95 protein-coding genes and 5 pseudogenes (2 of these 100 cut by a window edge) are annotated in these 115,343 nt (G+C 75.0%); 26 read left to right on the top strand and 74 right to left on the bottom strand.

Annotated features, from left to right (window positions below):
• On the top strand, positions 1–625 hold the final stretch of the coding sequence (locus tag H1D33_RS03285) for a GMC family oxidoreductase (protein ID WP_307755341.1). It extends 965 nt beyond the left edge of the window; only the last 625 of its 1,590 coding nucleotides appear in the window; the start codon falls outside the window, past its left edge; it ends in the stop codon at positions 623–625.
• A gap of 44 nt (positions 626–669) precedes the next feature.
• Here the strand turns inward: H1D33_RS03285 and H1D33_RS03280 are convergent.
• Positions 670–1,499, bottom strand: a pseudogene (locus H1D33_RS03280) (lipase family alpha/beta hydrolase).
• A gap of 184 nt (positions 1,500–1,683) precedes the next feature.
• Here H1D33_RS03280 and H1D33_RS03275 point away from each other — a divergent pair.
• Positions 1,684–3,045: a pentapeptide repeat-containing protein gene (locus tag H1D33_RS03275; protein ID WP_181569465.1), complete on the top strand. Its 1,362-nt coding sequence runs from the start codon at positions 1,684–1,686 to the stop codon at positions 3,043–3,045.
• Between the two features lie 7 nt (positions 3,046–3,052).
• Here H1D33_RS03275 and H1D33_RS03270 read toward each other — a convergent pair whose 3' ends face one another.
• The 3 genes and pseudogenes from H1D33_RS03270 to H1D33_RS03260 form a co-directional block, all read right to left on the bottom strand.
• Positions 3,053–3,316 carry a DUF6244 family protein gene (locus H1D33_RS03270; protein WP_089157165.1) on the bottom strand — a complete coding sequence of 88 codons (264 nt, stop codon included), beginning with the start codon at positions 3,314–3,316 and terminating at the stop codon, positions 3,053–3,055.
• Positions 3,317–4,074: 758 nt separating this feature from the next.
• Complete coding sequence (locus tag H1D33_RS03265) at positions 4,075–4,977, bottom strand: hypothetical protein (protein ID WP_181569466.1); 903 nt, start codon at positions 4,975–4,977, stop codon at positions 4,075–4,077.
• Positions 4,954–7,493 (bottom strand): annotated as a pseudogene (locus H1D33_RS03260) (FtsK/SpoIIIE domain-containing protein); the annotation flags it as partial. The pseudogene H1D33_RS03260 and the gene H1D33_RS03265, both read right to left, overlap by 24 nt.
• A 188-nt stretch (positions 7,494–7,681) precedes the next feature.
• Between H1D33_RS03260 and H1D33_RS03255 the strand changes: the two are divergent.
• Complete coding sequence (locus H1D33_RS03255; RefSeq protein ID WP_181569468.1) at positions 7,682–9,091, top strand: alkaline phosphatase PhoX; 1,410 nt, start codon at positions 7,682–7,684, stop codon at positions 9,089–9,091.
• A 55-nt stretch (positions 9,092–9,146) separates the two neighbouring features.
• On the opposite strand, the gene H1D33_RS03250 is transcribed toward H1D33_RS03255, so the two are convergent.
• From H1D33_RS03250 to H1D33_RS03240, 3 genes are all read right to left on the bottom strand, one after another.
• Entirely contained in the window at positions 9,147–9,863 is a 717-nt protein-coding gene (locus H1D33_RS03250) for an SDR family oxidoreductase (protein WP_220138720.1), read from the bottom strand.
• A 237-nt stretch (positions 9,864–10,100) separates the two neighbouring features.
• Entirely contained in the window at positions 10,101–12,767 is a 2,667-nt protein-coding gene (locus tag H1D33_RS03245) for a type 1 periplasmic-binding domain-containing protein (protein WP_181569469.1), read from the bottom strand.
• A 120-nt stretch (positions 12,768–12,887) separates the two neighbouring features.
• Entirely contained in the window at positions 12,888–13,460 is a 573-nt protein-coding gene (locus tag H1D33_RS03240) for a TetR/AcrR family transcriptional regulator (RefSeq protein WP_181569470.1), read from the bottom strand.
• A 165-nt stretch (positions 13,461–13,625) separates the two neighbouring features.
• Between H1D33_RS03240 and H1D33_RS03235 the strand changes: the two genes are divergently transcribed.
• Positions 13,626–15,140, top strand: a complete 1,515-nt coding sequence (locus H1D33_RS03235; RefSeq protein WP_181569471.1) for an MFS transporter — start codon at positions 13,626–13,628, stop codon at positions 15,138–15,140.
• A gap of 84 nt (positions 15,141–15,224) precedes the next feature.
• Here the strand turns inward: H1D33_RS03235 and H1D33_RS03230 are convergent, their stop codons facing one another.
• Entirely contained in the window at positions 15,225–16,010 is a 786-nt protein-coding gene (locus tag H1D33_RS03230; RefSeq protein ID WP_181569472.1) for an SGNH/GDSL hydrolase family protein, read from the bottom strand.
• Positions 16,011–16,209: 199 nt separating this feature from the next.
• Here H1D33_RS03230 and H1D33_RS03225 point away from each other — a divergent pair, with 199 nt between their 5' ends.
• Positions 16,210–17,745, top strand: a complete 1,536-nt coding sequence (locus H1D33_RS03225) for a M1 family metallopeptidase (protein ID WP_181569473.1) — start codon at positions 16,210–16,212, stop codon at positions 17,743–17,745.
• 43 nt (positions 17,746–17,788) lie between these two features.
• On the opposite strand, the gene H1D33_RS03220 is transcribed toward H1D33_RS03225, so the two are convergent.
• The 3 genes from H1D33_RS03220 to gltB all read right to left on the bottom strand — a co-directional run bounded on the left by H1D33_RS03220 (position 17,789) and on the right by gltB (position 25,686).
• The gene (locus H1D33_RS03220) at positions 17,789–19,288 is read right to left on the bottom strand and encodes an MFS transporter (protein ID WP_181569474.1); all 1,500 of its coding nucleotides are present in this window, start codon (positions 19,286–19,288) and stop codon (positions 17,789–17,791) included.
• A 244-nt stretch (positions 19,289–19,532) separates the two neighbouring features.
• Complete coding sequence (locus tag H1D33_RS03215) at positions 19,533–21,035, bottom strand: glutamate synthase subunit beta (RefSeq protein ID WP_181569475.1); 1,503 nt, start codon at positions 21,033–21,035, stop codon at positions 19,533–19,535.
• Positions 21,028–25,686 carry a glutamate synthase large subunit gene (gene gltB / locus H1D33_RS03210; RefSeq protein WP_181569476.1) on the bottom strand — a complete coding sequence of 1,553 codons (4,659 nt, stop codon included), beginning with the start codon at positions 25,684–25,686 and terminating at the stop codon, positions 21,028–21,030. The genes H1D33_RS03215 and gltB overlap by 8 nt, the downstream gene beginning before the upstream one ends.
• Positions 25,687–25,831: 145 nt before the next feature.
• Between gltB and H1D33_RS03205 the strand changes: the two genes are divergently transcribed.
• Positions 25,832–26,674, top strand: a complete 843-nt coding sequence (locus H1D33_RS03205) for a GNAT family N-acetyltransferase (RefSeq protein WP_181569477.1) — start codon at positions 25,832–25,834, stop codon at positions 26,672–26,674.
• Between the two features lie 19 nt (positions 26,675–26,693).
• On the opposite strand, the gene H1D33_RS03200 is transcribed toward H1D33_RS03205, so the two are convergent.
• The 5 genes from H1D33_RS03200 to trpC form a co-directional block, all read right to left on the bottom strand.
• On the bottom strand, positions 26,694–27,881 hold the full coding sequence (locus H1D33_RS03200) for an FAD-dependent oxidoreductase (RefSeq protein WP_181569478.1): 1,188 nt from the start codon (positions 27,879–27,881) through the stop codon (positions 26,694–26,696).
• Between the two features lie 11 nt (positions 27,882–27,892).
• A complete protein-coding gene (gene lgt, locus H1D33_RS03195) occupies positions 27,893–29,185 on the bottom strand; it encodes a prolipoprotein diacylglyceryl transferase (protein ID WP_181569479.1) in 1,293 nt (430 codons plus the stop codon).
• 560 nt (positions 29,186–29,745) lie between these two features.
• Positions 29,746–30,549, bottom strand: coding sequence for a tryptophan synthase subunit alpha (gene trpA / locus H1D33_RS03190; protein WP_181569480.1), 804 nt, complete (start codon positions 30,547–30,549; stop codon positions 29,746–29,748).
• Positions 30,550–30,553: 4 nt separating this feature from the next.
• The gene (trpB, locus tag H1D33_RS03185) at positions 30,554–31,780 is read right to left on the bottom strand and encodes a tryptophan synthase subunit beta (protein ID WP_181569481.1); all 1,227 of its coding nucleotides are present in this window, start codon (positions 31,778–31,780) and stop codon (positions 30,554–30,556) included.
• 37 nt (positions 31,781–31,817) lie between these two features.
• Complete coding sequence (gene trpC, locus H1D33_RS03180) at positions 31,818–32,621, bottom strand: indole-3-glycerol phosphate synthase TrpC (protein WP_181572930.1); 804 nt, start codon at positions 32,619–32,621, stop codon at positions 31,818–31,820.
• Between the two features lie 433 nt (positions 32,622–33,054).
• Between trpC and H1D33_RS03175 the strand changes: the two genes are divergently transcribed.
• Positions 33,055–33,330, top strand: a complete 276-nt coding sequence (locus H1D33_RS03175; RefSeq protein ID WP_181569482.1) for a hypothetical protein — start codon at positions 33,055–33,057, stop codon at positions 33,328–33,330.
• Here the strand turns inward: H1D33_RS03175 and H1D33_RS03170 are convergent.
• The 5 genes and pseudogenes from H1D33_RS03170 to H1D33_RS03150 form a co-directional block, all read right to left on the bottom strand.
• On the bottom strand, positions 33,323–33,898 hold the full coding sequence (locus tag H1D33_RS03170; protein WP_181569483.1) for a Trp biosynthesis-associated membrane protein: 576 nt from the start codon (positions 33,896–33,898) through the stop codon (positions 33,323–33,325). The two genes, H1D33_RS03175 and H1D33_RS03170, sit on opposite strands and share 8 nt — an antisense overlap.
• Positions 33,895–35,448, bottom strand: coding sequence for an anthranilate synthase component I (locus tag H1D33_RS03165; RefSeq protein ID WP_181569484.1), 1,554 nt, complete (start codon positions 35,446–35,448; stop codon positions 33,895–33,897). Before H1D33_RS03165 ends, H1D33_RS03170 begins: the two co-directional genes overlap by 4 nt.
• Positions 35,445–35,878 (bottom strand): annotated as a pseudogene (hisI, locus tag H1D33_RS03160) (phosphoribosyl-AMP cyclohydrolase). Before hisI ends, H1D33_RS03165 begins: the two are co-directional and overlap by 4 nt.
• Before the next feature lie 243 nt (positions 35,879–36,121).
• Positions 36,122–36,697 (bottom strand): annotated as a pseudogene (locus tag H1D33_RS30245) (phosphoribosyl-AMP cyclohydrolase); the annotation flags it as partial.
• 163 nt (positions 36,698–36,860) lie between these two features.
• Positions 36,861–37,250 carry a MerR family transcriptional regulator gene (locus H1D33_RS03150; protein ID WP_181569486.1) on the bottom strand — a complete coding sequence of 130 codons (390 nt, stop codon included), beginning with the start codon at positions 37,248–37,250 and terminating at the stop codon, positions 36,861–36,863.
• Between the two features lie 107 nt (positions 37,251–37,357).
• On the opposite strand from H1D33_RS03150, the gene H1D33_RS03145 reads away from it, so the two are divergent.
• Genes H1D33_RS03145 through H1D33_RS03135 form a run of 3 tightly spaced genes read left to right on the top strand, consistent with a single transcriptional unit; the run spans position 37,358 to position 39,467 of the window.
• Positions 37,358–38,083: an ABC transporter ATP-binding protein gene (locus tag H1D33_RS03145; protein WP_181569487.1), complete on the top strand. Its 726-nt coding sequence runs from the start codon at positions 37,358–37,360 to the stop codon at positions 38,081–38,083.
• Positions 38,080–38,835, top strand: a complete 756-nt coding sequence (locus H1D33_RS03140) for an ABC transporter permease (protein WP_181569488.1) — start codon at positions 38,080–38,082, stop codon at positions 38,833–38,835. Before H1D33_RS03145 ends, H1D33_RS03140 begins: the two co-directional genes overlap by 4 nt.
• Positions 38,832–39,467, top strand: coding sequence for a TetR/AcrR family transcriptional regulator (locus tag H1D33_RS03135; protein ID WP_181569489.1), 636 nt, complete (start codon positions 38,832–38,834; stop codon positions 39,465–39,467). The genes H1D33_RS03140 and H1D33_RS03135 overlap by 4 nt, the downstream gene beginning before the upstream one ends.
• Positions 39,468–39,539: 72 nt before the next feature.
• Here H1D33_RS03135 and H1D33_RS03130 read toward each other — a convergent pair whose 3' ends face one another.
• The gene (locus H1D33_RS03130; protein WP_181569490.1) at positions 39,540–41,315 is read right to left on the bottom strand and encodes an ABC transporter ATP-binding protein; all 1,776 of its coding nucleotides are present in this window, start codon (positions 41,313–41,315) and stop codon (positions 39,540–39,542) included.
• Positions 41,316–41,370: 55 nt separating this feature from the next.
• Positions 41,371–43,245, bottom strand: a complete 1,875-nt coding sequence (locus H1D33_RS03125) for an ABC transporter ATP-binding protein (protein ID WP_181569491.1) — start codon at positions 43,243–43,245, stop codon at positions 41,371–41,373.
• Between the two features lie 180 nt (positions 43,246–43,425).
• On the opposite strand from H1D33_RS03125, the gene H1D33_RS03120 reads away from it, so the two are divergent.
• The 3 genes from H1D33_RS03120 (at position 43,426) to H1D33_RS03110 (ending at position 47,076) form a co-directional block, all read left to right on the top strand.
• Positions 43,426–44,055, top strand: a complete 630-nt coding sequence (locus H1D33_RS03120; RefSeq protein ID WP_181569492.1) for a TIGR03085 family metal-binding protein — start codon at positions 43,426–43,428, stop codon at positions 44,053–44,055.
• 126 nt (positions 44,056–44,181) lie between these two features.
• The gene (locus tag H1D33_RS03115; protein ID WP_181569493.1) at positions 44,182–45,132 is read left to right on the top strand and encodes a terpene synthase family protein; all 951 of its coding nucleotides are present in this window, start codon (positions 44,182–44,184) and stop codon (positions 45,130–45,132) included.
• 117 nt (positions 45,133–45,249) lie between these two features.
• Positions 45,250–47,076: an AMP-dependent synthetase/ligase gene (locus H1D33_RS03110; protein WP_181569494.1), complete on the top strand. Its 1,827-nt coding sequence runs from the start codon at positions 45,250–45,252 to the stop codon at positions 47,074–47,076.
• An 82-nt stretch (positions 47,077–47,158) separates the two neighbouring features.
• On the opposite strand, the gene H1D33_RS03105 is transcribed toward H1D33_RS03110, so the two are convergent.
• Positions 47,159–48,466, bottom strand: coding sequence for a low temperature requirement protein A (locus tag H1D33_RS03105; protein ID WP_181569495.1), 1,308 nt, complete (start codon positions 48,464–48,466; stop codon positions 47,159–47,161).
• 72 nt (positions 48,467–48,538) lie between these two features.
• Complete coding sequence (gene yczR / locus H1D33_RS03100; protein ID WP_181569496.1) at positions 48,539–49,990, bottom strand: MocR-like transcription factor YczR; 1,452 nt, start codon at positions 49,988–49,990, stop codon at positions 48,539–48,541.
• Between the two features lie 59 nt (positions 49,991–50,049).
• Between yczR and yczE the strand changes: the two genes are divergently transcribed.
• Together yczE and H1D33_RS03090 are read left to right on the top strand one after the other, a co-directional pair.
• Positions 50,050–50,682, top strand: coding sequence for a membrane protein YczE (gene yczE, locus H1D33_RS03095; RefSeq protein ID WP_181569497.1), 633 nt, complete (start codon positions 50,050–50,052; stop codon positions 50,680–50,682).
• 116 nt (positions 50,683–50,798) lie between these two features.
• Positions 50,799–51,260, top strand: a complete 462-nt coding sequence (locus tag H1D33_RS03090; RefSeq protein ID WP_091059702.1) for a hypothetical protein — start codon at positions 50,799–50,801, stop codon at positions 51,258–51,260.
• A gap of 18 nt (positions 51,261–51,278) precedes the next feature.
• Here H1D33_RS03090 and hisF read toward each other — a convergent pair whose 3' ends face one another.
• From hisF to hisD, 12 genes are all read right to left on the bottom strand, one after another.
• Positions 51,279–52,046 carry an imidazole glycerol phosphate synthase subunit HisF gene (hisF, locus tag H1D33_RS03085; RefSeq protein WP_181569498.1) on the bottom strand — a complete coding sequence of 256 codons (768 nt, stop codon included), beginning with the start codon at positions 52,044–52,046 and terminating at the stop codon, positions 51,279–51,281.
• A gap of 77 nt (positions 52,047–52,123) precedes the next feature.
• On the bottom strand, positions 52,124–53,134 hold the full coding sequence (locus tag H1D33_RS03080; RefSeq protein WP_246411721.1) for an NADP-dependent oxidoreductase: 1,011 nt from the start codon (positions 53,132–53,134) through the stop codon (positions 52,124–52,126).
• Positions 53,131–53,556, bottom strand: a complete 426-nt coding sequence (locus H1D33_RS03075; protein ID WP_181572933.1) for an organic hydroperoxide resistance protein — start codon at positions 53,554–53,556, stop codon at positions 53,131–53,133. The genes H1D33_RS03080 and H1D33_RS03075 overlap by 4 nt, the downstream gene beginning before the upstream one ends.
• A gap of 2 nt (positions 53,557–53,558) precedes the next feature.
• Positions 53,559–54,005 (bottom strand): MarR family winged helix-turn-helix transcriptional regulator, encoded by a 447-nt coding sequence (locus H1D33_RS03070; protein ID WP_181569499.1) that lies wholly within the window; start codon positions 54,003–54,005, stop codon positions 53,559–53,561.
• A gap of 225 nt (positions 54,006–54,230) precedes the next feature.
• On the bottom strand, positions 54,231–54,656 hold the full coding sequence (locus H1D33_RS03065; RefSeq protein ID WP_246411723.1) for a RidA family protein: 426 nt from the start codon (positions 54,654–54,656) through the stop codon (positions 54,231–54,233).
• Positions 54,653–55,381, bottom strand: a complete 729-nt coding sequence (gene priA, locus H1D33_RS03060; RefSeq protein WP_181569500.1) for a bifunctional 1-(5-phosphoribosyl)-5-((5-phosphoribosylamino)methylideneamino)imidazole-4-carboxamide isomerase/phosphoribosylanthranilate isomerase PriA — start codon at positions 55,379–55,381, stop codon at positions 54,653–54,655. The genes H1D33_RS03065 and priA overlap by 4 nt, the downstream gene beginning before the upstream one ends.
• A 19-nt stretch (positions 55,382–55,400) precedes the next feature.
• On the bottom strand, positions 55,401–55,721 hold the full coding sequence (locus H1D33_RS03055; protein ID WP_181569501.1) for a hypothetical protein: 321 nt from the start codon (positions 55,719–55,721) through the stop codon (positions 55,401–55,403).
• Positions 55,718–56,344, bottom strand: a complete 627-nt coding sequence (gene hisH, locus H1D33_RS03050; protein WP_181569502.1) for an imidazole glycerol phosphate synthase subunit HisH — start codon at positions 56,342–56,344, stop codon at positions 55,718–55,720. The genes H1D33_RS03055 and hisH overlap by 4 nt, the downstream gene beginning before the upstream one ends.
• On the bottom strand, positions 56,344–56,511 hold the full coding sequence (locus H1D33_RS03045) for a hypothetical protein (RefSeq protein ID WP_181569503.1): 168 nt from the start codon (positions 56,509–56,511) through the stop codon (positions 56,344–56,346). The genes hisH and H1D33_RS03045 overlap by 1 nt, the downstream gene beginning before the upstream one ends.
• Complete coding sequence (gene hisB, locus H1D33_RS03040) at positions 56,511–57,122, bottom strand: imidazoleglycerol-phosphate dehydratase HisB (RefSeq protein ID WP_181569504.1); 612 nt, start codon at positions 57,120–57,122, stop codon at positions 56,511–56,513. The genes H1D33_RS03045 and hisB overlap by 1 nt, the downstream gene beginning before the upstream one ends.
• Complete coding sequence (locus tag H1D33_RS03035; RefSeq protein ID WP_181569505.1) at positions 57,119–58,192, bottom strand: histidinol-phosphate transaminase; 1,074 nt, start codon at positions 58,190–58,192, stop codon at positions 57,119–57,121. The genes hisB and H1D33_RS03035 overlap by 4 nt, the downstream gene beginning before the upstream one ends.
• On the bottom strand, positions 58,189–59,511 hold the full coding sequence (hisD, locus tag H1D33_RS03030; RefSeq protein ID WP_181569506.1) for a histidinol dehydrogenase: 1,323 nt from the start codon (positions 59,509–59,511) through the stop codon (positions 58,189–58,191). Before hisD ends, H1D33_RS03035 begins: the two co-directional genes overlap by 4 nt.
• Before the next feature lie 107 nt (positions 59,512–59,618).
• Between hisD and H1D33_RS03025 the strand changes: the two genes are divergently transcribed.
• Entirely contained in the window at positions 59,619–60,329 is a 711-nt protein-coding gene (locus H1D33_RS03025; protein WP_181569507.1) for an LON peptidase substrate-binding domain-containing protein, read from the top strand.
• On the opposite strand, the gene H1D33_RS03020 is transcribed toward H1D33_RS03025, so the two are convergent.
• The 25 genes from H1D33_RS03020 to mraZ form a co-directional block, all read right to left on the bottom strand.
• The gene (locus H1D33_RS03020; protein ID WP_181569508.1) at positions 60,295–61,152 is read right to left on the bottom strand and encodes a DUF2567 domain-containing protein; all 858 of its coding nucleotides are present in this window, start codon (positions 61,150–61,152) and stop codon (positions 60,295–60,297) included. The genes H1D33_RS03025 and H1D33_RS03020 overlap by 35 nt on opposite strands.
• 48 nt (positions 61,153–61,200) lie before the next feature.
• A complete protein-coding gene (locus H1D33_RS03015) occupies positions 61,201–62,793 on the bottom strand; it encodes an ATPase (RefSeq protein WP_181569509.1) in 1,593 nt (530 codons plus the stop codon).
• A 140-nt stretch (positions 62,794–62,933) separates the two neighbouring features.
• Positions 62,934–63,773 (bottom strand): hypothetical protein, encoded by an 840-nt coding sequence (locus H1D33_RS03010; protein ID WP_181569510.1) that lies wholly within the window; start codon positions 63,771–63,773, stop codon positions 62,934–62,936.
• A gap of 2 nt (positions 63,774–63,775) precedes the next feature.
• Positions 63,776–64,720 (bottom strand): RluA family pseudouridine synthase, encoded by a 945-nt coding sequence (locus H1D33_RS03005; protein ID WP_181569511.1) that lies wholly within the window; start codon positions 64,718–64,720, stop codon positions 63,776–63,778.
• Positions 64,717–65,319, bottom strand: coding sequence for a signal peptidase II (lspA, locus tag H1D33_RS03000; RefSeq protein WP_181569512.1), 603 nt, complete (start codon positions 65,317–65,319; stop codon positions 64,717–64,719). Before lspA ends, H1D33_RS03005 begins: the two co-directional genes overlap by 4 nt.
• A gap of 67 nt (positions 65,320–65,386) precedes the next feature.
• Positions 65,387–65,806, bottom strand: coding sequence for a TraR/DksA family transcriptional regulator (locus H1D33_RS02995; RefSeq protein WP_091268039.1), 420 nt, complete (start codon positions 65,804–65,806; stop codon positions 65,387–65,389).
• 219 nt (positions 65,807–66,025) lie between these two features.
• Entirely contained in the window at positions 66,026–67,531 is a 1,506-nt protein-coding gene (locus tag H1D33_RS02990; RefSeq protein ID WP_181569513.1) for a potassium/proton antiporter, read from the bottom strand.
• Positions 67,532–67,553: 22 nt separating this feature from the next.
• The gene (locus H1D33_RS02985) at positions 67,554–67,862 is read right to left on the bottom strand and encodes a DUF167 domain-containing protein (RefSeq protein ID WP_181569514.1); all 309 of its coding nucleotides are present in this window, start codon (positions 67,860–67,862) and stop codon (positions 67,554–67,556) included.
• Positions 67,863–67,864: 2 nt separating this feature from the next.
• Positions 67,865–68,554: a hypothetical protein gene (locus H1D33_RS02980; RefSeq protein ID WP_181569515.1), complete on the bottom strand. Its 690-nt coding sequence runs from the start codon at positions 68,552–68,554 to the stop codon at positions 67,865–67,867.
• Positions 68,555–68,627: 73 nt separating this feature from the next.
• Entirely contained in the window at positions 68,628–69,431 is an 804-nt protein-coding gene (locus H1D33_RS02975) for a DivIVA domain-containing protein (RefSeq protein WP_181569516.1), read from the bottom strand.
• A 41-nt stretch (positions 69,432–69,472) separates the two neighbouring features.
• Positions 69,473–69,778, bottom strand: a complete 306-nt coding sequence (locus H1D33_RS02970) for a YggT family protein (RefSeq protein WP_091059628.1) — start codon at positions 69,776–69,778, stop codon at positions 69,473–69,475.
• 29 nt (positions 69,779–69,807) lie between these two features.
• Positions 69,808–70,512, bottom strand: coding sequence for a cell division protein SepF (locus tag H1D33_RS02965; protein ID WP_181569517.1), 705 nt, complete (start codon positions 70,510–70,512; stop codon positions 69,808–69,810).
• A 193-nt stretch (positions 70,513–70,705) separates the two neighbouring features.
• Positions 70,706–71,452: a YggS family pyridoxal phosphate-dependent enzyme gene (locus H1D33_RS02960; protein ID WP_181569518.1), complete on the bottom strand. Its 747-nt coding sequence runs from the start codon at positions 71,450–71,452 to the stop codon at positions 70,706–70,708.
• A gap of 9 nt (positions 71,453–71,461) precedes the next feature.
• Positions 71,462–72,577 carry a cell division protein FtsZ gene (gene ftsZ, locus H1D33_RS02955; RefSeq protein WP_091059616.1) on the bottom strand — a complete coding sequence of 372 codons (1,116 nt, stop codon included), beginning with the start codon at positions 72,575–72,577 and terminating at the stop codon, positions 71,462–71,464.
• 217 nt (positions 72,578–72,794) lie between these two features.
• Positions 72,795–73,613, bottom strand: a complete 819-nt coding sequence (locus tag H1D33_RS02950) for a cell division protein FtsQ/DivIB (protein ID WP_181569519.1) — start codon at positions 73,611–73,613, stop codon at positions 72,795–72,797.
• Positions 73,610–75,085: a UDP-N-acetylmuramate--L-alanine ligase gene (gene murC / locus H1D33_RS02945; protein WP_181569520.1), complete on the bottom strand. Its 1,476-nt coding sequence runs from the start codon at positions 75,083–75,085 to the stop codon at positions 73,610–73,612. The genes H1D33_RS02950 and murC overlap by 4 nt, the downstream gene beginning before the upstream one ends.
• Positions 75,086–75,116: 31 nt before the next feature.
• Complete coding sequence (gene murG / locus H1D33_RS02940; protein ID WP_181569521.1) at positions 75,117–76,223, bottom strand: undecaprenyldiphospho-muramoylpentapeptide beta-N-acetylglucosaminyltransferase; 1,107 nt, start codon at positions 76,221–76,223, stop codon at positions 75,117–75,119.
• Positions 76,223–77,755, bottom strand: coding sequence for an FtsW/RodA/SpoVE family cell cycle protein (locus H1D33_RS02935; protein ID WP_414685480.1), 1,533 nt, complete (start codon positions 77,753–77,755; stop codon positions 76,223–76,225). Before H1D33_RS02935 ends, murG begins: the two co-directional genes overlap by 1 nt.
• A gap of 118 nt (positions 77,756–77,873) precedes the next feature.
• A complete protein-coding gene (mraY, locus tag H1D33_RS02930; protein ID WP_181569522.1) occupies positions 77,874–79,001 on the bottom strand; it encodes a phospho-N-acetylmuramoyl-pentapeptide-transferase in 1,128 nt (375 codons plus the stop codon).
• Entirely contained in the window at positions 78,998–80,407 is a 1,410-nt protein-coding gene (locus H1D33_RS02925; RefSeq protein ID WP_181569523.1) for a UDP-N-acetylmuramoyl-tripeptide--D-alanyl-D-alanine ligase, read from the bottom strand. Before H1D33_RS02925 ends, mraY begins: the two co-directional genes overlap by 4 nt.
• On the bottom strand, positions 80,404–81,966 hold the full coding sequence (locus H1D33_RS02920) for a UDP-N-acetylmuramoyl-L-alanyl-D-glutamate--2,6-diaminopimelate ligase (RefSeq protein ID WP_181569524.1): 1,563 nt from the start codon (positions 81,964–81,966) through the stop codon (positions 80,404–80,406). Before H1D33_RS02920 ends, H1D33_RS02925 begins: the two co-directional genes overlap by 4 nt.
• Positions 81,967–82,018: 52 nt before the next feature.
• Complete coding sequence (locus H1D33_RS02915; protein WP_307755340.1) at positions 82,019–84,220, bottom strand: peptidoglycan D,D-transpeptidase FtsI family protein; 2,202 nt, start codon at positions 84,218–84,220, stop codon at positions 82,019–82,021.
• A 3-nt stretch (positions 84,221–84,223) separates the two neighbouring features.
• Entirely contained in the window at positions 84,224–84,808 is a 585-nt protein-coding gene (gene ftsL / locus H1D33_RS02910) for a cell division protein FtsL (RefSeq protein WP_181569526.1), read from the bottom strand.
• Positions 84,805–85,863, bottom strand: a complete 1,059-nt coding sequence (gene rsmH, locus H1D33_RS02905; RefSeq protein WP_181569527.1) for a 16S rRNA (cytosine(1402)-N(4))-methyltransferase RsmH — start codon at positions 85,861–85,863, stop codon at positions 84,805–84,807. Before rsmH ends, ftsL begins: the two co-directional genes overlap by 4 nt.
• Before the next feature lie 205 nt (positions 85,864–86,068).
• Positions 86,069–86,500, bottom strand: coding sequence for a division/cell wall cluster transcriptional repressor MraZ (gene mraZ / locus H1D33_RS02900; RefSeq protein ID WP_091060154.1), 432 nt, complete (start codon positions 86,498–86,500; stop codon positions 86,069–86,071).
• Positions 86,501–86,855: 355 nt separating this feature from the next.
• On the opposite strand from mraZ, the gene H1D33_RS02895 reads away from it, so the two are divergent.
• The 4 genes from H1D33_RS02895 to H1D33_RS02880 are packed head-to-tail and all read left to right on the top strand — an operon-like array spanning position 86,856 to position 90,291.
• The gene (locus tag H1D33_RS02895) at positions 86,856–88,103 is read left to right on the top strand and encodes a MurT ligase domain-containing protein (protein ID WP_181572936.1); all 1,248 of its coding nucleotides are present in this window, start codon (positions 86,856–86,858) and stop codon (positions 88,101–88,103) included.
• Positions 88,093–88,815, top strand: coding sequence for a type 1 glutamine amidotransferase (locus tag H1D33_RS02890; protein ID WP_181569528.1), 723 nt, complete (start codon positions 88,093–88,095; stop codon positions 88,813–88,815). Before H1D33_RS02895 ends, H1D33_RS02890 begins: the two co-directional genes overlap by 11 nt.
• Positions 88,812–89,528, top strand: coding sequence for a TVP38/TMEM64 family protein (locus H1D33_RS02885; RefSeq protein ID WP_181569529.1), 717 nt, complete (start codon positions 88,812–88,814; stop codon positions 89,526–89,528). Before H1D33_RS02890 ends, H1D33_RS02885 begins: the two co-directional genes overlap by 4 nt.
• Before the next feature lies 1 nt (position 89,529).
• A complete protein-coding gene (locus H1D33_RS02880; protein ID WP_181569530.1) occupies positions 89,530–90,291 on the top strand; it encodes a phosphotransferase in 762 nt (253 codons plus the stop codon).
• Between the two features lie 406 nt (positions 90,292–90,697).
• Here H1D33_RS02880 and H1D33_RS02875 read toward each other — a convergent pair whose 3' ends face one another.
• Entirely contained in the window at positions 90,698–91,354 is a 657-nt protein-coding gene (locus tag H1D33_RS02875) for a response regulator (protein WP_181569531.1), read from the bottom strand.
• Entirely contained in the window at positions 91,351–92,544 is a 1,194-nt protein-coding gene (locus H1D33_RS02870; protein ID WP_181569532.1) for a sensor histidine kinase, read from the bottom strand. Before H1D33_RS02870 ends, H1D33_RS02875 begins: the two co-directional genes overlap by 4 nt.
• Before the next feature lie 132 nt (positions 92,545–92,676).
• Here H1D33_RS02870 and H1D33_RS02865 point away from each other — a divergent pair, with 132 nt between their 5' ends.
• Both H1D33_RS02865 and H1D33_RS02860 read left to right on the top strand, forming a co-directional pair.
• Positions 92,677–93,582, top strand: a complete 906-nt coding sequence (locus H1D33_RS02865; RefSeq protein WP_181569533.1) for an ABC transporter ATP-binding protein — start codon at positions 92,677–92,679, stop codon at positions 93,580–93,582.
• The gene (locus tag H1D33_RS02860) at positions 93,582–94,373 is read left to right on the top strand and encodes an ABC transporter permease subunit (protein WP_220138721.1); all 792 of its coding nucleotides are present in this window, start codon (positions 93,582–93,584) and stop codon (positions 94,371–94,373) included. Before H1D33_RS02865 ends, H1D33_RS02860 begins: the two co-directional genes overlap by 1 nt.
• A 50-nt stretch (positions 94,374–94,423) precedes the next feature.
• Here the strand turns inward: H1D33_RS02860 and leuS are convergent, their stop codons facing one another.
• Positions 94,424–97,264, bottom strand: a complete 2,841-nt coding sequence (gene leuS, locus H1D33_RS02855; protein ID WP_181569535.1) for a leucine--tRNA ligase — start codon at positions 97,262–97,264, stop codon at positions 94,424–94,426.
• Positions 97,265–97,613: 349 nt separating this feature from the next.
• Here leuS and H1D33_RS02850 point away from each other — a divergent pair, with 349 nt between their 5' ends.
• The 3 genes from H1D33_RS02850 to H1D33_RS02840 are packed head-to-tail and all read left to right on the top strand — an operon-like array spanning position 97,614 to position 102,448.
• Positions 97,614–98,666 (top strand): AAA family ATPase, encoded by a 1,053-nt coding sequence (locus H1D33_RS02850; protein ID WP_181569536.1) that lies wholly within the window; start codon positions 97,614–97,616, stop codon positions 98,664–98,666.
• 1 nt (position 98,667) lies between these two features.
• The gene (locus H1D33_RS02845; RefSeq protein ID WP_181569537.1) at positions 98,668–99,966 is read left to right on the top strand and encodes a DUF58 domain-containing protein; all 1,299 of its coding nucleotides are present in this window, start codon (positions 98,668–98,670) and stop codon (positions 99,964–99,966) included.
• A 16-nt stretch (positions 99,967–99,982) separates the two neighbouring features.
• Positions 99,983–102,448, top strand: coding sequence for a transglutaminase TgpA family protein (locus H1D33_RS02840; protein ID WP_181569538.1), 2,466 nt, complete (start codon positions 99,983–99,985; stop codon positions 102,446–102,448).
• A 491-nt stretch (positions 102,449–102,939) separates the two neighbouring features.
• Here the strand turns inward: H1D33_RS02840 and H1D33_RS02835 are convergent, their stop codons facing one another.
• The 9 genes and pseudogenes from H1D33_RS02835 to H1D33_RS02795 form a co-directional block, all read right to left on the bottom strand.
• Positions 102,940–103,341 (bottom strand): DUF3040 domain-containing protein, encoded by a 402-nt coding sequence (locus H1D33_RS02835; RefSeq protein ID WP_181569539.1) that lies wholly within the window; start codon positions 103,339–103,341, stop codon positions 102,940–102,942.
• Positions 103,342–103,456: 115 nt separating this feature from the next.
• A complete protein-coding gene (locus tag H1D33_RS02830) occupies positions 103,457–104,716 on the bottom strand; it encodes a DNA polymerase IV (RefSeq protein ID WP_181569540.1) in 1,260 nt (419 codons plus the stop codon).
• A 39-nt stretch (positions 104,717–104,755) separates the two neighbouring features.
• Entirely contained in the window at positions 104,756–105,919 is a 1,164-nt protein-coding gene (locus H1D33_RS02825) for an alkaline phosphatase family protein (RefSeq protein WP_181569541.1), read from the bottom strand.
• A complete protein-coding gene (locus tag H1D33_RS02820; RefSeq protein ID WP_181569542.1) occupies positions 105,916–106,665 on the bottom strand; it encodes a methyltransferase domain-containing protein in 750 nt (249 codons plus the stop codon). The genes H1D33_RS02825 and H1D33_RS02820 overlap by 4 nt, the downstream gene beginning before the upstream one ends.
• Before the next feature lie 14 nt (positions 106,666–106,679).
• Complete coding sequence (locus H1D33_RS02815) at positions 106,680–106,859, bottom strand: hypothetical protein (protein ID WP_181569543.1); 180 nt, start codon at positions 106,857–106,859, stop codon at positions 106,680–106,682.
• A gap of 96 nt (positions 106,860–106,955) precedes the next feature.
• Positions 106,956–110,321: an error-prone DNA polymerase gene (locus H1D33_RS02810; protein WP_181569544.1), complete on the bottom strand. Its 3,366-nt coding sequence runs from the start codon at positions 110,319–110,321 to the stop codon at positions 106,956–106,958.
• A 144-nt stretch (positions 110,322–110,465) separates the two neighbouring features.
• Positions 110,466–112,405 (bottom strand): annotated as a pseudogene (locus tag H1D33_RS02805) (DNA polymerase Y family protein).
• The gene (locus H1D33_RS02800; protein WP_181569545.1) at positions 112,402–113,166 is read right to left on the bottom strand and encodes a hypothetical protein; all 765 of its coding nucleotides are present in this window, start codon (positions 113,164–113,166) and stop codon (positions 112,402–112,404) included. Before H1D33_RS02800 ends, H1D33_RS02805 begins: the two are co-directional and overlap by 4 nt.
• A gap of 123 nt (positions 113,167–113,289) precedes the next feature.
• Positions 113,290–113,841, bottom strand: a complete 552-nt coding sequence (locus tag H1D33_RS02795; protein ID WP_181569546.1) for an SAV_6107 family HEPN domain-containing protein — start codon at positions 113,839–113,841, stop codon at positions 113,290–113,292.
• 544 nt (positions 113,842–114,385) lie between these two features.
• Between H1D33_RS02795 and H1D33_RS02790 the strand changes: the two genes are divergently transcribed.
• Positions 114,386–115,343 carry the 5' portion of a ferredoxin reductase family protein gene (locus tag H1D33_RS02790; RefSeq protein WP_181569547.1) on the top strand. It continues 440 nt past the right edge of the window, so the window shows 958 of its 1,398 coding nt (coding positions 1–958); it begins with the start codon at positions 114,386–114,388; the stop codon falls past the right edge of the window.

Raw genomic sequence — 115,343 nt, 5'->3', positions numbered from 1 at the left:
CGGCGGCCCGCTGGCGCTGCCGGTGCTCGACGTGGCCGCGCACGTGAAGTCCCGGCCGGACCTGGACCGCCCGGACGGCCACCTGCTGATGGCGCCGTTCTCGGCCGCCCCGCCCCGCCCCGGGCGGGCGCTGGAGCTGGAACGGGAGCCGGGCGTGATGTGCCTCGGCACGGTGACCCGGCCGGACAGCGAGGGCAGCCTCGCCGTCACCGACGCCGACCCGCGCGTCCCGCCGGCGATCGTGGCGAACTATCTCGCCACCGGGCACGACCGGCGGGTGGCGGTGGACCTGTTCCGGCGGATGCGGGAGTTCTTCGCCACCGGCCCGATCGCGAAGCGGGTCCGGGCGGAGACGGTGCCCGGCGCGGCGACGCGGACCGACGAGGAGATCGTGGAGGCGGCGGTGGCGCGCGGTTACTGCGGCTACCACGCGGTCGGCACCTGCGCGATGGGCGCGGACGACGACCACGTGGTCGACCCCGAGCTGCGGGTCCGCGGCGTCGACGGGCTGCGGGTGGTGGACGCCTCGGTGCTGCCGGTGATGGTGGCCGGCTGGACCAGCGCCCCGGTGACGGCGCTGGCCTGGCGGGCCGCCGACCTGATCCGGGGTCGCGCCGACGGGTGAGCGCGGTCGCGCCGGGCCCGCCTCGACGGCGGGCCCGGGGCGGCTCAGACCGCGAAGCAGTTCGGCCGGACCGCGGCGCCGGCCAGCGTCTGCCGCACCGCCGTGTAGGTGGTGCCGTCGAGGACCAGGCCGAGGTGGCCGACGACCCGCAGCGGGCACCACGCCTGCACCAGCACGTTGGTCGCGCCGTCGGCGAGCACGGCGTTGTCGACCGGCCGGACCAGTTCGTCCTGCCAGGTGCGCACCGTGGTCCAGCGGACCGGGCCGGGAGTGTCGTCGCCGCCGTTCAGCTCGGCCAGGAAGCTCGACCCGATGGTCATCTGCTGGCAGGCGACGATGCCCGCACAACTGCCCAGGCCGACGACCTGGAGGATGTTGGCGACGTAGGTGCCGTACTGCGGGCTGCCGAGGCTGACGTACTGGTCGACCTTGTCGGCGCCGCCGAGGAACTTGACGTACCAGCGGCTGACCAGGCCACCCTCGGAGTGGGTGACCAGGTCCACCCGGCTCGCGCCGGTGGTGGCGCGGACCTGGTCCACGTAGGACGACAGCGCCCGGGCGGACTCGCGGATGTCACCGAAGCCGAGGTTCGGCAACTGGTAGATGGAGACCCGGTAACCGTCGGCGCGCAGCCGGGCGGCGATCGGCTCGTACGCGATGGAGATTCCGATCAGGCCGCCGACCACGACGACCGGGTCGGCGGCCGCGGCGGCGGCCCGTTCCGCGGCGGTGACGGTGCTGGCGGGGGCGGCGTCGGTGGTGGTGGTGACGGCGTCCGGCCGGGGGCGGGCGCGGCGGCGTGGGCGGCGGTGGCCGGGACGAGCAGGGCGGTGGCGGCGATGGTGGTGGCGGCCAGGATCGTTCGGAGCAGCATGGGCTGCACCTCCGATGGGAGGAGGCACCCGGGGTGACCGGGAGGGGACGGGTGGGAGCCGATCGATCGTGGGAACGATGATGCGTGTCCGATTTCACACACGTCAATGGAAAGTTACGCGCCGGTAACCAGTTGTTCCACCAGGCGCACGAACCGGCATTCAGGACGGTGGCCGGAGGGTGGCATGCTGGGCGCCGTGTCCGCCCCACCACCGCCGGAGAAACCGCTCCGGGTGATGCCCTGGTGGCTGGCGCTGCTCGGGCTGCTGCTCGCCGGCCTGCTCGGCTGGCTGGTGCTCGACTGGCTGCTCACCGAAGCCGACCGGGCCGTCCAGCCCGACACCCGCGCCACGCTGCGCGTCGACGCCATCCGCACCGGCCTCACCGTGGTCGCCGGCACCGGCGGCGGCCTGGCGCTGCTCCTCGCCGCCCGTCGACAGTGGATCAGCGAACGCGGCCAGCGGCACCAGGAGGCCGTCGCCGCCCGCGACCAGACGCACCGCGACCGGGTGCAGGCACACGCCGAGACGGTCGCCGAGACCGCCGCGCGGCACCAGGAACGCCAGGCCGCCGCCGCCGAGCACGACGCCGCCGAGCGCCGGCTCACCGAACTGTACGTCCGGGCCATCGAGCTGGTCGGCAGCGACAACCCGGGGGTACGCCTGGGCGGCCTGCACGCGCTGGAGCGGCTCGGTCAGGACAACCCGGGGCAGCGGCCGACCATCGTGGCGGTGCTCTGCGCGTACCTCCGGATGCCGGCGCCCGACGACCCGCGCGAGACCGAGGTGCGCCGCACCGCGCAGCGGACCCTCACCCGGCACCTGCGCGCGGACCGGGAGACCTGGTGGCCCGGCATCGCGCTGGACCTGACCGGCGCCCGGCTGCACGACTTCGACGCCGCCGGCGGCACCCTGGTCGACCTCGACCTCACCAGCGCGGTCTGCACCGGCACCACCAGCCTCGCCGGCGCGGTCGCGCACGGCCGGCTACGGCTGGCCGCCGAGTTCGCCGACCTGGTGTGCGACGACCTCACCGGCGACGCCGAGATCGTGCTCGACGACGCGCTGATCACCGGCCGGACCAGCTTCGACCGGGCCGACCTCGGCGGCGCGCTGTCCTGCCGGGGAACGCGCTTCGGGGAGTTCTCCTTCCGGGGGGCCACGCTGCGGCAGCCGAGCAGCTTCGACCGGGCCACGTTCGCCGGCAGCGCCACCTTCCGGGACGCGGAGTTCCTGAGCGGACTGTCCATGGAACACACCACGTTCGCCGCGTACGCCGGCTTCCACCGGGCCCGCTTCGCCGACATGGCACTGTTCCGCTGGACCGAGTTCGGCGAGGAGGCCTGGTTCGAGGGCGCGCGCTTCGAGGGCGGCACGAACTTCGGCCGGGCCGTGTTCCACGGCCGGGCCCGCTTCGAGGGCGCCGCCCTGGCCCGCCGGCCCCTCGTCGACCAGGCCCGCGCGTCCACGGCGGTCACCCACGTCTGGCCGCCCGACGTCACCGTCACCCGCCGCGACGGCGACTGGCTGGTCCTCACCGACCCGTGACGGCCGGTCAGTTGCCCAGCGCCTGAACCTTCGCGATGGTCTCCTGCACGTGCTGGCGGGCCGGCTCGCCACCCTGCGCGGCCTGGGCGAGCGCCTGCCGGTAGGCGTCGATCACCCCGATCAGCGGCCCCGCCGTCGCGCCTTCGAGCGCGCCCGCGACCAGCGCCCGCGCCTCGGCCGCGTCCTGCGCGGCGGCAGCCGTGCGGGCCTTCGCCTCGTCCAGCTTCTGTGCCGCCGCCGCCAGCCTGGCGATGACCTCCGCAGCGCTCACAAGCCCTCCCCGCGTCGCCTCCCGCCACCCTACCGCCCACCCCACCCCGTCCCACCCCACCGCCACCCCTCCCCAGCCCCGTCCCGCCGCCGCACCTCGCCCCACGTCACACCCTGTCCCGCCACCGCACCTCGCCCTACGTCACACCATCCCACCCCCGCCGCACAACACCCCGCGCTCCGCAGCCCACCTCGCTTCGCCTCACCTCGCCCCACGTCACACCATCCACCCCGCCGCACCTCGCCCCACGTCACACCCTGTCCCCGCCGCCACACCTCGCCCCACGTCGCACCATCCCGCCCCCGCCGCACAACACCCCGCGCTCCGCAGCCCACCTCGCTTCGCCTCACCTCGCCCCCGCCAACTCACGTCACCTCGCCTAGCACCGCCCTGCCCCGCCACACCTCGCCCCGCCCTGCCCCGCCGCACCTCGCGCCCCAACCGCCCTCGCCCCGTCCCCGCCACCTCGCACCGCTTCGCCGATCTTGGAGTTGTGGCGCCTCGCAAAAGGCTCATAGGTCGCATCCTGGGCGCCACAACTCCTTGATCGACGAGGTGCACGCCGCGAGCATCTCCGCCTCGCCGCCGCCACCCCGCCACGCCTGCCCGCCTCGCCCAACTCGCCGATCTTGGAGTTGTGGCACCTCGCAAAAGCCTCGCAAGCCGCATCATGGGCGCCACAACTCCAAGATCGGCGAGCACGGCGAGCACGGCGAGCACGGCGAGCACGGCGAGCACGGCGAGCACGCGGGTGGGGGTCAGCGGAGGAGGCGGAAGAGGACCAGGTAGAGGCAGAACAGGGACGGGGAGACCAGGGCGCAGATGACGAAGCCCAGCGGGACGTAGCGGCCGGGTGGGGTCTCGCCGTCGGCCAGCACGGGGCGACCCCAGCGCGCCAGCACGAGCTGGCCGGCCAGGAAGGACATCAGCGGTACGCCCGCACAGGACACCGCCGCCACCAGGTCCATCCCGGACACCGGCAGCGGCGAGCCGACCAGCGCGATCAGCATGAGCAGCGAGCCGACCAGCGCGCACCCCGCGTAGACCGCGACCGCCCGGGCCGGCGCCGACCAGGTCGGCAGCAGCACCGGCCGCCGGGCCAGCGCCTCGGTCTCCTGTCCGTGCCGGTCGGCCGCGTCGGCCAGCCGCCCGGCCGCCGCCAGATCCGCCGCCGGGTCGCCGGTGGGCATGCTCCCGTCGGGGTATGCCCCGACACCCGACCGCCCCGGCGCGGCGGCTCCGCCGCCGATCGTCCCGTCCCCTGTTCCGCGCCCGTGTCCGGCGCTCGCCGCGGATCCGGCTCCCGACCCGTGTCCCGTCCCCGCGCCGGATGCACCCACCGATCCGGGCGCACCGGTTCGGCCGGGTGCGTTCACCGGGCCGGGTGCACCCGCCGGGCCGGGACCGGCCGTGGTGCCCGGCGCGGCGGCCGGTGCGGGTCCGGCCGGTGGCGCGTCGGGGAGGGACGTCATCGGGGTGCCGATCGCCTCGCCGAGCCGGTCGAGGTGCGCGCCCTGGGCGGCCAGCCGGCGACCGAGCGTGTCCACCCCGGACTGCAGCTCACGCCGGCGCTGGGCCTCGGCGGCGATCGCGCGCTCACCGCCGCGCTGCCGGGTGGACAACTCCCGGATCAGCGCGGCGTACTCGTCGAACCCGCTCACGACTCACCGTCCTCGGTGAACGGCACGATCAGGGCGGTGCGGTGCTCGTGCCGGTCGACCAGCAGGGCCCGGCCCTCGCGCGGTGTATAGGCGAGGTCGTGCACGCCCAGGTGCAGGCCGAGGTCGGCGGCCGGCACGTTCAGCGCGACCAGGCCGGTCACGTCGTCGCGGTGGCCGCTGCCGCCGAGGTCGTCGGCGAGCCGGCGCAGCCCGCGCCACCAGCCGAGCACGTGCACGCCACGCGCCGGGCCGTGGCGCAGCACCGCGCGCAGGTCGTCGTGGCCGGAGCGGAAGGTGCCCGGGTCGGTGGCGGCCAGCGTGCCGGCGGCGGCGTCCATCCCGAACACCACCAGGCAGGTGCGGCCCGGGGCGCCGCCGTCCCCGGCCGCCTCGGCGAGGAAGGCGCGCAGCGCGGCGGCGTCGAGGCGGCGCACCGCGTGGCCGGCGGCGGCCAGCGTCATGGCCAGGTCGTCGGCGAGGTCGGTGGTGCCGGGGGCCAGCGGCGCGAACAGGAACCGGGCGGTCCCGGGGGCGTGCTGGCGGGCCAGGGACCGCGCGGCGCAGCGGAGCACCTCGGCGCCGGCGGCGGCGGTGCCGACGACGGCCAGGTGCCGGCCGGGGCTGGCGTCGAGCGCGAACCCGGCCGGGCTGCCGGCGACGTCCACGACGCGGCCGACGAGCGCGTACGGCGGGTCGGCGCCGGGCGCCAGCGCGGCCCAGGCGGGGTCGTCGGTGAGCCGGGGCGTGTCGTGGCCGCGGAAGACCGCCGGCGGCGCGGACCCTTCCGGCCGGGCGGCGTGCAGCTCGTGGCGCAGCGCCGCGAGGTCGGCCGCGGCGGCGTGCGCGTCCGGGAAGCGCACCTCGACGTCGGCGCCGGGCGCGCCGGCGGCGGTGTTCACCACCGCGGTGCCGACGGTGAGCCCGCGCGCGGCGTCGTTGCGCGGGTCGAGCACGGCGTCCCCGCCGGGCAGGGCGATGCGCAGCGGGAACTGGCCGAAGATGGCCTCGGCCCGGCCGTAGAGGGCCTCGATGCCGGTGGTGCTCTGGCTGGCCAGCACCAGGTGCAGGCCGTACGAGCGGCCCTTGCGGGCCAGTTCCTCGATCAGGTCGACGGCCTGCCGGGCCAGCGCGTCGTTGCCGGCGAACAGCACGTGGAACTCGTCGACGACGGTGACGATCCGGGGCGGCCGGGCGTTCGGCGGCACGTCGGCGAGCCGGCTGACGCCGTGGCGCTTGAGCAGGTCGGCCCGGCGGGCCAGTTCGGCGCGCAGTTCCCGGAGCACGGCCACGCCGTACTCCCGGTCGGACTCGATGCCGACGGCGCGGGCGTGCGGCAGCCAGGACGGGTCGCGTCCGGTGGGCACGAACTCGGTGAAGCTGACCCCCTCCTTGAAGTCGAGCAGCATCAGCCGCAGCTCGGCCGGGGAGTAGCGGGCGGCCAGCCCGTAGAGCACGTCGAGCAGCAGGACCGTCTTGCCGGCGCCGGTGCGCCCGCCGACCAGCCAGTGCGGCGTGGCGTCGTCGAACCCGACGGTCACCGGCTTGCGGCCGGCCCGGCCGAGCACGGTACGCAGGCCGGCGCCGGCCGACTCCGTCCAACGCCGCGCCGGCAGCAGGTCGGCGAACGTGACGCCGGAGCTGTCGTCGGCGGCCTCGGCGAGCCGGCGGGCCAGCGCGGTGACCGCGGCGTGCGACGGGTCGCCGTCGAGGACGACGGGCGCGGCCAGCCCGCTGCCGTCGGTGCTGAACGGCCGCCCCGGCGGGTCGCCGACCAGGGTGTAGCGCTCGGTGACCCGGAGCTGCGTGGTGGCCCCCAGCGGCGGCGCGCCGCCCGCCGCCGGACCGGCCGGTGCGTAGCCGGCCAGCAGCACGCAGACCGCCGCGGCCGGGCCGGCGTGGGTGAGCGCGGCCAACCGGGCCAGCTCCCGCGCCGGCGGCGCCGACGCGGCGACCACCACCAGCAGTTCGCGGTCCTCCGGGTCGGCCCGTTGGGCGGTACGCGCGTGCCGCTCCGCGGCGTCCAGCAGCGCGGTCGTCTCCGCCTCGGTGGTCGCCGCCGCGGCGAGCACCCCGGCGTCTTGCAGCGGGCGCAGCGGCAGGAACGCCGCGCCGAACGCGGCCTGGTCGACGCCGACCACCCGGACCGCGCCGGCCGGGGCAGCGGTGAGCAGCCGCACCACCACCGCGCGCAGCAGCTCACCGACGCGCGGGTCCCGGGCGTCGGCGTCGATCGCCAGGTGGGCGCCCGCCCCCACCGGCACGAGCACCGGGAACACGCCGTCGACGGTGGTCGCCTCGCCGAGGCGTACCGGAACGGGGTGGGTCGCGACGCGGGCGGTGCCGGGCACCGCGGCGGCCAGCTCACCGCCCAGCCGGGCCAGCCGGGCGACCAGCTCGGGGCTGCCGACGGGGGCCGGGCCGGCGGCGCCCAGCATCCGCCGGGCCGCCTCCCAGTGACGCAGCGCCTGCCGGTGCCGGTCGACCGCCTGCCGGTACGCCGCCGCGAGCCTGTTCACCGTCCGCCCTTCGACGCCGCCGGATGCGATCGAGGGAACCCTAACGGACGCGCGCGAGCGGGGCACGGCGCGCTCGGCACCCGAGGTTCGTCCACTGTTCACCCGGCGGCGGCCGATCCCGCCGCCCGCCGTTCCCGCGACCGGACTTGCCTGCCAGTGCAACCTCGTGTGCACAGGAAGGCGACGACGTGACCTCCTCTCCCCTCTCCCGGCGAGCCCTGCTCGGCGGCGCGGCCGGCGGCCTCGGCATCGTGGTGGCCGGCAACCTGGACGCCATCGCCGGCCCCGCCGCGGCCCGGGCCGCCTGCCGTCCCGCGGTCGGCTACGGCGACCTGGTGCCGGACCCCGCCGGCCTGTTGGCCCTCCCGCCCGGCTTCTCCTACACCGTCGTCGCGCAGGCGGGCGCGACGCTGCTGGAGTCGGGCCAGCCCACCCCCAGCGACGCCGACGGCACCGGCTGCTTCCGCGGCCCGCGCGGCTCGGTGCTGGTGAACAACCACGAGATCGGTGGCACCGAGCCCTACCCGGTGCCGGCGCTGCCCGGCCTCACCTACGACCCGGGCGCGCGCGGCGGCACCACCACCATCGAGGTGGACAAGCAGGGCCGGCGGCTGCGCGAGTACGTCAGCGTGGCCGGCACGCACAACAACTGCGCCGGCGGCATCACCCCGTGGGGCACCTGGCTGACCTGCGAGGAGACCGAACAGCGGGCCGGCGGTCAGTTCCTCAAGGACCACGGGTACGTCTTCGAGGTCGACCCGCACGACCGGGCCGCCAACGCCGACCCGGTGCCGCTGACGTTCCTCGGCCGCTACTCCCACGAGGCGGTGGCGGTCGACCCGTACACCCACTCGATCTATCTGACCGAGGACGCGAGCGGGCCGAACGGCCTGTACTTCCGGTGGACGCCGCCGGCCGGCTTCCGGGCCGGCAAGGGCGCGCTGCGCGCGCTCGCCCAGCGGCCGGACGGCGCCACCGCCGGCACCCTGGAGGCGATGCGCTGCCGGCGCGGCGACGGGCACGTGGCCGACCTGTCCGAGGCCACCACACCTGGTACCCGCTACCAGGTGGAGTGGGTGGAGGTGCCGGACCGGGACGCCCGGACCGTGTCGGTGCGCAAGCAGTTCGCCGACGGCGAGGTGACCCGCAGCCGCAAGCTGGAGGGCGCCTGGTGGGGCGACGGCGGCGCCTACTTCGTGGCCAGCTACGCCCGGCTCGACGACGGCAGCGTCCACGAGCACGACGGGCAGGTCTGGTTCTACGACCCGCGCCGGCAGACCGTCACGCTGAAGACCATCTTCGGGGTGAACACCGACCCGGAGGCCGACAACGGCAACTACGACGGGCCGGACAACATCACCGTCTCCCCGTACGGCGGGGTGATCCTGGCCGAGGACGGCGAGGGGGTGTCGCACCTGGTCGGCGTCACCGAGCAGGGCAAGGCGTACGCGCTGGCCCGCAACGAGCTGAACGACAGCGAATTCACCGGGCCGACGTTCAGCGCGGACGGGAAGATCCTGTTCGCCAACATCCAGACCCCGGGCTACGTGTTCGCGATCACCGGTCCGTGGGGGCGGCCGAGCAACGCCCACCGCTGACCGGTGGCGGGCGGCCGGCGGTGCCCGTCCCGGGAGCCGCCGGCCGGCCTCGCCCTCACCAGGGGATCGCGCCGGCGTCGTCGAAGAAGCCGCCGCGTGGTCCGTCGTCGGGCAGCGTGGCCAGCCGGACGACGATAGCGGCGCCCTGCTCCGGGGTACGCGGTGCGGCGAAGTTGGTGAAGTCGGTCGCCACCCAGCCGGGGCAGGCCGCGTTGACGATGACGTCCGTGTCGGCGAGGTGGCGCGCGTACTGGGTGGTGATGCTGTTGAGCAGCGTCTTCGACGGGGCGTAGGCGGCCAGCACCGGGCCGGTCCGCAACGTCAACGAGCCCATGTTGCTCGACACGTTGACGACGCGGGGCGACGGTGCGCGGCGCAGCAGCGGCAGCATCGCGTTGGTCACCCGGATCACCCCGAACACGTTCGTGTTCAGCACGGTGCGCAGGACGTCGAGGTCGAGCGTCGTCGGGTCCTGCACGCCGCCGTCGGCCGGCCCGGAGATGCCGGCGTTGTTGACCAGCACGTCGAGCCGCCCGGCGGTCCGTTCGACGGTCGTCGCCGCCGCGGCGACGCTGTCGTCGGAGGTGACGTCGAGCGCGACCCCGAACGCGTCGACACCCTCGGTACGCAGCCGCGCCACCGCCTCCGCCCGCCTGGCGTCGTCGCGGGCGCCGACCGCGACCGTGAAGCCGATCGCACCGAGGCCCCGTGCGACGGCGAAGCCGATGCCCTTGTTCGCGCCGGTGACCAGCGCGGTCCTGTTCTCGTTCACCCGACCCATGCTGCCCACGCGCTAACCCGGCGACCAGGACCGATCCGGTCCCCACTGATACCCGCCGGATATCAAGGTGCCACTCCCCCCTCCCCCGTGGACGATCTCGAAGAAGCGCAAGCCGCGCCCCAGCCCCGCCCCCACCTCGGCGATCTTGCACTAACTGCCCCGACAGAACGGCACACAAGCCGCTTTTCACGGGCCGAAAGTGCAAGATCGGCGCGTACCAAGATTGACCTAGCGGCAGCCGGGATCGGGGCCCGCGTCGGGGACGCCGCAATGGAAGACCTCGGTCGGGGGGGTCGCCACGTCGGGCACCTTCGCCACGGTGAGCAGGGCCAGCCGCTTGGCGACCGGCTCGCCGGAGTCCGGGGCGTACCGGATCAGGCCGCTCACCCCCGGGTAGCCGCCGGCGGCGTTCTGCCGCAGCACCTCGGCGTGCACGCCGACCGGGTTGACCGCGCGCGGCTCCCAGCGGCGACCGGTGTCCGCGTGCCGCAACCGGGCGGCCAGGCTCTCCAGCGCGCGCACCGTCATCATCGCGGCGTCGTAGGCGAGGCTGACCCGCTCGCCGACCGGCGGGCCGGTCCCCTCCCGGCAGCGCGGCGGGTCGAGCAGGTCGTCCGCGCCGATCCAGGTGAGGAAGCTGCCCCGGGCGTCGTCGCGGGCGGCCTGCGCGGCCCGCAGCGCGGCGCAGGTGGCCAGCGACGCCTTCGACACGTACGTGACCGGCAGGTTGCCCGGCGCGCTGGCCCGCAGCCCCGCATTGGCCATGTAGCGGTTCACCGAGTCGTCGGCGACCAGGTGCCGGGGCGGGTCCGCGCCGCACTCCTTCAACGCGCGCAGGAAGCCGTCGAACTCCGACCAGCGGCCGGCGAAGAAGAGCATCCCGGACCAGCCGCACTCCTGGGTGAGCCGGCGGCCGCTGCGCCACTCGTCCAGCCGGGTGAGGCGCGGGCCGAACCGCTCCCGCAGGCCGTCGACGAGCGTCGAGACGTAGAGGTCGTCGGTGAGCGAGCTGCCCTCGCCGGTGGTCCAGTAGACGTGCGCCTCGCCCACCCGCAGCACCTGCCGGGCGTACGCCTCGACCATCCGGGCCTGCTCCCGGTTGGGCGCGGACATCGCGAGGTAGAGGCTGGAGTTCTCGTCCATCCGGTCGGCGGACAGGGTGGGCGCGAGCACCGGCAGGCCGACCCGGTTGAGTTCGCGCAGCGCCGCCGCCGTGCTGGTGCGGCTGTCCACCAGTCCGACCACGCCGAGCACGGTCGGGTCGTCGCGGGCCAGCGCCTCCAGCATCCGTACCGCGTCGCCGGCGTGCCGCATCTGCCGGCCGGCGTTGGCCACCACGATGTGCAGCAGCGCCGCGTCGTCCGCCGCCGCCGACTCCTTGAGCAGCGCGTACTGGGCGGTGGCCATGCCCTCCAGCTCCTCACGCTCGGAGACGTAGGACTCCTCGTCCGCGCGGGTGCGGTTGCCGGTGAGGCTGCCCAGGTAGACGAGCGTCAGGTAGGGGCGGCGGTGGTCGCTGCGCCGCCACACCTCCTCGGCGGCCCGGTTCTGGGCGAAGATGCGCCGCTGCACGGCCCGCAGCCGGTCCTGCCCGGGCTCGCTGTTGAAGACCTGCCCGGCGGTGTCGCTGTAGCCGACGCACTCGCCGCCCACCAGGCGCACGCTCACCCGGTCGGTCGGCCAGGGGCGGCAGTCCGGCGCCCACCGCCCGTGCGCCCACACCCCCACCCCGGCGAGCAGCACCAGGGCCACCGCGGCGGGCAGGAAGCGCCGCGCCCACCAGGGCGGATCCGGCGCCACCAGCGCCGGCGGGGCAACCCCCGGGGGTACGACCGCAGCGTCCTCCTCCGCCGCCAGCACCACCAGCCACGTGCCCGGGCGGCGCAGCCGCCGGCGTTCCGGAAGCGCCTCGGCCCACTCCTCGTACGCCTCCTCGGCCTCGACCATCGGGCGCGGCGCGGCCGGTTCCGGCGGCGGGTCGGCGGCGACCGCCACCACCAGCAGCGGATCGTTGCGGCCGGTCTCGTTGCGGACCTCGTCGACGATCCGGACCAGGGTGTGCCCGACGTTGTCCGGGCGTACGCCGTCGAGCAACACCACCGGGTAGGCGGTGCGACGCCAGTCCCCCGGCCGCCAGAACCGCCGCCGGTAGGCCAGCCGCAGGTCCTCCAGGAACGCGTGCAGCAGCAGCTTCTCCACCTGCGCCGGGTGCTCGCCGTCGCGCCAGCCGGCGGTGAGCCGCTCGGCGAAGCCGAGGAACGTCACCGACTGCCGGGGCGCCAGATACTGCTGGCGCATGAACCAGCGGTACTGCCGGCCGACCACCGGCACCCGGCCGGAGACGGCGATCCGGAACACCACGCTCGGCACCGCCCGGCGCAGCAGCCAGAGCAGCAGTTGCAGCGCGGCGCCGAACCCGGAGTCGCCGCCCACCTGCGGGTCGTCGCCGGCCCGCCGGCCCCGCCAGTCCCGCAGCCGGCGCACCAGCGAGGCCCGGCCGCTGTCCGCGGCGTCCACGTCGACGGCGAGCGTCTGGTGCATCAGCCAGTCCGCGAGCGGATAGTGCCGGAACCGCAGCCGGGGCGCGCCGAACGCCTCCAGGGAGAGCTGCCGGTGCAGCTCGCGCAGCGCCGTCGCCACGTCGTCGGTGGGCGGCCGGTCGGCCAGGTCCAGCACGGCGTGCGGCACCCGGCGGCCGGTGCCCCGGGCGGTGAAGCGGCGCAGCAGGCCGGCCACCGCGCCGTCGCCGGCCGGCCGGAGCAGCCACAGCAGCGGGAGCCGGCGGTCACCGCGGCGGGGCCGCCGCAGCAGCCGGGCCAGCAGGGTGAGCAGTTCCAGGCCACCTGCCGGAAGCTGCTCCCGGGTGGGCCGTTGCCGGGTCGCCGGTTCGCGCATGGTCACCTCCGGGTGACTGCCGGTGTCCCCCCATTGTCGACGCCCCACGCAAGACCACGAAAGGAAGGGGCCCCGGTTAACGCTTCAGGTAGAGGAGGGGGCCCCGCTTAACACCTCTCGTCACCGAGGGGGGCGCAGGCCGTCCAGTGCGATGGTCAGCACGCGGTCACGCTGCGCCGGGTCCGGGAACTGGTAGGCGGCGAGGCCGCTGATGAGGCGTACCACGTCGTCGAAGTCGGCGTCCGGCCGGGCGGCCCCGGCGGCCTGGGCGCGGCGCAGCAGCGGCTCGCCGGCGGCGTAGATCTCGGTGCGGCAGCTCCGGAACACCTCGGAGTCGTGCACCAGCTCCTCGGCGAGCGCCCGCTTGGTGCCGACGTACGCGACGAAGCGGTGCAGCCAGCCGACCAGGGCGTCCCACGGGTCGAGGTCGGCCAGGTCGGCGGCGGAGGCGCTGAGCGCCCGCACCTCCTCGACGTAGACCGCCTCGAACAGGTCCCGCCGCTGCGGGAAGTTGCGGTAGAGCGTGCCGATGCCCACGCCGGCCCGGCGGGCGATCTGCTCCAGCGAGGCGCTCGCGCCGCACTCGCCGAACACCTCGCGGGCGGCGGCGACCAGCGCGTCGTAGTTGCGCCGGGCGTCGGCCCGCTTCGGGCGCCGCGCGAAGACCTCGGTCGGCTGGTCGGCACTGGGCATGACGCGCGTCACTCCTTCCCTCTTGCAACCGGAGGCACCCCTCCACTACGTTGGTGGAGGCACCCCTCCGGATAGCGTACTCCGAGGGCCCCGGCCCGATGCGCCGCCATCGCCGCCCCACGCGCGAGCGGCCGACCATCTCGTACCGAACGGGAGTTATCCCACATGATCGACACCTTCCGGCGCGGCTCGCGCCGGATGACGTTCCTCGTCCTCGCGGCCGGCACCGGCTTCTTCGCGATGCTCCAGTCGCTGATCACCCCGGTGCTGCCCACCATCCAGCACGACCTGCACACCTCGCCGAACACGGTGACCTGGGTGCTGACCGCCTACCTGCTCTCCGCGTCGATCTTCACGCCGATCCTCGGCCGGGTCGGCGACATGGTCGGCAAGGAGCGGACGCTCGTCGTCTCGCTCGGTGCGCTCGCGCTGGGCTGCCTGCTGGCGGCCGTCGCCCCGAACATCGGCGTGCTCATCGCCGCCCGGGTGGTCCAGGGCATCGGCGGCGCCGTCTTCCCGCTGTCGTTCGGCATCATCCGCGACGAGTTCCCGGCCGCCCGGGTCAGCTCCGCGGTGGCGTCGATCTCGGCCGTGGTGGCCGTGGGCGGCGGCCTGGGCGTCGTGCTCGCCGGCCCGATCGTGACCACCCTGGGCTACCGCTGGCTGTTCTGGATCCCGATGGTCGTGGTCGGCCTCACCGCGCTGGCCGCGCACCGGTTCGTGCCGCGCTCGCCGGTACGCACCCCCGGCCGGATCAACTGGGCCAGCGCCGTACTCCTCTCCGGTTGGCTGGTGGCGCTGTTGCTGCCGGTCAGCCAGGGCGCCGCCTGGGGTTGGGGTTCCGGCCGGGTGATCGGCCTGCTCGCGCTGGCCGCGGTGCTGGTGGCCGGCTGGCTGGCGGTCGAGGCCCGCACCGCGAACCCGCTGATCGACCTGCGGATGATGCGCCTGCCGGCGGTCTGGACCACCAACCTGGTCGCGCTGCTCTACGGCGCCTCGATGTTCGCCGTCTACGCCTTCCTGCCGCAGTTCGCGCAGATCCCGACCAGCGCCGGCTACGGCTTCGGCGCCAGCATCACCCAGGCCGGGCTGCTCATGCTGCCGATGCTCGTCGGGATGTTCGCCGCCGGCCTGCTGGCCGGGCGGCTGGAGTCCCGGTTCAGCCCGAAGGCGCAGCTCACCACCGGCGCGGTGTTCAACGTGACGGCCGCGGCGATGCTCACCGTCGCGCACGACACCCGGTGGGAGGTCGCCCTGGCCGGCGGCCTGGTCGGGCTCGGCATCGGCCTGGCGTTCGCCTCGATGGCCAACCTGATCGTGGGCAACGTGCCGGCCTCGCAGACCGGCGCGGCGACCGGGATGAACGCCAACATCCGCACCATCGGCGGGGCGATCGGCGCGGCGCTGGCCAGCACCGTGATCACCGCCCATCCGCAGCCGAGCGGGCTGCCCCGGGAGGCCGGTTTCACCGCCGGTTTCCTGCTGCTCACCGGCATCTCGCTGGCCGCGGCGCTGGCCGCGCTCGCCGTACCGTCCGGACGGCGCGCCCGGCCGGGGCGGCGCACCGGACCGACGCCGCACGTCGTGCCGACCGCGCTGTCCCAGGTGACGCCCGCCGCGCCGGCCGCCGCGGCCGTACCGCCGGAGCGGGTCGGCGGGCTGGCGCCGGCGGCCCGCTGAGCTGACGGCCGCGCCGTCGCGGCGGTTGTTAAGAGGGGCCCCCGGTTATGCAGAATGCGTTAACCGGGGGCCCCTCCTTACACCTCAGCCGATGGCGGCCGTGAGGGCGGCCAGGTAGCCGTAGCGGTAGCCGTTGGCGTTCGGGTGGTACGCCTCGATCACTCCGCTGACGTCGCGGATCCACGGGTCGGCGGCGCAGACCCCGTGCCCGGTGAACGCGGGCCGGGCGTCGACGAACGTGGCGCCCGCCGCGGAAGCCCGGCCGGCGGTGACCCCGTTCAGCACGTCGGCGGCCTGGTTGAGGATGGTGCGCTTGTAGCTGCTCATGGCGAGCAGCCCGCAGGAGCCGGTCTCGAACAGGCGCGGGTAGCCGAGCACCACGAGCCGGGCGTTGGGGGCCCGGTCGCGGATCGCGGCGTAGGTGGCGTCCAGCCGGCCGGGCAGCGTCGCGGTGGCGAACGTCTTCGCCCCGGCCACCGCGCTCTCGCAGCTCGACGTGCTGCCGAAGCGGCAACTGGTCATCACGTCGGCGAATCCGGCGTCGTTGCCGCCGATCGTGATGGTGACCAGCGTGGTGGTGGAGCTGAGCTGGCCCACCTGGCTGTCGCGGACGTCGGCGGTGACCGCGCCGCCGCAGGCCGGGAAGCGGAAGCTGGTGACCGCGTGCGCCGCGGCCCAGAGCGGGGCGTACGACTTCTGGCTGCGCAGGCAGGTGGAGAGGTCGTACGGCCCAGCGCCGACGCCGGAGGAGTAGGAGTCGCCGAGGGCGACGTAGTTGACGGTGGCCGCCCGGGCGGCGCCGGGCAGGAGCACGGCGCCGAGGACGGCCGCCAACACCGCGGCGAGCGCGGTACGGACGCGACGGGACATGACAGGACCTCCACGGGACAGGGGTGGTGGAGCCCGTTGACCGCGCGCGTGGCCGAGGGGTCGTGCTTGTTACTAGCGGGTAATGCTATCGAAACATTCGCAAGAATTGAATAGCTGTCGACTGCCTGGCGGGGCAGATCCGTTTACATGTGTCGATTAGGTTCAGGGTGCGTACACCCCGACGGAGGGAGTCCCACCCGTGCGACGCGCACTCCCGGCGGCGATCGCCGCCCTGACGCTCACCACCGCCGTCACCACCGTGACCGGCGCACCCGGCCAGGCCGCCCCGACCGGATGGGGCCGCCCGCACGTCTCGGCGGCCACCCCCACGCCGGGCAGCCCCGGGCTGGGCGACAGCTACTTCCCCGACTACGGCAACGGCGGCTACGACGTCGACCACTACGACATCCGGCTGCGCTACGAACCGGCCACCGACCGGCTCAGCGGCACCACCACCATCCTGGCCGCCGCCACCAAGGACCTGTCCCGGTTCAACCTCGACTTCGCGCTCGACGTCGAGTCGGTGCGGGTCAACGGCTGGGTGGCCGGCTTCGCCCGGGCCGGCGACCACGAGCTGGTCGTGACCCCGCCCCGGACGCTCCTCAAGGGCCAGCAGCTCACCGTCGTGGTGAAGTACGCCGGCATCCCCTCGCAGACCAAGGTCTACGGCTACACCGGCTGGACCCGCACCGCCGACGGCGCGCTCGCCGTCAACGAGCCCGAGTCCGCCTGGTGGTGGTACCCGAGCAACGACCACCCGAAGGACAAGGCCACCTGGGACATCTCCGTCTCGGTGCCGACCGGGCTGGAGGTGGTCAGCAACGGCGTGCAGCCGCGCGATCCGCTGCCCGAGGCGGGCAACCGCACCCGGTGGAGCTGGCGCAGCGTCAAGCCCGGCGCCACCTACCAGGCGTTCCTGGCCATCGGGCAGTACGACATCGTCACCGACACCGCGCCGAACGGGCAACCGGTGGTCAACGCGTACAGCACCACGCTGGGCGAGCGCGGGCCGGCCGCCCGGGCCAGCATCGAACGCACCGCAGAGATCGTCGACTGGGAGAGCGGGGTGTTCGGCCCGTACCCGTTCGAGGCGCAGGGCGGCGTGGCCGGCCCGATCGACGGCATCGGGTTCGCCCTGGAGACGCAGACCCGACCGGTCTACGGCCCCGGCTTCTGGCGGCGCGGCGCGAATCCCTACGTGGTGGTGCACGAGAACGCCCACCAGTGGTTCGGCGACTCCGTCTCGGTGGCGGCGTGGCGCAACATCTGGCTCAACGAGGGCTTCGCCTCGTACGCCGAGTGGCTCTGGTCGGAGGAGCAGGACGAGGGCACCGCGCAGGAGCTGTTCGACTTCACCTACGACAGCTACCCGGCCGACTCGGAGTTCTGGCAGGTGCTCCCCGGTGACCCGGGCGCCGACCGGATCTTCGACGACGCCGTCTACGACCGGGGCGCGATGGCGCTGCACCAGATCCGGCTGGCCGTCGGCGACCCGGCGTTCTTCCGGATCCTGCGCACCTGGACCGCCCGGCACCAGTACGGCAACGGCACCATCGAGCAGTTCCAGGCGCTCGCCGAGCGGATCTCCGGCCGGGACCTCGACGCGGTGTTCACCACCTGGCTGTTCACCGCCGGCCGGCCCGAGGTGGGCGCCGCCGCGCGTACCTCGGCGGCCCCGGCCCGGCCGGCCTCCTGGTCGAAGATCCGGACGGCGCACGACCTGCTGCACCGCTGATCGTCGCGCGGGAGCGGGGCCCCGCGTGCGCGCGGGGTCCCGCTCAGCGGCGGGCGGCGTCGGCGCGGGCCGCCGAGACCGGCCGCGCCGTGCCGGGCCGGGACGCCGGCGAGCCCGACGCCGGGCGACCGGCCAGCACCGTCGGCGCGACGCCTGCGGCGACCGTCGGCGTCGCCGCGGCCGGCGCCGGACCGCCCGGCCGGACCGGCCGCACCACCCGGACCGCCGTCGCGGCGACCCGCCGGACCGGACGGCGCACGGCCGGCAGCACGGTCACGACCCGGCGCACCGGGCGACGCACGGCGGGCAGCACCAGCCTGCGCAGGCGGCGCTCCCGCAGCCGGTCCAGCACCACCGCGGCGGCCACCGTCGCCACCGCGCTGACCGCGCCGGCCAGCACCAGCGTCTGCCGGGGGCCGGCGTGTTCGGCGAGCCAGCCCAGCAGCGGCGCGCCCACGGCGGCGGCGACCGAGCCGGTGACCGCCAGCGCGGCCAGCACCCGGCCGCGCATCGCGTAGTCGGTGTCCAACTGCGCCCGGGCGCCCACCGTGGTGTCGATGACCACGGCCGCGGCGGCCACCGGCAGGATCACCGCCGCGAAACTCGCCGTGCCCGGGGCCAGCCCGGCCAGCACCTGCAGCACGCTGGCGAGCAGGCCGGCGCCGACCAGCACGGCGTAACCCAGCTCCGCGCGGCGGGCGGCGACCAGCGCGCCGAGCACCGTGCCGACCGCGAAGACGGTGGACAGGATCCCGTAGCCGGACGCGCCGCCGCCCAGCGGCCCGTCGCTCATCGCCGCCATGGTCACCTGGTAGTTGCGGCCCAGGCTGCCCAGCACGAACGACAGCGCCAGCGCCACCAGCACCACCGGCTGCCGGAGCAGGTAGCGGAAGCCGGCCCGGATGCCGCCGTCGGCCGGCGCCGCGTCGGCCGCCGGCGCTCCGCCGGGGTGCCGCTCCCCCTCGCGTACGGCGCAGAGTGCCGCCACCACCGCGACGAAGCTCGCCGCGTTGACCGCGAAGAGCAGCGCCGGGCCGACGGCGGCGACCACGACGGCGCCCACGCTCATGCCGAGGATCCGCCCGGCGGAGTTGGTCAGCGAGCCCAGCGCGAGCGCGTTGCCGAGGCTGTCCCGGTCCACCAGGGTCGACGCCCAGCGGCCCATCACCGGCCCCTCGATCGCCGACACCGCGCCGGTGACCAGCGAGATCGCGTACACGGCCGGGAGGCCGCCCGCGCCGGTGAGCGCGACCACGGCCAGCCCGGCGGCCAGCAGCGCGTGCGCGGCCTGGGCGGTGACCAGCAGCGGTTTCGCCGGCAGGCGGTCGGCCAGCGCGCCGCCGGCGGCGCTCAGCAGCAGCGTGGGCAGTGCCTGGAGCAGGACGGTCAGTCCCATCGAGGTCGCCGAGCCGGTGCGCTCCAGCACGAACCAGTTGACCCCGAGCACCTGCATCCAGGTGCCGGTGACCGACACGAAGCCGGCGCCGGCCCAGATCCGGTAGTTCCGGTGGCGCAGCGCGGCGAACGTGGCGCCGAGTGCCACGATGTCCTCCCCCGTTTCCGACAGTCACATGACGAAGGCCGGACCCTCGTGGGGTCCGGCCGGTCGACAAGTCTGACGGCGGATGGTCCGTGGCGACGACAGTTGGTGGCAGGTGTCACCGGGCGATCCGGACACCCGACGCAGCCCGCGCGATCACGGGCCGCGCCACCGGCCGCCCGCCGCCTGCTGCGGGTGTTAAGAAGGGGCCCCTCCTCTACCGCAGGCGTTAGGAAGGGGCCCCGCCTTACACCGCGAGCGGGTGCCGCGCCGGGTCGACGGGGGCGGGTAGGTGGCCCGCGCCGCCCAGGTAGGTGTGGACGGCCGCGGCGGCGGCCCGCCCCTCGGCGATCGCCCAGACGATCAGCGAGGCGCCCCGGTGCATGTCCCCGGCGACGAAGACGCCGTCGGCCGCCTGCCAGTCCGGCCGGGCGTCGATCGCGCCGCGCCCGTTGCGAGCCACCCCGAGCTGGGCCAGCAGCGGCTGCTCCTCGGTGCCCTCGAAGCCGATCGCGAGCAGCACCAGGTCGGCCGGGATCTCCCGCTCCGAGCCGGGCAGCGCGGTGACGATGCGCCGGCCGTCGACCTTCTCCACGGTCACCTCGGCGATCCGCACGGCGCGGACCTGCCCGGTGCCGTCGTCGACGAACTCCTGCACGGCCACCGCGAAGATCCGCTCGCCGCCCTCCTCGTGCGCCGGGTAGGAGCGCAGCACCCACGGCCAGGTCGGCCACGGGTCGCGGGCGGCGTCCCGCCCCGTCGGGGGCTGCGGGTAGAGGTCGAGCTGGTGCACGCCGGCCGCGCCCTGCCGGTGGGCCACGCCGAGGCAGTCCGCGGCGGTGTCACCACCGCCGATGATCACCACGTGCTTGCCGGCCGCGTCGATTCCGGCGCCGTCCGGCAGCGTGGCGGGGGCGGGCCGACCGTCCCCGGCCGCCGCGACCACCCGGTTGGCCGCGACCAGGTGCGCCATCGCCTGGTGTACGCCGCGCAGCGCCCGACCCGGCGTCTGCGGCGTGTCCCGGCCCTGCAGCGCGCCGCAGGCGAGCAGCACCGCGTCGTGCTCGGCGCGCAACTGCTCGGCGGTCACGTCGACACCGACGTCCACGCCGGTGCGGAACCACACGCCCTCGGCGGTGAGCTGGGCCACCCGGCGGTCGACGTGGTGCTTCTCCAGCTTGAAGTCGGGGATGCCGTAGCGGAGCAGGCCACCGACCGCGTCGTCGCGCTCGTACACGGTGACGGCGTGACCGGCGCGGGCGAGCTGCTGCGCGGCGGCCAGCCCGGCCGGGCCGGAGCCGACCACCGCGACCGAGCGGCCGGTCGGCATCGACGCGGGCCGGGGCCGCAGCCCGTCGCGGGCCACCGCCGCGTCGGCGATCTCCACCTCGACCTGCTTGATGGTGACCGGCTGCTGGCCGCCCAGGCCGAGCACGCAGGCCGCCTCGCAGGGCGCCGGGCAGAGCCGGCCGGTGAACTCGGGGAAGTTGTTGGTGGCGTGCAGCGACTCCACCGCGGCGTCCCAGTTGCCGGTGCGGACCAGGTCGTTCCAGTCCGGGATGCGGTTGCCCAGCGGGCACCCGTCGTGGCAGAACGGGATGCCGCAGTCCATGCACCGGGTGGCCTGCTCGCGGATCAGCTCCTCGCCGGCCGGCGGGTAGACCTCCCGCCAGTCCGTGATCCGCACCGGGACCGGGCGGCGGGCGGGCAGCCGCCGGTCGTAGCGCAGGAAACCGTTCGGGTCAGGCACGAGCCACCTCCTGGGCGACCACCCGCGGCGCGGGCGGCACCGGCGCCGGTGAGAGGGCACTCATCACCGCGTCGTCGACGTCGCGGCCGGCGGCTTCGGCGGCCCGCATGATCTCCATGACCCGGCGGTAGTCCCGGGGTACCACGGCGGTGAACTCCTCCACCGCCTCCGGCCAGCGCTTCAGCAGCGCCTCCGCGACCGCCGAGGCGGTCTCCGCGACGTGCCGCTGGACCAGGTCGTGCAGCCGGTCGCGTTCCTCGTCGCGCAACGGCGACAGGTCGACCAGCTCGGCGTTGACCAGCCGCCGGTCGAGCCGGTGCACGAACGCGGTGCCGCCGGACATGCCGGCGGCGAAGTTGCGCCCGGTCGGGCCGAGCACCACCACCGTGCCGCCGGTCATGTACTCGCAGCCGTGGTCACCGAGCCCCTCGACCACGGCCACCGCGCCGGAGTTGCGCACCGCGAACCGCTCGCCGACCCGGCCGCGCAGGAACACCTCGCCGCCGGTCGCGCCGTAGAGGATGGTGTTGCCGGCGATGATCTGGTCCTCGGCACGCGAGCCCGGCTCGGCGTCGTCGCCGACGAACGGCGCGGCGGTGTCCGGCCGGACCACGATCCGGCCGCCGGACAGGCCCTTGCCGACGTAGTCGTTGGCGTCGCCGTGCAGGCGCAGCGTGACGCCGCGCGGCAGGAACGCGCCGAACGACTGGCCGGCGGTGCCGCGCAGCAGGAACTCGACGGTGTCGTCGGGCAGCCCGGCGCCGCCGAACCGGCGGGTCACCTCGCCGCCGAGCATCGCGCCGACGCTGCGGTGCTCGTTGCGCACCTCGACCTCGACCCGCACCGGGGCGCCGTCGCGCAGCGCCGGGGCGGCCAGCTCGATGAGCCGGTTGTCCAGGGCGACGTCGAGGCCGTGGTCCTGGGCGCGGACGCCCCGCCGGGCGGTGCCCTCGGGCAGCTCGGGCAGGTGCAGGACGCGGCCCAGGTCTAGGCCGTGGCCCTTCCAGTGGTCGATCGCGCCGGCCACGTCGAGCAGCTCGGTGTGCCCGATCGCCTCGTCGATGCTGCGGAAGCCCAGCTCGGCCAGGTAGCCGCGGACCTCCTCGGCGAGGAAGAGGAAGAAGTTCTCCACGAACTCGGGCTTGCCGGTGAACCGCTCGCGCAGCACCGGGTTCTGGGTGGCGATGCCGACCGGACAGGTGTCCAGGTGGCAGACCCGCATCATGACGCAGCCCTCGACGATCAGCGGGGCGGTGGCGAAGCCGAACTCCTCCGCGCCGAGCAGCGCCGCGACCAGCACGTCGCGGCCGGTCTTGAGCTGGCCGTCGACCTGCACGGTGACCCGGTCGCGCAGCTTGTTGAGCAGCAGGGTCTGCTGCGCCTCGGCCAGGCCCAGCTCCCACGGGGTGCCGGCGTGCTTGAGCGAGTTGAGCGGGGACGCGCCGGTGCCGCCGTCGTGCCCGGAGATGAGGATGACGTCGGCCTTGAGCTTGGCCACGCCGGCCGCCACGGTGCCCACGCCCACCTCGCTGACCAGCTTGACGTGCACCCGGGCGGCCGGGTTGACGCACTTCAGGTCGTGGACGAGCTGGGCCAGGTCCTCGATGGAGTAGATGTCGTGGTGCGGCGGCGGGGAGATCAGGCCGACACCCGGGGTGGCGTGCCGGGTGCGGGCGATCCACGGCCACACCTTGTTGCCGGGCAGTTGCCCGCCCTCGCCGGGCTTCGCGCCCTGCGCCATCTTGATCTGGAGGTCGTCCGCGTTGACCAGGTATTCGCTGGTCACACCGAACCGGCCGCTGGCGATCTGCTTGACCGCCGAGCGGCGGGCCGGGTCGTGCAGCCGGTCGACGTCCTCGCCGCCCTCGCCGGTGTTGGACTTGCCGCCGAGCCGGTTCATCGCGATCGCCAGGGTCTCGTGCGCCTCCGCCGAGATCGACCCGTACGACATGGCGCCGGTGGCGAACCGCTTGACGATCTCGGTGGCCGGCTCGACCTCGTCCAGCGGCACCGCCGGGCGCACGCCGGTGCGCAGCGTGAACAGCCCGCGCAGCGAGCCCGCCTTCGCGGCCAGCGCGTCGACCTTGGCGGTGTACTGCCGGAAGACGTCGTACTGGCGGCTGCGGGTGGCGTGCTGGAGCAGGAAGACGGTCTCCGGGTTGAACAGGTGCAGCTCGCCCTCGCGGCGCCACTGGTACTCGCCGCCGACCTCCAACCGGTCGCTGCTCGGGGTGCCGGGCGCCGGCCAGGCCAGCGCGTGCCGGGCGGCCACCTCGGTGTGGATCTCGGCCAGCCCGATGCCACCGATCGTGCTCGGCGTGCCACGGAAGTAGCGGTCGACCAGGCGGGTGTCCAGGCCGACCGCCTCGAACACCTGCGCCCCGCAGTACGAGGACACGGTGGAGATGCCCATCTTGGACATGATCTTCAGGACGCCCTTGCCGAGCGCCTTGACGTAGTTGCGGACCGCCTTCACCGGCTCCACGCCGGCCAGCGCGCCCGTGGAGATCATGTCCTCGACGGACTCGAACGCCAGGTAGGGGTTGACCGCCGCCGCGCCGTAGCCGATCAGCACCGCCGCGTGGTGCACCTCCCGGCAGTCGCCGGACTCCACGACCAGCGCCACCTGCGTACGCGTCTGCTCGCGGACCAGGTGCTGGTGCACCGCGGCGGTGAGCAGCAGCGACGGGATCGGGGCCAGGTCGGCGTTGGAGTCCCGGTCGGAGAGCACCAGGATGCGGACGCCGTCCTCGATCGCCTCGGAGACGTGCCGGCAGATCTCGGTCAGCCGGGCCTTGATGCCGGCGCCGCCGTCGCGGATCCGGTAGAGACCGGAGACCCGCACCGCCTTGAAGCCCGGCAGGTCACCGTCCTCGTCGATGGAGAGGATCTTGGCCAGCTCGTCGTTGTCGATCACCGGGTAGGGCAGCACGATCTGCCGGCAGCTCGCCGCGCCCGGGTCGAGCAGGTTGCCCTCCGGCCCGATGGTGGACGCCAGGCTGGTCACCAGCTCCTCCCGGATGGCGTCCAGCGGCGGGTTGGTGACCTGGGCGAAAAGCTGGTGGAAGTAGTCGTAGAGCAGCCGCGGCCGGGTGGACAGCGGGGCGATCGGGGTGTCGGTGCCCATCGAGCCGATCGGCTCCGCGCCGCTGCGGGCCATCGGGCCGAGCAGGATCTTCAGCTCCTCCTCGGTGTAGCCGAACGTCTGCTGCCGGCGGCGCACCGAGTCGTGGGTGTAGACGGTGTGCTCCCGCGCCGGCAGGTCGTCCAGCTCGATCAGGCCGGCGTGCAGCCACTCCTGGTAGGGCCGGGCGGCGGCCAGCTCGGTCTTGATCTCGTCGTCGGAGACGATCCGGCCGTTGACGGTGTCGACCAGGAACATCCGGCCCGGCTGCAGGCGGCCCTTGGCCACCACGGTCGCCGGGTCGAGGTCGAGCACGCCCGCCTCGCTGCCCAGCACCACCAGCCCGTCGCTGGTGTGCCACCAGCGGCCCGGACGCAGGCCGTTGCGGTCGAGCACCGCGCCGACGACCTCGCCGTCGGTGAACGCGACCGAGGCGGGACCGTCCCACGGTTCCATCAGGCTGGCGTGGAAGCGGTAGAACGCGCGCTTGTCGGCGCGCATGTCCGGGTCGTTCTCCCACGCCTCGGGGATCATCATGAGCACCGCGTGCGGCAGGCTCCGCCCAGCCAGGTGCAGCAGTTCGAGCACCTCGTCGAAGTTGGCCGAGTCGGACGCGGCCGGGGTGCAGACCGGGAAGACGCGACGGATGTTGCCCGGAATGCTCGGACTCCGGAGCAGCGCCTCCCGGGCCTGCATCCAGTTGCGGTTGCCCCGGATCGTGTTGATCTCGCCGTTGTGCGCGATGAACCGGTACGGGTGCGCCAGCGGCCAGGACGGGAACGTGTTCGTGGAGAAGCGGGAGTGCACCAGCGCGATGGCGCTGTCCACCCGCTCGTCGGTCAACTCCGGATAGAACGCCGGAAGCTGGTCCGGGGTGAGCATGCCCTTCCACACCATCGTCCGGCCGGACAGCGACGGGAAGTAGGCCGGCACGCCCCGCTCGGCGGTCTCCCGCTCGACCTGCTTGCGCAGGCAGAACGCCACCCGGTCCAGGTCGAGCCCGGTCAGCGGATCCCCGGCCGCGCCGGCCGGCGTGCCGGTCAGCCGGCGCGCGGCCACGAAAAGCTGCCGGACCCGGGGCATCGCCGCGAGCGCGGTCTCGCCCAGGTCGGACGCGTCGGTCGGCACCGTACGCCAACCGAGCACCTCGGCGCCCTCGACCAGCGCGTACTTGTCCACCACCTGGCGGGCGCGCGCCTCGGCCGCGTCGTCGTCGGGCAGGAAGACCAGGCCGGTGGCGTACTGCCCGGCCGGGGGCAGCGGGAAGTCGACGGTCGCGCGCAGGAACGCGTCCGGCACCTGGATCATAATCCCGGCGCCGTCACCGGTGTTGTGCTCCGCGCCCCGGGCGCCCCGGTGGTCCAGTCGGCGCAGCGCCCCGAGGCCGTTCGCGACGACCTGGTGCGAACGCCGCCCGTGCAGATCGGCCACGAAGGCCACACCGCAGGCGTCGTGCTCGTACGCGGGGTCGTAGAGACCCGGCGTCGGCGGGGCCGGCTGCGGGCTGTGAGGGTACGGAAAGGCCACCGGGCCTCCTGTCGTCACTCAGGTTGGTACATGGTGGGGACGACGTCGGCCCGCTGGGGTTTATTGAGTCTACGTTAGGGCGTACGGCGCAAGGCCAGTTCAGATTGATCACACTTCCAGATGGTGGGACGTGTAGTCTCGCGCGGTGGATGTCGTACGAGGTGACGTGCTCGACCGGTTGGAGCGGTTCTACGACGCGGTGCCCCGCGACGGCGCCCGCACGGAGGAGTTCGACTCCCTGGTCCTGTTCGTCCGCGACGGCGCCGGCTGGCCGTTCTACGCCCGCCCCCGCCTCGACGCCACCGAGCCGCCCACGCTGGCCGAGGTGACCGCCGTCCGCGCCCGGCAACGCGAGCTGGGCCTGCCGGAGGCGTTCGAGTGGGTGCACGAGCACCAGCCGGACCTGCTGGCGGTGGCCCGCTCGGCGGGGCTGAGCGTGCTGGAGGCGCCGCTCATGCTGCTGGAGGCGGAGCGGCTGCCGGACCCGGCGACGCTCAGCGACGTACCGGTGCGGGTGCTGGATCCGGCGGACCCGAGCTTCGCGGCGGACATCGCGCTGCGCCGGGCCGTCGCCGCGGTCGGCTTCGCCCACGGCGGCACCGCCCGGGGCGAGGCCGGGCCGGCCGAGCGGGACGCCGCGCTCGCCCGGCTGGACGTGGACGCGCTGGAGGAGGAGGCGGCCCGGGTCGCCGACGGCCGGCGGATCTCGGTCCTCGCCGCCACGCCGCAGGACGGCACGCTGGCCAGCGGCATGGCGATGCGGGTCGGCGAGGTCGCGGAGATCGCCGGGGTGGCCACCCTGCCGTCCGCCCGGCGACGCGGCCTCGGCACGGCGGTCACCGCCACGCTGGCCCGGGAGCTGCGCGCCGCCGGCACCGACCTGATCTTCCTGAGCGCGGGCAGCGAGGACATCGCCCGGGTCTACCTGCGGGTGGGCTTCCGCCGCATCGGCACGGCCTGCATCGCCGAGCCGGCCGCGGTCATCTGAGCGCCGACCCGCGCCCGGGTCAGGACGGCGGCTGCCAGTCGGCGGCGGCCGCCGCGGCCGTGTTGCGCAGCCGGGGGCTGATCGTGCCCAGCGCGGCGTCCCGGGCGCGCAACGCCAGCCGGCCCCGGGTCTGCAGCACGGCCGACATCCGGCGGGTCTGCCGGACCATGGTCGCGGCGCGGGGGCGGCGCAGCCGGTCGTAGGCGGCGACCGCGTCCGGCAGCCGCGACTCGCGCAGCAGGCCGGCGAGCGTCGCGGCGTCCTCGAACGCCAGGCAGGCGCCCTGCCCGAGGTGCGGGGGCATGGCGTGCGCGGCGTCGCCGAGCAGCACCACGCCGCCCGGGCCGGCGCCGAAACCGTACGCCCGGGGCAACGGCCGCAGCTCGCGGACCTCCTGCTGCACCACGTCGGCCGGGTCGGTGGCGTCCAGCAGCGTGGCGATCGGCGCGGGCCAGCCGGCGAACCAGCGCTTGAGCAGCGCGAGCTGGATCTCCGGCGGCTCCGGGCGGGGCGCGCCCGCGGCGGTGGCCACCCAGTAGATGCCGCCCCGCCGGGACGCGCCGGCGGTGCCCCGCTCGCCCAGCGACGCGGCCACGAACCGGTAGCCGGCGCCGAGCGTCTCGCCGTTCGGCTGCTGATCGTCGGGGAGCTGCGGGGCCCGGTACCAGGGGATGACCGCCCGCCAGGCGGCACAGCCGGAACTGACCACCGCGGTCTCCGGGGCGAGCTGCCGCCGGATCTCGCTGTCGATGCCGTCGGCCGCGACCACCAGGTCCGCCTCGAACAGGTGCCGGCCGTCGCCCACCGCGGGACGCTCGCCGGCCGACGCGCGCACGCTCCGCACGCTCACCCCGGTCCGCAGCTCCACCCGCTCGCCCAGCCCGGCGATGAGCGCGTCGTGCAGGTCCTCCCGGTGCACCACCACCGGCATCCGGTCGGCCGGCGTGGGGCGGGGCTGCACCAGCCACTGACCGTCCGGGCGGCGGATCCCGCCGTCCGGCAGCGGGGTGGCGATCGCGTCCAGCCCGGCGCCGAGGCCGAGAGCGCGCAACGCGCGTACCCCGTTCGGCCAGAGCACCACGGCGGTCGCCTCCGGCCGGACCCGGTCGGCCTTCTCCAGCAGCGTGACCTGCCAGCCGGAGCGGGCCAGCGCGCCGGCCACCGCCATCCCGCCGAGGCCGGCGCCGACCACCACCGCGCTGCGCATGGCTCCCCCGCTCAGCTGTCCCGGTCCGCCGGGCGCCCGTCGGCGTCCGCCCGACCGGCGGGTTCGGCCGCGTTCGCGCCGCCGGTCGCGGCGCGGTCGCCGGTCCCTTCACGGTCGCCGGTCGCGACGCCGTCGCCGGTCGCGTCCGGGCCGGGTCCGTCGCCGTCCACGGCACGTCCGGTTGACTCCCGGCCGATCGGGTCGGCGTCGTCGGTCGGGTCCCGGTCGGTCGACTCGGCGCCGTCGACCGCGTCCCGCTCGGTGCCGTCGGCCGCTGCCGGCTCCGTCGGTGGCAGCGCGCCGGTCTCCCGGTACGTGTGGAACTGCTCCTCGGTCACCACCCGGTAGCCCTCGGGCGCCACCGTCGCCGCCCCGCCCTCGCGGGCGGCGAGGTCGACCTGGGACACGTCGCCGGACGGCGTCACCGGCACGGTCGGCTCACCCAGCGGGACGAGGTATTCCCGCGGCCCGCGCACCCGGACGAAGTAGGCGAGCGCGCCGAGGAAGACCAGCGCCGCGGTCCAGACGTTGAGCCGGACGCCGAGGATGTGGTTGGCCTCGTCGGTGCGCATCAGCTCGATCCAGAACCGGCCCGCCGTGTAGCCCATCACGTAGAGCGCGAACGCCCGGCCCCGGCCCAGCCGCAGCTTGCGGTCGAGGACCAGCACCAGCGCGGCGACGCCGAGGTTCCAGATCAGCTCGTAGAGGAACGTCGGATGGTAGAGCCCCGGTTGCAGGACCGGGTTGCCGGCGTCGTCCCGCAGCGCGTGACCCGGGTGGTCCGGGTCCATCACGTGCACCTCGAGCCCCCACGGCAGGCTGGTCCGCCCGCCGTAGAGCTCGTTGTTGAACCAGTTGCCCAACCGGCCCACGGCCTGCGCCAGGGGCAGGCCCGGGGCCAGCGCGTCGGCGACCACGGTGAGCGGGATGCCGAGCTGCCGGGCGGCGAGCCAGGCGCCGACCGCGCCGCCGGCCACCGCGCCCCAGATGCCGAGGCCGCCCTCCCAGATGGCGAACGCCTTGAGCGGCTGACCGCCGTCGCCGAAGTATTTCTCCGGCGAGGTGATCACGTGGTAGATCCGGGCGCCGATGATGCCCGCCGGCACCGCCCAGACGGCGATGTCGAGCACCGCGCCGGGAGCGACGCCGCGGCGACGCAGCCGGTATTCGGTGACCACGCAGGCCACCACGATGCCGGCGATGATGCAGAGCGCGTACGCCCGGATGGGAACCGGACCGAGCTGCCAGACGGCGGTGCTGGGGCTGGGCATGGCCGCCAGGGGAGTCATCGGGGCGAGGGTCACGGGTGCACACGGTACCGGTGCGGACCGTGTGCGCGGCACCCCGGGCCGCTCCGCCGCGCGGGTCGGGGCGGCGACGGGCCCGGAGCCGGTTCGCCCCGGGCGGCCCGGAGTGCCGTGGCCGATGCCTGTCGAGCTGACGTCAGAAACGACTCACCACGGCCGGCCGGTCAAGCCGCACCGCGGCGACCCGACCCGGGCCGGGCCGAGCCGGGCCGGGCCGAGCCGGGCCGGGCCGAGCCGGGCCGGGCCGGGCCGAGCCGGGCCGGGCCGGGCCGAGCCGGGCCGGGCCGGGCCGGGCCGGGCCGGGCCGGGTGTCGGCCGTCCGAGGCGCGGCAGGTCGATATCACCGACGACTCAGCTCCAAAGGCAGTCGCAGCCGGCCACGGGCAGCCGATCGGTGTCGGGAACGCGCCGCACCCCGACGAACGCCGCACCCGACTGACGCCGACAACCGACGGACCACCCGACCAGGACGGCACGACCGAGACAGCACGACCCGGACAGCACGACCAGGACGGCGGGCGGGCGGCCGGCGGGACTGCGTCCGCAGGACGGCAGCGTCAGCGGGCCGGGTTGCGGACGCCCTCGGCGAGTTCGGCGCTGAGCTTGCGCAGGGCGGTCAGGCCGGCGGCCTGGTCCGGCGCGTCGAGCACGGTCCGCACCAGCGCGCTGCCCACGATCACCGCGTCGGCGTAGCCGGCGACAGTGGCGGCCTGCGCACCGGTGCCCACGCCCAGCCCGACCCCGACCGGCAGGTCGGTGACCCCGCGCAGCCGGGAGACCAGGATCGGCGCCGCCTCGGAGGTCTGCGCGCGGGCGCCGGTCACTCCCATGATCGCGGTGGCGTAGACGAAGCCCCGGCAGTGCTCGACGGTCATCCGCAGCCGGGCGTCGGTGGAGGACGGCGACACCAGGAACGTCCGGTCGAGGCCGTGCGCGTCGGAGGCGGCCAGCCACTCGGCGGCCTCGTCCGGGATCAGGTCCGGCGTGATGAGCCCGGTGCCACCGGCCGCGGCCATGTCGCGGGCGAACGCGTCGACGCCGTACTGCTCGATCGGGTTCCAGTAGGTCATCGTGACCACCGACGCGCCGGTCGCGGCGACCGCCTCGACGATGCGCAGCGCGTCCGCGGTGCGCACGCCGCCGGCCAGCGCGATGTCGCTCGCCTTCTGGATGACCGGGCCGTCCATCACCGGGTCGGAGTAGGGGATCTCCACCTCGATGACGTCGACGCCCGCCTCCACCATGGCGGTCATGGCGGCGATGCTGCCCTCGACGGTCGGGAACCCGGCCGGCATGCAGCCGACCAGCACTGCCCGCCCGTCGGCCCGGGCCTTGTCGAACGCGACCCCGATGCGGCTCACGCTGTCACTCCTTGTCGAGGATGCCGAAGTACGCCCCGGCGGTGTGCACGTCCTTGTCACCCCGGCCGGAGAGGTTGACCACGATCACCGGCTCGCGGCCCAGCTCGGCGGCGAGCTCCGGGGCGATCCGCCGGGCGCCGGCCAGCGCGTGCGCGCTCTCGATCGCCGGGATGATCCCCTCGGTGCGGCAGAGCAGCTCGAAGGCGGCCATCGCCTCGGCGTCGTCGACCGGCAGGTAGGTGGCCCGGCCGGCGTCGTGCAGCCAGGCGTGCTCCGGCCCGACACCCGGGTAGTCCAGGCCGGCCGAGATCGAGTGCGACTCGATGGTCTGGCCGTCGGCGTCCTGCAGCACGTACGTGCGGGTGCCGTGCAGCACGCCCGACGAGCCGCCGGTGATGCTGGCGGCGTGCCGGCCGGTCGCCACGCCCTCGCCGCCGGCCTCGAAGCCGTAGAGCCGCACGTCGGCGTCGGGCACGAAGGCGTGGAAGATACCCAGCGCGTTGGAGCCGCCGCCGACGCACGCCGCGACCGCGTCCGGCAGCGCGCCGGTCAGGTCCAGGCACTGCTGGCGGGCCTCCACGCCGATGCCCCGCACGAAGTCCCGCACCATCTCGGGGAACGGGTGCGGGCCGGCGGCGGTGCCGATCAGGTAGTGGGTGTCCTCGACGTTGGCGACCCAGTCGCGCATCGCCTCGTTCATCGCGTCCTTGAGCGTGCGCGAGCCGGCCGTCACCGGGACCACGGTGGCGCCGAGCATGCGCATCCGGGCCACGTTGAGCGCCTGCCGCTCGGTGTCCACCTCGCCCATGTAGACCACGCACTCGAGGTCGAACAGCGCGGCGGCGGTCGCGGTGGCCACGCCGTGCTGCCCGGCCCCGGTCTCCGCGATCACCCGGCGCTTGCCCATCCGCCTGGTGAGCAGCGCCTGACCGAGCACGTTGCGGATCTTGTGGGCCCCGGTGTGGTTCAGGTCCTCGCGCTTGAGCAGGATCCGCGCCCCCACCTGGGCGGAGAGCCGCCGGGCCTCGTACAGCTCGGAGGGCGTGCCGGCGTAGTCACGCAGCAGGGCGTCGAACTCGGCGAGGAACTCGTCGTCGCCCATCGCCTTCCGGTAGGCCGCGTCCAGCTCGTCCAGCGCGGCGACCAGCGCCTCGGGGACGAACCGGCCGCCGAACCGGCCGAAGTGACCGGCGGAGTCGGGAACCTGGCCGGCTGCGGGTGCGGCGCTCATCGCGGGCGTCCTCTCGGATCGGGTGACCCGGCGCGGCTCAGCGCACCGGGCGGGGCGTGGCCGGGTGGTTACCGGCGTTGACCAGCTCGGCGACCGCCTCGCGCGGGCTCTTCTGGGTGACCAGGCCCTCACCCACCAGGACGGCGTCGGCGCCGGCCGAGGCGTACCGGATGAGGTCGTGCGGACCGCGCACCCCCGACTCGGCGATCTTGACGACGCTGCTCGGCAGGCCGGGCGCGATCCGCTCGAACACCGAGCGGTCGACCTCCAGGGTACGCAGGTCGCGGGCGTTGACACCGATCACCTGCGCACCCGCCTCCAGGGCCCGGTCCGCCTCCTCCTCGGTGTGCACCTCGACCAGCGCGGTCATGCCCAGCGACTCGATCCGCTCCAGCAGCCCCATGAGCGCGTTCTGCTCCAGGGCGGCGACGATCAGCAGCACCAGGTCGGCGCCGTGCGCGCGGGCCTCGTGCACCTGGTAGCTGGAGACCACGAAGTCCTTGCGGAGCACCGGCACGTTCACCGCGGCCCGCACGGCGGCCAGGTCGTCCAGCGACCCGCCGAACCAGCGGCCCTCGGTCAGCACGCTGATCGCCCGCGCGCCACCGGCCGCGTAGTCGCCGGCCAGGTCGGCCGGGTCGGCGATCTCGGCCAGCCGTCCCTTGGACGGCGACGAGCGCTTCACCTCGGCGATCACGGCCACGCCGGGCCGGCGCAGCGCCGCGTACGCGTCGAGCGGCGGCGGCGCGGCCGCGGCCAGCTCACGGATCCGCTCCAGCGGAATCTGCTCCTGCCGCCGGGCGACGTCCTCACGCACGCCGGCCAGGATCTCGTCGAGCACGCCTGCGGACGTCGCCGCTCCGGCGTCGTCCCCCTCCGCGTGCGCATGCTCAGCAGTCACCAACGGACTCCCCTCTCCGGGCGTCATGGGCCGATGCTAGGGGGCGCCACCTGGCGACACGTGCCGGGGGGTATGGCGCACCTCACCACATGGGCTGTGGCATGATGGCCGACTTCCGGTGAACGCGGTGTCACGCAGCGCCACCTGATGCATCGACCGCCGCCCATGCCCTATCTCACCACGGCCGGGCGCGCGCCGCAGGTCGGCTGTGACCAAGCTCAAGGACCTCCGGCCCTGCCCAGGTCGCACCCGCTGCCGGACCGTTGACCTGTGCTTCACGGCGACGAAACGTGAGACCGGCAGCATCGTCCTCGGGCAGACTCGTCGAGGCGGCTGCCGACCGTCACCAAAACGATCTCGTGTGGGGTGAACCATGAGCGCCAACGGGCCGAACCAGAATCTCGGACTGACGACCATCTCCCGGACCGTCGCCTCGCTCGCCGTCGGGGTGGTGCACACGCTCGAACGCGCCGCGGCGGGCGACGGGCGGACGCGTACCGCCCGGGGCAACGCCTGGGAGGCGGTCTGCGCCGACCGGGCCCGGGCCGCCCAGCGTCGCGAGTTGGAGCGGCTGGTGGCCGAGCTGACCGCCGCCCGGGCCGCGGCCCGCGAGCGCCGCGAGGCGCGCGAGGCGCAGCCGGTCAGCTGACCGTCGGGTCCTCACCCCGGTCCAACGCGTCCCACGCGTCCCGGGTGCCCCGCTCGACCGCCGGCCGGTCCGCGTCGGCGGACCCGGCCGGCCCCGCCGGCCGCCGCTCGTAGCGCGCGCCCATCGCCGGCCACCCGGCGCCGCGGGCCGTGGTGAACGCCCCGCCGGTCGCCAACGCCAGGCCACCCGCCAGCACCAGCGCCGGCCACTGCCGGCTCACCCCGGCCTCGGTCAGCCCGACGCCGCCGCCGACCGCCACGGCCAGCCCGACGCCGGTGAGCAGCAGGCCCAGCGACCGGCGCAGCCGCCCCCCGGTGGCCAGCACCGCGCCGCCGCCGGCCAGCCCGACGTAGGCCAGCGCCGACACCCAGGGCAGCAGGTCCGCGCCGGTGCGGGTCCGCTGCCCGGCCGGCAACGCGCCGCGCGCGCTCGGCTCCACCGACCAGCCCCGGGTCACCGCCCACGCCGCCAGGCCCGCCCCGGCCAGGCAGAGCAGCACCGCGTACGCCAGCTCGCGCCGGCCCCGGGCGGCGGTCCGGCCGGCCGCGGCGGTGACCGGCGCGCTCATCGGGCCGGCCGCAACGTCTCGGCGGCGGCGATCGCGGCCAGCACGGCGGCGGCCTTGTTCCGGGTCTCCTGGTCCTCCGCGGCGGGATCGGAATCGGCCACCACCCCGGCACCGGCCTGCACGTAGGCCCGGCCGTTCCGGATCAGCGCGGTGCGGATGGCGATCGCCATGTCCAGGTCGCCGCCGAAGGCGAAGTAGCCGACGGTGCCGCCGTAGACGCCGCGGCGGACCGGCTCCAGTTCCTCGATGATCTCCATGGCCCGCACCTTGGGCGCGCCGCTGAGCGTGCCGGCGGGGAACGTCGCGGCCAGCGCGTCGAACGCGGTGCGGTCGTCGCGCAGCTCGCCGACCACGGTCGAGACGATGTGCATGACGTGGCTGTAGCGCTCGATGGTGGCGAACTCCGGCACCTGCACCGTGCCCGGGCGGCAGACCCGGCCCAGGTCGTTGCGGCCCAGGTCGACCAGCATGACGTGCTCGGCGCGTTCCTTCGGGTCGGCGAGCAGCTCGGCGGCGAGCCGGGCGTCGGAGTCGGCCGACCCGCCGCGCGGCCGGGTGCCGGCGATCGGGTGCAGCAGCGCCCGGCGTCGCCCGTCCGGGCCGGCGCTCACCTTGAGGTGTGCCTCCGGCGACGAGCCGACGATGTCGAAGCCGTCGAAGCGCAGCAGGTACATGTACGGGCTGGGGTTGGTGGTCCGCAGCACCCGGTAGACGTCGAGCGGGTCGGCGTCGGTGGCGCGTTCGAAGCGCTGGCTGAGCACGATCTGGAAGCACTCGCCGGCCCGGATCGCCTCCTTGGCCGCCTCCACCGCCTTCGGGTAGCCGCCGTCGGGCGTCCGGCTGGTCACCTCGCCCACGCCCGGCCGGCCGACCGTGGCGACCATGGGCGGGATCGGTCGGGACAGCGCGGTGGTCATCGCGTCCAGCCGGCCCACCGCGTGGTGGTAGGCGGCGGCCACCCGCTCCGGCCGGTCGGGCGCGTCCGGCGGGGGCAGCACCGCGTTGGCGACCAGGATCGCCGAGCCCTCGTAGTGGTCGAGCACCACCAGGTCGGTGGCGAGCATCATGCCCAGCTCGGGCACGTCCAGCTCGTCCTCGGTCAGCTCCGGCAGCTTCTCGAACCGGCGGACCAGGTCGTAGCCGAGGTAGCCGACCAGGCCGCCGGTCAGCGGCGGCATGTCCCCGCCCGGGTCCCAGGCCGGGCCGGCGAGCGCGGCGACGGTCTCCCGCAGCACGGTGACCGGGTCGCCGGAGGCGGGCACGCCGGCCGGCGGGGCGCCGGTCCAGCTCGCCTCGCCGTCGCGCTCGGTGAGCGTGGCGGCGCTGCGGACGCCGATGAACGAGTAACGCGACCAGGCCGTGCCGGCCGAGCCGACGCCCTGCTCGGCGGACTCCAGCAGGAACGTGCCGGGACCGCCGGCGAGCTTGCGGTAGACCCCGACCGGGGTCTCCGCGTCGGCCAGCAGCCGCCGGGTGACCGGCACGACCCGCCAGCGGGCGGCCAGCTCGGCGAACCCGGACCGGCCCGGGGTGACGGCGCCGTCGGTCACGGGGTCACCTCCGGCGAGCTGACCGGGAGGTCGGTGAAGAAGCAGGTGCGGTGCCCGGTGTGGCAGGCCGCGCCGACCTGCTCCACGCTGACCAGCAGCGCGTCGCCGTCGCAGTCCAGCGCGACCGAGCGGACGTACTGGTGGTGGCCGGAGGTGGCGCCCTTGACCCAGTACTCCCTGCGGCTGCGGGACCAGTAGGTGGCCCGGCCGGTGGTGAGCGTGCGGTGCAGCGCCTCGTCGTCCATCCAGGCGACCATCAGCACCTCACCCGAGTCGTGCGCGCGGACCACGGCGGCGACGAGGCCGTCCGGGCCGCGGCGCAGCTTGGCCGCGATGGCCGGGTCGAGCCGGGAGGGGCGGGCCGGGCCGGGGCCGGGGCACCGCCGGGGCGGGTGGGTGCGCCGGTCACCGGCGCGTCAGAGGCGGGCACGGTTGACCATTCTCCCGCACGCGGGGCCGGCACCGAAGTCGCGTCCCGGGTGACGGGCGGCACCGCGTGCAGCGCGCGGGCGAGCTGACCGAGGTAGCGGTCCACCCGGCCGTCGGCCAGCGCCTCGGCGAGGTCGGCGCCGGCCACCGCGGTGACCTCGTCGGCGTACGGGCGGACCAGCGGGACGATCCCGGTGACCAGGCGCCCGGCGGCGGCGCCGACCTCGGTCGGGTCGCCGGCGCGCAGCCCGAGGCAGAGCAGCATGTCGGCGCGGTAGCCGGGCGGCGCGACCGGCAGGTCCAGCGCGGCGGTCAGGGCGGCCCGCCGGGACACCACCCGGACCGACGGGTTGGCCAGCCGGAGCACCGAGGGGCAGAGCCGGGCCAGGTCGGCGGCGGCGAACCGGACGCCGATCGGGTCGCCGGCCAAGCGGGCGCCGGCCACCTTGCCCAGGGTGGCGATCAACTCCTCCAGGCGCGGCTCGTCGGCGGGCTGGCAGAGCACCGGCAGGTCGATCCGGCGGCGCCACTCCGGCACCGCCCAGAGCAGCCGGGCGGGCGCGGTGACCGGGAGCCCGAACGCCCAGTCGGCGGGCTGGCCGAGGCGGTGCACCCAGGAGCGGACGTCGCGGGAGGCCACCGAGACGTGCACCAGGCGGCCGTCGAACTCGGTCAGGTAGGCGCGTCGCGCGGCGTAGGGGTCGGTGGGGCGGGGGCGGGTCGACGAGGCGGGCCGGTCGTCGTCGGCCGCGACGAGCACGTCCACGTCGACGTCGCTGTGCTCGGTGGCGGCCCGCCGGGCGTGGCTGCCACGCAGCATGATCCCGACGACCGGGCGGTCCGCGGCCTGCCGGAGGCGGGCGGCCCAGTCGTCGAGGAATCCGGACTCGGGCAACGAAGCGGGACCCACCGCGACATGGTGCCGGAAGTCCGATCTTCGGCGCAATGACCGATGGCGGACCGGGTGTCCGCTGCGGGCGACTTCAGCCCAGTTCCTCCTCGGCGCGCCGGTACGCGTCGATCTTGTGGTCGAGCACCTTCAGGTCCTCGGTCAGCTCGGCCATCCGGGTCAGCACCCGTACCCGGTGGGCCTCGAACAGCGCCCGGCGCGCGCCGAGCGTGCGGTCGCCCTGCCGGGCCAGCTCGGCGTAGCGGCGCATGTCCCGCACCGGCATGCCGGTGCGGCGCAGCCGGGTGAGCAGGAACAGCCAGCTCACGTCGGCCTCGGTGTAGCGCCGGCGGCCGGCGGAGTCCCGCCCGACCGGGGCGACCAGGCCCTCCTGCTCGTACCAGCGCAGCGTGTAGGTGGTGAGGCCGACCCGCTCGGCCGCCTCGCCGACGCTGAGGCTCTTCTCCCGGATACCGATGTCCACCCGACCAGGCTTCCAGTTCGAGCCCACTCGAAGTCAACCGCCATTGCCCGGCGGAAGGAATTCATCTAGCGTTGATTTCAACGGTTGACGAATTGTCGGAGGCGGTCATGGACGGCGCGGTGTCGGTCCGTGACCTGGTGGTCGACCGGGGTGGGCGGCGGGTGCTGCACGGCATCAGCTGCGACGTCCCCCGGGGCACGGTCACCGGGTTGCTCGGGCCCAGCGGCAGCGGCAAGACCACGCTGATGCGGGCGGTGGTCGGCGTGCAGACGATCGGCGGCGGCACGGTCGACGTGCTCGGCCGGCCCGCCGGCTCGGCCGAGCTGCGTCGCCGGGTCGGCTACCTCACCCAGGCGCCCAGCGTCTACGCCGACCTCACGGTCCGGGAGAACGCCCGCTACTTCGCCGTGCTCCAGGGCCGGGGCCGCGCCGAGGCCGACCGCGCCGTGACCGACGTCGGCCTGGCCGCCGCGGCCGACCAACTGGTCGGCACGCTCTCCGGCGGCCAGCGCAGCCGCGCCTCGCTCGCCTGCGCCCTGGTCGGCGACCCGGAGCTGGTCGTCCTCGACGAGCCCACGGTCGGGCAGGACCCGGTCCTGCGGGCCGACCTGTGGGCCCGGTTCCACGCCATGGCCGCCGCCGGCACCACGCTGCTGGTCTCCAGCCACGTGATGGACGAGGCGGCGCGCTGCGACCGGTTGCTGTTGATCCGCGAGGGCCGGCTGGTCGCCGACGACACCCCGGCCGCGGTCCGCGCCGCCACCGGCGTGAACGACCTGGAGGAGGCGTTCCTCCGCCTGATCCGCGACGGCGAGTCGGAGGCCACGTCATGAACGGTCGCATCCTGGCCGCCACCACCGGCCGGATCCTGCGCCAGCTCCGGCACGACCGGCGCACCGTCGCGCTGCTCCTCGTGGTCCCGGCCGTGCTGCTCACGCTGGTCTACTTCATGTACGTCGACCAGCCCACCCCACCCGGCCAGCCGAGCACCTTCGACCGGGTCGCCCTGATCATGCTGGGTTTCTTCCCGTTCATCATCATGTTCCTGGTGACCAGCATCGCCATGCTCCGCGAGCGCACCACCGGCACGCTGGAGCGGCTGCTCACCACCCCGCTGGGCAAGCTCGACCTGCTCTTCGGCTACGGCATCGCGTTCGGCCTGGCCGGGGTGCTCCAGTCCACCGTGGCCTCGCTGGTGGCCTACCAGGTGTTCGGGCTGGACACCGCCGGCAGCCCGTGGCTGGTCGTGCTGATCGCCGGCGTGAACGCGGTGCTGGCCGTGGCGCTCGGCCTGCTCTGCTCGGCATTCGCCCGCACCGAGTTCCAGGCGGTGCAGTTCATGCCGGTGGTGGTCGCCCCGCAACTGCTGCTCTGCGGGCTGTTCGTGCCGCGCGACCAGATGGCCGGCTGGCTCCAGGCGGTCAGCGACGCGCTGCCGCTGTCGTACGCGGTCGAGGCGCTCCAGGAGGTCGGCGCGCACGCCGACCCGACCGGCACCATGTGGCGCGACGTGGCGATCGTGGCCGGCGCGGCGGTGGTCGCGCTGGTGCTGGCCGCCGCGACGCTGCGCCGGCGCAGCGGATGACCCCGCGCCGCGACGCCGCCGATCCGGCGCGCTCGCGTCGCACCGGGCGGCGGCCCGGCAACCCGGACACCCGCGAGGCGATCCTGAACGCGGCCCGGGAGGCGTTCGCCGAGCGCGGCTACGACGCCACGCCGATCCGGGCGGTCGCGTCCGTCGCGGGGGTCGACCCGGCGCTGGTGCACCACTACTTCGGCACCAAGGAGGACCTGTTCCGCGCCGCCATGGCGATCCCGGTCGACCCGGCCGCGCTGGTGCCGCGGGTCATGGCGGGCGGCCCGGACGAGGTCGGCGAGCGGCTGGTCCGCACGTTCCTGTCGGTCTGGGACTCGCCGGCGGGCGTGGCCGCGGTGGCCCTGCTCCGCTCCGCGGTGAGCAACCAGTGGACCGCCCGGCTGCTGCGGGAGTTCCTGACCACGCAGATCCTGCGCCGGGTGGTCGCCCAGCTCGACCTGGACCCGGCCGAGGTGCCGCTGCGCGGCGCGCTGGTCGCCACCCAGATCGCCGGCCTGGCCATGATGCGTTACGTGATCCACCTGGAGCCGGTCGCGTCCGCGTCGCCGGACACGCTGGCCGCCACGATCGGACCGACCCTCCAGCGCTACCTCACCGGCCCGCTGGAGCAGACCCGCTGACGGGTCCGCTCCAGCCCCCTGTGGGACCCGCACGATCAGCGGGTCTGTTCCAGCCCTGCCGGACCCGCACGATCAGCGGGTCTGTTCCAGCCAGGACGCGTAGAGCAGGGCGTAGACCGAGTCGGTGTCGCGCACCAGCTCCTCGTGCGGGCCGCGCTGGACGATCCGGCCCCGGTCCACCACGATCACCTCGTCGGCCGCCTGCGCGGTGGACAGCCGGTGCGCGATGGCCAGCGTGGTGCGCCCCCGGGTGACCGCGTCGAGGGTGCGCTGCAGGCGGACCTCGGTGGCCGGGTCGACCGCGCTCGTCGCCTCGTCCAGCACCAGTAGGTCCGGGTCGGCCACGTAGGCGCGGGCCAGCGCCACGAGCTGCCGCTCGCCGACGCTCAGCGCCTCGCCGCGCTCACCGACCGGCGTGTCCAGGCCGGACGGCAGCCCGTCCAGCCAGTCGGCGAGGCCCAGCTCGGTGAAGGCGGCGGTGAGCCGCGCGTCGGTCAGGTCGGGCCGGGCGAAGCGGACGTTCTCCCCGACCGTGGCGTCGAACAGGAAGCCGTCCTGCGGCACCATCACCACCCGGGTGCGCAGCGAGTCGAAACGCACCCGGCGCAGGTCGAGGCCGGAGAGCAGCACCTCGCCCTCGGTCGGGTCCATCAGTCGGGTGAGCAGCTTGGCGAACGTGGTCTTGCCGCTGCCGGTCTCCCCCACCACCGCCACCCGGCTCTTCGCCGGGATGTCCAGCGTCACGCCGTGCAGCACCGGCGGCCCGCCCGGGTAGGCGAACGTCACGCCGGCGAAGCGGACGTCGAGCGGACCGGACGGCAGCTCCCGGCCCTGCTCGCCCGGGTCGGCCACGTCCGGGGCGACGTCCAGCACGTCGAGCACCCGGCGCCAGCCGGCGATCGCGTTCTGCGCCTCGTTGAGCACCTCGGTGGCGATCTGCACCGGCTGGATGAAGAGCGTGACCAGGAACAGGAACGCGGTGAGCTGGCCGACCGACAGGGTGCGGTCGACGCCGAGGCTCACCCCGACCACCACCACGCCGGCCAGCGCCAGGCCGGCGGCCAGCTCACCGACCGAACTGCCCACGATGCTGATCCGGATGGCCCGCTGCTGGGCCAGCCGCTGCCCGTCGATCGCCGCGTCCAGCCGGCGCGCGGTGCGCCCGGAGATCCCGTACGCCCGGATCACCGGGGCGCCCACCACGCTCTCGCCGATCGCGCCGAGCAGCGTGCCGGTGCGCTGCCGGACCAGGCCGTACGCGCCGGCCAACCGGCGCTGCAACAGCCGGATGATCAGCACCGCGGGCGCGAACGCGACGAGCACCACGAGCGTCAACTGCCAGGAGTACGCGAGCATCACCGCCGTGGTGACCACCAGTTGGCCCAGGTTGACGATGAGGATCACGCCGCCCCACTGGAGGAACTGGGTGATCTGGTCGACGTCGCTGGTGACCCGGGAGACCAGCGACCCGCGCCGCTCCGACTGCTGGTGCAGCATGGACAGGTCGTGCACGTGCCGGAACGCGCGGGTGCGCACGCCGGCCAGGGCGGTCTCGCTGACCGTGAACAGCCGGCGCATCATCAGGTAGCCGCAGGTGGTGGTGACCACCAGCACGGCGGCGGTGATCGTCACGGTCAGCGAGATGACGCCCAGGTCGAGGCCGCCGACGATGCCGTGGTCGATGCCGCGCTGCACCGCCACCGGCACGGCCACCCGGCCGACCATGTAGATCAGCGCCAGCGCCAACGTGCCGGCGAGCCCGGTCTTCAGCTCCGGGGAGAGCGCCAGCCCTCGCCGCAGCGTCCCCCAGGTCGACTCGGTCCGCTCCTCGGCGGCGACACTGCTCACCGGGCCCGCCTTTCGTTCGCGACTGCGGGGCTCCGCTTCGCTGCGCTCCTCGCGCTCACCGGTCCACCTCGATCTCCAGGCCGGAGGTCATCGGGATGACCTCGTCGTACGTGCGGCTCTGCTCGCGCTCCTGCTCGGCCTGCTCGTACGCGGTGACCAGGTCGGCGTAGCCGGGCACGGTGGCCAGCAGCTCGGGGTGGGTGCCGCGGGCGACCACCCGGCCGTGCTCCACGTAGATCACCTCGTCGGCGAGCGCGATGGTGGCCCGCCGGTAGGCGACCACCAGGATCGACGTGGGCGCGCCGCCCTCGGCCGGTGCGCGCAGGCCGGCCAGGATGGCCGCCTCGACCCGGGGGTCGACGGCGCTGGTGGCGTCGTCGAGCACCAGCAGCCGGGGCCGGCCGGCGATCGCCCGGGCCAGCGTGAGGCGTTGCCGCTGCCCGCCGGAGAGCGAGGTGCCCCGCTCGCCGACCATGGTGTCCAGCCCGTCCGGCAGCGCGGCCACGAAGCCGTCCGCCTCGGCCAGCCGCAGCGCCGCCCACACCTCGTCGTCGCCGATGCCGGCGCGGTCGAGCGTGATGTTGGCCCGGACCGTGTCGTCGAAGACGAACGGCACCTGGGCCACCAGCGCCACGGTGGCGGCGAGCGAGGCGGCGGTCAGGTCGCGCACGTCGACGCCGTCCAGCGTGACCCGGCCGGTGTGCGGGTCGACCAGGCGCACGGCCAGCGAGGTGATGGTGGACTTGCCGGCGCCGGTCGGCCCGACCAGGGCGACCGTCTTGCCGGCCGGCACGGTGAAGGTCACCTCGCCGAGCACCTCGGCGCCGGGCAGGTGCGCCTCGGCCGGCTCGTACGCGAAGTGGACGTCGGTGAAGCCCAGCGTGGCCGGCGCGCGGGTGGGCGGGTCGAGCGTCACCTCGCCGTACGGCATCTCGCCGGTGGCGTCGAGGACCCGGCGGACCCGGTCCCAGCCGGCGACGCTGCGCGGCAGCTCGGCCAGCACCCAGCCGATGGCCCGCACCGGGAACGCCAGCACGGTGAACAGGAACGCCACGCTGACCAGCTCGGTCACCGTGATCGCGCCCTGGCGGAGCCGGACCGCGCCGACCACCAGCACGGCGAGCGTGCCGAGGCTGGGCAGCGTCTCCAGCATCGGGTCGAAGACTCCGCGCAGCCGGCCGACGGAGATCAGCGCGTCGCGCAGCTCGCCGGCGCGGGCGGCGAAGCGGGCCGTCTCCTGCGACTCGCGGCCCATGGTCTTGACGACCAGCGCGCCGTCGAAGCTCTCGTGCGCGATGCCGCTGACCTCGGCGCGCAGCCGCTGGGCCCGGGCCTGCCGGGGGGCCATCCGGCGGGAGTAGACCACGTTGAGCGCGAACAGCGCGGGGAAGACGGCGAGGCCGACCAGGGCGAGCGCCCAGTCGGTGAGGAACAGCGAGGCGACGGCGCCGACCAGCATCACCAGCGTGCCGACCGCGAACGGCAGCGGCGCGATCGGGTACCAGGCGGCCTCCACGTCGGAGTTGGCGTTGGACAGCAGCGTGCCGGTGGAGTTGCGGTGGTGCCAGGCCAGCGGCAGGTCGAGGTAGCGGCGGGTGACCCGGCGGCGGTAGGCGGCCTGGAGCCGATACTGCATGTAGCCGGCGCCGAGCCGCCGGCCGAAGATGCCGACCACCCGCAGCACGCTGATCCCGAACAGCGCGGCCGCGGCGAGCGCGAGCGCACCGGTGGCCACCGAGCCGCGCTCGACCGCCGGCACCACCACGTCGCCGACCACCGCGCCGACGACGTACGCGCTGGCGATCACGAGCAGGCCGAAGAGCACGCTGCCGGTGACCGCCACCGCGAAGATCCGGGGTTGTTCCCGGATCGCCCGGCCGAGCACCCGTAGTCCCCTGCCGAGCACGTCCCGACTTGTCCCGCTCGCCACGCTCTCCCCCGCCGTAAGCCGCAGTTATCTCCACCATCCTTACCGCTCGCCGCCACCTCCGCCGACCGGCCGGGATATGTCCGCCGTCACGTTCCCACGCGCCGCGGGCCGGCGGCCGGCCACCGCCGTCGTGACCGGCCACGCCGCGCCGATCGGCCGGATCGGGCCTACGATCGGCAGATGCCGCGGTACGCCCGGGCGGAGCGCGAGGCGCTCGCCGACCTGATGCTGGAACTCGGACCGGACGCGCCGACGGTCAACGAGGGGTGGACCACCCGTGACCTGGCGGCGCACCTGCTGGTGCGGGAGCGCCGGCCGGACGCGGCCGGCGGGATCCTGCTGCCGCCGCTGCGCGGTCACGGCGAGGCGGTCCGCCTGCGGGTCGCTGCCGGCCCCTACGCCGACCTGGTCGGCCGGGTCCGCCGCCCGCCGGTGTGGAGCCCGGTGAGCAATCCGCTCACCGACGAGCTGGCCAACGCGGTGGAGTTCTTCATCCACCACGAGGACGTCCGGCGTGCCGGCGCCGGCTGGCATCCACGCGACCTGCCGACCGGCCAGCAGGCGATGCTCTGGAAGCGGGTCGGCCTGCTGGCGCGGATGGCGCTGCGGCGGTTCCCCGCCGAGGTGCTGGTGCAGGCGCCGGGGCACGGCGAGGTCCGGGTGGGCCGGGGTGGCGAGCGGCTGCGGCTGGTCGGCGCGCCGGGCGAGCTGATCCTGTTCCTGAGCGGCCGGCAGCGGGTGGCCCGGGTGCAGGTGGACGGCCCGACCGGGGCCGCGGACCGGTTGCGCGCCGCCGAGCTGGGGTTCTGACCGAGCGTACGCGGGCGATGACAATCGCATTGTGAAAATTGCACATCCCAGCGATGGATACCGATTCCCCCTGCCGTACGCTCCTGCCCGCCGGTCGAGACCACGGACGGCGGACAGGGGGCACGGATGCGCGGCTACGCGCTCTCGGCGCTGCACGAGCCACCGTTCCCGGCCCGGCGGCACCCCGCCGTGGACCGGGTCTCCGCGGAGAGCGCCGACTGGGTACGCGACCTCGGCCTGGTCGGTGATCCGGCCGGGCAGCGCAGGCTGGCCGGCGCGCACGCCGCGGAGCTGGCCGGGCGGGCCTGCCCGGAGTCGACCCTGGCCGGCCTGCGCCTGCTCACCGACCTGATCACCTGGCTGTTCGTGGTGGACGACGCCTGCGACGACGACGACCTGGGCGTCGATCCCACCCGGCTGGCGCCCACCGTGGCGGCGTTGCTGACCGTGCTCGACCGGCACGGCGACCCGGCCGCGCCCGAGCCGACCGGCGCCGGGCCGCTCGCGGTGGCCCTGCACGACCTGTGCCGGCGGGTCCGCGACGCGCAGCGGCCCGCGCTGCTGCTGCGCCTGGTCAGCCAGTTGCGGGAATACCTGCTGGCGCTGCTCTGGGAGGCGGCGAACCGGGAGCACCGGCGAGTGCCCGGGGTGGCCGAGTACGTGCAGATGCGCCGGCACACCGGCGGCGTACGCCCCAGCTTCACGGTGACCGACCTGGCCCGTCCGGAGCGCTCCGGTCCCGCCCGGCGGGCCGATCCGGCGCTGACCGCGCTGGACGCGCTCGCCACCGACCTGGTCTGCTGGTGCAACGACCTGTTCTCGTACGACAAGGAACGCGGCCTCGCCCCGGCGACGCACAACCTGGTCACCACGATCGCCGGCGAGACCGGGCAGGGCGAGGAGGCGGCGCTGCGCGCGGCGGCCGCCCGGTTCAACGCGGCGCTGGCCGCCTACGCGGAGCGGGACGCGGCGCTGGTGGCGGTCGCCGACGACGGGACGAGGGCGTTCCTGGCCACCCGGCGGGACTGGGTGCGGGCCACCTACGACTGGTCCCGCGCCGCCGCCAGGTACGCCTGAGCCGCACCCCCGACCGTTCGGCACTAGCCGCTGCCCGGGTGCACGCAATACTCTTCGGTAACCGCAGACCGGCGTGACCCCCGTCACGTCCCTCCACCCCTGAAGGCGGCTACCACGATGGCTCTCGATGTACCGTACCGTTCCGTACCGGACATGTTCCTCAAGCGCGTGGCGGATTCCCCCGACCGGCACGCGTTCGCCCACCCCGCCCAGGACGACTCGGGCCCGGTCTGGCTGACGTGGGAGCAGGTCGGGCAGCGCGCCAAGGCGATCGCGGCCGGGCTGCACGGGCTCGGTGTGGGCCTCGAGGATCCGGTGGCGATCCTGGCCAACACGCGGCTGGAATGGGTGCTCGCCGACTTCGGCGTGATGTGCGCCGGCGGGGCCACCACCACCGTCTACCCGACCACCGAGCCGGAGGACGCGGTCTACATCCTCGCCGACTCCGGCTCGCGCGTGCTGTTCGCGGAGAACCCGGCCCAGGCGGCGAAGATCGCCGGCGCCGAGCTGCCGGCGCTGACCCACGTGGTGCTCCTCGACGGCGCGGCGGACCCGGCCGCCGGCGTCCCGCAGCTCACCCTCGCCGAGCTGGAGGAGCGCGGCGCGGCCACGCTGGCCGCCGAGCCGGACCTGGTCGACCGGCTGGTCGCCGGCATCGGCCCGGACCACCTGGCCACCCTGATCTACACCTCGGGCACCACCGGCCGGCCCAAGGGCGTGGAGCTGCTGCACGGCGGCTGGTGCTGGGAGGGCGTGGCGCAGGCCGAGCTGGGCCTGCTGCGCGTCGACGACCTGCAATACCTGTGGTTGCCGCTGTCCCACTCGTTCGGCAAGACGCTGCTCTGCGGCGCCACCCACGTCGGCCTGCCCACCTACGTCGACGGCCGGGTGGACAAGCTGGTCGAGCTGCTCGGCGTGGTGCGGCCGACGCTGATGTGCGGCGCGCCCCGGGTCTTCGAGAAGGTCTACAACAAGGCCGTGACCACCGCGCAGTCCGCCGGCGGCGCGAAGGCGAAGATCTTCGCCTGGGGGGTCGCGGTCGGCAAGGAGAAGGTCGCGCTGGAGCAGGCCGGCAAGCCGGTCCCGGCCGGGCTGCGACTGAAGTACGGGCTGGCCGAGAAGCTGGTGTTCAGCAAGCTCCAGGCCCGGCTCGGCGGCCGGATGCGGGTGCTGGTCTCCGGCGCGGCGCCGCTGAGCCAGGAGATCGCCACCTTCTTCGCCGCCGCCAACCTGCCCATCTCCGAGGGGTACGGCCTCACCGAGACCAGCGCCGGCGCGTTCGTCAACCCGCCCGACGGGCTCAAGATCGGCAGTGTCGGCCGGGCCATGGGCGACCTGGAGTGCCGCATCGACACCGACGGCGAGATCCTGGTCCGCGGTCGCCCGGTCATGCGCGGCTACCACAACCTGCCCGGGGAAACGGCGGAGGCGTTCACCGACGACGGTTTCTTCCGCACCGGCGACATCGGCACCCTCGACGACGACGGCTACCTGCGCATCACCGACCGCAAGAAGGACCTGGTCAAGACGTCCGGCGGCAAGTACGTCGCGCCGTCGCACATCGAGGGCGTGTTCAAGGCCGTCTGCCCGTACACCTCGCAGGCGGTGGTGATCGGGCAGGCCCGCAACTACTGCACGATGCTGGTGACGCTGGACCCGGACGCGATCCAGGCCTGGGCCGCCGGCACCCGCCTGGAGGGCAGCGACTACACCACCATCGTCACCTCGCCGGAGGCGCAGGAGATGGTCGAGGGCTACGTCGCCGAGCTGAACGCCAAGCTCAACCGCTGGGAGACGATCAAGAAGGTGACGATCCTCCCCCGTGACCTCACCATCGCCGACGGCGAGGTCACCCCGTCGCTGAAGATCAAGCGCCGCAGCGTGGAGACCAACTTCGCCGGCGAGATCGACAAGATGTACGAGGGCACGCTCGCCGAGCTGTAGCCCGTCCCGGCTGCCGCGCCGGCCGTGCCCCACCGTCCCGGGGCACGGCCCGCGCGGGACCGGCCCGGCCGGCGTACCCCGGTCAGAGGTGTTCCCGCCGCCACCGGCTCTGCTCGGCCTCCGCGGCGATCTGTTCCTCCAGCGCGAGCCGGCGCACCCGCCGCCGGCGGCCGTCCTCGCTGCGGGTCTCCCAGGCCACGCCGGCGGCGGTCAGCACGGCCAGCACGCCCAGCGCGGCCACCTCCGGCGCCCGGAACGCGAACGGGGCGGACGCGGCCAACGCCGCCACGGTGACCAGCAGCGGGCGGTGCACCTCCCGTTCCGCCAGCCACCAGCAGCCGGCGATGCTGAGCAGGTAGAGCGCGACGCCGGAGTAGAGGACGCCGCCCCAGAAGCCGCCCAGCGGCCACCCCCACTGCGGGGTGGCCGGGTCGGCGACCTCGGCCAGCAGATCCTTGAGGCCGAGCGCGTAGAGGATGGTCCCGGTGGTCATCGGCAGGTGCAGGAACGTGTAGACCGAGCGGGCCAGCCGCAGCCGGGCGGACCGGTCGCGGGCGTGGTGCAGCGTCTGCTCCAGCGCGAACGCCAGGGTGTCGAAGTAGACCCACCAGAGCGCCGCCACCACGAGGATGCCGAGCAGGGCGGCCACCGCCACCGGGCCGGTCAGCGGCAGCCCGGTCTTCGGGCCGAGCCCGAGCGCGATGATCGACTCGCCGAGCGCGACCAGCACCATCAGCGCGTGCCGTTCCGCCCAGTGCCCGGCCGACACCACCACCCACCAGTGCCAGGCCACGGTGGTCCCGACCCCGTACTCGACCAGCACGGCCAGCGTCCAGAGCACCAGTTGCAACCCGACGGCGAAGCGGCCCTCGGGCAGCCGGCCGGGTACGGTGCCGGCGACCACGAGCAGCGCGGTGGCCGCCACCGGCACCAGGAGGCGCAGCAGGAACCGCCGGCGGCGCACCGGGTCGGCGCGGTCCACCCGACCGAACACGCTGAGCTGGGCCATCCGGATCACGAAGTAGCTGCCGGCGAAGACCAGCGGGCCGGGCAGGCCGCCCGGCCGGTCCTGGAACGCGCCCGGGGCGCTGAGCACCAGCAGGAACGTCGCCGCCACGGTGACGAACCCGACCAGCGGTAGCAGGCCCTGGTCGGCGCGGCAGGCGTTGCCCACCCGGGCGAACCCGGTCCACGACCACCAGAGCAGCGCCAGCACCAGCAGGAACCGGTAGAGGTTGACCGGGGTCAGCTCCGTGGCGGTCAGCGTGGTGACGCTGAGGAACGCGAACACGAACACCAGGTCGTAGAAGAGTTCCAGCCGGGTGGTGCGGGAACCGGGGGCGGCCGCTCGTAACGCCCGAGACCAGCGGGCGTCGCTCCGGTTCCCCACCCGGGCAGTCTGCGGGGCGTGCCCGGCCCGGTGGCACGGTTCCCGCGATCCCCACCGGAACGGGCGCGGGTGTCAGGCGATGACGCTCGGCTCCCGCCACTGCGGGCGGCCGGCCCGGTCCAGGTCGTAGCGGACCGCGGCGAGCCGCCCGACCGCCTCCACCAGCTCGGCGGCCGGCAGCGTGAACGGCAGCCGGAGGAACCGCTCCAGCGTCCCGTCCAGGCCGAAGCGGGGCCCGGGCGCCAGCCGTACGCCGACCTCCTCGGCCGCCCGGGCCAGGGCGCTGGAGATCGGGCCGTCCAACTCGGCCCAGAGCGTGACGCCGCCGCGCGGCACGGTGACCCGCCAGTCGGGCAGCCGGTCGGCGAGCGCGGCGACCAGCGCGTCGCGCTGGGCGGCGAGCTGCGTCCGGCGGGCGGCGACGATGACCGAGGACTGGGCGAGCAGGTGCACCGCGACGAGCTGGTCGAGCACCGGACTGGCCATGTCCACCCCGACCCGGGCGGCGGCCAGTCGCTGCACCTGGGGCGCGGAGGCGCGTACCCAGCCGATCCGCAGGCCGCCCCAGTAGGGCTTGCTCATCCCGCCGATGCTGATCACCCGGGAGTGCCGGTCGAAGACCGCGACCGGTGGCGGCAGCGGGGTGCCGTCCAGCGGCAGGTCGACGAAGGACTCGTCCACCACCAGGTCGGCGCCGGCCGCGTGGGCCGCGCCAACCAGCCGCTCGCGCAGGTCGGCCGGCATCAGGTGACCGGTGGGGTTGTGGAACTCCGGGATCACGTACGCGAGCTTCGGCCGGGTCTGCCGCAGGCTGCCGAGCAGCAGGTCGGCGTCCCAGCCGGTGTCGGAGAGCCCGTGCGTGGTGATCCGGGCCCGCCGGGCCGCCAGCGCGGCGAGCGCGTTGGGATAGGTGGGCGACTCGACCAGCACCGGTCCGCCGGGCGACAGCGCCAGTCGGAGCACCAGGTCCAGCGCGTGCTGCGTGCCGCTGGTGACCATGATCTGCTCGGGGCTGGTGGGCAGCCCGCGCACGGTGTAGCCGTGGGCCACCGCCTCACGCAGCTCGATGATGCCGGTGGGGTGGTAGCCGGCGCCGCCGAGATAGCGGGGCAGGTCCTCGGCGGCGGCCCGGGCGGCCGGGACGAGCTGCGGCGGGGCGGAGAGCGCGGCGACCCCGAGGTCGATCATGTCCCGGTCGTCGAGCGGGGTCCACAGGCCGGTGCTGGCGACCCGGTGGGTGCCGGGCAGCATGGTCCAGCTCCCGGCCCCGCGCCGGCTGGCCAGGTGGCCGGACTCGCGCAGTTCCCGGTAGGCGGCGGTGACGGTGGTCCGGCTGATCCGCAGCGCCTCGGCCAGTTCCCGTTCGGCCGGCAGGCGTACCCCGAGGGGAAGCCGGCCGTCGGCGAGCAGGCCCCGGACGGCGCCGGCGAGCGCGACGTAGTCGGGGCTGCGGCGGCGGCCGGGCAGGGCGTGCCACTGACCGAGCAGGCGCGCCAATTGGACACCACGGACCTGACTGGTCATAGCCACCCCTCCCCGATTGGCCTCTTCGCCGCCGGCAATTGGACCCTAGGGTGGCATGCATGGCACCGCTTGGCAATCTCCGGCACCGGCCCGTGCGGCGACTCACCCAGCTCTACGCCGGCCTGGTCCTCTACGGGCTCAGCATGGCGCTAATGATCCGCTCGGGGCTCGGCCTGGACCCCTGGGACGTGTTCCACCAGGGGCTCGCCCGGCAGACCGGCCTCTCCTTCGGCACCGTCACCATCGCCGTCGGCACCCTGGTCCTGCTGCTCTGGATCCCGCTGCGGCAGCGCCCCGGCCTCGGCACGATCAGCAACGTGGTGGTGATCGGGCTGGTCGTCGACGCCACCCTGCTGGTGCTGCCGCCGGGCGAGGGCCTGCCGGTGCGCGCCACGCTGCTGGTGGTCGGGATCGTCGCCAACGGCGCCGCCACCGGCCTCTACCTGGGCGCCGGCCTCGGCCCCGGGCCGCGCGACGGCCTGATGACCGGGTTCACCGCCCGGCATCCCCGCTGGTCGGTGCGGCTGGTCCGGACCGTCATCGAGGTGACCGTGCTCGGCCTCGGCTGGCTGCTCGGCGGCACGGTCGGCGTCGGCACCGTGGCCTACGCGCTGGCCATCGGGCCGCTCGCCCAGCTCTTCATCCCGATCTTCGCGCTGCCGGCCCGACCGGCCAACGCCTACGCTGCGTGAGTGTCGTCGGGCCCACCGCCACCGCACGGGCCGGCCCGGACGGCGCTGAGCTGCGACGACGCACGACGGCGAAACCGGGTGTTTCCTCCGCCGTCGCGGGCGGGCATCATTCGTGCATGGGGGAGAACGGATGGCGTTGGAGCGACGCCTGGATCTTCGTCGCGTTGGTCATCGCGAGCGGCGCCGGCCGGCACCGCCGGGCCGCGGCCACACGCCGCCCCGAAGGGGTACGCCTCGCCGACGTGCTCTCCACCGCCGACCACCTCAACCAGGCCATCCCCGAGCGGCACGAGGTCGAGGGGGCGGTCCGCCGGCTCGCCGGGGCCGGCCTGGTCAGCGTCTCCGACGGCTGGTTCCGGGTCACGCCGGACGGCGAACGGCTCTGGCGCACCCGGCCCAGCGCCGGGCTGGGCACCACCGTCGACACCGTGCAGGGCGTGCTCACCCGCCGGCACCCGCCGGGCGAGGCCGAGTGGCAGCTCGCCGAGGACGACCACGCGGCGGCCGTGCAGGAATACGTGGTCCGCTCCATCCCGATGCCACGCCGCTCCCCCGAGGGGCGTTCCGGCCGGCCCTGAGCGCCCGCCCGGGCCGGCTCAGCGCACCGGGTGCCCGGCGCCGCGCAGGGCGTCCTTGACCTCGCCGACGGTCAGCTCGCCGAAGTGGAAGACGCTGGCCGCGAGCACCGCGTCCGCGCCCGCGTCGACGGCCGGCGGGAAGTGCGCCACCGCGCCCGCCCCGCCGCTGGCGATCACCGGCACGTCGACCACGTCGCGGACCGCCTGGATCAGCGGCAGGTCGAACCCGGCCTTGGTGCCGTCGGCGTCCATCGAGTTGAGCAGGATCTCGCCCGCGCCCAGCTCGGCGCCGCGCGCCGCCCACTCGACCGCGTCCAGCCCGGCGCCGCGCCGGCCGCCGTGCGTGGTGACCTCGAAACCGCTCGGCGTTCCCCCGGCCGGGGCGCGGCGCACGTCCAGCGACAGCACCAGCACCTGCCGCCCGAACCGGTCGGCGATCTCGGCGATCAGCTCCGGCCGGGCGATGGCCGCGGTGTTCACCCCGACCTTGTCCGCGCCGGCGCGCAGCAGCGTGTCCACGTCCTCGACGCGGCGGATGCCACCGCCCACGGTGAGCGGGATGAAGACCGACTCGGCGGTGCGCCGCACCACGTCGAGCATGGTGCCGCGGTCGCTGGACGAGGCGGTCACGTCGAGGAACGTCAGCTCGTCCGCGCCGGCCCGGTCGTACGCCGCCGCCAGCTCCACCGGGTCGCCGGCGTCGCGCAGGTCGACGAAGTTGACGCCCTTGACCACCCGCCCGGCGTCCACGTCCAGACAGGGGATGACCCGTACCGCCACCGTCATGACCGGAAGCCTAGCCAACGCGCGAGCGGCGGCGACCGGCCGGTGAGGCCGATCACCGCCGCTCGGGCGTGCCCGGGTCAGAGGCGGACGAGCATCTTGCCGAGGTTCTCGCCGCGCATCAGGCCGAGGAAGGCCTCCGGGGCGGCCTCGATGCCGTCGACCACGGTCTCGTCGTAGGACAGCTTGCCGTCGCGCAGCCAGCCGGCCATCTCCTGGACGAACTGGTCGCGCAGGTGGCCGTGGTCACCGACGAGGAAGCCGCGCAGGGTCAGCCGCTTGCCGATCACCAGCGCCAGGTTGCGCGGCGCGGCCGGCGGCTCGGCCGAGTTGTACTGGGCGATCATGCCGCAGATCGCGGCCCGGCCGTGCAGGTTCATCGACCCGATCGCGGCCTCCAGGTGGTCCGAGCCGACGTTGTCGAAGTAGACGTCGACCCCGTCCGGCGCGGCGGCCTTGAGCTGCTTGTACACCGGGCCGTCGTGGTAGTCGAAGGCGGCGTCGAAGCCGAGCGCGAGCAGCCGCTCGACCTTCGCCGGGGAGCCGGCGCTGCCGATCACCCGGCCGGCGCCGCGCAGCTTCGCGATCTGCCCGACCATGCTGCCCACCGCGCCGGCCGCGCCGGAGACGAAGACCGTCTCCCCCGGCTTCATCGCGGCCACGTCGAGCAGCCCGGCGTACGCGGTCAGCCCGGTCATGCCGAGCACGCTGAGGTAGGCGCTGACCGGGGCGAGACCCGGGTCGACCTTGCGCACGCCCCGGGCGTCGACGAGCGCGTACTCCCGCCAGCCGAGGCTGTGCAGGACGACGTCGCCGGGCTTGACGCCCTCGGCCTCGCCGGCCACCACCTCACCGATCGCGCCGCCGTCGAGCGGGGCGTCCAGCGCGAACGGGGGCATGTAGGACTTCACGTCGTTCATCCGCCCGCGCATGTACGGGTCGACCGACATGAACTGGTTGCGGACCACGAGCTGGCCCGGCCCCGGCGTCGGCACCTCGGTGGTGACGAGCCGGAAGTTGTCGGCGGTCGGCCAGCCCTCGGGGCGGGACGCCAGATGGATCTCCCGGTTCACGCTGCTGTCGCTGCTCACAGGGCCTCCCGGACGGTCAGCGCGACCTCGATGTTGCCGCGGGTCGCGTTCGAGTAGGGGCAGACCTGGTGGGCGGCCTCGACCAGCTTCTCGGCGGCCGACCGCTCGACCGCGGGCAGGTCCACCACAAGTGTCACGGCCAGGCCGTAGCCGCCGCTGCCGTTCGGGCCGATGCCCACCTCGGCCTCGACGACCGAGCCGGCGACGTCCGCCTTGGCCTGGCGGCCCACGATGCGCAGCGCGGAGTGGAAGCAGGCCGCGTAGCCGGCGGCGAAGAGCTGCTCGGGGTTGGCCGCCCCGCCGGCGCCGCCCATCTCCTTCGGCACGGCGAGGTCGAGCTCGACGGTGCCGTCGGAGGTGCGGACGTGGCCGTCGCGGCCGTCGCCGGTGGCCTTGGCGGACGCGGTGTAGAGGACCTGCATGGTCACTGCTCCTTCTGTCGGTGGATCGTCTCGGTGACCCGGGTGAGGGTGTCGCGCAGCCCGACCAGCTCGGCCTCGGTGAGGCCGGTGGACCGGGCCACCCGCAGCGGCACGTCCTCCATCCGCTCCCGCAGCGCCCGGCCGGCGTCGGTGAGGCCCACCTCGACCCGGCGCTCGTCGGCCGCCGACCGGGTACGCACCACCAGGCCGGCCGCCTCCAGCCGCTTGAGCAGCGGGGAGAGCGTGCCGGAGTCGAGCCGGAGCCGCGCGCCGAGCTCGGAGACCGTGGGGGCGTCGTCGCCGCGCTCCCAGAGCACCAGCAGCACCAGGTACTGCGGGTAGGTCAGGCCGTGCTCGTCGAGGATGGGCCGGTAGACGTCGGTCAGGGCGCGCGACGCCGCGTAGAGGGCGAAGCACACCTGCCGGCGCAGCACCAGATCATCGGTCACGCGTTGAACCGTAGCGCGCAATCAAGTTGTGCACAACTTAATAGCGGGGATGCGGACGCGAGGCCGGTCACGTTCCCGGCCCGGGGGCGGCGGGTGAACCAGCGCCAAGAACGCCTTTCGAGCTGATATCAGCAACGACTCGGCAGTGCCGGGGCCGGTGAGTCGTTTGTGACATCAGCTCGAAAGGCGCCGCAGCGCCGAACCTGCCGCCACGGGCCGGGGAGATCAACCCTCGGGGAGGTACGCCTCCAGCTCGACCTCGACCAGGTGCTCCGGGTCGACCAGGCCGGCCACCACCACCATGGTCGCCACCGGACGCACCGGGCCGAACACCGCGTTGTGCGCCCGGCCCACCTCGTCGACGAAGAGCCGGTCGGTCACGTACATCCGGGTCCGTACCACGTCGCCCGGTTCCGCGCCCACCTCGGCGAGCGCGTCCAGGCCGATCCGGATCGCCTGCGCGGTCTGCGCCGCCGCGTCGCCGGGATGCGCCACCCGGCCGTCCACCGTGGACGTGCAGCCGGCGGTGATCGCCAGCGTGCCGGCCCGGACCACCCGGGAGTAGCCGTAGATCGCCTCCCACGGGCCGCCCGAGCCGAGCCGGGTCACCACCGCGCCGTCGGCCGGCGACCCGCCCACCTCGATCGTCACGCGCCGGCCCGCAGCGTGGCGAGCGCCTCCGCGACGGTGAACGCGCCCGCGTAGAGCGCCTTGCCGGCGATCACACCCTCCACCCCGACCGGCTCCAGCGTGGCCAGCGCCCGCAGGTCGTCCAGCGTGGACACGCCGCCGGAGGCGATCACCGGGGCGTCGGTGCGGGCGCACACCTCGCGCAGCAGGTCCAGGTTCGGTCCGCGCATGGTGCCGTCCTTGGTGATGTCGGTGACCACGTACCGCGCCGCGCCCGCACGGTCCAGCCGGGCCAGCACGTCGTAGAGGTCACCGCCGTCGCGGGTCCAGCCCCGCGCCGAGAGGGTACGCCCGCGCACGTCCAACCCGATCGCGACCCGGTCGCCGTACTCGCCGCAGATCCGGTCGCACCACTCGGGATCCTCCAGCGCGGCGGTGCCGATGTTGACCCGGCTCGCGCCGGTGCCCAGCGCCGCCCGCAGCGACTCGTCGTCGCGGATCCCCCCGGAGAGCTCCACCTTGACGTCGAGCTTGCCGACCACCTCGGCGAGCAGCGCGGCGTTCGAGCCCCGCCCGAACGCGGCGTCCAGGTCGACCAGGTGGATCCACTCGGCGCCGTCGGACTGCCAGGCGAGCGCCGCGTCCAACGGATCGCCGTAGGCGGTCTCGCTGCCGGCGGCGCCCTGCACGAGCCGGACGGCCTGGCCGTCGGCGACGTCCACGGCGGGCAACAGGTCAAGGCTCAACGGTTGTCTCCTCGCATCCTCAACGACGGTCCAGCGCGATCACCACGATCGCCGGCAGGACCAGCAGCAACAACACGACCAACGCCAGCCGCAGCGCGAGGTCGTCGACGAAGTTCCAGATGCCGACCACCGCGACGGCGGTGAGCAGCACGATCGCCGCCCGCTCACCCCGGCTGTGCCGGCGCAGCCGGCCGGTACGGCCCCGGCGCAGCCGCGGCGTCAGCCGGCGTACCACCGAACGGCGCCGCTCCCGGCGCGCCACCCGGCGGGCCCGCGCGGCGCGTTCCCGCTCCTGGTCGGCCTCGCGCGCCGCCCGGCGCCGCGCCCGTTCCTTACTCACCCCAGACTTCCGAGCCAGTTGCGCAGCAACGCCGCGCCGGTGTCGGCCGACTTCTCCGGGTGGAACTGGGCGGCCGACAACGCGCCCCGCTCGACCGCGGCGACGAAGTCGGCGCCGTGGTGCGCGGTGGTCACGGTGGCGCCGGCGGCGGCCGGCGCGGCCGGGTCGGTGACCCCGTAGGAGTGCACGAAGTAGAACCGGGCGTCCGCCGGCAGGCCGGCGAACAGCGCCGAGCCCTCCGGGGCGTGCACGGTGTTCCAGCCCATGTGCGGCAGGCGTGGCGCGGGCAGCCGGGTCACGCCGCCGGGCAGCAGCCCGAGGCCCTTGGTGACCACGCCGTGCTCCTCGCCGTGCCCGAAGAGGACCTGCATGCCGACGCAGATGCCGAGCACCGGACGCCCGGCGGCGACCCGTTCGGCGATGACCGGGCCGGCGCCCAGCTCCTCGATCCCGGCCATGCACGCGGCGAACGCGCCGACGCCCGGCACCACCAGGCCGTCGGCGGCCGCGGCGGCGGCCAGGTCGGCGGTGACCGTCACGTCGGCCCCGGCCCGCTCCAGCGCGCGCTCGGCCGAGCGCAGGTTGCCCGAGCCGTAGTCGAGCACCACCACCCGCCGGGCCATCAGCTCTCCCCGGGCAGCAGCCACAGCACGCCACCGGCGGTGGCCAGCACCGCCAGCAGGCCGACGACCACCACGGCGGCGCGCGGCGCGCCCTGCTTGTGCAGCGACCACGTCCCGCCGACCAGCACGCCGGCCAGGATCAGCAACAGCGTCGGCAACACCTTCATCAGAGAGCGCCCTTCGTGGAGGGCACCACGCCGGCGCTGCGCGGGTCGATCGCGGTGGCCTCGCGCAGCGCGCGGGACACCGCCTTGAACTGGGCCTCCACCACGTGGTGCGCGTCCGGGTGGCCACCCGGACGGGCCGCCCGCAGCACGTCGACGTGCAGCGTGACCCGGGCCGCCTGGCCGAACGACTCCCAGATGTGCCGGGTCATGCTGGTCGGGTAGACCGGCCCGATGTACGGCGACAGCGCCGGCTCGTCGTGCACCACGTACGGCCGGCCGGACAGGTCGACCGCGGCGCGGACCAGCACCTCGTCCATCGGGACGGTGGCCGAGCCGTACCGCCGGATGCCGGCCTTGTCGCCCAGCGCCCGGTCGAACGCCGCGCCCAGCGCGAGCGCGGTGTCCTCCATCGTGTGGTGCGCGTCGATCTCCAGGTCGCCGACCGTGTGCACGGTCAGGTCGAAGCCGCCGTGCCGGGCGATCTGGTGCAGCATGTGGTCGTAGAACCCGACGCCGGTCTCGATGTCGGCCTTGCCGGTGCCGTCCAGGTCGATCTCGACAAGCACCTTGGTCTCGTTGGTGACCCGCTCGATCCGGGCGGTGCGGTTCATGGCAGCTTCTCCATCGCGGACAGGAAGGCGTCGGTCTCGGCCGGGGTCCCGGCGGTCACCCGCAGCCAGCCGGGCAGGCCGACGTCGCGGACCAGCACGCCGGCGTCGAGCAGGGTACGCCAGGCGGCGCCCTGGTCGCCGTCGACGGCGAAGAGCACGAAGTTGGCGTCGCTGTCGGCCACCCGGTGCCCCCGCGCGCGCAGCTCGGCGACGATCCGGTCGCGCTGCTCCATGATCGCGGTGACGGTGCCGAGCAGCGCGTCCCGGTGGGCCAGCGCGGCGCGGGCGGCGGCCTGGGTGAGCGCGGAGAGGTGATAGGGCAGCCGGACCAGTTGCACCGCCGCCACCACCGCCGGGTCGGCGGCCAGGTAGCCCAGCCGGCCGCCGGCGAACCCGAACGCCTTGCTCATCGTGCGGGTCACCACCAGCCGCGGGTGGCCGGGCAGCACGGCCAGCGCGCTGACCGTGCCGGGCCGGGCGAACTCGGCGTACGCCTCGTCCACCACCACCATGCCGGGCGCCTCGGCCAGCACGGCGGCGACCACGGACGGGTCCAGCGCGGTGCCGGTCGGGTTGTTCGGCGAGCAGAGGAAGACCACGTCCGGCCGGTGCGCGCGCACCTGGGCGACCGCGTCGGCGGCGGTGAGCCCGAAGTCGGCGCCCCGGACGCCGGCCACCCACCCGGTGCCGGTGCCGAGCGCCAGCAGCGGGTGCATCGAGTAGGCCGGGGTGAAGCCGAGCGCGGTCCGCCCCGGGCCGCCGAACGCCTGGAGCAACTGCTGCTGGATCTCGTTGGAACCGTTGGCCGCCCACACGTGCTCGACGGTCAGCCCGTGCCCCAGGTACCCGGCCAGGTCGGCGCGCAGCGCCACCGCGTCGCGGTCCGGGTAGCGGTTGAGGTCGCGCAGCTCGGCCGCGACGGCCTTGCCGATCGCCTCGACCACCGGCTCGGGCACCGGATAGGAGTTCTCGTTGGTGTTCAGCCGCACCGCCACGTCGAGCTGCGGCGCCCCGTACGGCGTGCGCCCGCGCAGGTCGTCCCGGATCGGCAGGTCGTCGAGCGTGGTCACGACACGCCACCGGGGAAGCGGACGCTGACCGCCTGGCCGTGCGCCGGCAGGTCCTCCACGCCGGCCAGGGTGACCACGTGCGGGGCCACCTCGCGCAGCGCCTGCTCGGTGTATTCGACCAGGTGCACGCCGCGCAGGAAGGACTGCACGGACAGGCCCGAGGAGTGCCGGGCGCAGCCGCCGGTGGGCAGCACGTGGTTGGACCCGGCGCAGTAGTCGCCGAGCGACACCGGCGACCAGGCGCCCACGAAGATCGCGCCGGCGTTGCGCACCCGCAACGCCCACTCGCGGGCGTTCTCGGTCTGGATCTCCAGGTGCTCGGCCGCGTACGCGTCGACCACCCGCAGCCCGGCCTCCAGGTCGTCGACGAGGACCACGCCGCTCTGCTCGCCGCGCAACGCGGTGCCGATCCGCTCGGCGTGCTTGGCGGCCGGCGCCTGCCGGGCCAGCTCGGCGTCGACCGCGTCGGCCAGCTCGGTCGACGGGGTGACCAGCACGCTGGCCGCGAGCGGGTCGTGCTCGGCCTGGCTGATCAGGTCGGCGGCGACGTGCGCCGGGTTGGCGGTGTGGTCGGCCAGGATCGCGATCTCGGTCGGGCCGGCCTCGGCGTCGATGCCGACCACGCCGCGCAGCAGCCGCTTCGCGGCGGTGACCCAGATGTTGCCCGGCCCGGTGATCATGTCGACCGGCTCGCAGCGCTGCTCGCCGGCCGGGTCGACGGCGGCGCCGTAGGCCAGCATGGCGACCGCGTGGGCGCCGCCGACCGCGTACACCTCGTCGACGCCGAGCAGCGCGCAGGCGGCCAGGACCCGGCGGTCCGGCAGGCCGTCGTTCTCCTTCTGCGGCGGGCTCACCACCACCAGCGAGCGCACGCCGGCCGCCTGGGCCGGGACGACGTTCATCACCACGGTCGACGGATACATGGCCAGGCCGCCGGGGACGTAGAGGCCCACCCGGTCGACCGGCAACCACCGCTCGGTCACCGTGCCGCCGGCGACCACCCGGGTGGTGTGGTCGGTGCGGCGCTGGTCGGCGTGGACCCGGCGGGCCCGGGTGATCGACTCCAGCAGGGCGGCGCGGACCTGCGGATCCAGGTCGCCCTCCGCGGCCCGGATCACCTCGACCGGCACCCGCAGGTGCTCCGGGGAGACGCCGTCGAACCGTTCGCTGGCCTCCCGGATCGCCGGGTATCCATGCTCCCGGACCGCCTCGACCAGAGGACGGATCCGCTCGACCGCCACGGAGACGTCGAGCTGGGCACGGGGCAGCAGGCGGCGCGGGTCGGGCACCCCGCCGCGCAGGTCGATCCGAGTCAGCACGCCTGCGAGTCTAGGCCGCCACCGGTCGGGCCGGCCGGGCGCGCCCGCACGGCGGGACGGTGAGCCGGGACACGCCGAGCGGGCGCGAGGGGGATACCCTCGATCACGTGAGCGCACGGCTGCCGGTGTTCCCGCTCGGGACCGTCCTCTTCCCCGGGCTTGTCCTTCCCCTGCACATCTTCGAGGAGCGCTACCAGGCGCTGGTGCGCCATCTGGTGGGGCTGCCCGAGGGCGCGCCGCGCGAGTTCGGCGTGGTCGCGATCCAGGCCGGCTGGGAGGTGGCGCAGGCCGGGCCGCCGGGGCGCCCCGAAGCCGGGCTGACCGGCGGCGAGATCACCCTGCACGAGGTGGGCTGCACCGCCGAGCTGCGGCAGGTCACCGAGCTGACCGACGGCGGGTTCGACATCGTCACGGTGGGCCGGCGCCGGTTCCGCATCGCCGAGATCGACGACGCCGCCGAGCCCTACCTCACCGCCGAGGTGGAGTGGCTCCCGGAGCCGGCCGGCCCGGACGAGGTGGCCGACATGCTGGCGGCCCGGGTGATCTCGGTGTTCCGGCACTACCTCGGCCTGATCCGCCCCGAGCAGGAGGAGATCTCCGAGCAGCTCCCGGAGGACCCGACCGTGCTGTCGCACCTGGTCGCGGCGACCGCCGCGCTGACCGTCGCGGACCGGCAGCGGCTGCTCGCCATCGACGACACCCCGGACCGGCTCCGCGCCGAGCTGCGCCTGCTCCACCGGGAGACGGCGCTGCTGCGCCAGGTCCGGGCGGTGCCGGTGCCGCTCAGCGAGCTGGCGGGTCTCCCGGCGCCGAACTGATCCCCGGCGGCGGCGACTGCCCACCCCCGGTTCCGGGCGCGGGCGGGCCGTAACCACCGACGCCCGGCGCGGGCCAGCCGTCCGGGCCGGCGCCCGGCGCGGGCACCCAGTCGTCACCCGGCTCCGGCTCCGGGCGCAGCGACGGCCAGCGCGACCAGCCGGCCAGCAGCGTGTACGTGACGGCCGCGCCGAACGCCGCGAGCAGCAGGTTGCCGTGCGGCAACGGCAGCGGGCCGAACCAGTCGACGCCGCCGGCGCGCAGGTCGGCGGGCTTGGTGAAGTCGGTGCCCGGCGGCGCGGTGTCCAGCAGCCGCTGAAACGTCGCCAACCCGATCCGGCGGCCGACCTGCCAGGCCACCACGGCCGCGCCGAGGCCGCCCAGGGTGACCGCGAGCAGCCCGGCCGGGCCCCGCCGGCGGCGCAGCAGCACCCACAGGGCGATCGCGGAGAGCACCCCGAAGCCGAGCGCGAGGAGGCTGAACCAGCCGTCGGCCGCGATCGGCTGCTCCGGCTGCGGGACGGCGTAGACCGCGCCGTCCGGGGTCTGCCGCACCGGCGTGCCCGGCGCCAGCCACGCCCAGAGCAGCCCCAGCGGCACGCCGAGCGCGGTGAGCAGCGCCGTCACGCCGAGGGCCACCACCACGGCCCGGCCGTCACCGCGTCGCGCCACGGTCGTCGCGCCGGGCGCGAACGGGTCCGGGTGGCCCGCCCACGGTTCGGCGGTCGTCGCGCCGGGCGCGGACGGGGACGCCTCGGCGGGCGGGCGGCCGGCGGCGCCGGGGCGGTCGGCGGTCCGCTCGGGATCAGGGGTGTCCGGGCTCACCCGGTGATCCTCTCAGGCCCGGGCCGGCCGTGGGGCGGTGGTCGGCGGTCAGCGCGCGAACGGCTCCAGCATCACCGAGGCCGCCTTCAGCCAGGCGTTGCGGGTCTCCGCCTGGAGCTGCGGATATTCGATCGAGGAGCCGGTCTCCAGCGCGGGGTCGTAGGGCACCACGGCGACCGCCCGGGTGCGGGTGGCGAAGTGCCGTTCCAGGTCGTCCTGGAGCGAACTGCGCCCCGGCGTCGGGCAGGAGATCAGCGTGACCGCGTTGTCGGCCAGCTCGCCCATGCCCACCTCGTGCAGCAGGTCGAGCATCCAGTCGGCGCTGAACGCGGCGTCCTCGCGCGGCACGGTGGTCACCACGAGCTGGTCGGCCGCCTGCATGACGGTGCGCCAGTTCGGGCTCTCCACGTTGTTGCCGGTGTCCACGCAGACCACCTCGTGGGTGCGACGCAGCAGCTCCAGCACCCGCTTGACGGTGAATTGGTCGAGCCGCTGGGCGAAGCGCGGGCTCTCCTCGCCGGCCAGCACGTCGTACGAGCCGTCGGCGGCGTGCCGCAGGTAGTCGTCGAGCTGCGACAGCAGGGAGTCGCCCTCCAGGATCTCGATCTGGGCGAGATCCTGCACCAGGTGCCGGATGGTGCGCGCGTGCCGGGCGCTGCCGGCGCGCAGGCCGAGCGTGCCCCGCAGTTCGTTGTCGTCCCAGGCGAGGACGCCACGCCCGCGGACGCTGCCCACGCTGGCCGCGGCGAGCACGGTCGCGGTGGTCTTGTGCACGCCGCCCTTGGGGTTGGCGAAGGCGAGCACCCGGGGGGTGCCCAGCTCGCGGCGGAGCACCCCGGTCGCGCGCTCCAGCTCGGCGTCCGGTTCCGGGGCGCGCCACTGCGCCCGCGCCGGGTCGAGCCGGCCCGCTCGGGCCCCCACCGGGCGGCGCGGGGCGGGCACCACCGGTTGCTCCGGCGCCGGCGGGATCCCGGGCCGGTAGCGGCCCCGGTCGAGCAGGGCGTAGCGGGACTCGGGCGGCGGCGCGGCCGGGCGGTAGCCGCCGTCGAGCAGGGAGTATCGCGACTCGACCGGCGCCTCGGCCCGCCCGCGCGGCTCCGGCTCGGGCCGCCAGGACGGCTCGGCCGGCGGATCGGCCACGTAGGACGGGTCGGCACGCCACGACGACGGCTCGGCCCGCGGCTCGATCGTCGACTCCGCCGGGTAGGACGGGTCGGCACGCCAGGACGGCTCGGCCCGCGGCTCGGGCGCGTAGGACGGCTCGGCGCGCCAGGACGGCTCGGCCACCGGCTCCGGGTCGGTGCGGTAGGCCGGCTCCGCCCGGTAGGCGGGCTCGCCGTCGTAGCGCGGGTCGGCGCGGAAGGCCGGGTCGACCCGGAACGTGGCCTCGGCCCGGTAGCCGGGTTCGGCGCCGTACGACCCGTCGGCGGCACGGCCGACCGCGGCGGCACGGCCGGTCCAGCCGGTGCCGGCGCCCCGGTGGGGCAGCGGATCCGGAGGCGGCAGCGGGCTCTCCTCGGCGCGTCGGTCGGCGTCGGCGTGCTCCGCGCCGCGACCGCCGAGCCGGGCCCGGTCGAGCAGCGCCCGCCACCGCGGTGCCGGCTCGCCCTGCCGACCCCAGCCGGTCTCGCTGCCGTCCAAGGATTCGCCCTCCCCCAGCCCATCGATCTCCGCCTGACAGGCTACGAACGAAACCCTATTCGGACCACTCCCCGCGCCGCACATCGGCCGGTGGCTCTCCTCACCGTGGCACCCGGCCGACGGCCGCGTACCCGGATGTCTCAGGAGGTGGGAGCGGGATTGGGCGAGGCGGTCCCGGCGGCGCGCGACCGGCCGGTGGGTGAAGGTGCGCTCACTGTCGGTGCGGCTTCCGACGAATCGCCCATTCCGTCGCCCGCCTCCGCCCCGGTGTCGGCCGGTGGGCGGGCCACGTCGCGCTGCTCCGGCAGGGGCGGGGTGAACACGGCCCGGTCCAGCCGGGTCACCTCCGGCGCCGGGTCCACCGCCCGCACCCCGGCCCGCCCGGCGAGCGCGCGCAACGCGTCCGGCGCGCCGCGCACCACGGCGGCGTAGACGCAGGCGCACCCGGCCCGGTAGCCGGCCGCCTCCCGGGCCGCGACCGACGCGTCGGTGTCGTACCGGCGGCGGAGCCCGGCGTCGGCGGCGGCGCGGGCCCGGTAGTCCGCGGCCTCCCGGTCCTTGCGCCCGGCCACCTCGGCCATCCCGCCGACCACGTCGTCGGGCAGGCGCAGCGCGGCGATCCGGACGATCTCGGTCTGCCGGCCCGGCAGCGGCACCCGCGCGAGCACCGCCGACACCGGCGCGCCGGCCAGCGTGGTCGCCACCCCGGCCGGGGTCAGGTAGTCCCCGAACGAGACCAGCGCCCAGCCGTCCGGCGCGTCCAGCCGGGCCAGCTCGTCGGCGGCGGCGCCCAGGTAGGCCGGCACGGACGCGCCGTCGGCCACCCCGACCCGGGTCACCTCGCCGACCGTGCGGTCGCCCACCGGCTCGTCCCGCCGCTGCGCCACCGCGACCAGCAGCACCACCAGCGCGCAGCCGAGCGCGAGCCAGCTCAGCAGCGGGGCACGGGACCGGCGCGGCGGCCGGGCGTCGTCGCTCACGGTCAGTCGCGCAGGATCTCCAGCGCCCGGGCCAGGTCGTCCGGGTAGTCGCTGACGAACTTGACGTCCTCGCCGGTGCGCGGGTGCCGGAAGGTCAGCGAACGGGCGTGCAGCCACTGCCGGGACAGCCCGATCCGGGCCGACAGGGTCGGGTCGGCGCCGTAGGTCAGGTCACCCACGCAGGGATGCCGCAGCGTGGAGAAATGCACCCGGATCTGGTGCGTCCGCCCGGTCTCCAGCCGCACGTCGAGCAGGCTGGCCGAGGGGAACGCCTCCAGCGTGTCGTAGTGGGTGATGCTGGGCTTGCCGCCGGAGACCACCGCCCAGCGGTAGTCGTGGTGCGGGTGCCTGTCGATCGGCGCGTCGATGGTGCCGCGCAGCGGGTCCGGGTGGCCCTGCACCACGGCGTGGTAGCGCTTCTCCACCTCGCGCTCCTTGAACGCCCGCTTCAACGCGGTGTAGGCCAGCTCGCTCTTGGCCACCGCCATGATCCCGGTGGTGCCCACGTCGAGGCGGTGCACCACACCCTGCCGCTCGGCCGCGCCGCTGGTGGAGATCCGGTGACCGATGCCGGCCAGCCCGCCGATCACGGTCGGGCCGGTCCAGCCGGGGCTCGGGTGCGCCGCCACCCCGACCGGCTTGTCCACCACCACGATGTCGTCGTCGGCGTAGACCACGGTCAGGCCGGGCACGGCCTGCGGCACCACGGTCGGCGGGGCGGCCGGCGCGGGCAGCGTGACCTCCAGCCAGGCGCCGGCCCGCACCTTGTGCGAGTTGGCCCGGGCCACGCCGTCGACGAGCGCGTCGCCGGCGTCCACCAGCGCCGCCGCGGCGGTGCGGGACAGCCCGAACAGCCGGGACACGGCCTGGTCCAGCCGCATGCCGTCGAGGCCGTCCGGAACGGGCAGGGACCGCTGGTCGCCACCGGTGGCGTACGCGGCGGTCATGCCCGCTCCCGCTCGTCGGCCGGGGCGTCGTCGGTGGCCTTCTCGGCGCGGGCCCGGGAGCCGTCGCGCTGCCGGCCGGTCAGCTCCAGGATGACCGCCAGCACCACGCCGCAGCACAGCGAGCTGTCGGCCAGGTTGAACACCGGGTAGTACTCGCCGTACGGGCCGAACAGGCTGATCATGTCGACCACGTGGCCGACGAAGTGGCCGGGGGCCCGGAAGATCCGGTCGGTCAGGTTGCCCAACGCCCCGCCCAGCACCAGGCCCAGCGACACCGCCCAGGGCAGCGAGCGCAGCCGCAGCGCCATCCAGCCGATCCACCCGATCACCGCGAACGTGATCAGCGGGAAGACCCAGGTGTGGTCGGAGCCGATGCTCCAGGCGGCGCCGCTGTTGCGGGTGAGGGTGAACCAGACGGCCCCGCCGAGCACCGACACCGGCTCCCGGCCGGGCAGCTCGCTGAGCGCGAGCTGCTTGGTGCCCAGGTCCGCGAGGAGCGAGACCAGGGAGATGCCGAGCAGCAGCGTGACCGCCCTGCGGCGGGGCGTGCCGGCGCCTGTCTCGGTGGTGCCGGACCCGGCGGGCGGTGCTGCGGTCATCTGCTCCCCATCGACGCTCGCGACGGTGGCGGTCACCGTCTGCCGTTCGGCCGCCGGGGAACGGACGTCAGCGCCGCTCCTCCAGCTGCTTGCAGCTCACGCAGAGGGTGGCCGACGGGAACGCGGCGAGCCGCTCCACCGGGATCGGGTTGCCGCACCGCTCGCACCAGCCGTAGCCACCCTCGTCGAGCCGCTCCAACGCGCGCTCGACCTGCGTGATCCGCTCCTTGATGCTGTTGGCGAGTGAGATCTCCTGCTCGCGCTCGAACGTCTTGGTGCCGGTGTCGGCCTGGTCGTCCCCGGCCGAGTCGGTCAGCCGGTCGCGCTGCAGCTCGGTGATCTCGCTCAGCGTCTGATCGTACTCGGCGTTCAGCTCGTCCCGCCGTGCCGCCAGCGCGGCCCGGATCTTCTCGGTCTCCGCCGCGCTGCGGGTGGCCTTCGCCACCGGCTTGCGGCCGGCGGTCCTGGTGTCGGCTGGCTTCGCCATCGTCAGCTCCCTCAGCCGCGGGACGCGGCGGTCAACGGTACGTGGGCAGGGGGCATCGGCGTGTCCCCCGCGAACGGAACGGGCACGCGGCGACCTCGCCGCGTACTCCGGAGGTTGGCAAGAATACGGAACGTACAGGCGTCCGACAACGTGCCGCACCGTCGCTCCGCTTTTCCGCCCCGAACAGCCACCAATCGGGGCAAAGGGAACGCTAGCAGATCAGCCGGTCCGGTCCTCGCCGTACTCGCCAAACCACCGGGCCAGGCGACCCCGCCGGCTCACCGCCCGCAACCGCCGCTCGGCGGCGTCCCGCACCCCGGCCGTGGCGACGATGAGCAGGCTGTCCCCCACCTTCAGCCGGGTGTCCGGGCCGGGCACGAAACCGACCCCGTCGCGCAGCACCAGGGTGACCGCCGCACCGACCGGCAGCCGCAGCTCGTCCACGTGCACCCCGGCCAGCCGGGAGCCGGACGGCACCTCCAACTGGAGCAGGTCGGCCCGCATCCGCTCCAGCGGAGCGGTCTCCAGCAGGATCTCGCTCGCCTCGGCCGGCGCGGTCACCCGCAGCCGGCGGGCCGCCGGGGCGAGCGTGCCCGCCTGGAGCAGCGTGAAGATCACCACCAGCACGAACACCGCGTCGAAGAGCCGGTCCGCGCCCGGCACCCGCAGCGACAGCGGGATGGTCGCCAACACGATCGGCACCGCGCCGCGCAGCCCGGCCCAGGAGAGGAAGAGCTGCTCGCGCAGCGGGACCCGGAACGGCAACGCGGAGACCGCCACCGACAGCGGCCGGGCGAACAGCAGCAGGGCCAGCCCGGTGATCACCGCCGGCAGCACCGCGGCGTCCAGCCGGCTCGGCGAGACCAGCAGGCCCAGCAGCACGAACAGGCCGATCTGGGCCAACCAGGCCAGCCCGTCGGCGAAGCCGAGGATCGCCTGCCGGTGCGGCAGGCGGGAGTTGCCCAGCAGCACCCCGGCCACGTAGACCGCGAGGAAGCCCGAGGCGTGCAGCACCGAGCCGGCCGCGTACGCCAGCACGGTGAAGCCGACCACCGCGATCGGGTAGAGGCCGGACGACGGCAGCGCGGCGCGGCGCAGCGCGTACCGCCCGGCCAGGCCGGCGCCCACCCCGACCGCCGCGCCGACCCCCAGCTCGTAGCCGAGCAGCAGCACCTCGTACCACCAGGGGTGGGCGGCCTCCACCCCGGCGCGGGACAGCAGCAGCACCAGCAGGACCACCGGGGCGTCGTTCATCCCGGACTCGGCCTCCAGCGTGGCCACCAGGCGCGGCGGCAGCCGCAGCCGGCGCAGGGTGGCGAAGACCGCCGCGGCGTCGGTGGAGGAGAGCACCGCGCCGTAGAGCAGCGACAGCCGCCAGTCCAGGCCGAGCAGCAGGTGCACCACCACGCCGACGACCGCGATGCTCACCACCACGCCCACCGTGGAGAGCGCGGCCGACAGGCCGAGCACCGGCCGCAGCAGGCTCCACCGGGCGCTCAACCCACCCTCGGCGATGATCACGATGAGCGCGCAGAAGCCGAGCACCCGGGTCAGCTCGACGTCGTCGAAGCGGATGCCCAGGCCGGCCTCGCCGATGAGCACGCCGAGCGCCAGGTAGACCAGCAGGCTGGGCACGCCGAGCCGGGTGGAGAAGCGCACCGCGCCCACCGCGACCAGCAGCACGGCGGCACCCACCAGCAGCGCGAGGTTCAGCCCCGGGGTCATCGCCGGCCGGCCCGCCGGTCGGTCACCCGACGCTGCCGTCGCGCAGCCGACGCAGCGCCTCGGGCAGCCCGTCGGCCGGACGCTCGATGTGGAAGAGCTTGTCCCGGCTGGCCGCGCCGGAGCGCAGCGACACCGCCGCAGGCCGGACGCCGAGCGCGTCGGCGAGCGCCCGCCGGGCCGCCTCGGTGGCCCGCCCGTCCACCGCCGGCGCGTGCACGGCGACGACCAGGGCCGGGCCGTACGGCCCGTCGAACCGGCCGCCGACCCGGGCGCGGGACGCACCCGGCTTCACGCGCACCGCGACGGTGAGCGGGGTGTCCGCGATCGTCATGGTCAGCGGGGCCGGGCGTCGGCGAGCAGCGTGGTGGCGGCGGCGCAGTGGGCGCACGGGGTGAAGCCGAGCCCGACCGCCTCGGCGACCGGCAACACCTCGTCCAGCCGGCCGACCAGGTGCGGGCAGTCGTCCAGGTGGAAACGGGGGTGGCCGTCGACGACCCGGACCTCGTCGGCGAGCCGGGTCAGCCGGGCCACCTGCCCGGCGGAGAGGAACTCGGCCGGCGGGTCGCCCTCGAACGGGCCGTCCGGCGCCGGCGAGGTGGGCGCCGGCGCAGCCGCCGGCGAGGAGGGCTCGGCCACCGGCGAGTACGACTCGGCCACCGGCGAATAGGGCTCGGCCGCCGGCGAGTAGGCGGCGGCCGTCGCGTCGTACGGCTCGGCCACCGGTGACCCGGGCGGTTGCCGCCACCCGGGTCCACCGGCGCCGACCGTGGACGTGTGGTGCGGGACCGGGCTCACCGGCTCGTCCGGGGACGGGCCGGTGGCTGCGGTCCGGGGACGCAGTCCGGCCTCCCGACCGGCCGCGGCCCGGTTCGCGGCCGCCTGGCGGGCGAACACGACGAAGGCCACGGCGGACAGCAGGCTGGCCGCGATCGAGACGATCAGCAACGAGCTGGACCCACCGGCCAGCCCGACCACCAGCAGCACGACCGCGACGAGGATGAGCAGGACGCTGGCGGCTATCACGGCTCACCCCCGGCCGCGTCGTGTCGGACTGGTGTGGCCGGTGGCCGCCACGGGGACGGCCACCGACTCGGGATCAGCGGCCGGACTCCAGGGAGCCGCCGCGGCCGCCGCCGAAGGAGCCGGCGAGGCCCGCCGTGGCGAGGCCGTTGCTGCCGCCGGCGGCACGGTTGCCCTCGCGGTTCATCTCGACCTCGATGCCCTGGCCGCGACCGTCGAGGTCACGCAGCTGGCTCTCCAGGTAGGCCTTGAGGCGGGTGCGGTACTCGCGCTCGAACTGCTTGAGCTCCTCGATGTGCTTCGACAGCGCGGTGCGCTTGGCGTCCAGGCCGCCCATGGCCTCCTGGTGCCGCTGGCGGGCGTCCCGCTCCAGGGCGTCGGCCTTGGCCCGCGCCTCGCGGGTGACCTCCTCCGCCTTGGACCGGGCCTCGGAGAGCAGGCTGTCGGCCTCGCGGCGGGCGTCGGAGACGTGGTCGTCGGCGGTGCGCTGGGCCATCATGAGCACGCGCAGCGCCTGCTGCTCGCCGTCCCCGGTCACCCCCGCCGGGCCGCCCTGGGCGCGCACCTGCTCGAGCTCGGACTGCATCGCCCGGGCCGCCTGCTCGGCGGCCGCCTTGTCGCGCTGCACCCGGTCGAGCTGGGCCTTGACGTCGTTGAGCTCCGCCGCGAGCCGGGCGTCGCCGCCGGGGCCGGCGGGTGCGCCACCCCGACCGCCGCGCTCCACCTGGGCACGCAGCTCGTTGTTCTCCTCGATCAGACGGGCCAGCTCGCGCTCGACCTCGTCCAGGAAGGCGTCGACCTCCTCCTCGTCATACCCCCGCTTGCCGATCGGCGGCTTTTTGAAGGCGACGTTGTGGACGTCGGCCGGGGTCAGCGGCATCGAAACTCCTCGGGTCAGTTGCGGCCGCGAAAGCGCTCTGGTCAGGCGAACGCCACGATCAGGCGCTGTAACACGAACTCCATCAGCACGAACAGGATAACCAGGAGCACAAGGGAGGCCAGGTCGATGCTCACGGTACCAATTCGCAGTGGTGGGATCACACGCCTCAACGCGCGCAGGGGCGGATCAGTGACGCTCCACACGACTTCCAGTCCCGCCGACGCTCCCCGCCCCGGTTGCCACCGACGACCGTAGGCCAGGACGGCTCCAAGGACAAATCGGGCCAATAGGACAAGCAAGAAGAAGTAGAGCAGCAGGTAGAGCACCTGGAACAGGATCGACAACACGGCAGGCGACGTCCCTCGGTCGTGCGGGATTAGCTCAGACTGAAAAAGCCGCCCTCAGCGATCTTGGCCTTGTCCTCCGCGGTGACCTGGACGTTGGCCGGTGAGAGCAGGAACACCCGGTTGGTCACGCGCTCGATCGTACCGCGCAGGCCGAACGCGAGCCCGGCGGCGAAGTCGACCAGTCGGCGGGCGTCCGCCTCGTCCATCTCGGTGAGATTGATGATCACCGGCACGCCGTCCCGGAAGTGCTCGCCGATGGTCCGCGCCTCGCGGTAGGTGGTCGGGTGCAGCGTGGTGATCTGGTAACGCTGCTCGTCCTCCGGGGCCACCGCCCGCTCGCGCGGCGAGGCCTGCGGCGCCAGGGCGAGATTGTCCCGGGTGTGGTAGGTCAGCGAGCCGGAGGTCTCGCCGGTGGAGGACCGGGTGATCGACCGCACGCTGGAACGCTCGGCGCGCTCCGGACGGTCGAGTCGCTCGGCCTCGGACCGGTCGGTGTCGACCGAGCGGCCCGTGGCGCGCTCGGACAGCCGGCCCCGGTCGCCGGTGCGGGCCCGGGGCGCCGGCGGCTCCTCGGACTCGTCGTCGTCCTCGTCGGCGAACTCCTCGGCGTACCGGCTCGACCGGTAGCGCGAGTCACGGTAGCCACCCTTGTCGTAGCCGCCGTCCTCGTACGCCCGCTCGTCGTCCTCCTCGACGAGACCGAGCCAGACCCCCGCCTTGCGCAGTGCACCCATCCCCGCGCCCTTCCGTCCGCCATGCGGCACGCGCCCCCGTGCCGTGTCGCTTGATCACAAGTGGACGATCATGCCCACCGGACCGGATCGGCAATCCCCTGGCGCGCGGTTCGCGGCCCGCCCGCCACGGCCCCCGGCTACGGGAACGCCGTCCTGAACAACACTGATGTAATTTGCTTCCGTCGCGGCCAGGCTACCCCAGCGTGGGGCGCATTCCGAGCAACGCGCTGCCGACGCGGACATGTGTCGCGCCGTGATTGATCGCGCTCTCCAGGTCGCCGCTCATCCCCGCCGACACCGCCGTCGCACCCGGATGGTCGGCCCGCAGCCGCGCCGCCACCTCGGCCAACCGGGCGAACGCCCGGTCCGGCTCCCAGCCCAGCGGGGCCACCGCCATCAGGCCGGCCAGCCGCAGCCCGGCCGCGCCGGCGACCGCCGCGGCCACCGGGTCGAGGCCCCGCTCCGGGTCGGCGACACCCGGCAGCGCCCCGCCCCGGGCCGGGTCACCGTCGATGCTCACCTGCACCAGCACGTCCAACGGCCGGTCCCGGACCTCGGACGCGGCGGTGTCCAGGGCGGCGGCCAGCCGGACGCTGTCCACGGACTGGACCACGTCGGCGTACCGGACGACCGAGCGGGCCTTGTTGCGCTGCAGCCGGCCGATGAAGTGCCAGCGCGGGGTCACGCCCGCGCCGGCCACCTCCACCGCCTTGGGCGCCGCCTCCTGGTCGCGGTTCTCCCCCACGTCGGTGACCCCGAGCCCGGCCAGCGCGACCACGTCGACGGCCGGGTACGTCTTGGTCACCGCGACCAGGGTGACCTCACCGGTGTCCCGGCCGGCGGCCGCGCAGGCGTCGGCGACGCGCGCGCGTACCCGGGCCAGCCCGGCCGCGAGTTCGGCGCGACGCTCGGGTCGCACCGTGGTGGGTGAGTCCGTCATCGGCGCGGCTCAGGACCCGTTCTTGAGGAAGTCGGGCACGTCGACGTCGTCGAAGAGCACCCGGCGCGACGGCTGCTGCGGGGCCGGCATGGTGGCCGGCGGGCTCACCGGCGCGCTCGGCTGCGCCGGCGGGTTCTGGTTGCTCTTGCGCGGCGGCTCGACCGCCTTGTACGCCGGCGTGCCCCCGTCGAACCCGGCCGCGATCACGGTCACCCGCACCTCGTCGCCGAGCGCGTCGTCGATGACCGCGCCGAAGATGATGTTGGCGTCCGGGTGGGCCGCGTCGGTGACGAGCTGCGCCGCGTCGTTGATCTCGAACAGGCCGAGGTCCGAGCCACCGGCGATGGAGAGCAGCACGCCCCGCGCGCCGTCCATGCTCTGCTCCAGCAGCGGGCTGGAGATGGCCGCCTCGGCCGCCTCGACGGCGCGGTTCTCGCCCCGGGCGCTGCCGATGCCCATCAGCGCGCTGCCGGCGCCGCTCATCACGCTCTTCACGTCGGCGAAGTCCAGGTTGATCAGGCCCGGCGTGGTGATCAGGTCGGTGATGCCCTGGACACCGGAGAGGAGCACCTGGTCCGCGGTGCGGAACGCGTCCATCATGGAGATGTTGCGGTCACCGAGGGCGAGCAGCCGGTCGTTCGGGATCACGATCAGGGTGTCGCACTGGTTGCGCAGCTCCTCGATGCCGGCCTCGGCCTGCACCTGCCGGCGCTTGCCCTCGAACGAGAACGGCCGGGTGACCACGCCGATGGTGAGCGCGCCGAGCTTGCGGGCGATGTTCGCCACCACCGGCGCGCCGCCGGTGCCGGTGCCGCCGCCCTCGCCGCAGGTGACGAAGACCATGTCGGCGCCCTTGAGCACCTCCTCGATCTCGTCGCGGTGGTCCTCGGCGGCGTTCTTGCCGACGTCCGGGTTGGCGCCGGCGCCCAGGCCCCGGGTCAGCTCCCGGCCCACGTCCAGCTTGACGTCGGCGTCGCTCATCAGCAACGCCTGCGCGTCGGTGTTGATCGCGATGAACTCGACGCCCTTGAGCCCAACCTCGATCATCCGGTTGACGGCGTTCACGCCGCCGCCCCCGATGCCGACGACCTTGATGACCGCCAGGTAGTTGTGCGGAGGTGTCATCTCCGGTCCTTTCCCTTCGAGATTGGCATGGGCCGACCCCACACGGCTTGGCCGGACCAGAGGAGAACCCTCACCCTCTACTAGAGGCTTAGAGTTATGTCAACCACTGATCTCTTCGGGGCAACGTATGCGCCGCCGCGCCAGGAGCCAAGGACCCCCTCCGGCGTGTCGCCGTCCGAGCGGCCCGCGACACACCGGCCGGCCGCTGACCCGCGGGTCACTGGAACGTGACCACGTCCGGCGCGCTGACGTCGATCCGGTCGGCCTTCCGGGGCAGCAGGGTGGTGGCCACCGTGGACTTGTCCCGGCTGCGCGAGGCGTCGCCCCAGAAGACCTGCCGGTCCCCCCGCAGCAGCAACGTGATCCGGGCCAGCCCGGCCACGTCCACCGCCACCAGCTCGGCGCGCAGCTTCTCCCCGAGCGAGGCGAGCACCGCCAACCCCGCCCGGGTGCCCGGATCGTCCGGACCCGGCCGGACCACCCGGACGAGCGGCAGCCCCTCCGGCGCCCGGTCCGCGCGCTGGAACACCACGCCGGCGGCGTCGACCACCACGAACCGGTCGCCCTGCGGCACCGCCGCCACCGGCACCCGCTCGACCACCCGGACGACCAGGGCGCCCGGCCAGTCCCGCTCCACCGTGGCCCGGGCCACCGGTGGCAGCGCGCCGACCCGGCGCGCGGTCGCGGCCAGGTCCACCCGGGCCAGCGGCGTGTCGTCCGGCACCGCCGCCGCGTCCCGGATCTCCACCGGCGTGACCAGCCGCGCGCCGACCACCCGCACCTCGCGGACGCCGAACAGGCCGGTGCCGAGCACCGTCCAGGCGACCAGCGCGGCGACCACCAGCACCGCCGCCGCCACCGCCCAGGGCAGCGCCGCCCGCATCCGCCGCTGCCGGGCCCGGGCCATGAACCGCCGGGTCGACGGCGGCACGGCGTCCGCGCCGGCCCGCACCAACTGCCAGCGCCGGACCGGGCTGCGCCGTCCCGCCCCGCCGTCCTGGCCGGGGGTGCGGCCGCGGGCCGGGCCGGGACTCATCCGGCGGGGGTCGCCGCGCCGTCCGGGCCGACGCCCAGGGCGGTGGCACCACCGGTACGCGCCAGCAGGGCGTCCAGCAGCGGGTCACCCATCAGCGAGATCGGTGGCGCACCCATGGTCACCACCACGTCGCCGGGACGGGCCCGGCGGGCCACCTCGGCCGGCACGTCGTCCCACGCGTCGACGAAGACCTTCCGCTCCGCCGGCAGCGGCACCGCCTCGATCAGTGCGGCCGACCCCTCGCCGGGCTGGCGCAGCTCGCCGGGGCCGAACACCTCCAGCAGCACCAGCTCGTCGGCGATGCCGAGCGCGGCGGCGATCTCCGCCTGCAGGTCCCGGGTGCGGTAGAGCCGGTAGGGCTGGAAGACCACGATCAGCCGCCCGTCGCCGGCCACCTCGCGCAGCGTCTGCAGCGCCAGCGTCATCGAGGTCGGGTGGTAGGCGTACTCGTCGTAGACCAGCACGCCGTCCGCGACGCCCTTGCGCTCGAAGCGCCGGCGCACGCCGGGGAACGCGCCGAGCGCGGCCTCCGCCGCCGCCACCGGCAGCTCCAGCAGGTACGCGGCGAGCACCGCGGCGGCGCTGTTGAGCGCCATGTGCCGGCCCGGGACCGGCAGCCGGATCTCGCCCAGCGACCGGCCCTCGATCTCGGCCAGGTAGCGCACGCCCTGCGCCGACGAGGTGACGTCACTCATCCGCAGGTCCGCGTCGGCGGACTCGCCGTACGTCCAGACCCGGCGGCCCCCGGCCCGCAGCGTCTCGGCCAACCGCCGCCCACCGGGGTCGTCGGCGCACGTGACGACGAAGCCGTCCGGGTCGGTGAGCGCGGCGAACTCGGCGAACGCCGCCTCCAGGTTCGCCAGGTCGCCGTAGGTGTTCAGGTGGTCCGCCTCGACGTTCGTGACGATCGACACGTACGGGCGGTAGATGAGGAAGGAACGGTCGCTCTCGTCCGCCTCGACCACGAAGTGCTCGCCGGTGCCGTGGTGCGCGCCGGAGCCGACCTCGGAGATCTCGCCGCCGATGACGAAGGACGGGTCGGTGCCGGCCTGCTGGAGCACCATGGTGATCATCGACGTGGTGGACGTCTTGCCGTGCGTGCCGGCCACCGCCACCGTGCGGCGGCCGGTCATCGCGGCCGCGAGCGCCTCGGAGCGGTGCAGCACCCGCAGGCCCCGCCGTCGCGCCTCGACCATCTCCAGGTGGTCCTGCGGGATCGCCGAGGAGTAGACGACCGTGTCCACTCCGTCGAGGTTGGCCGCCTCGTGACTCATGTGGATCGTCCCGCCCAACGCCCGCAGGCCGGCCAGGGACGGCCACTCCCGCAGCTCGCTGCCGGAGACCGGCAGGCCGCGGGTGAGGAAGAGTCGGGCCAGCCCGGCCATCCCGACCCCGCCCACCCCGATCAGGTGGATCCGGCCCAGGTCCTCCGCGGTCATCGTGCCGGCGGGCGTGAACTGCGCGGTGTTCATTCCGAGTACCTTCCCGTCGCGACGTCCCGCATCAGCGGGACACCGCCTCGTAGACGAAGTTCAGCAGGGCCACGTCGCCGTCGCGGCGGCCGTAGCCGGCCGCGGCGTGGCTCATCGCCCAGAGCCGCTGCGGGTCCCGGATCAGCGGGACCACCGTGCGCTCCACCCAGGCCGGGGTCACCTCGGCGTCGTCGACCAGCAGCCCGCCGCCGGCCTCAACCACGGGCAGCGCGTTGCGCTTCTGCTCCTGGTTGCTGTGCGGATAGGGCACGTAGACCGTGGGCAGGCCGATCGCGGCCACCTCGGCGCAGGTCATCGCGCCGCCCCGGCCCAGCATCAGGTCGGCCGCCGCGTAGCCCAGCTCCATCTCGGACAGGTAGGGCAGCGTCACGTACGGCACCGGCAGGTCGGTGGGGACGGACACCGGCTCGTTGCGGGCGCCGATCACGTGCAGCACCTGCACGCCGTTGCGGGCCAGCTCCTTGGCGGCGCCGGACACGGCCAGGTTGATCGAGCGGGCGCCCTGCGAGCCGCCGGCCACGAACAGCACCGGCAGGTCGGGGCGGAGCCCGAAGTGGGCGCGGGCGGCGTCGCGCAGGGCGGCGCGGTCCAGCCCGGCGATGCCGCGGCGCAGCGGCACCCCGACCACCCGCGCGTCGCGCAGCGCCTCGGACTGCGCCGGCTGGTGCGGGAAGCCCACCGCGACGTGCTTGGTGAACTTCATGCCCATCCGGTTCGCCACGCCCGGCGGCACGTTCACCTCGTGGATGACGATCGGCAGGTCCCGGCGCCACGCGGCCAGGTAGCCGGGGACCGAGACGTACCCGCCGAAGCCGACCACGGCGTCGGCCTGCACCTCGTCGATCACCTTGCCCGCCGCGCGGGCCGCCTTCCACATCCGGTCCGGGGTGCGCACCAGGCTCATGTTGACCGACCGGGGGAGCTGGTAGGCCGGGATCTGCCGCAGGTCGTAGCCGGCCGGCGGGATCAGCTCGTTCTCCAGGCCCTTCGGCGTCCCCAGGCAGGTGATGCGGACGCTCGGGTCGTGTCGGCGCAGGCAGTCGGCGAAGGCGAGCAGCGGGTAGATGTGCCCACCCGTGCCCCCTCCGCAGAGCACCACCGAACGCAGCGGACCCATCAGCGTCTCCTCTCGCTCGCCGAGCCGGCGCGCGTCCGGTCGGACCGGACACCGCGGGCCGCGGCCTGTTCGTCGCGCCGACGCTGGCGGGACCGGGGCACGGACCCTCGGTCCGCCGGGGGCGGCGCCGGTCGGCGACGCCGACCGGGAAGCGGCGGCAACGGGGCCCACACTAGTCGGACCCACCGGGCCGGCGGACGGGCGTGCAGCGCACGGGCCGCGTCCGGCTCGGCGCGGGCGAAGGAGGCGAGCATGCCGATCGCGGCCAGCGTCACCACCAGGGCGCTGCCGCCGTCGGAGATGAACGGCAACGGCACGCCGGTCAGCGGCAGCAGCCCGGTGACCCCGCCGATGTTGATGACGGCCTGACCGACCAGCCAGGCGGTGACGCCGGCGGCGGCGAGGCGGCGGAACGGGTCCTCCACCCGGCGGGCGATCCGCATGCCGGTGTACGCGAGCACCGCGAACAGCACCAGGATCACGGTGCAGCCCACCACGCCCAGCTCCTCGGCGACGATGGCGAAGATGAAGTCGTTGTGCGCCTCGGGCAGCCAGCCGTACTTGAAGCTGCTCTGCCCCAGCCCGACGCCGAACCAGCCGCCGTTGCCGATCGCGTAGCGGGCCTGGATGAGCTGGTAGCAGTTCTCCAGCTCCTGGTCGAAGCAGGTCTTGGGCGAGGGCGGGTCGAGCCACATGGTGAGCCGGCCCAGCCGGTAGTTGTCGGCGTCGCGGGAGCCGGAACCGGCGCCGAGCGACGCCACCGCGACCAGCAGGCCGATGCCGAGCAGGCCGATCGCGGAGAGCGAGGCGAAGACCCGCCCCCGCACCCCGGCCGCCCAGAGCAGGCCCACCACCAGCGCCAGCAGGCACAGCATGCTGCCCAGGTCGTTGTAGCCGACCAGCACGAAGAGCAGGCCGACCACCGGGAACAGCGGGGTGGCCAGCTCCCGCCACCAGCCCAGCGCGGCGCCCTTGCGGGCCAGCACGTGCGCGCCCCACAGCACCAGCGCGAACTTGGCCACCTCGACCGGCTGGAGCGAGATCGGGCCGAGGTAGAGCCAGAGCAGTTGGGCCTTAAGCGGGCCGATCGACGTGACCCCGAACAGCGACTGGAGCGCGACCAGCAGGTTGAGCAGGAGCAGCAGCGCCACCGCCACGCCGAGCGCGGGTCGGCTCACCGCCCGGAAGGTGCGCGCGGGCAGCCGCTGGCAGGCCCAGAACGCGCCCACGCCGATCACCGCGAACACGGCCTGCTTGGTCAGCGAGGCCGACGCGTTGCCGTCCAGCACGTAGTCGCGCACGCTGGTCGCCGAGAAGACCATGGTCAGGCCGATCAGCAGCAGCAGGCCGGCGCTGGAGAGCAGCAGGTAGTAGGAGGCCAGCGGCCGGGCCAGCAGGCCGCGCAGCGCGGCCAGGCCACCGGCCGGGTCCCACCGGGTCCCGCCGGCCGGCGGTTCTGACGGCGGCGTGGCCGCGGGCGCGCGGCGGGCCGGCGGATCGTTGGTGACCTGGATGTCTCGTCCCTCCCCCACCCGCTCATCATGGCGGCTCGACCCGCCCGCCCGTGGCGCAACCGCCCGGTCGGCGTGTCGGATCGTAAGGAGGGGCCCCTTTAACAGACGTCTGTTAAAAGGGGGCCCCTCCTTACACCTAGCTCACCGCGGCGAGGAACTCGCTGTAGAACAGCCCCAGCGCAATCGCCACCCCGATCCCAGCGATGATCCAGAACCGGACCACGATGTTGACCTCGCTCCAGCCGGCCAGCTCGAAGTGGTGCTGCAACGGCGACATCCGGAACACCCGCTTGCCGGTGGTACGGAACGAGATGATCTGGATGACCACCGACATCGTGATGATCACGAAGAGGCCGCCCAGGATCGGCAGCAGCAGGATGGTGCGGGTGGACATCGCCATGCCGGCGATCAGGCCGCCCAGCCCGAGCGCGCCGGTGTCGCCCATGAAGATCCGGGCCGGCGACGTGTTCCACCAGAGGAAGCCGACGCAGGCGCCGGCCGCGGCGCCGGCGATCAGCGCGATCTCCAGCGGGTCGCGCACCGTGTAGCAGTAGGACTCGGTGTAGTTCGGGTCCGCGCACCAGTGCCGGTACTGCCAGAACGCGATCAACGCGTACGCGGCGAGCACCATCACCGAGGCGCCGGTGGCCAGGCCGTCCAGGCCGTCGGTGAGGTTGACGCCGTTGGTCGCCGCCATCACCACCATGATGATGACGATCACCGCGCCGATCTTGCCGATCTCCAGCGCCGGGACGTCCCGGATGAAGCTCAGCGTGGTGCTGCCCACCGTCTCGGTGTTCGTCGCGTTGCCGCTGACGTCGGTCATGCTCGACGGGAAGTAGACCGCCACCGCGCCGAAGACCGCGCCGACCAGGATCTGCCCGGCCAGCTTGCCCCGCTTGTTGAGGCCGCCGCTGTGCCGCTTGCGGACCTTGAGGAAGTCGTCGATGAAGCCGACCGCGCCGGAGAACACCATCAGCCCCAGCAGCACCAGCGCCGTGATGGTCGGCTCGACCTGGGCGATCTGCGCGTCCGGCAGCGTGGTCAGGGCCAGGTGCCCGGCGACGTACGCGATGACCGTGGCCAGGATGAAGACCACGCCGCCCATCGTCGGCGTGCCCTTCTTGCCCTCGTTGCTGGCGAGCCCGAGGTTCGACCGGATCGGCTGGCCGGCCTTCAACCGGGCGAACACCTTGATCGCGATCGGGGTGCAGAACAGCGAGATCAGGAACGCGACCCCGATGGCGACGATGACCGCCCTCATGCGGCGCCGCCCTCCGTCGCCGCCTCCCGGGCGTCCGCGCGCAGCGCGTCGGCCACCTCCCAGGTCCGATACCGCGAGCCCTTCACCAGCACCACGTCCCCTGGACGCAGCTCGCTCCGCAGCACCTCGACGGCCGCCGCCTGATCGGTGAGCAGCACCGACTCTCCTCCCCAGTTGCCTACCGCTGTCGCGCCCTCGTGGATCGGCGCCGCCGGCTCGCCCACCACGAGCAGCCGGTCCACTCCCAACTCGGCCGCGAGCCGGCCGACCTGCTGATGCCCCTCCCACTCGAAGTCGCCCAGCTCGGCCATGTAGCCGAGCACCGCGACGGTACGCCCCTCACCGCGCATGCTGGCCAACGCCCGAAGCGCCACGCCGGTGGAGGCCGGGTTCGCGTTGTACGAGTCGTCGATCACGACCACCCCGTCGGGACGCTCGAAGACGTCCATCCGCCGGGTGGAGACCAGGCCCAGCTCGCCCAGCGCCGCCGCCAGGTCGGCCAGCGGCAGGCCCAGCTCGCGGGCGACCGCGGCGGCGGCCAGCGAGTTGGACACCTGGTGCCGGCCGGTCAACCCGAGCCGCACCGGGACGCGCCCCTCCGGCGTCACCAGCGTGTACGACGGCCGGCCCCGGCCGTCCAGCGTCACGTCCTCGGCGCGCACGTCGGCCTGCGCCGACTCGCCGTACCGGACCACCCGGGCCTCGGTCCGCCTCGCCATCGCGTCGACCCGGGGGTCGTCGGCGTTGAGCACCGCCAGCCCGTCGGCGGGCAGCGCCTCGACCAGCTCCCCCTTGGCCAGCGCGATGGTCTCCACCGAGCCGAACTCGCCGATGTGCGCCACCCCGACGTTGAGCACCACAGAGATCCGCGGCGGCACCACGTCGCACAGGTAGCGGACGTGGCCCACGCCGCGGGCGCCCTTCTCCATCACCAGGAAGCGGGTCTCCGGCGTGGCCTGCAACGCGGTGTACGGGTGCCCCAACTCGTTGTTGAACGAGCCGGGCGGGGCCACGGTCGGGCCGAGCCGCACCGCGAGCTGGGCGATCAGGTCCTTGGTGGTGGTCTTGCCGGACGAGCCGGTCAGCCCGATCACGGTCAGCCCGGGCAGCCGGTCGACCACCGTGCGCGCCAGCCGGCCCATCGCGTCGAGCGGGTCGTCGACCAGCACCATCGGCACGCCCGGCACCTCACGGGTGCCGAGCACGGCGACCGCGCCCGCGTCCACCGCGCCGGCCGCGTAGTCGTGGCCGTCCACCCGCTCGCCGGCGAACGCGACGAACAGCCCGCCCGGGGCCACCTTGCGGGAGTCGAACTCGACCGTCCCGGTGACCCGGGCGTCCGGGTCGGCGCCGGCCAGCCGGCCACCGACCGCCGCGGCCACCTCGGCCAGCGTCAGCGGGATCACCGCTGACCCACCAGGTCGCCGAAGCGGGCGCGCAGCGCGGTCGCCAGCTCCACCCGGTCGTCGAACGGCAGCACCTCGCCGCCGATCTCCTGGCCGCGCTCCTGGCCCTTGCCCAGCACCGCCACCACATCACCCGGTTCGGCCACCCGGACCGCCTCCTCGATCGCCGCCCGCCGGCCGGGCACCTCGATGACGCGGGCCGACGTGGTGGCCGCATATGCGCCGGCCAGCACCTCGGCCCGGATCGTGGCCGGGTCCTCGGTCCGCGGGTTGTCGTCGGTCACCAGCACCACGTCCGCCCCCCGGGCGGCCACCTCGCCCATCACCGGCCGCTTGCCGCGGTCTCGGTCGCCGCCGGCGCCCACCACGCAGACCAGCCGGCCGTCGGTCAGGCCGCGCAGCGCGGCCAGCACCGCCTCGATCGCGTTCGCCTTGTGCGCGTAGTCGACCACGCCCCGCACCGGCGCGTCGCCGCTGACCAGCTCCAGCCGGCCGGGCACGCCGCCGCACGCGGCCACCCCGCCGGCCGCGGTGACCGGGTCGACCCCGGCGGCCACCAGCGTGGCGACGGCCAGCAGCGCGTTGGCCACGTTGTGCCGGCCGGGCAGCGCCACCCCGGTGGGCAGCGCCGGCGTGTCCGGGCCGTGCAGCGTGAAGCGCTGCGCGTAGCCCTCGCCGTCGATCTCCTCGGCCCACCAGGTGGCCTCCGGGTCGCCGGCGGCCGAGTAGGTCACCGTGGCGGGCCTGCGCAGCGGGCGCAGCGCCGGGTCGTCGTGGTTGAGCACCTCGACCCGGCAGCGGCCGTCGAACAGCCGGGCCTTGGCGGCGAAGTAGTCCGCCTCGTCGGCGTGGAAGTCGAGGTGGTCGGAGCCGAAGTTGGTGTAGCCGCCGACGTCGAACCGGACGCCGCCGACCCGGCCCATGGCGAGCGCGTGGCTGGACACCTCCATCACCACCGCGTCCACCCCGCGCTCGCGGGCCACCGCCAGCATGGCGTGCAGGTCGGTGGCCTCCGGGGTGGTCCGGACGCTGTCCACCACCAGGTCGCCCAGCCGGGTCTCCACGGTGCCGATCAGGCCGGTGGTGTGCCCGGCGGCGCGCAGGCCGGACTCGATCAGGTAGCTGGTGGAGGTCTTCCCGGCGGTGCCGGTCACCCCGATCACGGTGAGCTGCGCGGTCGGGTCGCCGTAGATCCTGGCGGCGACCTCACCGAGCACCCCCCGGGCGTCGTCGACGACCAGCACGGGCAGGCCCGACCCGGCGGCCAGCGGCACGCCGGCCGGATCGGTCAGCAGGGCCACCGCGCCGGCGTCGGCCGCGGCGGCGGCGAACTCCGCGCCGTGCCGGCGGGCGCCGGGCAGTGCGGCGTACAGGTCGCCGGGGCGGACCTCCTGGCTGGCGTGGGTGACGCCGGTGACGGCCAGCTCGGCGGCCCCCTCCGGCGTGGGAACGGCCAGCCGGGCGGCGAGGTCGCCGAGCCGGACGGGCAGCACGGTGGCGGGACGTGGATTGCCGGACACGGCGTCAGACCCTACCCGGTCGTCCGGTTCCGACCGCACAGCCGCCCCGGTGGTTCGTCGCCACTCACCGATGATGTCCCGCCGGGCCCGCTCAGCGCGGAAAGACCTCGAACTTCGGGGACTTGTCGGTGAGCGACGGGGGCACCCGGTAGTGACGCAGGGTGAAGCCCATCATCTCGCGGAACGCCGGCGCGGCGACCGCGCCGCCCTCGCCGCCGGGGCTCCAGACGAAGACCGCCACCACGTAGCGGGGCTTCTCCGCCGGGGCCATCCCGATGAACGAGCCGACCTCGCCCGGCTGCTTCTTGCCGTTGTCGTAGCGCAGGCCGGTGCCGGTCTTGCCGGCCACCCGGTAGCCGGGCACCGCGGCGGCCAGGCCGGTGGCCCGCCCGTCCGGGCCGTCCACGGTGGTGACCGCCTCCAGCATCCGGCGCAGGTCGGCCGCGTTGGCCGGGCTGAGCACCGATCGGGTGGCCGGTGCGGCGCTCGGGGTGCCCTTGCCGTCCGGGCCGATCGTCTCCTTGACCAGGTGCGGCTGCACGTACGTGCCGTTGTTGGCGATGGCGTTGTAGGCGGCGGCCATCTGCAACGGGGTGGCGTCCACGCTGTGCCCGATCGGCACCGACCCGTACGACGACCCGCTCCACTCGTCGGCCGGGAGCAGCCGGCCGGACGCCTCGCCGGGCAGGCCCTCGCCGGTCGGCTGGCCCAGCCCGAACCGCTTCTGGTAGTCGATCAGCCGGTCCTTGCCCAGCTTGTCGGCGATCTCGATGGTCGCGATGTTGGACGAGAACGCGAGCATCCCCGGGATGCTCATGACGCGGCCGTTCGCGTGGTGCGTGTCCTCGAACGGCACACCGCCCAGGACCACGGTATTGGCGACCGGGAACGTGGTGTCCGGCGTGATCACGCCCTCCTGGAGCGCCGCGCCGTAGGTGATCGCCTTGTGGATCGAGCCGGGGTCCACCACGAAGCTGGTGGCCGCGTCGTCCCGGTCGGCCGGCGAGTTGACCTTGGCCGGGTCGGCCGCGTCGTAGGTGGGCTGGCTGGCCTGGGCCAGCACCTCCCCGGTGGGGACGTCCAGGATCACCGCCGCGGCGACGCTGCCCTTGGCCTGGGCCACCTGCTTGGCCAGGATCCGCTGTGTCATGAACTGCAGGTCCCGGTCGATGGTGAGCTGCAGCGAGCTGCCCGGCTTCGGCTGGGTGGTGCTGCTGTAGCCGCCCGGGATGGGTGCGGCCAGGTCACCCAGGCCCACCTCGTAGGTCCGCTTGCCGGCTTGGCCGCGCAGCACGTCGTCGTACTTGGCCTCCAGGCCCTCCAGGCCGTTCATGTCCTGGCTGACGAAGCCGATCATGTTGGCCGCCAGGTCACCGCCGGGCACCTCGCGCCGCTCGTCGCGGTGCGTGCCGATGCCGGCCAGGTCGAGCGCCATGATCTGCTTGGCGGTGCCGATCTCGACGCCCCGGGCCAGGTAGACGAACTGCAGGTCGATGTCGGTGCCGGGCCGCTTGCTCCGCCGCATCCTGTCGGCCAGCTCCGACGCCGGCACGCCGAGCAGCGGGGAGAGCGCCCGCGCGGTGGCGAACCGGTCCTTGACCCGGGTCGGGTCGGCGAAGACGTAGCGCGCCTCCACGCTGTGCGCCAGCGGCTCGCCGGTGCGGTCGAGGATGGCGCCGCGCGGGGCCGGCAGCTCGACCACCGCGATCCGGTTGGGCAGGCCGCCGTCGGCGTACGCCGGGCTGTCCGCCATCTGGAGATAGACCAGCCGGACGCCGATGCTGGCGAACAGCGTCAGGGCCAACACCGTGGCCAGCCGCAGCCGCCGGCGCGGGTCGCCCAGCCGGGGCGGCCGGCGGGGCTTGCGGACCGGCCGGCGGGCCGCCGGGCGGCGCGGGCCGGGCCGGCGGCGCGGCGGCGGGTCGTCCTCGTCGTCGAACGGCTCGTGCACCGGGCGGGTGGAGACGGTCCGCACCACGCCGGCGCGACCGCCCGCCGTCCGGCGGCCGGCCCGGCCGCTCTCCCCGGCCGTGGCCGGCTCCCGCCGGCCGGCGCGGGTGGCCCGGCCGCCGTCGACCACCTGCAACGCCGGCCGGAACGGGTCGCCGGAGCGACTGCTGCGCGGGGTACGCCGCTGCTCGGCGCCACCCTCGCGGATGGTCCGCCCGCGCGGGGTGTACGCCCGGGCGTCGGAGATCCCGCCGACGCCCGGCTCCCGCGGCTCGGCCCCACGCGACGAGCCGCGCCGGGAGCCCGTGGGGTCCCGGCGCGGCTCGTCCGATCTCGGCGGCACCGCTCAGCCTCCGTTGCCCTGCTGGCCGGCGCCGGCCGGCGCGCCCTCCGCGGGGTGCGGCACGCCGATCGTCCGGCCGTCCGGCAGCCGGATGTACGCCGGGTCGTCCGACTCCACCAGGCCCAGCTTGCGGGCGTTGGCGGTGAGGTTGCCCGGCGCCTTCTGGTCGGCGATCTCCTTCTTCAGCTCCTGCTCGTCCACGTCGAGCTTGGCCTGCTGCTGCTGGAGCCGCTCCAGCCGGAACGCGTTCTCATTGATCTTGGTGTTGACCGCCAGGATGCCGAGCACCCCGCCGACCACGAGCACCAGGATCATCCCGACGAAGGGCGCTCGCGGCACCCGGATCGGCGGCGGCGGGGCGACCCGCAGCCGCGGCGCGGCCGGCGTGGTGACCCGGGTCCGCTCGGCCGGACGCAGCGCGGCGCTGCCCGCCGTCGGGTACTCGCGTGCCCCCCGGGCGCGGGTCCCCTCCCGGCGGTCGGCCGCGGTCGTCGTCGTGTCTCGTGTGGTGCGCGCCGTGGTCCGGCCCCCCGACCGCGGTGCGCGCTGCCCGACGGCCCCCCGGCCGTCGCGCTTCTCGACGTTCATGTCCCCTCCCCCTCCTCGTCCGTCCCGTTCCCCGGTTGGTGCATCGCCTTCACCCGGCGGCGGTACCGTTCGCGGTCGGTACGCCCCTGCCGGGTCGCCTCCGGATCGAGCCGTTCCGCGGCCCGCAGCCGCACCGAGGCGGCCCGCGGGTTCGCGGCCACCTCCGCCTCCCCGGGAAGCTCGGCGCCCCGGCTCAACAGCCGGAACGTCGGGCCCGACCCGGGCAGTTCGACCGGAAGGTCGACCGGGCCCTTGCTGCGGACCCGGTCGGCGAGCGCCTGCTTGGTGAGCCGGTCCTCCAGCGAGTGGTAGGACAGGACCACCATGCGGCCGCCCACGGTGAGCTTGTCCAGAGCGGCCGGCAGCGCCGTCTCCAGCGCCGCCAGTTCTCTGTTTACCTCGATCCGTAAAGCCTGAAACGTTCTCTTTGCCGGGTGTCCGCCCGTTCGTCGGGCTGGCGCCGGAATCGCGTCCCGGACCAGCTCCGCCAACCGGGCCGACGACGTGATCCGGGTCCGCTCGCGCTCCCGGATGATCGCCGACGCGATCTTGCCGGCGAACTTCTCCTCGCCGTACACCCGCAGCAGGCGGGCCAGCTCCGGGTGGCCGTAGCTGTTGACCACCTCCTCGGCGGTCACCCCCCGGGTCTGGTCCATCCGCATGTCCAGCGGCGCGTCCTGCGCGTAGGCGAACCCGCGGTCGGGCGCGTCCAGTTGCAGCGACGAGACGCCGAGATCGAACAGCACGCCGTCGATCGCCGGATAGCCGAGCCGGTCCAGCACCTCGGGCAGCTCGTCGTAGACGGCGTGCTCCAGGTGGATCCGGTCGGCGAACCGGGCCAGGCGGACCCGCGCGTGGGCGAGCGCCTCGGTGTCCCGGTCCAGGCCGACGAGGATCGTCTCCGGGTGCGCCGTGAGCACCGCCTCGGCGTGCCCGGCCAGGCCGAGCGTGGCGTCGACGTGCACGGTCCGGCCGGGGCGGCCCAGCGCGGGGGCCAGCAGCTCGAGACACCGCTCGAGCAGCACCGGCACGTGCGTGCCGCGCAGCTCCCCCATGTCGACCCCCACTGCTCGAAAACCGATTCCGTCCACGTGTCCGTCGCCGTCACGACGCCTCGCCATACCGCCAGATCCCCATCCGCTCCCCGCCCGCCGGAGGCCGCGGCCCTCCGTGTCGGATCGTGCGCCTGGCACCGGGGAAGGGGTGCCAGGAACTCGAAAGCGGCTGGAGATCTCGCAGTACGTCGGGCGCCGTCACGCCCTACAGACCGCCGGGCAGCACCCCCTCCTCGATGTCGGCGAAGTCGTCTTCGCTCTCCGCGAGGTAGGCCTCCCAGGCCGCCCTGTCCCAGATCTCCACCCGGGTGCTCGCCCCGATCACGACCAGCTCCCGGTCGAGGGCCGCGTACGACCGCAGGTGCCCGGGAATCGTGACCCGCCCCTGCTTGTCCGGCACCTCGTCGTGCGCGCTGGCGAAGAAGACCCGGCTGTAGGCCCGGGCCGCCTTGCTGGTCATCGGTTGCGCGCGCAACTGGTCCGCGATGCGCTGGAACTCGGGCATCGGGAAGACGTAGAGACAGCGCTCCTGCCCTTTGGTGATCACGACACCCCCCGCCAGCTCATCCCGGAACTTGGCCGGCAGGATCAACCGGCCTTTGTCGTCCAGGCGCGGAGTGTGGGTGCCGAGGAACATCGGCCCAACCCCCTCGCCCTGAGCGGCGTTCGCGGCGCCGCTGACCCCCCGGGCCGGTGTGGCCCTCCCGGCCTCACCATCGCGCCCCACTCTACTCCACTTCCCTCCACCTGCAACCAGAATCGCCGCTTCGGCGCGGCGTGTCCGCGCGCAAAACCGCACGTCAATGCGGGTGGGGCGGAGTGGAGGGGGTGGACGGCCCCGCCGGGCGTCCAGTACCCGACATCGACCGCCGCCGTCCGGAGGAGGACGCTCCGGCCGTCCACCGCGCCGTCCCCGCCCGAACGGTTCGCCGTCGGCGGCGATCTGGCGGCGGTCGTGGTCCGGTAACCTCGCTCGGGTGACGGACGCGAAGATGCCCATGCGGGCAAAGGTGGCCAGCTCCGTGTCGCGCACCGCCGCGGCGCTGTCGCGGGCCGCGGGTCGTGGCGACGGCTCGGTGATCGGCGGCTGGATCGGCCTCAAGATCGATCCCGACCTGCTCGCCCACCTCTCGGCCGGGCGCGCCATCGCCCTGGTGTCCGGCACCAACGGCAAGACCACCACCACCCGGCTGACCACCGCCGCGGTCGGCGTGCTGGGCCGGGTCGCCTCCAACGCCTTCGGCGCCAACATGCCCACCGGGCACACCTCGGCGCTGGCCAAGGCCGGCAGCACGCCCTACGCCGTGCTGGAGGTGGACGAGCACTACCTGGCCCAGGTGCTGGAGGCGACCGAGCCGCACGTGGTGGCGCTGCTCAACCTCTCCCGCGACCAGCTCGACCGCGCCAAGGAGGTCGCCATGATGGCGCAGCTCTGGCGCGCCGCGCTGGTCCGGCACCCGAAGGTGCGGGTGGTCGCCAACGCCGACGACCCGATGGTGGTCTGGGCCTCGACGCCGCCCGCCGACCCGGCCCAGGGTCACGTGCCGCCGCACGTCACCTGGTTCAGCGCCGGCCAGCGCTGGCACGACGACTCGTGGGTCTGCCCCGAGTGCGGCTCCACCATCCAGCGCTCCGGCGGGCAGTGGTGGTGCACCGGCTGCCCGCTGCGCCGCCCCGAGCCGCAGTGGACGGTCGAGGACGACGGGGTGCTCGACCCCACCGGCGCCTGGCACAAGATCCAGCTCCAGCTCCCCGGCAAGGTCAACCTCGGCAACGCGGCCACCGCGCTCGCGGTCGCCGCCGAGTTCGGCGTACGCCCGGTGGACGCGGTCTCCCGGCTGGGCACGGTCACCTCGGTGGCCGGCCGCTACGCCCAGGTGGAGCGGGACGGGCGCAACATCCGGCTGCTGCTGGCCAAGAACCCGGCGAGCTGGCTGGAGGCGTTCGACATGGCCGACGTCGCGCCGACCCTGCTCTCGATCAACGCGCGTGACCCCGACGGGCTGGACACGTCATGGCTGTTCGACGTCGACTTCTCGCCGCTGGCGGGGCGGCAGGTGCTGATCACCGGCGACCGGGCGTACGACCTGGCGGTGCGCCTCGACGTCAACGGCGTGCCGTTCCGGCACGTGCGGACGTTCGACAAGGCGGTCCGGGCGGTGCCGCCGGGCCGGCTGGAGGTCATCGCCAACTACACCGCCTTCCAGGACATCCGAGCGGAGCTGGACCGTGTCAACTGAGAGCCTGCGCATCGTCTGGGTCTATCCCGACCTGCTGTCCACCTACGGCGACCGGGGCAACGCGCTGATCCTGGCCCGCCGCGCCCAGTTGCGCGGCATGCCCGTCGAGATGCTGGAGGTCCGCTCCGACCAGCGGCTGCCCGCCACCGCCGACATCTACCTGATCGGCGGCGGCGAGGACGGCCCGCAGGCGCTGGGCGCCCAGCGGCTGCTCGCCGACGGCGGCCTGCACCGGGCGGTGGCCCAGGGGTCGGTGGTGTTCGGCGTCTGCGCCGGCTACCAGTTGCTCGGCACCTCCTTCTTCGCCAAGGGCACCCGCTGCACCGGCCTGGAGCTGCTCGACCTCTCCTCCGACCGGGGCCCGACCCGGGCGGTCGGCGAGCTGGCCGGCGAGGTCGACCCCCGGCTGGGCGTCCCGCACCTGAGCGGGTTCGAGAACCACGGTGGACGCACCCACCTCGGCCCGGGCGTGTCGCCGCTGGCCCGGGTGACCGCCGGGGTCGGCAACGACGGCGCCACCGAGGGCGCCTGGCGGGGCAAGCTGCTCGGCACCTATTCGCACGGTCCGGCGCTGGCCCGCAACCCCGACCTGGCCGACCTGCTGCTGCGCTGGGCCACCGGCATCCACCAGCTCCCCCCGCTCGACGACACCTGGGCCGACCGGCTCCGGTCCGAGCGCCGCAACGCGGTGGCCGCCGCCGCCCGGGCATGACCGGCGCCGCCCGACCGGGGCGGCGACCGGTGACCCGCCGGCTCGTCGGGCTGCTCAGGCAGCCGTCGGCGCGCCGGTTCGGGCTGTTGCTCCTGCTGCTCGCCGCGTTCGCGGTCACGCTGCTGGTGGTGCCCCGGCCGGACGCGGCCGACCTGCCCCGGCTCGCCGACACGCTCGGCGGCTACGCCCCGGTCGCGGCCGTCGTCGGCGGCGCGCTGCTGCTGGTGGCGCTGGTGCCCCGGACGTTCGTCACGCTGGCCTCCGGCGCGATCTTCGGCCCGGTGCAGGGCGCCGCGTACGCGCTCGGCGCGGCGCTGCTCGCGGCGGCGCTCGGCTTCGCGGTCGGCCGGCTGCTGGGCCGCGACTTCGTGGCCGAGCGGGTCCGCGGCCGGCTGGCCCGGCTCGACGGCTGGTTCGCCCGGCAGAGCGTGTTCGGGGTGATCACCGTGCGGCTGCTGCCGATCGCCGGCTTCGGGCTGGTCAGTTACGGCTACGGCACCACCGGGGCGCGGGTGCTGCCGTTCCTGGCCGGCAGCGTGATCGCCTCTGCCCCCACCGCCATCGGCTACGCCGCGATCGGCGCGGCGGTGAGCAGCCCCGGCTCGATCAACTGGTACGCCGCCGCCCCGGCCAGCCTCGGCCTGATCGCCAGCGTGCTCATCATCCACCGGTGGTGGCGGGCCGAGCGGCAGCGCCGGCTGGGCCCGAGCTGACGTGGCCGACGGCGGGGAGGCGATGCCCGGCGGGTTCGTCGCCGAGGTGGTCCGGCTCGGCGACACGGTCCGTCGCACGCCACCGGCCGACGCCGACTTCGCCGCCGCGCTGCTGCGTCACCTGGCGGCGACCGCGCCCGGCGTCGCGCCCGCGTACCTCGGCACTGACGAGCGGGGGCGGCAGGTGCTCTCGCACGTCGACGGGCTGGTCCCCTGGCGCGACCGGGAGGACCCGGCCTTCTTCTCCGACGCCGCGCTCACCCACCTGGCCGGGCTGATCCGCGCGGTGCACGACGCCTGCGCCGGGACCGTCCTGGCCGGCGACGCGGAGACGGTCTGCCACCGGGACCTGTCGCCGAAGAACACGGTCTACCGGGCCGGCGCGGCCGGTCCCGTGCCGGTGACGCTGCTGGACTGGGACCTCGCCGGCCCCGGCCGACGGATCGAGGACGTCGCGTTCGCCGGCTGGCACTGGGCCACCCTCGGCGGCGACGCCGACCCGGCCGAGCTGGGCCGCCGCTGCCGGCTGCTCTGCGACGCCTACGAGGGGCCGAGCGGCCGCCTGCTGCCCCGCGACGAGCTGACCGGTGTCCTGATCGACCAGGTCGAGGGCACCTGGCGGGGCATCGCCGCCGGCGCCGACCGAGGCGAGCCCGCGATGCGCCGGCTGCGCGCCGCGGGCGTGGTCGAGACGGTGCGCGGTTGGCGCGACTGGCTGTGCCGGCACCGCCCGACGATTGAGGCCGCGCTGGGCACGGGGTGAGTTCCCGGCACGGCAGGGCCACCGGCGGTCCGGCGACGGCGCGGTCGGGAGCAGCCCGCCCCGACCGGCGGCGGCACCGACACCACCGGGCGGGCCACTGATCGCTGGTCGCCGCCCGTCACCTCCGCGACGCCTTTGGAGCTGACATCAGAAACGACTCAGGGCGCCCAGGCCCGCTCGGGCAACGCGTGAGTCGTTGACGCCATCAGCTCGAAAGGCACCAGCCAGCGGCCCCAGGGCCGGGTGGGTACCGCCGACCGCCCTACCGCCCGACGGCCCGACGGCCCGACCGCCCGACGGCGCTACCGCCCGACCGCCCGACCGCGCGACCGCCCGACGGCCCGACCGCGCGACCGCCCGGAGCGGCGGCACCGCGCGGCTGGTCGGTCCGCCCGGCGGGATCCGGTCAGCGCGGCGGCACGACCAGGCCGGCCTCGTAGGCGGCGATCACCAGGTGCACCCGGTCGCGGGCGTCCAACTTGGTGAAGAGCCGGGCCACGTGCGCCTTGGCGGTGGCCGGGCTGATCACCAGCTCCGCCGCGATCTCCGCGTTGGACAACCCGCGCGCCACCAGACCGAGCACCTCCCGCTCCCGGTCGGTGACACCGGGCAGGTTACGAGGGCGGGGCGCCGGCGCGGGCCGGCGGGCGAACTCGGCGAGCAGCCGCCGGGTGACGCCGGGCGCGATCAACGCGTCGCCGGCCGCCACCACCCGCACCGCGCCCAGGATCTCCTCCAGGGCCATGTCCTTGACCAGGAAGCCGCTCGCCCCGGCGCGCAGCGCCGCGTGCACGTGCTCGTCGTCGTCGAAGGTGGTGAGCACCAGTACCCGGGTGGCTCCACCGGCCGCGACGATGTCCCGGGTGGCCGCGATCCCGTCGGTGCCGGGCATCCGCAGGTCCATCAGCACCACGTCGGGCGCCAGTTCCCGCGCCGAGCGGACCGCCTCGGCGCCGGTTCCCGCCTCGCCGACGACCACCAGGTCCGGTGCGTCGGTCATGAGCACCCGCAGGCCGGCGCGCACCAGCGGCTGGTCGTCGACGAGAAGCACCCGGATCGTCACGCCGGACCCACCGGCAGCACCGCGTCGACCCGGAAGCCGCCCTCCGGGCGTGGCCCGGCGACGCACCGGCCGCCGAGCAGCGCGGCCCGCTCCCGCATGCCGACGATCCCGTGGCCCTCGCCGCCGACCGGGCCGCCGCGACCCTCGTCGACCACCTCGACGCGTACCCCGTCCGGCGCGTGCCGCACGGTCACCCGGCACCTGTCGACCCGCGCGTGGCGTACCACGTTGGTCAGTGCCTCCTGCACGATCCGGTACACGGCCAGCTCCACCTCGGCCGGCAGCGGGCCCGGCTCGCCGTCGACGGTCAGCGTCACCCGTACCCCGGCGTCGGCCCCGGCCCCGACCAGCCGGTCCAGGTCGGACAGTCCGGGCGTGGGGTCCAGCGACGCCGCCGCGCCGTCCGGGCGGCGCAGCGCGCCGAGGGTACGACGGAGCCCGGCCAGGGTCTCCCGGCTGGTCGTCTCGATGGTGGTGAGCGCGGCCCGCGCCTGCGCGGGTTGGCTGTCGATGACCCGGGCGCCCACGCCCGCCTGGATGGCGATCACCCCGATGCTGTGCGCCACCACGTCGTGCAGTTCCCGGGCGAGGCGCAGCCGTTCGGCGGTGACCGCCTCGGCGGCGGTGTGCGCCCGCACCTGCTCGGCGTGCGCGCGGCGGGCCAGCACCGAGTTGCCCACCACCCACGCCGCGAGGACCGCCGGCACGGAGAGCGTGGCCCGGTCCAGCGCGCCCGCGGCCGGGTTCACGAAGGCGGCGGCCACCTGCACCAGAAGCACCATGACCGCCGCGGGCACCGACGCCCGACGCGGCCCACGGGCCGCGACCGCGCCGAGCATCACGTCCACGACGAGGAACTGCAGATACCACAGGCCGGCCAGGTAGCCCTGCTCCCACGCGTTGGTGGTGGCGGTGACCAGCGACGCCCCGGCGAGCATGAGACCGAGGGCGAGCAACGGTCGGCGACGCAGCAGGCCGGCGGGCAGCAGCACGGCCAGGACCGGCACGAGGTAGCGCAACGGCAGCCCGGGCACGCTGTGGTCGGGGGTGGGCACGACGAGCACCGGGCCGCCGGCACCGGAGGTGGCCGCGAGCAGCAACGCCACCGGCAGCAACGCCACCGCGGACCAGATCAGGACCGTCCGCACCCGTCGGGCCACGACGCGCGGACGCGGGACGACCGCCTCCATGGGCACACCGTAGCCAGCGGCCGGCCGCCCGGTCATCGGCCCGGGGGCGTACGCCCGGGGGCGGGGTCCCACCGGCCGGGTGTGGTCCCCGGCACGACGACCCGGCGGCCGGGACACGGGAGCGTCGAAGCCATGATCGAGCTCAGGGACCTCACCAAGCGGTACGGCGGGACGACAGCCGTCGACCGACTGACCCTCACCGTCCGGCCCGGACACGTCACCGGTTTCCTCGGACCGAACGGCGCCGGCAAGTCCACCACGCTCCGGCTCGTCCTCGGCCTGCACCGGCCGACGAGCGGCACCGCCCTGGTGGACGGGCGGCCGTTCGCCGGCCGGCCACGAGGGCTGCGGTACGCGGGCGCGCTGCTGGACGCCGGCGACGTGCACGGCGGGCGAAGCGCGCGGGCGCACCTGGCGGCGCTGGCCCGCAGCAACGGACTCCCCCGCGCCCGGGTGGGCGAGGTGCTGGACCAGGTCGGCCTGGCCGAGGTCGCCGGACGCCGGATCGGCGGCTTCTCGCTCGGCATGCGCCAGCGCCTCGGCATCGCCGCCGCGCTGCTCGGCGACCCACCGGTGCTGCTGTTCGACGAGCCCTTCAACGGTCTCGACCCGGAGGGGGTGCGCTGGGTGCGCGGGCTGTTCCGGCGACTCGCCGCCGAGGGCCGCACCGTGCTGGTCTCCAGCCACCTGATGAGCGAGATGGCGCAGACCGCCGACCACCTCGTGGTCATCGGGCGGGGTGAACTGCTCGTCGACGAGAGCCTGGCCGCGTTCGCCGCCCGCACCGCGCACGACCGGGTAGTCGTGCGGACGCCCGATCCGGACGCGCTCGACGCCGCGCTCACGGCGGCCGGCGGCGTCGTCACCCGGGACGGCGACGGCCTCACGGTCACCGGCCTGCCCGCCGGGCGGATCGGTGAGCTGGCCCTGCGGGCCGGTGTCGTGGTGTACGGGCTGCACGCCGACGCCGCCTCGCTGGAGGAGGCGTTCATGGCGCTCACCGCCGACCGACTCGACTACGCCGCCGGAGGCCGATGATGCGCGCCCGTTTCCGTGACCTGCTCGCCGCCGAGTGGATCAAGCTGTGGTCGCTGCGCTCCACGTACGGGGCGCTGGCGCTGATCGCCGTCTCGGCGGTCCTGTTCAGCGCCCGGGCCGCGCTCGGCGACCACCACAACTGGCCGGACTACCCGGCCGAGCGGCGGGCCGCCTTCGACCCGCTCCACGACGCCTTCCCCGAGGAGGGCTGGCTGTTCGTCATGCTCGCGGCCGGGGCGGTCGGCGCGGTCATGATCGCCGGCGAGTACGCCAGCGGTCAGATCCGCACCACGTTCCTCGCCGTGCCGGACCGTCGGGCCGTGGTCGCCGCCAAGATCGCGGTGCTGGCCGCCGTCATGCTGGCGGTCGGCGCGGTGGCCGCCGCCGCCTCCTTCTGGGTGTCTCAGACGATCCTCGCCGACCGGGACGCGGGCCTGTCGATCGGCGACCCGGGGGCGTTGCGCGCCGTGGTCGCCTCGACGCTGCTGCTGCCGGTCTGCGCGCTCATCGGGTTCGGCGTCGGCGCCCTGGTGCGGCACACCGCCCCGGCGGTCGTGGTCACCACGACGCTGCTGCTGCTCGCCCCGCTGGCCTTCGACATCGACCGGCGGTGGAGCGCGGCGATCCACAACGCGCTGCCGGTGCCGGCCTGGGAACGCCTGGTCGGGAACCCGTACGTGCTGCCGAACCTGCACGTGGCGACCGTGCCCGGGTCCTGGGCGGTGTACGCCGCCTGGCCGGTGGCCGCCGCGGTGCTCGCCGCGGTCGTCGTGCACCGCCGCGAACCCTGAGCCGCCGGTGGGTGGGCGCGCCCGCACCGGGGCGCGCCCACGGACCGGCCTCAGGCGACGACCGAGACCATCCGGCCCTTCACCACGATCACCTTGCGCGGCTCCTTGCCGGCCAGCGCGCCGGCGACGGCCTCCAGCGCGGCCGCCCGGACCGCCTCCTCGGACGCGTCGGCCGCCACCTCGATCCGGCCGCGGACCTTGCCGTTGACCTGCACCGGGTAGGTCACCGACTCGGCCACCAGCAGCGCCGGATCGGCGACCGGGAAGTCCGCGTACGCCAGCGAGGTGTCGTGGCCCAGCCGGCGCCACAGCTCCTCGGCCAGGTGCGGGGCGAACGGGGCGACCATCAGCACCAGCGGCTCGGCCACCTCACGCGGCGTCTCGGCCAGTTGGGTCAGGCCGTTGGTCAGCTCGATCAGCTTGGCGATCGCGGTGTTGAAGCGGATCCCGTCCATGTCGGCGCGGACCCCGTCGACCACCCGGTGCAGCAGCCGCCGGGTCGCCTCGTCGGCCGGCGCGTCGGTGACCCGCGAGCCGCCGGTCCGCTCGTCCACGACCGCACGCCACACCCGCTGCAGGAACCGGTACGAGCCGACCACCGCCCGGGTCTCCCAGGGCCGGGACACCTCCAGCGGGCCCATCGACATCTCGTACACCCGGAACGTGTCGGCGCCGTAGGCCGCGCACATGTCGTCCGGGGTGACCACGTTCTTCAGCGACTTGCCCATCTTGCCGTACTCGCGCCGGACCTCGGTCTCGCCGTGGAACCAGCGGCCGTCGACCTCGACGACCTCCTCGGCGGGCACGTAGGCGCCCCGGGGGTCGACGAACGCGTACGCCTGGATCATGCCCTGGTTGAACAGCTTGCGGAACGGCTCGAACGACGACACGTGCCCCAGGTCGAACAGCACCTTGTGCCAGAAGCGGGCGTACAGCAGGTGCAGCACGGCGTGCTCCGCCCCGCCGACGTACAGGTCGGTGCCCCCGCAGTCGCCGGGCCGCCGCGGCCCCATCCAGTACGCCTCGTTCTCCGGGTCCACGAAGCGGCCGGAGTTGGTCGGGTCCAGGTAGCGCAGCTCGTACCAGCAGGAGCCGGCCCACTGCGGCATCACGTTGGTCTCCCGGGTGTAGCGCTTCGGCCCGTCACCCAGGTCCAGCTCGACCTCGACCCAGTCGCGCCGCCGTGACAGCGGGGTCTCCGGGTTGCTCTGCGCGTCCTCCGGGTCGAACGTCTTCGGCGAGAAGTGGTCCACCTCGGGCAGCTCGACCGGCAGCATCGACTCCGGCAGCGCGATCGGCGCCCCGGTCTCGTCGTAGACGATCGGGAACGGCTCGCCCCAGTAACGCTGCCGGGAGAACAGCCAGTCGCGCAGCCGCCAGGTGACCGCGCCCGCGCCGTGCCCGTTCGCCTCCAGCCACTCGATGATCCGGGCCTTGGCCTCGGTCACGCCCAGGCCGTCCAGGTCGACGCCGCGCTCCGGGGCGGCGCTGTTGACCGCCGGCCCGTCGCCGGTGAACGCCTTGCCGTCGAAGCCCTCCGGCGGCGCCACCGTTCGCACGATCGGCAGGTCGAAGACCTCGGCGAAGTCCCAGTCCCGCTCGTCCTGGGCGGGCACCGCCATGATCGCGCCGGTGCCGTAGCCGGCCAGCACGTAGTCGGCGACGAAGATCGGGACCTGCCCGCCGGTCGCCGGGTTGGTCGCCCAGGCGCCGACGAAGACGCCGGTCTTCTCCCGGCTGTCCGACTGCCGCTCCACGTCCGTCCGTGCCGCGGCGGCCTTGCGGTACGCCTCGACGGCCGCGCGCGGGCTCGCGTGCCCGCCGGTCCAGGCGTCCTTCGTCCCGTCCGGCCAGGCGGCCGGCACCAGCGCGTCGACCAGCTCGTGCTCGGGCGCCAGCACCATGTAGGTGGCGCCGAAGATCGTGTCCGGCCGGGTGGTGAACACCCGCACCGGGCCGGCCGTGGTCGGGAAGTCGATGTGCGCGCCGGTCGAGCGGCCGATCCAGTTGCGCTGCTGCAGCTTGATCGGCTCCGGCCAGTCCAGCGTGTCCAGGTCGTCCAGCAGCCGGTCGCCGTACGCGGTGATCCGCATCATCCACTGCTTCAGGTTGCGCTTGAAGACCGGGAAGTTGCCCCGCTCGGAGCGGCCGTCGGCGGTGACCTCCTCGTTGGCCAGCACGGTGCCCAGCCCCGGGCACCAGTTCACCGGCGCCTGCGAGACGTACGCCAGCCGGTGGTCGTCGACGACGCGGCGACGCTCGGCGACGGTCAGCTCGGCCCACGGCCGGCCGTCCGGGGTGGGCCGGTTCCCACCCTCGAACTCGGCGATCAGCTCGGCGACCGGCCGGGCCCGCTTCGCGTCCGCGTCGTACCAGGAGTTGAAGACCTGCAGGAAGATCCACTGGGTCCAGCGGTAGAAGTCGGTGTCGATGGTCGCCACCGAGCGCCGCTCGTCGTGGCCCAGCCCCAGCCGGCGTAGCTGCGCCTTGTACCGCTCGATGTTGGCGACCGTGGTGGTCCGCGGGTGGGTGCCGGTCTGCACCGCGTACTGCTCGGCCGGCAGGCCGAACGCGTCGAAGCCCATCGCGTGCAGCACGTTGCGCCCGATCATCCGCTGGTAGCGGGCGTAGCAGTCGGTGCCGATGTAGCCCAGCGGGTGGCCGACGTGCAGGCCGGCGCCGGAGGGATAGGGGAACATGTCCAGCACGTACAGCTTCTCCGCGCCGGCGCGCGGGTGGCCCGGGTCGGCCAGCGGGCCGGTCGGGTTCGGCGCGTGGAAGGTGCCGTCCCGTTCCCAGGTGTCCTGCCAGCGGCGCTCGATCTCGTCGGCCAGGGCGGCGGTGTAGCGGAACGGGGGAATGTCGGTGGCCGGTGCGGCTGCCTCACTCATGGCGTCTCCTCGGCGCGGTCGGGTCAGGTGGTGGAGGTCTGCTTCGGGCACAAAAAAACCCCTCGCGCAGGAGGGGCGGCCGTGCTGTCGCGCGTTCAGCGCATCAGCACGGCTCGGTAAGAAGCAGGAAGACTCCGGCCATGCGTCGCAGTGTACCTCGGTCCCCCGTCCGGCGAATATTCCGGGCGTAACCGACCGACCACCTGCGGGAGTCGGCGATAGCGACAAACATGGTTAGCCTGAGAGGCCAGTGAGATGCGTGCGGCAGACGAGGCTCGGCGTCGCGAACCCAACGGCGGGTCCAGGTGCTCTATACAGAGCTGCCGTTCCGGCGACGAGGAGGAGGCCCGTGACACAACAGACCTGGGACGAGGTGGGCGGTCTGCTGCCGCACGACGAGTTCCGTGCCGCCAGCGAGGCCATCGTGGCCAACATCGAGCAGGTCATCGAGGGTAAGACGGCCACCGTCCGGCTCGCCCTGGCGGTGCTGCTCGCCGAGGGTCACCTGCTCATCGAGGACGTGCCCGGCGTCGGCAAGACCAAGCTCGCCAAGGCGATGGCCCGGTCCATCGACTGCTCGGTCCGCCGCATCCAGTTCACCCCCGACCTCCTGCCGAGCGACGTCACCGGCGTCAGCGTCTACAACCAGGAGACCCACGACTTCGAGTTCCGCCCCGGCGCGGTCTTCGCCAACCTGGTCGTCGGCGACGAGATCAACCGGGCCTCGCCGAAGACCCAGTCGGCGCTGCTGGAGTGCATGGAGGAGCGGCAGGTCACGGTCGACGGGGTGACCTACCAGCTCCAGACCCCGTTCATGGTGATCGCGACGCAGAACCCGATCGAGATGGAGGGGACCTACCCGCTGCCCGAGGCGCAGCGGGACCGGTTCACCGCCCGCATCGCGATGGGCTACCCGGACCCGAACGCCGAGCTGGCCATGCTCGACGGGCACGGCGCCACCGACCCGCTGTCCGGGCTGCGGCCGGTCTCCGACGCGGCCACCGTGCGCCGGCTGATCGGCCACGTCCGCCAGGTGCACGTCGCGGACGCCGTCAAGCAGTACGCGATCGCGCTGGTGACCGCCACCCGCGAGGCGCCCGACCTGCGACTCGGCGCGTCCCCGCGGGCCACCCTGCAACTGCTGCGCACCGCCCGCGCGGTGGCCGCCCTGGAGGGCCGCGACTACGTCCTCCCGGACGACCTGCAGGCGCTCGCGGTGCCGGTGCTGGCGCACCGCATCATCCCGACGGCGGACGCGCAACTGGCCCGCCGCACCACCGACGCGATCGTGTCCGAGCTGGTGCACCGCCTGCCGTTGCCGCACGACCGGCAGCGTTCCCCGTACGACACCCGGCCCGGGGGCGGCAACGGCCGCGGGCCGTACGAGCCACGGAGGCCGTGACGTGCGTGACGGCCTGCGTGGGCTGACCACCCGCGGCCGATCCTTCCTGGCGGCCGCGGTCGCCGCCGCGATCTCCGCCGCCATCCTCGGCGAGAAGGACCTGCTCCGGGTGGCCGTCCTGCTCGCCGTCCTGCCGCTGCTCGCCGCCGCGTACGTGGGACGCAGCCGCTACAAGCTCGCCTGTCACCGCACGCTGGAGCCGCACCGGGTGCCGGTCGGCTCCAGCTCCCGGGTGGTGCTGCGGCTGCAGAACCTGTCCCGGCTGCCCACCGGCACCCTGCTGCTGGAGGACCGCCTGCCCTACGCGCTGGGCAGCCGGCCCCGGGTGGTGCTGGAACGGCTCGGCGCGCACCAGGCCAGCTCCGTGGCGTACACGGTCCGCGCCGACGTGCGCGGCCGCTACGAGGTGGGCCCGCTGGTGATCCGGCTGACCGACCCGTTCGGGCTGTGCGAGCTGACCCGGTCGTTCCCCAGCACCGACCACCTCACCGTGATCCCGCAGGTCACCCCGCTGCCCTCGGTGCGGCTGCCGGGCGAGTACGCCGGCAGCGGCGACAGCCGGGCCCGCTCGGTCGCGGTGCACGGCGAGGACGACGCCGCCACCCGGGAGTACCGGATGGGCGACGACCTGCGCCGGGTGCACTGGAAGTCCACCGCGCGCACCGGTGAGCTGATGGTGCGCCGCGAGGAGCAGCCGTGGGAGAGCCGGGCCACCGTGGTGCTGGACACCCGGGCCGGCGGCCACCGCGGCGAGGGGCCGACGGCCAGTTTCGAGTGGTCCGTCTCGGCCGCCGCCAGCATCGCCGTGCACCTGCGTCAGGCCGGCTACAAGCTGCGCCTGGTCACCGGCAACGGCGTGGACGTCGATGCCACCGAGGCCGGCGGCGAGGGGGTGCTTCTCGACCATCTCGCCGAGGTGCACCTGGACCGGCGCGGCGAGATCACCACGCTGGTGCAGCAGGTCCGGCAGCGGGCCGACGGCGGCCTGATCATCGCGTTGTTCGGCACGCTCGGCGATGCCGAGGCGGAGCTGCTGGCCGGGCTGCGTGGCAACGGCGCCACCTGCGTGGCGTTCCTGCTCGACAGCAACACCTGGCTGAACCTGCCACCCAAGGCCCGGGTCGAGGCGGAGCGGTCGCACGGCAGCTCCGCCCTCGCCCTGCTGCAGAGCGGCTGGCGGGTCATCGGGGTGGAGCACGGCAACCGGCTGCCGGCGCTGTGGCCGCAGGCCGGCCGCGGCTCCCAGGGCTTCGCCCTGCGGGCGGCGCTGGCCGAGACGGTCGCCGGCGGCATGCGATGACCGGAAGGACGATTCGGTGACCCCGCACCGCAACATCGGTTTCGTCGCCGCCGCGGCGACCCTGCTGGCGGCGGCACCGCTGTCGGCGATCTTCGAGCGCTGGACGTGGCTGGTCCAGGCGGCCATCGTGGTCTCCGTGGTGGCCGGCGCGGCGGCGCTGAGCCGGTTGGGCCGGTTCCCGCTGTGGGGTCAGCTACTGGCCATGCTGGCCGGCCTGACCCTCGGCCTGACGTGGGTCTTCCCCGGCGGCACCGAGCTGCTCGCGTTCGTGCCCACCCCGGCCACGTTCGCCCACTTCGGCGACCTGCTCCAGACCTCGTTGCAGGACATGCGCGCGTACGGCGTCAAGGTTCCCGACGTCGACTCGCTGCTCTTCCTCGCCGTGCTCGGCATCGGCGCGGTGGCCGTGGTGGTCGACGTGCTCGCGGTCGGGCTGCGCCGGCCGGCGCTGGCCGGGCTGCCGATGCTGGCCATCTACTCGGTGCCGGTGGCGGTCTACGTGGACAGCGTCCCCGCCACCCCGTTCGTGGTGGGCGCCGCCGGCTACCTGTGGCTGCTGGTGACCGACAACGTCGACCGGGTGCGCCGGTTCGGCCGCCGGTTCACCGGCGAGGGGCGCGACGTCGACGTCTGGGAGGCGTCGCCGCTGGCCGCGGCGGGTCGCCGGCTGGCCGTGGTCGGCGTGCTGGTGGCGGTGGTGCTGCCGCTGGCGGTGCCGGGGATGACCGGCGGCCTGATGAGCAACGTCGGCGCCGGCCCCGGCGACGGCACCGGACGCCCCGGCCAGGGCGGCAGCACCGGCCGGATCGACCTGTTCGCCGCGCTGAGCGGCCAGCTCAACCAGAGCGAACGATTCGACCTGGTCAAGGTCACCACCAACGAGCCCAACCCGTTCTACCTGCGCCTGGGCGTGGTGGACGACCTGCGGCCGAGCGGCTTCCAGGCCCGCGTGCCGACCGGGCAGCCGGTCACCCGCGACCTGCCCGACCCGGCCGAGCGCTCCCCCCGCGGGGTCGAGCAGCGCACCTACCGGGCCACGGTCGAGGTGACGAAGAACCTCAACATGCCGCTGCTGCCGGTCTACGCCGAGCCGGTCCGCACCGAGGACCTGAACGGCAACTGGCGCTACGACCCCAACCAGCAGGTGGTCTTCTCCAACCGGGACAACGCGCGCGGCAAGCGCTACTCGTTCGACTACGTGCGGTCGACGTTCAGCCCGGGGGCGCTGCGCGCCGCGCCGGCCCCGCCGTCGGAGAGCGCGGTGATGCGGCAGCAGACCGCCACGCCGACGATCCCGGACGTCGACCGGCTGGTGGATCGGCTCACCCGGGGCAAGGAGACCAACTACGACAAGGTCCGGGCGGTCTACGACTACTTCTCGGTGGAGAACGGCTTCACCTACGCGCTCTCCACCCGCAACGGCAGCAGCGGCGCGGACATCACCGACTTCCTCGCCACCAAGGTCGGCTACTGCCAGCAGTACGCCGCCGCGATGGCCTGGCTGGTGCGGGCCGCCGGTGTGCCGGCCCGGGTGGCGGTCGGGTTCACCAACGGCAGCAACGTCGACGGTGGCACGTACGTGCTGACCAACCAGAACCTGCACGCCTGGACCGAGGTCTACTTCGGCGGGATCGGCTGGGTGCCGTTCGACGCCACCCCGGCCGCCAGCATCCCCGGCTCGGTCCGGTCCACCTGGGCCCCGGACACCGACGCGCCGGAGGAGATCGCCCCGGCGCCGGGCAGCAGCGCCGCGCCCGACGCGGCGAACCCGTCGGCCGGGCCGAACGAGCCGGACCGGCTCGACAAGGACGCCGACCAGGGTCTGGCGGTCGGCGAGAGCGGTCCGACCCAGCGGGACGCGGTCTGGCCGTGGTGGCTGGCCGGGGCGCTCGCGCTGCTGGCGCTGCTCGCCCTGCCGGCCCTGCGCCGCTCGGCGCTGCGTCGCCGGCGCCGGGTCCGGGCGACCGCGCCGACCGCCACCGCGGTGGCCGTACCCGGTCAACGGGGCGTGGCCCGCGAGATCGTGGTCGGGGTGGACGCCGAGGCGGCCCGCGCCGACGCGCACGCCGCCTGGGACGAGTTGCTGGACACGCTGGTGGACTTCCACGTCCCGGTCGACGGCACCGAGACCCCGCGGGCGACCGCCGAGCGGTTGACCCGGGAGGCGCTGGTCGAGGACGCCGGCGCGGCGACCGGGGTGCGGCTGCTGGGCCGGGCCGAGGAGCGGGCCCGCTACGCCCGCGAGCCGCTCACCGAAGCCGAGTTGCAGCCCGCGCTGCGCACGGTACGCGGGGCGCTCGCCGCGCGCGCGGACCGGCGTACCCGGCTGCTGGCGGCGGTGCTGCCGCCGTCGGTGCTGATGCGGTGGCGGACCGCCCTGGCCGAGCGGTCGGCCCGGCTGGTCACCACCAGCGGGCAGGCCCGGCTGTGGATGACCCGCTGGAGCCCGCGTCGCCTGCTGGCGGGCCGCCCGGCCCGCTGACCCACCACTCCCACCAGCCCTCATCGATCAAGGGCTTCGCGTGACCACCCGCGCGAGTTCCTGACGCGAACTCCTTGATCACGAGGGCGGATGCTCGGCGCTTGGAGATCTTGGTACGAAACAGCCCCTCCGGGGGCACCTTCGTACCAAGATCGCCGCCCTTCCCATGCGCCAGTCCCGCGCCGATCTTGGAGTTGTGGTGCCGCATTTAGTGGCGTGAAGCGGGCGAATCTGGGCGCCACAACTCCAAGATCGATGAAGCCGGGGCGAGAAGGCGATGCGCCGACGCACGTGGGTTGGCGGCGGCGGGGGCACTCCCGGTGCGGAACGGCCCGGGACGAGCACGGGCGCGGCGAGGACGGGTGCGGCGAGCACCGGCGGAGTGAGACACAAGTGGGCACGGGCATGACGGGGCCGGCGTGCTCGCCGACGAGTGTCGGCGAGCACGCCGGCCCCGTCGTCGCCCGGCCCGGGTCAGGGACCGGGCGTGGTCAGCGGTGGCCCTCCGGGCGCTGCCGCCAGCGGTCCTCCATCCGGTCGAGGAAGGAGCCCCGGCGACCGCCGCTGCGGCCACGGGGACGACGCCGGCTCGTCGTCGTGCCGCCGACCACGTGCAGGTCGGGCGACTGGGATCGGCGGTGCGACTGCACCGCGTAGCCCAACGAGGCCAGCATGACGACGAAGCCCGCCACGGCCACCGCAGGAATCTTGATCACGGCCCCGTAGATCAACAGGGCCAGACCAGCGACGACCACGCCGGCAGCGACGAGCACGCGACGCCGCGCGTGGAAGCGCGGGTCGCTGGCGCGCACGGCCGAGGCGAACTTGGGATCCTCGGCAAGCGACCGCTCGATCTGCTCGAACAGCCGCTGCTCGTGCTCCGAGAGCGGCACGGCACTCCTCCCCGGTCACGTTGGTCGGCCCGGTCGGGCCGACAGACCGTGGCAGCCAGCCGGCTGCTTACCCGCAAGTCTACGAGGGCCCTCGCGCGTCGGAAAGCGGGACGACCTACGGCCGGGTCGGTTTTTCGACTCGGCGCTGCTCGCGCCGCCCGAGAAGACTGGCCGGACCTATGACGGACCGCCCGAATCGGGCGGCCGCCGCGTCCGCCGCGGCCTCCGCCTCCCGCCAACCCCGCTCCGGCTCACCCAGGGTGAGCTGCCGTGGCGTCTCCTGCGCCGGGGCGAGCCCCTCCATCCGTACGCCGACCAGACGCACCGGCTCGGTCGGGGCGAGAACGCCCCAGAGCGCCCAGGCAGTGTCGAACATCTCCCGGGCGGTGTCGGTCGGCACGGCGAGGGTGCGGGCGCGACTGATCGTGCGGAAGTCGGCGAACCGGACCTTCAGCGACACCGTCCGGCCCACCTGCCCGGCCGCCCGCAACCGGACGCCGGCCTTGTCGGCGAGCGCGAGCAGGGCCCGCCGGATCTCGCCCGGGTCGGTCACGTCGGTCTCGAACGTGGTCTCCGCGCCGATCGACTTCTCCACGTGCTCCGGGGACACCCCGCGCGGGTCCCGCCCCCAGGCCAGCTCGTGCAGGTGCGCGGCGGACGCCTCGCCCACCGCCCGGCGCAGCAGGCCGGACGGCGCCTCGGCCAGATCGCGCACGGTGCGCAGGCCGAGCCGGCGCAACGCCTCCGCCGACCGCTCCCCCACGCCCCACAACGCCGACACCGGCAGCGGGTGCAGGAAGTCCAGCACCCGGTCGGCGGGCACCACGAGCAGGCCGTCCGGCTTGGCCCGGGTAGAGCCCAGCTTGGCCACGAACTTGCTCGACGCCACCCCCACCGAGCAGGTCAGCCGCTGCTCCTCGGCGACCCGGCGGCGGATCAGCGCGGCGATGGCCGCCGGCCGGCCGAACAGTCGCCGGGCGCCGGCCACGTCGAGGAACGCCTCGTCCAACGAGAGCGGCTCGACCAGCGGGGTGACGTCGCGGAAGATCCGCATGACCGCCCGGGACGCCTCCGAGTAGGCGGCGAAGTCGGGCGGCAGGTAGACCGCGCCCGGGCAGAGCGCGCGGGCCCGGGCGGTGGGCATGGCGCTGCGGACCCCGTGCCGGCGCGCCTCGTAGCTGGCCGAGCTGACCACGCCGCGCGGGCCGACACCGCCCACCACCACCGGCCGGCCGCGCAGCTCGGGGCGGCGGCGGACCTCCACCGAGGCGAAGAACGCGTCCATGTCGACGTGCAGGATGGAACAGCCGGTGTCGTCGGCGTCCGGCCCGAAGCGCGGATCGCCACCCCGGGGCAACGACTGGCTGCGACCCATGCCCCGCAGGCTAGCCCGCCGGTCCGACACCCGCGTCGGTCAGCCCCGGACCACCAGCAGCGGCACGGTCATCTCCGCGGCGGTGTCCGCGCCGTGGTACGCCACCAGCCGCGACACCATCGGCGGCTCCGAGCGGGTGGCGGTCACCGCGTACGTGTCCCGGCAGACCACCACCACGTCGCCGATCCGGGCCAGGTGCGCCTCCGGCACCGGCCCGAACCAGCCGGTCGCCACCGCCTCCGCCCGGGTCAGCACGTCCGCCGCGCCGCCCAGCACCGCCGTCCAGGCGGCCACCACGTCGGCCTCCGCGCCCGGCTCGACGTGCAGGTAGCGGACCCGGGGCTCACCGGCCACCACCCGGACCCCGGCCCGCAGCCGGGCGTCGGCGTCCAGGTCGATCCGGTGCCCGGCGGGGACGTCGAGCTGGCCGTGGTCGGCGGTGACCAGCAGCGCGGCGTCCGGCGGCAGCCCGTCGAGCAGCCGGGCCAGCAGCGCGTCCACCTCGGCGGCGGCCGACCGCCACGGCGCCGAGTCGACGCCGCTGAGGTGCCCGTGCCGGTCCAGGTCCGGGTGGTAGCCGGAGACCAGGGTGGGCCCCGCGCCGGCGGCCAGCGCGGCCAGCATCCGGGTGGCCAGCGCGTCGACCCCGGCCGCGCCCCGGTAGTCGCCGCCCCGGTTGGCGGCCAGGGTGAGGCCGCTGCCGGCGAACTCGGGGCGGCTCACCACGGTCACCGCCACCCCGGCCGCGCGGGCCCGCTCGTACCAGGTGGGGACCGGCTGCCAGCGGGACGGGTCCGGGTCGCCGGCCCAGTCGACGTGGGTGAGCACCCGGTCGGTGCCGGGCACCCGGACGGTGAAGCCGAGCACCCCGTGCACGCCCGGCGCGACGCCGGCGCCGAGGCCGACCAGGCTGGTCGGGGTCGTGGAGGGGAAACCCGCGGTGAGCGGGGAGCCGGTGGTGGCGGCCAGCCCGGCCAGCGTCGGCGCGTACGGCGCGGCGGTGGGGATCTGGTACCAGCCGAGCCCGTCGACCAGCAGCACGGCGAGCCGGCGTACCCCGGCCAGCCGGGGGGTCAGGCCCAGCAGGTCGACCGCGCCCGGGACACCGAACAGCGACAACGCGCTGGGCAGCACGTCGACCAGGCTGCCACCGCCGTAGCGGGGCGCGACCCGCTCCAGCGGCCCCGGGGCCGGGGCGGTCATGCCGGGCGGCGGGCGAACAGGTGCAGTTGGGCGGCGAGATCGCGGTACGGCGGCTTCGCCGCCAGGGCGTACTCCAGGTCGAGCAGGGCGGCCGGCTGACCGTCGGCCACCGCGGCCGGCAGCAGGTCGGCGAGGACGCGTACCCCGTGGATCTCCTCGACGGCGAGCCCGGCGGCGGTGAGCAGCGCGTCCGCGCCCTCGGCGTCGTAGCGGCGGCGCAGGGTGTCCCGGCCGCCGGCGGTGCCGTGCGGGTCGGCGGCGAGCGCGGCGGCGGCGTCGAGCTGGCCGTTCATCGCCCGGCCGAGCACGGCGGCGGCCCGCGCGGCGACCAGCACGCTGGCCGCGCCACCCGGGCGCAGCGCGCCGGCCAGCGCCGCGATCACCGGCTCCGGGGCGTCGACCACCTCCAGCACGGAGTGGCAGAGCACCAGGTCCACGGAGGCCGGCTCGACCAGCCCGGTGAGCGCGTCGGCGTCGCCCTGCGTCGCGCGTACCCGATCGGCGACCCCGGCCTCGGCGGCCCGGCGGGTCAGCGCGGCGAGCGCGTCGGGGCTGGCGTCGACCACGGTGACCCGGTGGCCGGCCTCGGCGAGCGGGACGGCGAAGCCGCCGGTCCCGCCGCCGACGTCGAGCACGGAGAGGCGTTCGCCGGCCCGCCGGTCCAGCTCGGCCCGGAGCACCGCCCAGATCACGGCGGTGCGGGGGGTGAGGGTTCGGGTCTGCTCCACGCCGCCGAGCGTAACCATGGCCCGGCCCGGTGTCAGGACTCGCCGCCGCCGGCCGGGTCCTCCTCGGCGCGGGAGCGCTGCGTGTTGGCCACCGGGCCGTCGGTCACCTGGTGCTCGCGCGGCTCGATCTCGTGGGTGGGCGCCCACCCGGCGCCGAGACGGGTCCGCCGGGCGTTGGCCACGCCGCCGGGGTACGTGCTGTGAAAGGTCATCGTTCATCCCCCATACCGGGGTGGGCGACTCTGCCCACCCGCGTCCGGGAGTCTCCCGTGTCCGGCTCCCGGAAACCGTAATGTGGATCACTACCATCAACGGAAATCCCGGGACGCCGGCGTGACGGGCGGCTCGATCGCGTCCAGCCGGTCCGCGGTGAGGTTCGTGACGCCCTCGTGCCGCTGCAACCGGCCCCGCACCACCAGCGCGCCGCTGGTGCGGGCGATTCGACGGTAGCGCTGCCACAGCCCCGGGGAGCAAGTGACATTCAGCATGCCGGTCTCGTCCTCCAGGTTGAGGAACGTGACCCCGCCGGCGGTCGCCGGGCGCTGCCGGTGGGTGACGATCCCGCCGACCCGGATCCGCTGCCCGGGCTCCACCCGGCCGAGCCGGGCGATCGGCACCGCGCCCAGCGCGTCGAGCCGGTCCCGGATGAACCGGGCCGGGTGGCTCTCCGGGGACAGGCCGGTGGCCCAGACGTCGGCGACCAGCCGGTCCACGTCCGCCATGCCGGGCAGGGTGGGCGGGTCCACGCCGGTCACCGTGCCGGGCAGCCGGCCGGGCCGGTCCTGGGCCGCCGCGCCGGCGGCCCAGAGGGCCTGCCGCCGGGTCAACCCGAAGCAGGCGAAGGCGTCCGCGGTGGCCAGCGCCTCCAGGTGCGCGGCGGTGAGACCGGCCCGCCGGGCCAGGTCCGGCATGTCCCGGTACGGCCCGTGCGCCGCCCGCTCCGCCTCGATCCGCTCGGCCACCTCGTCGCCGAGGGTACGGACGCTGCCCAGCCCCAGCCGGACCACCGGACCGTTCAGCCCCCAGGCGTGCGGCGGCTCGCCCGGCACGCTGCCCCACCGGGTCTGCGGCGTGGACTCCAGCACCGCCTTGGCGCCGCTGGCGTTGACGTCCGGCCGGCGGACCTCCACCCCGTGCCGGCGGGCGTCGTCGGCAAGCGTCTGCGGCGAGTAGAAGCCCATCGGCTGGGCGTTGAGCAGCGCGGCCAGGAACGGGCCCGGGTGGTAGCGCTTGAGCCACGAGCTGGCGTAGACCAGGTAGGCGAAGCTCATCGCGTGGCTCTCCGGGAAGCCGTAGCTGGCGAACGCGGTCAGCTTGCGGTAGACGTCGTCGGCCAGCTCGCCGGTGATGCCCCGCTCGGCCATCCCGGCGTAGAGCCGGTCGGCGATCCGCGCCATCCGCTCCACCGACCGTTTCGCGCCCATCGCCCGGCGCAACTGGTCGGCGCCGGCCGCGTCGAACCCGGCCAGGTCGATGGCGAGCTGCATGAGCTGCTCCTGGAACAGCGGCACGCCGAGCGTCTTCTCCAGCGCGTTGCGCATCAGCGGGTGCGCGTACGTCACCGGTTCCTGGCCGTTCTTGCGCCGGATGTAGGGGTGCACCGAGCCGCCCTGGATCGGGCCGGGACGGATCAGCGCCACCTCCACCACCAGGTCGTAGAACTCGCGCGGCTTGAGCCGGGGCAGGGTGGCCATCTGGGCCCGGCTCTCCACCTGGAACACCCCGACCGAGTCGGCCCGGCAGAGCATGTCGTAGACCTCGGGGTCGTCCAGCGCCATCCCGCCCAGATCCAGGCTCATCCCGATCATGTCGTAGCCGTAGTGCAACGCGGACAGCATGCCGAGGCCGAGCAGGTCGAACTTGACCAGGCCGACGGCGGCGCAGTCGTCCTTGTCCCACTGGAGCACGCTGCGCCCCGGCATCCGGCCCCACTCCACCGGGCACACCTCGATCACCGGCCGGTCGCAGATCACCATGCCGCCGGAGTGGATGCCCAGGTGCCGGGGGAAGGTCTGCAACTCGTTGGCGTACGCGACCACCTGCTCGGGGATGTCCGCCACGTCGACCGCGGCGACCGAGCCCCACCTGTCGATCTGCTTGCTCCAGGCGTCCTGCTGGCCGGGCGAGAAGCCGAACGCCTTGGCCACGTCCCGCACCGCCGAGCGCGGCCGGTAGGAGATGACGTTGGCGACCTGGGCGGTGTGCTCCCGGCCGTAGCGGGCGTAGACGTGCTGGATCACCTCCTCCCGGCGGTCGGACTCGATGTCCACGTCGATGTCGGGCGGGCCGTCCCGTTCCGGGGCGAGGAAACGCTCGAACAGCAGCCGGTGCCGCACCGCGTCCACGTTGGTGATGCGTAGCGCGTAGCAGACCGCCGAGTTGGCCGCCGACCCCCGGCCCTGGCAGTAGATGTCCTGCGCGCGGCAGAACGCGACGATGTCGTAGACCACCAGGAAGTAGCCGGGGAAGCCCAGCTCCTCGATCATCCGCAGCTCGTGCGCCAACTGCGCGTACGCCTCCGGGTGCGCCTCGGGCGGGCCGTAGCGCTCCCGGGCGCCGTCCATGGTCAGCCAGCGCAGCCAGCTCATCTCGGTGTGCCCGGCCGGCACCGGGTACGCCGGCAGTTGCGGCGCGACCAGGTGCAGGTCGAACGCCAGCTCCGCGCCGAACTCGGCGGCCCGCGCCACCGCGCCCGGGTACGCGGCGAACCGCGCCGCCATCTCCGCGCCGCTGCGCAGGTGGGCGGTGGCCGCGGCGGGCAGCCACCCGTCGATCTCGTCGAGGCTGCGCCGGGCCCGGACCGCGGCCAACGTGGTGGCCAGCCGACGCCGCCCCGGGGTGGCGTAGTGCACGTTGTTCGTGGCCACCGTGGGCAGCCCGGCCGCGGCGGCCAGCTCGGCGAGCGCGTCGTTGCGGTCGGCGTCGACCGGATGGCCGTGGTCGGTCAGCTCCACCGCCACCGTCTCCGCGCCGAACAGCGCGGTGAGCCGGTCCAGCTCCCGGGCCGCCGCGTCGACCCCCTCGGTGAGCAGCGTGGCGGGCACGTGCCCCTTGCGGCAGCCGGTGAGCACCAGCACGTGGTCGCGCAGCTCGTCGGCGATCTGCTCCAGCTCCCCGTAGACCGGTCGGCCCTTCTCCCCGCCGCGTAGCTGGGCCCGGGAGACGGTGGCGGCGAGGCGGGCGTACCCCTCGTGGCCGTGCGCGAGCACCAGCAGGTGCCGGCCGAGCGGGTCGGGCTCGCCGTTCTGCGGGCCGGGCAGCCCGAGGGACAGCTCCGCCCCGAAGATCGTCGGCAGCCGCAGCGCACGGGCCGCCTCGGCGAAGCGCACCACGCCGTAGAAGCCGTCGTGGTCGGTGACGGCGAGCGCGGTGAGCCCCAGCCGGGCGGCCTCCTCGGCCAGCTCCTCCGGGTGGCTGGCCCCGTCGAGGAAGCTGAAGTTGGAGTGCGCGTGCAGCTCCGCGTAGGGCACCGTGCCGTCCGGGCGCTCCAGCTCGGGCGGGTGGTATTCCTGGCGCTTGCGGCTCCAGGCCGGGGAGTCGCCGCCGTCGGCGTCGACCGCGAGCGGGTCCACCACGTGCAGGTGCCGCTCACCCCCGCCGCGCTCGCCCTTCGCCCGCCCGGAGAGCACCTGCTCCAGCTTCGACCAGGGCATCTTCGGGTTGTGGAAGCTCACCTGGCGCTCCCCCGGCCGAGATCTTGGTACGAAATGGCCCCCGGAGGGGCACTTTCGTACCAAGATCTTTCTGCTTCCTGGCAGGTGGAACGCGCAACCCGGAGGGTGGGAAGAGTGCCGACTCGACCGACCGGGCACCGCCGCTCAGTCATAGATGGCCTCCACCAGCCACTGCCCGCCCTCGACCGCGAGCAGCAGCGCGGTGCCGTCGGCCAGGCAGACCTGGAACCGGGCCCGGCGACGCGCCTCGGCCGGTGCCCACCAGCGTTCGTCCACCGGCCACGGCCCGGCCCAGCCGGAGATCTCGGCCGGCCGGCCGGCGCCCACGGTCAACCGGGCCGGCGCCGCGCTGACCGCCAGCCGGGCGCTCACCACGACCGGCTCCCCCGCCGCGTCACGCACCTCGGCCGACAGCGGGGTGGGCAGCACCACGGCCGGTGACGGCGGCGGGATCCGCCCCGGCCACGGCGGCTCGGCCACCGCCCCGCCCCGGCCGGCCCGACCACCGGCCCGCCTCGCCACCCCGCCCGGACCGACGGACGCGGTCGACGCCGCAGCCGCGCCGGACCGCCCGACCGGAACACCGGCCGACGTCGACCGCCCGGCCGGAGTCGACGGCACGGCCGGAGTCGACCGCCCGGCCGGAGTCGACCGCCCGGCCGGAGTCGACCGCCCGGCCGGAGTCGACCGCCCGGCCGGAGTCGACCGCCCGGCCGGAGTCGACCGCCCGGCCGGAACACCGGCCGGAGTCGACGGCACGGCCGGAACACCGGCCGAAGTCGACGGCACGGGTGCCGGCGCCAGAGCCGGCGGGGTGGCGCCCGGCCGCAGGAGGGCCGGCAGCGGCGGCGGGCCGGGGCGGGTGGGCACCCGCTCGTCCCCCACGGGACCAGGCGCACCTGGTCGGCCGGGGAACGCCCGCCGCCGAGCACGGCGGTGACCACCGCCTCGGGCCCGAGGATGCCCTGGACCCGACTCAGCGCCCGGTGCGCCCGGTCCCGCTCCGCGCCGGTCTCCCCCCACAGCCCGGGTTGCAGGCCGGCCTGGGCGAGCACCCCGTCCGGCACCAGCCGCAGCCGGACGATGCCGGCGGTCGGCCGGGTCGGGCGGGCGCCGCCCCGGCCGTTGCTGCCGGAGAGCCAGCCGTCGAGCTGCCAGCGGACCCGGTCGGCGATGGCCGCGGCGGTGAGCAGGCCGTCGTGCCGCCACACCCGGTGCAGCTCCTGGCCGTGCGCGGTGACCGCCTCGATGCCGAGCCGGGTGCAGGCCAGCCCGTACGCGGCGAGCCGCTCGTGCAGGCGCTCGGCCAGCGTCCGGGCGGCGAACGCGGCGGCGTCGACCCGGTCGATCGGCTCGTCGTGCTCGGCGGTGACGGTCAGGTCGGCGGGCGGCTGCCGGACCGCGAGCGGACGGTCGTCGCGCCCGGCGGCGAGCCGGTGCGCCAGCGCCCCGTCGAACCCGAACCGGGCCAGCACGTCCCCGGCGGGCAGCGCGGCGAAGTCGCCGAGGGTGCGGATCCCGAGCCGGCGAAGCAGGTCGGCCAGGGCCGGCCGGCCGAGCGCCTCGACCGGCCGGCCGGCCAGGAACTCCGTGGTGCCGCCCGGCGGCACGATCCGCCCCTCCCGGGCGGCCAGCCCGGCCGCGAAGACCCCGTCGGCGACGCCGACCTGGCTCTCCACCGCGCAGCTCTGGGCGACGTGCTCGACGATGCGCTCGGCCGCCGCCTCCTCGCCGCCGAGGTAGCGGCTCGGCCCCCGGGCGGCGGTCGCGCACGCGCCGGGCCGGATCACCTCGACGCCGGCGACCACCTCCTCGACGGCGGCCACCACCGGCTCGAACGCCCGCGCGTCCCGACCGGGGTCGTGGTCGACGACGGTGAGCCCGGGGCAGCGGCCCTGCGCCTCCCGCCGGCGCAGCCCGCGCCGGATCCCCTCGGCCCGGGCCCGCTCGGAGCAGGCGACCACCCGGTTGGCGTGCAGCACCACGACCGGGTCGGTGGCGGGCACCCCGTCGACGATCTCGGCGGCGAGGACGGGCCAGTCCGGGCACCAGAGCAGCAGCGCCCGGGGCGGGACGCCGCTCACCGGCCCGTCCCGGCCACGGTGAGCGGACGGGCGACCGGGGTCACCACGCGCAGCCGGCGGGTCGGGGCGGCGGCAGGGACGCCGGAGCCGGCGGAGCGGGGGATCACCCGGGTCAGCTCGTCGCCGGGCAGCCACAACTTGATCTCCTTGGGCCGGGCGGCGGCGCCCCGGCCACGGGCCGAGACGGTCACCTCGCGGCGGCGCAGCCGCCCACGGCCCGGCCCGAGCCCTTGCCAGACACCCCGGACCACCTGGAGCGTCACGTCCGCGCCGTCCCACCGGCCGTACGGGACCAGCACGCTGCCGCGCTGCCGGGCGCGGGCGGCCAGCCGGGCGGAGACCGAGGCGGCGACCGAGGCCGGCACGGCGGTGACCACCACGTCGACCCCGTCGATGAGCGCGGCCACCACGGTGGGCCACTCCGGCCCGGGGTCGGGCACCAGGGCGAGCCGGTCCAGGGCGATCCCGGCCTCGGCCGCCGCGCCGGCCCCGAAGGTGGGCACGCCGACCACGGCGCACCACGAGCCGGCCCGGGACGCCTCGGCGAGCAGCGCCAGGATCAGCGAGGTGGCGCCGCTGTGCCGGGGCTGGCCGAGACCGACCGCGACGGTGCTGCCCCGCCGCAACCCCCGGTGGGGCAGCAGCCCGGTCAGCTCGGCCCGCACGGGGAGCATCCGATGGCCACCGGCCGGGTCGGGCGCGCTCGCCGGGCGCACCAGATCGGCCAGGGCGGCGGAACCGACCACCATGCGGCCCGCCATCGGACCAACCCCCCGTCGTGTTTCGCCACGGGCCCGGCCCGTGGATGGTGCTGTGGATCGTGTGGTGCGGTGGAGCGGCGCCCGGCCACCCGGGTCCCGCCGATGGCGGCCGGGCGCCACGACTCAGGCGGCGGCCGCCCCGGGACGCGGCGCGGCCGTCGAACCGGGACGCGGCGCGGCGGCCGGGCCGGAGCGCGGCGCGGCGTCGGACCCGCCGGGCCGGAGCGGCCGGTGCAGGCCGTCGAACGCGGGTTGGTGCGCCAGGCCGAGCGCGGTCTCCACCACGGTCACGAACTGTTCGGCGGCGCGCAGCAGATCGTCGGCCTCCCGGGCGGTGACCACCCGGGGGATGCCGGCCTCGGCGGCGGCCCGCTTGCTGGCGCCGGCGGCGAAGAGGGCGGCCCACTCGTCCAGCTCGGGGGCGACGGTGGCGAGCAGCACCCAGACGCTGGTGATCCGGTTGCGGCGGGTAGGTGCGGGGCGGGCCCGGGCGGCGAGCACGGCGGCGGCGGCGCGCAGCGCCGCGAGGTGGGCGGCGGCGTAGCGGAGGCCGTCGGGGCGGGTGCGGGCGGCTTCGACCAACCCGTCGCGGGCCACCACGAGCAACTGGGCGGGGGTGCGGTGCGGCAGCACGTGCGCGGGCACCGTGGGCGCCTGGGCCGGACTGGTCGACATGGGTCTCTCCTCCGCGAGTGGCCGGGGCGGGCGGTCGCGCGACGGGGAACCGTCGCCCGGTCGCCCGGAGCGGTCGGTGCGGAGGAAGACGCACCTCAGGTGGCGGCCGGCCGGGTGTGGACGCTTCCCCACACCCACACCCGGCCGACGTGCCGGCGGGTCCGTCGCCCGCCGCCCGGGGGTCGTGGGCGGCGGGCGACGACCTGCCTGACGGGCTCGGACTCGCGACTGTCCGAGGCCCGGTGCGGCCCGCGGAGCCGCACCTTCCGGAAGCCGGTGCCGCGAAACACCGCTTCCGGAGCGTGGTGAACGGTGTGCGCCCGACCGTGTCGGCGGGGAACCGATCGCGATCTAATCGAACACTCGTTCTAACTACCCTGACAGTACACCTCCCCACCGACGAAAACGCAATGTGTGACGCGCCGGGGACCCGCCGTCGGGTGGTACGGATTCTCAGCCGGGGCACAGCCTCGGCAAAGGAGAACCGGAACTCACCGGCAGACGGTTACCCCATGAACGTCTGCCGTACCGAAAAGACCGTCCGGTGACCGCCGCCGTGGCCGACCGGCGGGCCGTACGCCCGGCCCTGCCGGCCGCCCCGGCCTGGTGGGCCGACGTCGCCGGCACCCTCGCGGCGCTCAGCCTGCTGGTGGTCACCGCGCTGTGGACCGCCGACCGGGGGGTGCAGGAGCTGCTGGCCGGCGCGGCCACCGGGCTCACCTCGCTCGGCCGGCTCACCGGCCTGCTCAGCGCCGACCTGATGCTGATCCAGGTGGTGCTGATGGCCCGAGTGCCGCTGCTGGAGCGCCGCTTCGGTCAGGACCGGATCGCCCGCTGGCACCGGCTCGCCGGCTTCACCTCGTTCCACCTGCTCCTGGCGCACGTGCTGCTGACCGTCCTCGGCTACGCCGGCACCGCCCGGCAGGGCGTGCTCGCCGAGACCTGGGACCTCGTCGTCACGTACCCCGGGATGCTGCTCGCCACCGCGGCGCTGGCGCTGCTGGTGCTGGTGGTGGTGACCTCGGTCCGCGCGGCCCGGCGGCGGCTGCGCTACGAGTCCTGGCACCTGCTGCACCTCTACGCCTACCTGGGCGTCGCGCTGGCGCTGCCGCACCAGCTCTGGACCGGCGCCGACTTCCTCGCCTCGCCGCTCGCCCGCGCCTACTGGTGGACGGTCTACCTGCTGGCGCTGGCCAGCGTGCTGGTCTGGCGGATCGGCCTGCCGGCCTGGCGCTCGCTGCGGCACCGGATCGAGGTGGCCGCGGTGGTGCCCGAGGCGCCCGGCGTCACCTCGGTCTGGCTACGCGGGCGGGACCTGCACCGGCTGCCGGTCCGGGCCGGGCAGTTCCTGCTCTGGCGGTTCCTGGACGGCCCCGGCTGGTCCCGGGCACATCCGTACTCGCTGTCCGCGCCGCCGCACGGGGACCTGATGCGGATCACGGTCAAGGACCTGGGCGACGACAGCGCCCGGGTGGCCGCCCTGCGCCCCGGCACCCGGGTGC

It is taken from the genome of Micromonospora ferruginea (assembly GCF_013694245.2).
Classification (GTDB): domain Bacteria; phylum Actinomycetota; class Actinomycetes; order Mycobacteriales; family Micromonosporaceae; genus Micromonospora; species Micromonospora robiginosa.
This window is presented reverse-complemented; position numbering and strand designations above follow the sequence as displayed.

Bases quoted from the DNA above. Each gene is read 5' to 3' on its own strand.
- H1D33_RS03275 (WP_181569465.1), top strand. From the start codon at position 1,684: ATGCTGGGCGCCGTGTCCGCCCCACCACCGCCGGAGAAACCGCTCCGG.
- H1D33_RS03245 (WP_181569469.1), bottom strand. From the start codon at position 12,767: ATGCGCGAACCGGCGACCCGGCAACGGCCCACCCGGGAGCAGCTTCCG.
- H1D33_RS03240 (WP_181569470.1), bottom strand. From the start codon at position 13,460: ATGCCCAGTGCCGACCAGCCGACCGAGGTCTTCGCGCGGCGCCCGAAG.
- H1D33_RS03235 (WP_181569471.1), top strand. From the start codon at position 13,626: ATGATCGACACCTTCCGGCGCGGCTCGCGCCGGATGACGTTCCTCGTC.
- H1D33_RS03230 (WP_181569472.1), bottom strand. From the start codon at position 16,010: ATGTCCCGTCGCGTCCGTACCGCGCTCGCCGCGGTGTTGGCGGCCGTC.
- H1D33_RS03200 (WP_181569478.1), bottom strand. From the start codon at position 27,881: ATGCGCAGCGCGGTGGTGGTCGGCGCCGGCCTCGGCGGGATGGCGGTG.
- trpB (WP_181569481.1), bottom strand. From the start codon at position 31,780: ATGAGCGCCGCACCCGCAGCCGGCCAGGTTCCCGACTCCGCCGGTCAC.
- H1D33_RS03175 (WP_181569482.1), top strand. From the start codon at position 33,055: ATGAGCGCCAACGGGCCGAACCAGAATCTCGGACTGACGACCATCTCC.
- H1D33_RS03170 (WP_181569483.1), bottom strand. From the start codon at position 33,898: ATGAGCGCGCCGGTCACCGCCGCGGCCGGCCGGACCGCCGCCCGGGGC.
- H1D33_RS03145 (WP_181569487.1), top strand. From the start codon at position 37,358: ATGGACGGCGCGGTGTCGGTCCGTGACCTGGTGGTCGACCGGGGTGGG.
- H1D33_RS03140 (WP_181569488.1), top strand. From the start codon at position 38,080: ATGAACGGTCGCATCCTGGCCGCCACCACCGGCCGGATCCTGCGCCAG.
- H1D33_RS03135 (WP_181569489.1), top strand. From the start codon at position 38,832: ATGACCCCGCGCCGCGACGCCGCCGATCCGGCGCGCTCGCGTCGCACC.
- H1D33_RS03120 (WP_181569492.1), top strand. From the start codon at position 43,426: ATGCCGCGGTACGCCCGGGCGGAGCGCGAGGCGCTCGCCGACCTGATG.
- H1D33_RS03115 (WP_181569493.1), top strand. From the start codon at position 44,182: ATGCGCGGCTACGCGCTCTCGGCGCTGCACGAGCCACCGTTCCCGGCC.
- H1D33_RS03110 (WP_181569494.1), top strand. From the start codon at position 45,250: ATGGCTCTCGATGTACCGTACCGTTCCGTACCGGACATGTTCCTCAAG.
- yczR (WP_181569496.1), bottom strand. From the start codon at position 49,990: ATGACCAGTCAGGTCCGTGGTGTCCAATTGGCGCGCCTGCTCGGTCAG.
- yczE (WP_181569497.1), top strand. From the start codon at position 50,050: ATGGCACCGCTTGGCAATCTCCGGCACCGGCCCGTGCGGCGACTCACC.
- H1D33_RS03090 (WP_091059702.1), top strand. From the start codon at position 50,799: ATGGGGGAGAACGGATGGCGTTGGAGCGACGCCTGGATCTTCGTCGCG.
- hisF (WP_181569498.1), bottom strand. From the start codon at position 52,046: ATGACGGTGGCGGTACGGGTCATCCCCTGTCTGGACGTGGACGCCGGG.
- H1D33_RS03075 (WP_181572933.1), bottom strand. From the start codon at position 53,556: ATGCAGGTCCTCTACACCGCGTCCGCCAAGGCCACCGGCGACGGCCGC.
- hisH (WP_181569502.1), bottom strand. From the start codon at position 56,344: ATGGCCCGGCGGGTGGTGGTGCTCGACTACGGCTCGGGCAACCTGCGC.
- H1D33_RS03045 (WP_181569503.1), bottom strand. From the start codon at position 56,511: ATGAAGGTGTTGCCGACGCTGTTGCTGATCCTGGCCGGCGTGCTGGTC.
- hisB (WP_181569504.1), bottom strand. From the start codon at position 57,122: ATGAACCGCACCGCCCGGATCGAGCGGGTCACCAACGAGACCAAGGTG.
- H1D33_RS03005 (WP_181569511.1), bottom strand. From the start codon at position 64,720: ATGACCGCCGCGTACGCCACCGGTGGCGACCAGCGGTCCCTGCCCGTT.
- lspA (WP_181569512.1), bottom strand. From the start codon at position 65,319: ATGACCGCAGCACCGCCCGCCGGGTCCGGCACCACCGAGACAGGCGCC.
- H1D33_RS02995 (WP_091268039.1), bottom strand. From the start codon at position 65,806: ATGGCGAAGCCAGCCGACACCAGGACCGCCGGCCGCAAGCCGGTGGCG.
- H1D33_RS02990 (WP_181569513.1), bottom strand. From the start codon at position 67,531: ATGACCCCGGGGCTGAACCTCGCGCTGCTGGTGGGTGCCGCCGTGCTG.
- H1D33_RS02985 (WP_181569514.1), bottom strand. From the start codon at position 67,862: ATGACGATCGCGGACACCCCGCTCACCGTCGCGGTGCGCGTGAAGCCG.
- H1D33_RS02975 (WP_181569516.1), bottom strand. From the start codon at position 69,431: ATGCCGCTGACCCCGGCCGACGTCCACAACGTCGCCTTCAAAAAGCCG.
- H1D33_RS02965 (WP_181569517.1), bottom strand. From the start codon at position 70,512: ATGGGTGCACTGCGCAAGGCGGGGGTCTGGCTCGGTCTCGTCGAGGAG.
- H1D33_RS02960 (WP_181569518.1), bottom strand. From the start codon at position 71,452: ATGACGGACTCACCCACCACGGTGCGACCCGAGCGTCGCGCCGAACTC.
- ftsZ (WP_091059616.1), bottom strand. From the start codon at position 72,577: ATGACACCTCCGCACAACTACCTGGCGGTCATCAAGGTCGTCGGCATC.
- H1D33_RS02950 (WP_181569519.1), bottom strand. From the start codon at position 73,613: ATGAGTCCCGGCCCGGCCCGCGGCCGCACCCCCGGCCAGGACGGCGGG.
- murC (WP_181569520.1), bottom strand. From the start codon at position 75,085: ATGAACACCGCGCAGTTCACGCCCGCCGGCACGATGACCGCGGAGGAC.
- murG (WP_181569521.1), bottom strand. From the start codon at position 76,223: ATGGGTCCGCTGCGTTCGGTGGTGCTCTGCGGAGGGGGCACGGGTGGG.
- mraY (WP_181569522.1), bottom strand. From the start codon at position 79,001: ATGAGGGCGGTCATCGTCGCCATCGGGGTCGCGTTCCTGATCTCGCTG.
- ftsL (WP_181569526.1), bottom strand. From the start codon at position 84,808: ATGAACGTCGAGAAGCGCGACGGCCGGGGGGCCGTCGGGCAGCGCGCA.
- rsmH (WP_181569527.1), bottom strand. From the start codon at position 85,863: ATGGGGGAGCTGCGCGGCACGCACGTGCCGGTGCTGCTCGAGCGGTGT.
- mraZ (WP_091060154.1), bottom strand. From the start codon at position 86,500: ATGTTCCTCGGCACCCACACTCCGCGCCTGGACGACAAAGGCCGGTTG.
- H1D33_RS02895 (WP_181572936.1), top strand. From the start codon at position 86,856: ATGCCCATGCGGGCAAAGGTGGCCAGCTCCGTGTCGCGCACCGCCGCG.
- H1D33_RS02885 (WP_181569529.1), top strand. From the start codon at position 88,812: ATGACCGGCGCCGCCCGACCGGGGCGGCGACCGGTGACCCGCCGGCTC.
- H1D33_RS02870 (WP_181569532.1), bottom strand. From the start codon at position 92,544: ATGGAGGCGGTCGTCCCGCGTCCGCGCGTCGTGGCCCGACGGGTGCGG.
- H1D33_RS02865 (WP_181569533.1), top strand. From the start codon at position 92,677: ATGATCGAGCTCAGGGACCTCACCAAGCGGTACGGCGGGACGACAGCC.
- H1D33_RS02860 (WP_220138721.1), top strand. From the start codon at position 93,582: ATGCGCGCCCGTTTCCGTGACCTGCTCGCCGCCGAGTGGATCAAGCTG.
- leuS (WP_181569535.1), bottom strand. From the start codon at position 97,264: ATGAGTGAGGCAGCCGCACCGGCCACCGACATTCCCCCGTTCCGCTAC.
- H1D33_RS02830 (WP_181569540.1), bottom strand. From the start codon at position 104,716: ATGGGTCGCAGCCAGTCGTTGCCCCGGGGTGGCGATCCGCGCTTCGGG.
- H1D33_RS02825 (WP_181569541.1), bottom strand. From the start codon at position 105,919: ATGACCGCCCCGGCCCCGGGGCCGCTGGAGCGGGTCGCGCCCCGCTAC.
- H1D33_RS02820 (WP_181569542.1), bottom strand. From the start codon at position 106,665: ATGGTTACGCTCGGCGGCGTGGAGCAGACCCGAACCCTCACCCCCCGC.
- H1D33_RS02815 (WP_181569543.1), bottom strand. From the start codon at position 106,859: ATGACCTTTCACAGCACGTACCCCGGCGGCGTGGCCAACGCCCGGCGG.
- H1D33_RS02800 (WP_181569545.1), bottom strand. From the start codon at position 113,166: ATGGCGGGCCGCATGGTGGTCGGTTCCGCCGCCCTGGCCGATCTGGTG.
- H1D33_RS02795 (WP_181569546.1), bottom strand. From the start codon at position 113,841: ATGTCGACCAGTCCGGCCCAGGCGCCCACGGTGCCCGCGCACGTGCTG.